At 71.6% G+C, this 109,358-nt stretch carries 114 protein-coding genes, 2 tRNA genes, 1 pseudogene and 1 riboswitch (2 of these 118 cut by a window edge); of the genes and pseudogenes, 58 read left to right on the top strand and 59 right to left on the bottom strand.

Annotation, left to right across the window (positions count from 1 at the left end; genetic code table 11):
- Window positions 1-226 carry the end of a TIGR03557 family F420-dependent LLM class oxidoreductase gene (locus KIS93_RS23295; RefSeq protein WP_080045660.1) on the top strand. The gene continues 728 nt to the left of window position 1, outside the view, so only the last 226 of its 954 coding nucleotides appear in the window; the start codon falls outside the window, past its left edge; it ends in the stop codon at window positions 224-226.
- A gap of 14 nt (window positions 227-240) precedes the next feature.
- On the opposite strand, the gene KIS93_RS23290 is transcribed toward KIS93_RS23295, so the two are convergent.
- A complete protein-coding gene (locus KIS93_RS23290; RefSeq protein WP_222107601.1) occupies window positions 241-801 on the bottom strand; it encodes a TetR/AcrR family transcriptional regulator in 561 nt (186 codons plus the stop codon).
- Between the two features lie 82 nt (window positions 802-883).
- Here KIS93_RS23290 and KIS93_RS23285 point away from each other — a divergent pair, with 82 nt between their 5' ends.
- Window positions 884-2,035: an FAD-dependent monooxygenase gene (locus KIS93_RS23285; protein ID WP_080045661.1), complete on the top strand. Its 1,152-nt coding sequence runs from the start codon at window positions 884-886 to the stop codon at window positions 2,033-2,035.
- On the opposite strand, the gene KIS93_RS23280 is transcribed toward KIS93_RS23285, so the two are convergent.
- The 3 genes from KIS93_RS23280 to KIS93_RS23270 form a co-directional block, all read right to left on the bottom strand.
- Window positions 1,962-2,960: a DMT family protein gene (locus tag KIS93_RS23280; RefSeq protein WP_230465840.1), complete on the bottom strand. Its 999-nt coding sequence runs from the start codon at window positions 2,958-2,960 to the stop codon at window positions 1,962-1,964. The genes KIS93_RS23285 and KIS93_RS23280 overlap by 74 nt on opposite strands.
- A 208-nt stretch (window positions 2,961-3,168) precedes the next feature.
- Window positions 3,169-3,540, bottom strand: coding sequence for a VOC family protein (locus KIS93_RS23275; RefSeq protein ID WP_080047555.1), 372 nt, complete (start codon window positions 3,538-3,540; stop codon window positions 3,169-3,171).
- A 115-nt stretch (window positions 3,541-3,655) separates the two neighbouring features.
- A complete protein-coding gene (locus KIS93_RS23270) occupies window positions 3,656-4,000 on the bottom strand; it encodes a PRC-barrel domain-containing protein (RefSeq protein ID WP_080045662.1) in 345 nt (114 codons plus the stop codon).
- Between the two features lie 149 nt (window positions 4,001-4,149).
- On the opposite strand from KIS93_RS23270, the gene KIS93_RS23265 reads away from it, so the two are divergent.
- The 4 genes from KIS93_RS23265 (at window position 4,150) to secA2 (ending at window position 9,531) form a co-directional block, all read left to right on the top strand.
- The gene (locus KIS93_RS23265; RefSeq protein ID WP_186404402.1) at window positions 4,150-5,229 is read left to right on the top strand and encodes an acyltransferase family protein; all 1,080 of its coding nucleotides are present in this window, start codon (window positions 4,150-4,152) and stop codon (window positions 5,227-5,229) included.
- Between the two features lie 77 nt (window positions 5,230-5,306).
- On the top strand, window positions 5,307-6,110 hold the full coding sequence (locus tag KIS93_RS23260) for an SAM-dependent methyltransferase (RefSeq protein ID WP_080045664.1): 804 nt from the start codon (window positions 5,307-5,309) through the stop codon (window positions 6,108-6,110).
- A 204-nt stretch (window positions 6,111-6,314) separates the two neighbouring features.
- Window positions 6,315-7,175, top strand: coding sequence for a DMT family transporter (locus KIS93_RS23255; RefSeq protein WP_080045665.1), 861 nt, complete (start codon window positions 6,315-6,317; stop codon window positions 7,173-7,175).
- A gap of 145 nt (window positions 7,176-7,320) precedes the next feature.
- Window positions 7,321-9,531, top strand: a complete 2,211-nt coding sequence (secA2, locus tag KIS93_RS23250) for an accessory Sec system translocase SecA2 (protein WP_080045666.1) — start codon at window positions 7,321-7,323, stop codon at window positions 9,529-9,531.
- Window positions 9,532-9,611: 80 nt separating this feature from the next.
- Here the strand turns inward: secA2 and KIS93_RS23245 are convergent, their stop codons facing one another.
- A complete protein-coding gene (locus KIS93_RS23245) occupies window positions 9,612-10,208 on the bottom strand; it encodes a nucleotidyltransferase (protein ID WP_080045667.1) in 597 nt (198 codons plus the stop codon).
- Window positions 10,209-10,278: 70 nt separating this feature from the next.
- On the opposite strand from KIS93_RS23245, the gene KIS93_RS23240 reads away from it, so the two are divergent.
- The gene (locus KIS93_RS23240) at window positions 10,279-10,767 is read left to right on the top strand and encodes a DUF1360 domain-containing protein (protein ID WP_080045668.1); all 489 of its coding nucleotides are present in this window, start codon (window positions 10,279-10,281) and stop codon (window positions 10,765-10,767) included.
- Window positions 10,768-10,777: 10 nt separating this feature from the next.
- Here KIS93_RS23240 and KIS93_RS23235 read toward each other — a convergent pair whose 3' ends face one another.
- Complete coding sequence (locus KIS93_RS23235) at window positions 10,778-13,189, bottom strand: nSTAND1 domain-containing NTPase (protein ID WP_080045669.1); 2,412 nt, start codon at window positions 13,187-13,189, stop codon at window positions 10,778-10,780.
- Window positions 13,190-13,245: 56 nt separating this feature from the next.
- On the bottom strand, window positions 13,246-13,836 hold the full coding sequence (locus tag KIS93_RS23230; protein ID WP_080045670.1) for a GNAT family N-acetyltransferase: 591 nt from the start codon (window positions 13,834-13,836) through the stop codon (window positions 13,246-13,248).
- A gap of 107 nt (window positions 13,837-13,943) precedes the next feature.
- Between KIS93_RS23230 and KIS93_RS23225 the strand changes: the two genes are divergently transcribed.
- The 3 genes from KIS93_RS23225 to KIS93_RS23215 are packed head-to-tail and all read left to right on the top strand — an operon-like array spanning window position 13,944 to window position 17,355.
- Window positions 13,944-15,146, top strand: coding sequence for an acyl-CoA dehydrogenase family protein (locus tag KIS93_RS23225; RefSeq protein ID WP_080045671.1), 1,203 nt, complete (start codon window positions 13,944-13,946; stop codon window positions 15,144-15,146).
- Window positions 15,143-16,306 (top strand): acyl-CoA dehydrogenase family protein, encoded by a 1,164-nt coding sequence (locus KIS93_RS23220; protein WP_155129218.1) that lies wholly within the window; start codon window positions 15,143-15,145, stop codon window positions 16,304-16,306. The genes KIS93_RS23225 and KIS93_RS23220 overlap by 4 nt, the downstream gene beginning before the upstream one ends.
- The gene (locus tag KIS93_RS23215; RefSeq protein WP_080045672.1) at window positions 16,303-17,355 is read left to right on the top strand and encodes an acyl-CoA dehydrogenase family protein; all 1,053 of its coding nucleotides are present in this window, start codon (window positions 16,303-16,305) and stop codon (window positions 17,353-17,355) included. The genes KIS93_RS23220 and KIS93_RS23215 overlap by 4 nt, the downstream gene beginning before the upstream one ends.
- Here the strand turns inward: KIS93_RS23215 and KIS93_RS23210 are convergent.
- Window positions 17,320-17,916, bottom strand: coding sequence for a TetR/AcrR family transcriptional regulator (locus tag KIS93_RS23210; RefSeq protein ID WP_230465841.1), 597 nt, complete (start codon window positions 17,914-17,916; stop codon window positions 17,320-17,322). The two genes, KIS93_RS23215 and KIS93_RS23210, sit on opposite strands and share 36 nt — an antisense overlap.
- Before the next feature lie 174 nt (window positions 17,917-18,090).
- On the opposite strand from KIS93_RS23210, the gene KIS93_RS23205 reads away from it, so the two are divergent.
- On the top strand, window positions 18,091-18,858 hold the full coding sequence (locus KIS93_RS23205; protein ID WP_080045674.1) for an NERD domain-containing protein: 768 nt from the start codon (window positions 18,091-18,093) through the stop codon (window positions 18,856-18,858).
- Between the two features lie 13 nt (window positions 18,859-18,871).
- Here KIS93_RS23205 and KIS93_RS23200 read toward each other — a convergent pair whose 3' ends face one another.
- Complete coding sequence (locus KIS93_RS23200) at window positions 18,872-20,254, bottom strand: vWA domain-containing protein (RefSeq protein WP_080045675.1); 1,383 nt, start codon at window positions 20,252-20,254, stop codon at window positions 18,872-18,874.
- On the bottom strand, window positions 20,247-21,086 hold the full coding sequence (locus tag KIS93_RS23195) for an AAA family ATPase (RefSeq protein ID WP_080045676.1): 840 nt from the start codon (window positions 21,084-21,086) through the stop codon (window positions 20,247-20,249). The genes KIS93_RS23200 and KIS93_RS23195 overlap by 8 nt, the downstream gene beginning before the upstream one ends.
- A gap of 184 nt (window positions 21,087-21,270) precedes the next feature.
- Here KIS93_RS23195 and KIS93_RS23190 point away from each other — a divergent pair.
- A tRNA-Lys gene (locus KIS93_RS23190) sits at window positions 21,271-21,344 on the top strand.
- Window positions 21,345-21,672: 328 nt separating this feature from the next.
- Here KIS93_RS23190 and KIS93_RS23185 read toward each other — a convergent pair.
- Window positions 21,673-22,458, bottom strand: coding sequence for a TetR/AcrR family transcriptional regulator C-terminal domain-containing protein (locus tag KIS93_RS23185; RefSeq protein WP_222107600.1), 786 nt, complete (start codon window positions 22,456-22,458; stop codon window positions 21,673-21,675).
- Window positions 22,459-22,543: 85 nt separating this feature from the next.
- Here KIS93_RS23185 and KIS93_RS23180 point away from each other — a divergent pair, with 85 nt between their 5' ends.
- Entirely contained in the window at window positions 22,544-23,491 is a 948-nt protein-coding gene (locus KIS93_RS23180; RefSeq protein ID WP_080045677.1) for a zinc-dependent alcohol dehydrogenase, read from the top strand.
- Between the two features lie 263 nt (window positions 23,492-23,754).
- On the opposite strand, the gene KIS93_RS23175 is transcribed toward KIS93_RS23180, so the two are convergent.
- Window positions 23,755-23,973: a hypothetical protein gene (locus tag KIS93_RS23175; protein ID WP_155129221.1), complete on the bottom strand. Its 219-nt coding sequence runs from the start codon at window positions 23,971-23,973 to the stop codon at window positions 23,755-23,757.
- A 152-nt stretch (window positions 23,974-24,125) separates the two neighbouring features.
- On the opposite strand from KIS93_RS23175, the gene KIS93_RS23170 reads away from it, so the two are divergent.
- Window positions 24,126-24,500, top strand: coding sequence for a hypothetical protein (locus KIS93_RS23170; protein ID WP_080045678.1), 375 nt, complete (start codon window positions 24,126-24,128; stop codon window positions 24,498-24,500).
- Between the two features lie 38 nt (window positions 24,501-24,538).
- Here the strand turns inward: KIS93_RS23170 and KIS93_RS23165 are convergent, their stop codons facing one another.
- Window positions 24,539-25,372 (bottom strand): hypothetical protein, encoded by an 834-nt coding sequence (locus KIS93_RS23165; protein WP_080045679.1) that lies wholly within the window; start codon window positions 25,370-25,372, stop codon window positions 24,539-24,541.
- Between the two features lie 123 nt (window positions 25,373-25,495).
- On the opposite strand from KIS93_RS23165, the gene KIS93_RS23160 reads away from it, so the two are divergent.
- The 3 genes from KIS93_RS23160 to KIS93_RS23150 all read left to right on the top strand — a co-directional run bounded on the left by KIS93_RS23160 (window position 25,496) and on the right by KIS93_RS23150 (window position 27,654).
- A complete protein-coding gene (locus KIS93_RS23160; RefSeq protein WP_080045680.1) occupies window positions 25,496-25,915 on the top strand; it encodes a RidA family protein in 420 nt (139 codons plus the stop codon).
- Between the two features lie 65 nt (window positions 25,916-25,980).
- Window positions 25,981-26,625 (top strand): hypothetical protein, encoded by a 645-nt coding sequence (locus tag KIS93_RS23155; protein WP_155129224.1) that lies wholly within the window; start codon window positions 25,981-25,983, stop codon window positions 26,623-26,625.
- 180 nt (window positions 26,626-26,805) lie between these two features.
- Window positions 26,806-27,654, top strand: coding sequence for an SDR family oxidoreductase (locus KIS93_RS23150; protein WP_080045682.1), 849 nt, complete (start codon window positions 26,806-26,808; stop codon window positions 27,652-27,654).
- Between the two features lie 191 nt (window positions 27,655-27,845).
- Here KIS93_RS23150 and KIS93_RS23145 read toward each other — a convergent pair whose 3' ends face one another.
- The gene (locus KIS93_RS23145) at window positions 27,846-28,262 is read right to left on the bottom strand and encodes a VOC family protein (protein WP_230465843.1); all 417 of its coding nucleotides are present in this window, start codon (window positions 28,260-28,262) and stop codon (window positions 27,846-27,848) included.
- A 628-nt stretch (window positions 28,263-28,890) separates the two neighbouring features.
- Between KIS93_RS23145 and KIS93_RS69085 the strand changes: the two genes are divergently transcribed.
- The 3 genes from KIS93_RS69085 to KIS93_RS63540 all read left to right on the top strand — a co-directional run bounded on the left by KIS93_RS69085 (window position 28,891) and on the right by KIS93_RS63540 (window position 31,386).
- Window positions 28,891-29,061 (top strand): SEC-C metal-binding domain-containing protein, encoded by a 171-nt coding sequence (locus KIS93_RS69085; RefSeq protein ID WP_222107753.1) that lies wholly within the window; start codon window positions 28,891-28,893, stop codon window positions 29,059-29,061.
- A 485-nt stretch (window positions 29,062-29,546) separates the two neighbouring features.
- Window positions 29,547-31,079 carry an MFS transporter gene (locus KIS93_RS63545; protein WP_222107599.1) on the top strand — a complete coding sequence of 511 codons (1,533 nt, stop codon included), beginning with the start codon at window positions 29,547-29,549 and terminating at the stop codon, window positions 31,077-31,079.
- Between the two features lie 4 nt (window positions 31,080-31,083).
- Entirely contained in the window at window positions 31,084-31,386 is a 303-nt protein-coding gene (locus tag KIS93_RS63540) for a YciI family protein (RefSeq protein ID WP_222107598.1), read from the top strand.
- Here KIS93_RS63540 and KIS93_RS23130 read toward each other — a convergent pair.
- Window positions 31,367-32,599, bottom strand: coding sequence for a sensor histidine kinase (locus KIS93_RS23130; RefSeq protein ID WP_230465845.1), 1,233 nt, complete (start codon window positions 32,597-32,599; stop codon window positions 31,367-31,369). The two genes, KIS93_RS63540 and KIS93_RS23130, sit on opposite strands and share 20 nt — an antisense overlap.
- A complete protein-coding gene (locus tag KIS93_RS23125; protein WP_080045685.1) occupies window positions 32,596-33,252 on the bottom strand; it encodes a response regulator transcription factor in 657 nt (218 codons plus the stop codon). The genes KIS93_RS23130 and KIS93_RS23125 overlap by 4 nt, the downstream gene beginning before the upstream one ends.
- A 331-nt stretch (window positions 33,253-33,583) precedes the next feature.
- Between KIS93_RS23125 and KIS93_RS23120 the strand changes: the two genes are divergently transcribed.
- Genes KIS93_RS23120 through KIS93_RS23105 form a run of 4 tightly spaced genes read left to right on the top strand, consistent with a single transcriptional unit; the run spans window position 33,584 to window position 37,162 of the window.
- On the top strand, window positions 33,584-34,111 hold the full coding sequence (locus tag KIS93_RS23120; protein ID WP_080045686.1) for a hypothetical protein: 528 nt from the start codon (window positions 33,584-33,586) through the stop codon (window positions 34,109-34,111).
- A gap of 5 nt (window positions 34,112-34,116) precedes the next feature.
- Window positions 34,117-35,241 (top strand): efflux RND transporter periplasmic adaptor subunit, encoded by a 1,125-nt coding sequence (locus tag KIS93_RS23115; RefSeq protein ID WP_230465846.1) that lies wholly within the window; start codon window positions 34,117-34,119, stop codon window positions 35,239-35,241.
- Window positions 35,238-35,948 (top strand): ABC transporter ATP-binding protein, encoded by a 711-nt coding sequence (locus KIS93_RS23110; protein WP_080045688.1) that lies wholly within the window; start codon window positions 35,238-35,240, stop codon window positions 35,946-35,948. The genes KIS93_RS23115 and KIS93_RS23110 overlap by 4 nt, the downstream gene beginning before the upstream one ends.
- Window positions 35,948-37,162 (top strand): ABC transporter permease, encoded by a 1,215-nt coding sequence (locus KIS93_RS23105; RefSeq protein ID WP_230465847.1) that lies wholly within the window; start codon window positions 35,948-35,950, stop codon window positions 37,160-37,162. The genes KIS93_RS23110 and KIS93_RS23105 overlap by 1 nt, the downstream gene beginning before the upstream one ends.
- A 720-nt stretch (window positions 37,163-37,882) precedes the next feature.
- Here KIS93_RS23105 and KIS93_RS23100 read toward each other — a convergent pair.
- The gene (locus KIS93_RS23100; protein WP_080045689.1) at window positions 37,883-38,341 is read right to left on the bottom strand and encodes a hypothetical protein; all 459 of its coding nucleotides are present in this window, start codon (window positions 38,339-38,341) and stop codon (window positions 37,883-37,885) included.
- Window positions 38,342-38,482: 141 nt separating this feature from the next.
- Here KIS93_RS23100 and KIS93_RS23095 point away from each other — a divergent pair, with 141 nt between their 5' ends.
- Window positions 38,483-38,809 carry an STAS domain-containing protein gene (locus KIS93_RS23095; RefSeq protein ID WP_186404400.1) on the top strand — a complete coding sequence of 109 codons (327 nt, stop codon included), beginning with the start codon at window positions 38,483-38,485 and terminating at the stop codon, window positions 38,807-38,809.
- Window positions 38,810-38,855: 46 nt separating this feature from the next.
- Here the strand turns inward: KIS93_RS23095 and KIS93_RS23090 are convergent, their stop codons facing one another.
- From KIS93_RS23090 to KIS93_RS23080, 3 genes are read right to left on the bottom strand one after another with little or no spacing between them, the layout of a single operon-like run.
- The gene (locus tag KIS93_RS23090; RefSeq protein WP_080045691.1) at window positions 38,856-39,368 is read right to left on the bottom strand and encodes a VOC family protein; all 513 of its coding nucleotides are present in this window, start codon (window positions 39,366-39,368) and stop codon (window positions 38,856-38,858) included.
- A complete protein-coding gene (locus tag KIS93_RS23085; protein WP_080045692.1) occupies window positions 39,365-39,943 on the bottom strand; it encodes a DUF421 domain-containing protein in 579 nt (192 codons plus the stop codon). Before KIS93_RS23085 ends, KIS93_RS23090 begins: the two co-directional genes overlap by 4 nt.
- A complete protein-coding gene (locus KIS93_RS23080) occupies window positions 39,940-40,914 on the bottom strand; it encodes a rod shape-determining protein (RefSeq protein WP_080045693.1) in 975 nt (324 codons plus the stop codon). The genes KIS93_RS23085 and KIS93_RS23080 overlap by 4 nt, the downstream gene beginning before the upstream one ends.
- A 78-nt stretch (window positions 40,915-40,992) precedes the next feature.
- Here KIS93_RS23080 and KIS93_RS23075 point away from each other — a divergent pair, with 78 nt between their 5' ends.
- From KIS93_RS23075 to KIS93_RS23060, 4 genes are all read left to right on the top strand, one after another.
- On the top strand, window positions 40,993-41,565 hold the full coding sequence (locus KIS93_RS23075) for a class I SAM-dependent methyltransferase (protein WP_080045694.1): 573 nt from the start codon (window positions 40,993-40,995) through the stop codon (window positions 41,563-41,565).
- A 67-nt stretch (window positions 41,566-41,632) separates the two neighbouring features.
- Complete coding sequence (locus KIS93_RS23070; protein WP_080047561.1) at window positions 41,633-41,833, top strand: DUF5302 domain-containing protein; 201 nt, start codon at window positions 41,633-41,635, stop codon at window positions 41,831-41,833.
- A 153-nt stretch (window positions 41,834-41,986) separates the two neighbouring features.
- A riboswitch (cyclic di-AMP (ydaO/yuaA leader) is annotated at window positions 41,987-42,121 on the top strand.
- A gap of 189 nt (window positions 42,122-42,310) precedes the next feature.
- Window positions 42,311-43,045, top strand: coding sequence for a hypothetical protein (locus KIS93_RS69080; protein ID WP_418113731.1), 735 nt, complete (start codon window positions 42,311-42,313; stop codon window positions 43,043-43,045).
- Between the two features lie 118 nt (window positions 43,046-43,163).
- A complete protein-coding gene (locus KIS93_RS23060) occupies window positions 43,164-44,009 on the top strand; it encodes an alpha/beta fold hydrolase (protein ID WP_222107597.1) in 846 nt (281 codons plus the stop codon).
- Between the two features lie 75 nt (window positions 44,010-44,084).
- Here the strand turns inward: KIS93_RS23060 and KIS93_RS23055 are convergent, their stop codons facing one another.
- The 5 genes from KIS93_RS23055 to KIS93_RS23035 all read right to left on the bottom strand — a co-directional run bounded on the left by KIS93_RS23055 (window position 44,085) and on the right by KIS93_RS23035 (window position 46,533).
- Window positions 44,085-44,456, bottom strand: coding sequence for a hypothetical protein (locus KIS93_RS23055; protein ID WP_080045695.1), 372 nt, complete (start codon window positions 44,454-44,456; stop codon window positions 44,085-44,087).
- A 21-nt stretch (window positions 44,457-44,477) separates the two neighbouring features.
- The gene (locus tag KIS93_RS23050) at window positions 44,478-44,852 is read right to left on the bottom strand and encodes a roadblock/LC7 domain-containing protein (protein ID WP_080045696.1); all 375 of its coding nucleotides are present in this window, start codon (window positions 44,850-44,852) and stop codon (window positions 44,478-44,480) included.
- Window positions 44,853-44,881: 29 nt separating this feature from the next.
- Entirely contained in the window at window positions 44,882-45,667 is a 786-nt protein-coding gene (locus KIS93_RS23045) for a hypothetical protein (protein WP_080045697.1), read from the bottom strand.
- A gap of 3 nt (window positions 45,668-45,670) precedes the next feature.
- Window positions 45,671-46,045 (bottom strand): hypothetical protein, encoded by a 375-nt coding sequence (locus tag KIS93_RS23040; RefSeq protein ID WP_080045698.1) that lies wholly within the window; start codon window positions 46,043-46,045, stop codon window positions 45,671-45,673.
- A gap of 137 nt (window positions 46,046-46,182) precedes the next feature.
- On the bottom strand, window positions 46,183-46,533 hold the full coding sequence (locus KIS93_RS23035) for a winged helix-turn-helix transcriptional regulator (RefSeq protein ID WP_080045699.1): 351 nt from the start codon (window positions 46,531-46,533) through the stop codon (window positions 46,183-46,185).
- A gap of 54 nt (window positions 46,534-46,587) precedes the next feature.
- On the opposite strand from KIS93_RS23035, the gene KIS93_RS23030 reads away from it, so the two are divergent.
- Complete coding sequence (locus tag KIS93_RS23030) at window positions 46,588-47,190, top strand: NAD(P)-dependent oxidoreductase (protein ID WP_080045700.1); 603 nt, start codon at window positions 46,588-46,590, stop codon at window positions 47,188-47,190.
- 17 nt (window positions 47,191-47,207) lie between these two features.
- Here KIS93_RS23030 and KIS93_RS23025 read toward each other — a convergent pair whose 3' ends face one another.
- Window positions 47,208-48,419, bottom strand: a complete 1,212-nt coding sequence (locus tag KIS93_RS23025) for a DUF4032 domain-containing protein (protein WP_186404399.1) — start codon at window positions 48,417-48,419, stop codon at window positions 47,208-47,210.
- A gap of 22 nt (window positions 48,420-48,441) precedes the next feature.
- Between KIS93_RS23025 and KIS93_RS23020 the strand changes: the two genes are divergently transcribed.
- Window positions 48,442-50,010, top strand: a complete 1,569-nt coding sequence (locus KIS93_RS23020; protein WP_080045701.1) for a DUF885 domain-containing protein — start codon at window positions 48,442-48,444, stop codon at window positions 50,008-50,010.
- 34 nt (window positions 50,011-50,044) lie between these two features.
- Here the strand turns inward: KIS93_RS23020 and KIS93_RS23015 are convergent, their stop codons facing one another.
- Together KIS93_RS23015 and KIS93_RS23010 are read right to left on the bottom strand one after the other, a co-directional pair.
- On the bottom strand, window positions 50,045-50,674 hold the full coding sequence (locus KIS93_RS23015) for a class II aldolase/adducin family protein (RefSeq protein WP_080045702.1): 630 nt from the start codon (window positions 50,672-50,674) through the stop codon (window positions 50,045-50,047).
- 49 nt (window positions 50,675-50,723) lie between these two features.
- Window positions 50,724-51,308 (bottom strand): TetR/AcrR family transcriptional regulator, encoded by a 585-nt coding sequence (locus KIS93_RS23010; RefSeq protein ID WP_080045703.1) that lies wholly within the window; start codon window positions 51,306-51,308, stop codon window positions 50,724-50,726.
- 45 nt (window positions 51,309-51,353) lie between these two features.
- On the opposite strand from KIS93_RS23010, the gene KIS93_RS23005 reads away from it, so the two are divergent.
- Together KIS93_RS23005 and KIS93_RS23000 are read left to right on the top strand one after the other, a co-directional pair.
- Complete coding sequence (locus tag KIS93_RS23005) at window positions 51,354-52,271, top strand: carbohydrate kinase family protein (protein ID WP_080045704.1); 918 nt, start codon at window positions 51,354-51,356, stop codon at window positions 52,269-52,271.
- A gap of 43 nt (window positions 52,272-52,314) precedes the next feature.
- Window positions 52,315-53,532, top strand: a complete 1,218-nt coding sequence (locus KIS93_RS23000) for an aminotransferase class III-fold pyridoxal phosphate-dependent enzyme (RefSeq protein WP_080045705.1) — start codon at window positions 52,315-52,317, stop codon at window positions 53,530-53,532.
- Window positions 53,533-53,562: 30 nt separating this feature from the next.
- Here the strand turns inward: KIS93_RS23000 and KIS93_RS22995 are convergent, their stop codons facing one another.
- Entirely contained in the window at window positions 53,563-53,988 is a 426-nt protein-coding gene (locus KIS93_RS22995; RefSeq protein WP_080045706.1) for a nucleotide triphosphate diphosphatase NUDT15, read from the bottom strand.
- Window positions 53,989-54,072: 84 nt separating this feature from the next.
- Between KIS93_RS22995 and KIS93_RS22990 the strand changes: the two genes are divergently transcribed.
- Window positions 54,073-54,615, top strand: a complete 543-nt coding sequence (locus KIS93_RS22990; protein WP_080045707.1) for an RNA polymerase sigma factor — start codon at window positions 54,073-54,075, stop codon at window positions 54,613-54,615.
- A gap of 50 nt (window positions 54,616-54,665) precedes the next feature.
- A complete protein-coding gene (locus KIS93_RS22985) occupies window positions 54,666-55,589 on the top strand; it encodes a hypothetical protein (protein WP_080045708.1) in 924 nt (307 codons plus the stop codon).
- Between the two features lie 163 nt (window positions 55,590-55,752).
- Here the strand turns inward: KIS93_RS22985 and KIS93_RS22980 are convergent, their stop codons facing one another.
- Window positions 55,753-56,988, bottom strand: coding sequence for an alkyl sulfatase dimerization domain-containing protein (locus KIS93_RS22980; RefSeq protein WP_080045709.1), 1,236 nt, complete (start codon window positions 56,986-56,988; stop codon window positions 55,753-55,755).
- A gap of 146 nt (window positions 56,989-57,134) precedes the next feature.
- Between KIS93_RS22980 and ngcE the strand changes: the two genes are divergently transcribed.
- The 7 genes from ngcE to KIS93_RS22945 all read left to right on the top strand — a co-directional run bounded on the left by ngcE (window position 57,135) and on the right by KIS93_RS22945 (window position 62,830).
- The gene (gene ngcE, locus KIS93_RS22975; RefSeq protein WP_080045710.1) at window positions 57,135-58,586 is read left to right on the top strand and encodes an N-acetylglucosamine/diacetylchitobiose ABC transporter substrate-binding protein; all 1,452 of its coding nucleotides are present in this window, start codon (window positions 57,135-57,137) and stop codon (window positions 58,584-58,586) included.
- A gap of 3 nt (window positions 58,587-58,589) precedes the next feature.
- Window positions 58,590-59,504, top strand: a complete 915-nt coding sequence (locus KIS93_RS22970) for a carbohydrate ABC transporter permease (RefSeq protein WP_186404397.1) — start codon at window positions 58,590-58,592, stop codon at window positions 59,502-59,504.
- Between the two features lie 2 nt (window positions 59,505-59,506).
- The gene (locus KIS93_RS22965; protein ID WP_080045711.1) at window positions 59,507-60,355 is read left to right on the top strand and encodes a carbohydrate ABC transporter permease; all 849 of its coding nucleotides are present in this window, start codon (window positions 59,507-59,509) and stop codon (window positions 60,353-60,355) included.
- A gap of 22 nt (window positions 60,356-60,377) precedes the next feature.
- Window positions 60,378-60,662: a 4a-hydroxytetrahydrobiopterin dehydratase gene (locus KIS93_RS22960; protein WP_080045712.1), complete on the top strand. Its 285-nt coding sequence runs from the start codon at window positions 60,378-60,380 to the stop codon at window positions 60,660-60,662.
- A gap of 86 nt (window positions 60,663-60,748) precedes the next feature.
- Complete coding sequence (locus KIS93_RS22955) at window positions 60,749-61,303, top strand: superoxide dismutase family protein (protein WP_080045713.1); 555 nt, start codon at window positions 60,749-60,751, stop codon at window positions 61,301-61,303.
- 34 nt (window positions 61,304-61,337) lie between these two features.
- Window positions 61,338-62,504, top strand: a complete 1,167-nt coding sequence (locus KIS93_RS22950) for a low temperature requirement protein A (protein ID WP_080045714.1) — start codon at window positions 61,338-61,340, stop codon at window positions 62,502-62,504.
- Complete coding sequence (locus tag KIS93_RS22945; protein WP_080045715.1) at window positions 62,501-62,830, top strand: nuclear transport factor 2 family protein; 330 nt, start codon at window positions 62,501-62,503, stop codon at window positions 62,828-62,830. Before KIS93_RS22950 ends, KIS93_RS22945 begins: the two co-directional genes overlap by 4 nt.
- A 142-nt stretch (window positions 62,831-62,972) precedes the next feature.
- Here the strand turns inward: KIS93_RS22945 and KIS93_RS22940 are convergent, their stop codons facing one another.
- The 3 genes from KIS93_RS22940 to KIS93_RS22930 all read right to left on the bottom strand — a co-directional run bounded on the left by KIS93_RS22940 (window position 62,973) and on the right by KIS93_RS22930 (window position 65,424).
- On the bottom strand, window positions 62,973-63,524 hold the full coding sequence (locus tag KIS93_RS22940; RefSeq protein ID WP_080045716.1) for a MarR family winged helix-turn-helix transcriptional regulator: 552 nt from the start codon (window positions 63,522-63,524) through the stop codon (window positions 62,973-62,975).
- A 44-nt stretch (window positions 63,525-63,568) separates the two neighbouring features.
- Window positions 63,569-64,537 carry a pirin family protein gene (locus KIS93_RS22935; protein ID WP_080045717.1) on the bottom strand — a complete coding sequence of 323 codons (969 nt, stop codon included), beginning with the start codon at window positions 64,535-64,537 and terminating at the stop codon, window positions 63,569-63,571.
- Between the two features lie 65 nt (window positions 64,538-64,602).
- Window positions 64,603-65,424, bottom strand: a complete 822-nt coding sequence (locus KIS93_RS22930) for a spermidine synthase (RefSeq protein WP_080045718.1) — start codon at window positions 65,422-65,424, stop codon at window positions 64,603-64,605.
- A 123-nt stretch (window positions 65,425-65,547) separates the two neighbouring features.
- Between KIS93_RS22930 and KIS93_RS22925 the strand changes: the two genes are divergently transcribed.
- Both KIS93_RS22925 and trhA read left to right on the top strand, forming a co-directional pair.
- A complete protein-coding gene (locus KIS93_RS22925) occupies window positions 65,548-67,008 on the top strand; it encodes a penicillin-binding transpeptidase domain-containing protein (RefSeq protein ID WP_186404396.1) in 1,461 nt (486 codons plus the stop codon).
- 61 nt (window positions 67,009-67,069) lie between these two features.
- Window positions 67,070-67,717, top strand: a complete 648-nt coding sequence (gene trhA / locus KIS93_RS22920) for a PAQR family membrane homeostasis protein TrhA (RefSeq protein ID WP_080045720.1) — start codon at window positions 67,070-67,072, stop codon at window positions 67,715-67,717.
- Window positions 67,718-67,719: 2 nt separating this feature from the next.
- Here trhA and KIS93_RS22915 read toward each other — a convergent pair whose 3' ends face one another.
- Complete coding sequence (locus KIS93_RS22915; protein WP_186404395.1) at window positions 67,720-68,415, bottom strand: DUF4097 family beta strand repeat-containing protein; 696 nt, start codon at window positions 68,413-68,415, stop codon at window positions 67,720-67,722.
- A 152-nt stretch (window positions 68,416-68,567) separates the two neighbouring features.
- Here KIS93_RS22915 and KIS93_RS22910 point away from each other — a divergent pair, with 152 nt between their 5' ends.
- The 4 genes from KIS93_RS22910 to KIS93_RS22895 are packed head-to-tail and all read left to right on the top strand — an operon-like array spanning window position 68,568 to window position 71,536.
- Window positions 68,568-69,503, top strand: coding sequence for an SPFH domain-containing protein (locus KIS93_RS22910; protein ID WP_155129230.1), 936 nt, complete (start codon window positions 68,568-68,570; stop codon window positions 69,501-69,503).
- Window positions 69,503-69,739: a type II toxin-antitoxin system antitoxin gene (locus KIS93_RS22905; RefSeq protein ID WP_080047564.1), complete on the top strand. Its 237-nt coding sequence runs from the start codon at window positions 69,503-69,505 to the stop codon at window positions 69,737-69,739. The genes KIS93_RS22910 and KIS93_RS22905 overlap by 1 nt, the downstream gene beginning before the upstream one ends.
- On the top strand, window positions 69,726-70,364 hold the full coding sequence (locus KIS93_RS22900; RefSeq protein ID WP_186404394.1) for a GPP34 family phosphoprotein: 639 nt from the start codon (window positions 69,726-69,728) through the stop codon (window positions 70,362-70,364). Before KIS93_RS22905 ends, KIS93_RS22900 begins: the two co-directional genes overlap by 14 nt.
- 23 nt (window positions 70,365-70,387) lie before the next feature.
- The gene (locus tag KIS93_RS22895; protein WP_080045724.1) at window positions 70,388-71,536 is read left to right on the top strand and encodes a DUF418 domain-containing protein; all 1,149 of its coding nucleotides are present in this window, start codon (window positions 70,388-70,390) and stop codon (window positions 71,534-71,536) included.
- Here KIS93_RS22895 and KIS93_RS22890 read toward each other — a convergent pair.
- Window positions 71,524-72,210 carry a response regulator transcription factor gene (locus KIS93_RS22890; protein WP_080045725.1) on the bottom strand — a complete coding sequence of 229 codons (687 nt, stop codon included), beginning with the start codon at window positions 72,208-72,210 and terminating at the stop codon, window positions 71,524-71,526. The two genes, KIS93_RS22895 and KIS93_RS22890, sit on opposite strands and share 13 nt — an antisense overlap.
- On the bottom strand, window positions 72,203-73,936 hold the full coding sequence (locus tag KIS93_RS22885; RefSeq protein ID WP_080045726.1) for a sensor histidine kinase: 1,734 nt from the start codon (window positions 73,934-73,936) through the stop codon (window positions 72,203-72,205). Before KIS93_RS22885 ends, KIS93_RS22890 begins: the two co-directional genes overlap by 8 nt.
- A gap of 166 nt (window positions 73,937-74,102) precedes the next feature.
- On the opposite strand from KIS93_RS22885, the gene KIS93_RS22880 reads away from it, so the two are divergent.
- From KIS93_RS22880 to lat, 3 genes are all read left to right on the top strand, one after another.
- Window positions 74,103-75,440 carry a serine hydrolase gene (locus tag KIS93_RS22880; protein WP_080045727.1) on the top strand — a complete coding sequence of 446 codons (1,338 nt, stop codon included), beginning with the start codon at window positions 74,103-74,105 and terminating at the stop codon, window positions 75,438-75,440.
- A 129-nt stretch (window positions 75,441-75,569) separates the two neighbouring features.
- Window positions 75,570-76,112, top strand: a complete 543-nt coding sequence (locus tag KIS93_RS22875; protein ID WP_080045728.1) for an HdeD family acid-resistance protein — start codon at window positions 75,570-75,572, stop codon at window positions 76,110-76,112.
- 64 nt (window positions 76,113-76,176) lie between these two features.
- Window positions 76,177-77,445 (top strand): L-lysine 6-transaminase, encoded by a 1,269-nt coding sequence (lat, locus tag KIS93_RS22870; RefSeq protein WP_080045729.1) that lies wholly within the window; start codon window positions 76,177-76,179, stop codon window positions 77,443-77,445.
- 9 nt (window positions 77,446-77,454) lie between these two features.
- On the opposite strand, the gene KIS93_RS22865 is transcribed toward lat, so the two are convergent.
- A complete protein-coding gene (locus tag KIS93_RS22865) occupies window positions 77,455-78,675 on the bottom strand; it encodes an NAD(P)/FAD-dependent oxidoreductase (RefSeq protein ID WP_080045730.1) in 1,221 nt (406 codons plus the stop codon).
- A 151-nt stretch (window positions 78,676-78,826) separates the two neighbouring features.
- Between KIS93_RS22865 and KIS93_RS22860 the strand changes: the two genes are divergently transcribed.
- The gene (locus KIS93_RS22860; protein ID WP_080045731.1) at window positions 78,827-79,492 is read left to right on the top strand and encodes a helix-turn-helix domain-containing protein; all 666 of its coding nucleotides are present in this window, start codon (window positions 78,827-78,829) and stop codon (window positions 79,490-79,492) included.
- 6 nt (window positions 79,493-79,498) lie between these two features.
- On the opposite strand, the gene KIS93_RS22855 is transcribed toward KIS93_RS22860, so the two are convergent.
- The 8 genes from KIS93_RS22855 to KIS93_RS65550 all read right to left on the bottom strand — a co-directional run bounded on the left by KIS93_RS22855 (window position 79,499) and on the right by KIS93_RS65550 (window position 86,003).
- The gene (locus tag KIS93_RS22855; protein WP_155129233.1) at window positions 79,499-79,738 is read right to left on the bottom strand and encodes a hypothetical protein; all 240 of its coding nucleotides are present in this window, start codon (window positions 79,736-79,738) and stop codon (window positions 79,499-79,501) included.
- Window positions 79,739-80,573: 835 nt separating this feature from the next.
- Window positions 80,574-80,756: a LuxR C-terminal-related transcriptional regulator gene (locus KIS93_RS22850; RefSeq protein WP_240972793.1), complete on the bottom strand. Its 183-nt coding sequence runs from the start codon at window positions 80,754-80,756 to the stop codon at window positions 80,574-80,576.
- A 199-nt stretch (window positions 80,757-80,955) separates the two neighbouring features.
- A tRNA-His gene (locus KIS93_RS22845) sits at window positions 80,956-81,031 on the bottom strand.
- A 69-nt stretch (window positions 81,032-81,100) separates the two neighbouring features.
- Window positions 81,101-81,694 carry an oligoribonuclease gene (gene orn / locus KIS93_RS22840; protein WP_080045734.1) on the bottom strand — a complete coding sequence of 198 codons (594 nt, stop codon included), beginning with the start codon at window positions 81,692-81,694 and terminating at the stop codon, window positions 81,101-81,103.
- A gap of 68 nt (window positions 81,695-81,762) precedes the next feature.
- Window positions 81,763-82,863: a DUF2510 domain-containing protein gene (locus tag KIS93_RS22835; RefSeq protein ID WP_222107596.1), complete on the bottom strand. Its 1,101-nt coding sequence runs from the start codon at window positions 82,861-82,863 to the stop codon at window positions 81,763-81,765.
- A 50-nt stretch (window positions 82,864-82,913) separates the two neighbouring features.
- Window positions 82,914-84,353: a protein kinase family protein gene (locus tag KIS93_RS22830; RefSeq protein ID WP_186404393.1), complete on the bottom strand. Its 1,440-nt coding sequence runs from the start codon at window positions 84,351-84,353 to the stop codon at window positions 82,914-82,916.
- Between the two features lie 22 nt (window positions 84,354-84,375).
- Complete coding sequence (locus KIS93_RS22825) at window positions 84,376-85,440, bottom strand: protein kinase family protein (protein WP_246005349.1); 1,065 nt, start codon at window positions 85,438-85,440, stop codon at window positions 84,376-84,378.
- A complete protein-coding gene (locus KIS93_RS65550) occupies window positions 85,404-86,003 on the bottom strand; it encodes a serine/threonine-protein kinase (RefSeq protein ID WP_246005348.1) in 600 nt (199 codons plus the stop codon). The genes KIS93_RS22825 and KIS93_RS65550 overlap by 37 nt, the downstream gene beginning before the upstream one ends.
- Before the next feature lie 21 nt (window positions 86,004-86,024).
- On the opposite strand from KIS93_RS65550, the gene KIS93_RS69075 reads away from it, so the two are divergent.
- Window positions 86,025-86,408, top strand: a complete 384-nt coding sequence (locus KIS93_RS69075) for a glycine zipper domain-containing protein (protein WP_420895879.1) — start codon at window positions 86,025-86,027, stop codon at window positions 86,406-86,408.
- Between the two features lie 1,544 nt (window positions 86,409-87,952).
- Here the strand turns inward: KIS93_RS69075 and KIS93_RS69070 are convergent.
- Window positions 87,953-88,675: pseudogene (locus KIS93_RS69070) on the bottom strand (serine/threonine-protein kinase); the annotation flags it as partial.
- 86 nt (window positions 88,676-88,761) lie between these two features.
- Window positions 88,762-89,412 (bottom strand): pyridoxamine 5'-phosphate oxidase family protein, encoded by a 651-nt coding sequence (locus tag KIS93_RS22810; RefSeq protein WP_080045737.1) that lies wholly within the window; start codon window positions 89,410-89,412, stop codon window positions 88,762-88,764.
- Window positions 89,413-89,483: 71 nt separating this feature from the next.
- Here KIS93_RS22810 and pdxR point away from each other — a divergent pair, with 71 nt between their 5' ends.
- Entirely contained in the window at window positions 89,484-90,884 is a 1,401-nt protein-coding gene (gene pdxR, locus KIS93_RS22805) for a MocR-like pyridoxine biosynthesis transcription factor PdxR (protein ID WP_080045738.1), read from the top strand.
- Here pdxR and KIS93_RS22800 read toward each other — a convergent pair.
- Both KIS93_RS22800 and KIS93_RS22795 read right to left on the bottom strand, forming a co-directional pair.
- Window positions 90,853-92,001 carry a DegT/DnrJ/EryC1/StrS family aminotransferase gene (locus KIS93_RS22800; RefSeq protein ID WP_080045739.1) on the bottom strand — a complete coding sequence of 383 codons (1,149 nt, stop codon included), beginning with the start codon at window positions 91,999-92,001 and terminating at the stop codon, window positions 90,853-90,855. The two genes, pdxR and KIS93_RS22800, sit on opposite strands and share 32 nt — an antisense overlap.
- Window positions 91,998-92,819: a GNAT family N-acetyltransferase gene (locus tag KIS93_RS22795; protein ID WP_246005347.1), complete on the bottom strand. Its 822-nt coding sequence runs from the start codon at window positions 92,817-92,819 to the stop codon at window positions 91,998-92,000. Before KIS93_RS22795 ends, KIS93_RS22800 begins: the two co-directional genes overlap by 4 nt.
- Here KIS93_RS22795 and KIS93_RS65545 point away from each other — a divergent pair.
- From KIS93_RS65545 to KIS93_RS22780, 4 genes are all read left to right on the top strand, one after another.
- Window positions 92,814-93,119: a hypothetical protein gene (locus KIS93_RS65545; protein ID WP_246005346.1), complete on the top strand. Its 306-nt coding sequence runs from the start codon at window positions 92,814-92,816 to the stop codon at window positions 93,117-93,119. The two genes, KIS93_RS22795 and KIS93_RS65545, sit on opposite strands and share 6 nt — an antisense overlap.
- A gap of 116 nt (window positions 93,120-93,235) precedes the next feature.
- Window positions 93,236-94,261 (top strand): phosphotransferase family protein, encoded by a 1,026-nt coding sequence (locus tag KIS93_RS22790; protein ID WP_080045740.1) that lies wholly within the window; start codon window positions 93,236-93,238, stop codon window positions 94,259-94,261.
- Between the two features lie 96 nt (window positions 94,262-94,357).
- On the top strand, window positions 94,358-95,110 hold the full coding sequence (locus KIS93_RS22785) for an SDR family oxidoreductase (protein ID WP_080045741.1): 753 nt from the start codon (window positions 94,358-94,360) through the stop codon (window positions 95,108-95,110).
- A gap of 211 nt (window positions 95,111-95,321) precedes the next feature.
- Entirely contained in the window at window positions 95,322-96,632 is a 1,311-nt protein-coding gene (locus KIS93_RS22780) for a GH39 family glycosyl hydrolase (protein ID WP_230465851.1), read from the top strand.
- On the opposite strand, the gene KIS93_RS22775 is transcribed toward KIS93_RS22780, so the two are convergent.
- From KIS93_RS22775 to KIS93_RS22730, 10 genes are all read right to left on the bottom strand, one after another.
- A complete protein-coding gene (locus KIS93_RS22775) occupies window positions 96,596-97,819 on the bottom strand; it encodes an acyltransferase family protein (RefSeq protein ID WP_080045743.1) in 1,224 nt (407 codons plus the stop codon). The genes KIS93_RS22780 and KIS93_RS22775 overlap by 37 nt on opposite strands.
- Complete coding sequence (locus KIS93_RS22770) at window positions 97,812-98,729, bottom strand: alpha/beta hydrolase (RefSeq protein WP_222107594.1); 918 nt, start codon at window positions 98,727-98,729, stop codon at window positions 97,812-97,814. The genes KIS93_RS22775 and KIS93_RS22770 overlap by 8 nt, the downstream gene beginning before the upstream one ends.
- A 91-nt stretch (window positions 98,730-98,820) precedes the next feature.
- Complete coding sequence (locus tag KIS93_RS22765; RefSeq protein ID WP_080045744.1) at window positions 98,821-99,453, bottom strand: GNAT family N-acetyltransferase; 633 nt, start codon at window positions 99,451-99,453, stop codon at window positions 98,821-98,823.
- A 42-nt stretch (window positions 99,454-99,495) separates the two neighbouring features.
- Entirely contained in the window at window positions 99,496-100,698 is a 1,203-nt protein-coding gene (locus KIS93_RS22760) for a DUF418 domain-containing protein (RefSeq protein WP_080045745.1), read from the bottom strand.
- 42 nt (window positions 100,699-100,740) lie between these two features.
- Window positions 100,741-104,334, bottom strand: a complete 3,594-nt coding sequence (locus tag KIS93_RS22755) for a hypothetical protein (RefSeq protein ID WP_186404391.1) — start codon at window positions 104,332-104,334, stop codon at window positions 100,741-100,743.
- Window positions 104,335-104,423: 89 nt separating this feature from the next.
- A complete protein-coding gene (locus tag KIS93_RS22750; protein ID WP_080045748.1) occupies window positions 104,424-105,740 on the bottom strand; it encodes a lipopolysaccharide biosynthesis protein in 1,317 nt (438 codons plus the stop codon).
- Window positions 105,733-106,536, bottom strand: a complete 804-nt coding sequence (locus tag KIS93_RS22745; protein WP_080045749.1) for a polysaccharide deacetylase family protein — start codon at window positions 106,534-106,536, stop codon at window positions 105,733-105,735. Before KIS93_RS22745 ends, KIS93_RS22750 begins: the two co-directional genes overlap by 8 nt.
- Entirely contained in the window at window positions 106,533-107,474 is a 942-nt protein-coding gene (locus KIS93_RS22740) for a glycosyltransferase family 2 protein (protein WP_080045750.1), read from the bottom strand. Before KIS93_RS22740 ends, KIS93_RS22745 begins: the two co-directional genes overlap by 4 nt.
- Window positions 107,475-107,486: 12 nt before the next feature.
- The gene (locus tag KIS93_RS22735; RefSeq protein WP_246005345.1) at window positions 107,487-108,236 is read right to left on the bottom strand and encodes a glycosyltransferase family 2 protein; all 750 of its coding nucleotides are present in this window, start codon (window positions 108,234-108,236) and stop codon (window positions 107,487-107,489) included.
- 241 nt (window positions 108,237-108,477) lie between these two features.
- A protein-coding gene (locus KIS93_RS22730; RefSeq protein WP_080045752.1) for a GNAT family N-acetyltransferase crosses the window boundary here: on the bottom strand, window positions 108,478-109,358 show its 3' portion. 250 nt of this gene lie beyond the right edge of the window; the window shows 881 of its 1,131 coding nt (coding positions 251-1,131); its start codon lies beyond the right edge, outside the window — the gene reads right to left on this strand; the stop codon is at window positions 108,478-108,480.

Raw genomic sequence — 109,358 nt, 5'->3', positions numbered from 1 at the left:
CCAGCTCCTGCCGCTGCCCCGGCACTTCGAGCAGCTCGCCGAGATGGTCAGTGAGGACGACGCCGTCGCCGGCAGCCCGGTCGGGCCCGACCCCGAGGTGCACGCCCAGGCGATCCGGCAGTACGTGGAGGCCGGGTTCGACGAGGTGTACGTCAACCAGATCGGGCCGGAGCAGGACGCGTTCTTCGACTTCTACCAGCGCGAGGTCCTGCCGCGCGTCCGCTGAGCGGCGGCGCGCGGTCAGCCACTCCGCAGCATGCCCGCCAGCAGGTCGCGGAGGGCGTCCCGCAGCTCCTCCGGCGTGGGGACGCTGCCCGCCCCCGCGATCGCGTCGAACATCAGCCCCTCCCCGAACGCCACCAGGTTGCGGGCGTGCGCCACCGGGTCGGGCGAGCCGATGGCGGCGAGCATGGCGACGGCCGGGTCGCGGAAGCGGCGGCCCGCCTCGTCGTAGATGCGGCGCAGCTCCGGGCGCCGGGTGGCCTCCAGGGCCAGCTCGTAGCGGGCCAGGGTGCGGCGCCGGTCCGTGAGCTGGATGTGCAGCGCCTGCGCCATCAGCTCCGGCAGGCGGGCCAGGTCGGCGGCCTCGGCGGTGTACGCGCCGGCCAGGGCCTGCTGCTCCAGCTCGGTGAGCCGGGACAGCGTCAGCTCCAGCAGGGCCGCCCGGGTGCGGGCGAGGTTGGAGGTGGAGCCGGGCGGCAGGCCGGCGGCCTCGTCCACGGCCCGGTGGGTGAGGCCGCGCATGCCGCGCTCGGCGAGCAGGGTGATGGCCGTGTCGGCGACGAGGTCGGAGCGTTTCACGGCACCCGATACTACAGCGGTAGTGAGACCGGACTACAGACGTAGTAGGGTGGCACTACAGACGTAGTTAAGGGAGGCTGTCATGGCCAGAGCTGTGGTGATCGGCGGCGGCATCGGCGGGCTGGCCGCCGGGGCGGCGCTGCGGCGCAAGGGGTGGGAGGTGATCGTGCTGGAGCGCGCCCCCGCGATCGAGCCGGTCGGGTCGGGGCTGGCGATCGCCGCGAACGCGCTCAAGGCGCTCGACGTCCTCGGCGTGGGCGACCGCGTCAGGAGCCTGGCCACCGCCGAGGGCCGGCTCGGGCTGCGCCGGGCCGACGGCCGCTGGCTGACGCACACCACGGAGGCCGCCGCCGACGCCAAGTACGGCGACTCGGTGGTGATCATGCTGCGGGCCACGCTGATGGACGTCCTCGCCGACGCGCTCGGCCGCGAGCACGTCCGCCTGGGAACGACCGTCTCGGACGTGGACGCGGACAAGGGCCTCGTCCGGACCTCGGAGGGGGACCTGGAGGCCGATCTCGTCGTGGGCGCCGACGGCATCCACTCGGCCACCCGCGCCGCGCTCTTCCCCGCCCATCCCGGGCCGGTCTACTCAGGGGTGACGGCCTGGCGCGGCCTCGTCCCGCGCGGCGGGCTCGACGTGCCGCGCTCCGAGAGCTGGGGCAGGGGCCTGGTGTTCGGCATCCACCTGCTGGCCGGCGACATCGTCTACGTCTACGCCACCGACGTGCTGCCCGCCGGCACCGTGCACGCGGACGAGCGCGAGGAGCTGCTGCGCAGGTTCGGCGGCTGGCACGACCCGATCCCGGCCCTGCTGCGGGCGGCCGATCCCGCCCGGATCATCCGCAACGACGTCTATCACCACGCCGAGCCGCTGCCCGCCTTCCACCGGGGCCGGGTCGCGCTGGTCGGCGACGCGGCGCACGCGATGACGCCGAACCTCGGGCAGGGCGCCTGCCAGGCGATCGAGGACGGGGTGGTGCTCGCCCACCACGCGAGCGCGGCCGCGTCCGACGGCGGGCTGGCCGCCTACAGCGCGGCGCGCGGGGAGCGGACCGCGAAGATCGTCCAGCGGTCGTGGACGTTGTGCCGCATGAGCAAGCTGCGCCACCCGCTGGCCGTGGGGCTGCGCGACTTCGGGGTGTCGGCGGCGGCCCGGCTCAGCCCAGATCTGATGTTGCGGTCGATGGACGAGGTGCTGGGCTGGCGTCCACCGGCTGAGGCCGCACGGTGACCGACGTCTGCACGTTGACCGATGTCTGAACGGCGGCCGGCGGCTGCACGGCGGCCCGGGGCATCGGGCTCTCCACGGGCACCGGCGGCGCGGGCACGGGCTTGGCCTGGTGATCGGGGGCCAGCCGGCCGAGCGTGATCGTCCCGCCGATGGTCAGGGCGGCGGCCAGCAGGGCGGGCACGGCCGTCGAAGGGGAGGTCGGCAGCGGCTCGCCGAGCAGGATCGCCCCGGCCAGCACGGAGGTGATGGGGTCGATGACCTGCACGCCGGCGTAGGCGATGCCGAAGTAGCCCACGGCGTACGAGCGCTGGAGCAGCACCACGGCGCAGATCAGCAGCACGGGCACGGCGAGGCTGAACCAGTGGATCAGCCGCCCCCAGTCGCCCTGCATCCCGCCGCCGATCACCCGTACGAACGTGGACACGCTCGCCGTCACGGCCCCGGCGCCCACCGAGAGCAGCATGGCCTTGGCCGGGCCGTGCACGCGGCTCGCGACGAGCTGCGTGACCAGCGCGATCGCCGCGATCACGGCGATGAACATGAGCGCCGCGCCGTCGCTCAGCACCGGCGTCACGTTGTGCGCGGGCACCAGCAGCATGAGCCACAGCAGGCCCACGGCCACGGCGACCGAGCCCAGGATCTCGGCGCGGTACGGCCGGCGCCCGTACATGAACGCGGCCAGCGGCACCGCGAACACCAGCGTGGCCACGCTGATGGGCTGCACGGCGACCAGCGGGGCGAAGCTCAGCGCGACGGCGTGCAGGCAGGCACCGCTGAAGGAGATGATGCCGCCGACCCACCATCGAGGGCGTTTGACCAGGCTGAGCGAGGCGCCCTCGGCCACGACCTCGTACTGCTGCATCGCCGCGCCGAGCGCGTATCCCAGCGCTCCGGCGAGGGCGATCAGCATGCCGACCCAGGTCATCGCGGCCCGCGCAGCAACAGGGATCCTTTCAGGAGCATTGCTCCAGCTTAAGAGGCAGCAGAAGCTGCACAATCATCCTTTAGGCCGAAAAATCGGGATAAGTTGCCTCCGACCTGCACGAACATGTGGCGCATCCTTGGGGCGACGGTGGCGGGCAGGCGCCGGCTGCTCCAAGGCCGGCCCGCCACCGGAGGCGACCCCAGGCGCGTCACGACTTGCGGCAGACGCAGAACAGGTGCCCCTGCGGATCCCGCAGCACGATCCACCGCGTGCCCTCCTCCGTGACGCCGGGCTGGAACTCGGGCCGGGTGGCGCCCAGCGCGACGTACTCGGCCGCCGCCGCCTCCACGTCCGGCACCTGGAGGTCGAGGTGGAACTGCTTGTCCGGGCTCGGCCACTCGACCGGCTTACGGTCGGGGACGCGGCCGAAGTAGATGTTGACGGTGCCGTCGGTGATGGCGGCGTACTCGTCCTCGGCGTAGGTGACCTCCATGCCGGTCACCTCGTGGTAGAAGGCGGCCAGCGCCTTGGGGTCGTCGCAGTCGATGGTGAAGGCCAGGAGGCTTGCTTTCGTCGTCATGCCCATCAGCCTGTCAGCCGTACCTGCCACCTCCTGTCAGGTACACGAAAGGACATGACGAACCATGACAGAGGGCCGCGCCGGGACGGCGCGGCCCTCCGCTCACAACATCAAGTCACCCGGGGAAGCGGCCGTAGTAGTCCCCCAGCCGCGACCGGTACTCGGGCTCCTTGAACTTGCCCTCGTCGAACTCGGGCGCGTCCTTGATCTCGGCCTTGGTACGCGACACGAACACGTTGCGTTCCTGGGGATCGATGTTCGTGATCACCCGGGCCGGGAGCAGGACCTTCTTGCCGAAGATCCAGGGGCCGGTGTCGACGATGATGTAGCTCTCGCCGACCTCGTACGTCGCCTCGTCGACGGACCCGATCTTCCCGTCGGTCGCCTGGACGTGGTATCCCACCAGGTCCAGAGCCTGCCCACGGTCGTAGACGTCAGGTCGATAGTCCCAGAGCTCCATTGGGCTCTCTTCCTCTCTTCTTCCGTCTTGTCGGGCAAGCCATCAACTACCCGTCGCTTTTCGTGTAAACCCGTAAGAATGCCTTTGGCGATCGTTTACCAACTCTCAAGCTGATGCCGCCACCATCTGCACACCGGAAGGAGACGGCCATGCGAACCAGGCCAGAACGCCTCTACGAGATCGACGGGCTGCGGTTACTGGCGGCTCTGTGCGTCGTGCTGTTCCACTACGTGTTCTCCGGCTGGGCCGGGGGCAAGACGACGGTGACGTTCGTGACCGAGTCCGCGTGGGCCAAGTACGGCTATCTCGGCGTCGACCTGTTCTTCCTGATCAGCGGTTTCGTCGTGCTGATGAGCGCCTGGGGGAGGACGCCCCGGCAGTTCGTGGTCTCCCGGGTGGTGCGGCTCTATCCGGCCTACTGGGTGGGCATCGCGGTCACCGCGCTGGTCACGGTGACGCTGGGGCAGGGCCTGTTCCACGTGTCGCTGCCGCAGGTGCTGGCCAACCTGACGATGTTCCAGGCCGTCCCGAACATCGAGAACGTGGACGTCGTCTACTGGACTCTCTGGGCCGAGATGCGGTTCTACCTGCTCATGCTGGTCGCCACCTGGATCGGGATAACCAGGGGCCGGATCATGGCCGGCCTGTGGGGCTGGCTGGCGCTGACGTTCCTGGTCGAGCTGGGCGTGCTGCCGGGCATCGCGGACCTGGTCGTGCAGTCGGAGTTCTCCCACTACTTCATCGCCGGGATGGCGCTGTTCATGCTGTACCGGTTCGGGATGGACTGGCAGATCGCGCTGCTCGTGCCGATCTGCCTGGGGAACGCGGTCTACCGGGCGATCGGCTACGCCGAGGCGGTCGGGACGCGCTACCACGTGACCTACTCGCCCACCGTCATCACCGCCGTCGTCGTGGCGATCTTCCTGATCATGACGTTCGTGGCGCTGCGGGTGACGAGCCGGCTGGCCCGGGCGTGGCTGGTCACGGCGGGCGCGCTCACGTACCCGCTGTACCTCCTGCACGCGCATGTCGGCTTCATCCTGTTCGCCCGGCTGGAGGGCCTGGTCAACAAGTACGTGCTGCTCGTCGCGATGATCGTGGTCATGCTGGCGGCGGCGTACCTCGTGCACCGGTTCGTGGAGCGGCCCCTGGCGCCCCGGCTCAAGCGGCTGCTGTCGAAGCGGCAGCCCGCGCACGCGGCGGCGCCGGCGGGCAGCCCGACAGGATGATCTGACTCTCCTGACAACCGGCCGCCAGCCAGGGCGCCGGGGCCCAGGTGCGGATACGATCCGCGCGAGGAGGTCGGATGAGCGTGGAGTGGGTGCCTCCCGGCGTTGACCCGGAGCGGCCGAGCGTGGCACGGGTGCACGACGCGCTGCTGGGCGGCATGGAGAACTTCGCCGCCGACCGCTCGGTGGCACGCAAGCTGAAGGCCGCGGTGCCCGAGGTGGTGGACCTCGTCTGGTGCAACCGCGCCTTCATCGGGCGGGTCGTCGACTTCCTGGTCCGCGAGGCCGGCATCAGGCAGATCATCGACCTCGGCGCCGGCCTGCCCACCGTGGAGAACACGCACGAGGTCGCCCAGTTCGCCGACCCCAGGGCCAAGGTCGTGTACGTGGACATCGACCCCATGGTCGAGCCGCACGCCCGCGCGCTACTCCACGGCAACCCGTACGCCGACGCGATCACCGCCGACGCCCGCGACGTGGCGGGCGTGCTCGGGCACCCCGCCGTGCTGCGCCTCCTGGACCTGTCGCAGCCGACGGCGGTCATCGCCGTCGGGCTGCTGCACCTGTTCTCCGACAGGGAGAACCCGCACGCGCTGGTCAGGGCCTACGCGGACGCGCTGCCGCGCGGCAGCTACCTGGCCGTCTCCAGCTTCCTGGCCTCCGACAACCCGAAGGCCAAGGCGCTGGAGGTGATGCTGCAGGCCACGATGGGCACCGGCTACTTCCGCGACCGGGCGGCCATCGAGCGCTTCTTCGACGGCCTGGAGCTGGTGGAGCCGGGCGTGGTGCACCTCCCCGAGTGGCATCCCGACGAGCGCCTGCCCGGCCCGCTCGCGTCCTGGGAGGAGCTGCTGCTGGGCGGGGTCGCCCGCAAGCCCTGACCCGCTCGAAGCGTCATATAACCCGCTTGGGGGCGCCTGCGCGAGCCCGTAAGCTGTGTGCCGTGCCGAGACGTCTGATTTGCTCCCCGCCCGCCGCCCACTAGCGGGCGGCATTTCCTGAAATTTCCGGGTCTGACCGATCCGGGGGTGGCCGCTGCCCGCACACCGGGCCCATTCCGACCACTCCACCCGGAGAACCCTGTCATGACCCACGTCTCCGCCCGGCGGGGCGCCCTTTACGTGTCCGTCGCCGCGACCGCCTGGGGCACCGGCGGCGCCGCCGGCTCCCTCCTCTTCGACACCGGCGGCCTCGGCCCCGTCGGCGTCTCCCTGTGGCGCTACCTGCTCGGCGCCGCCTTCCTGCTCCTGCTCACCCGGGGCACCCCCTTCACGTGGAACGGCCGCACGCTGCTCGTCGGCGCCGGCATGGCCGTCTACCAGACCGCGTACTTCGCCGCGATCGCCCACGCGGGCGTCGCCCTGGCCACCGTCGTCACGATGGGCGCCACCCCGGTCTTCACCGCGCTGGGCAGCCGCTTCCTGCTGCGCGAGCGCCTGGGCCGGATCGCGCTCGGCGCCCTGGCCGCCGCGCTGGCCGGGCTGCTCCTGCTCACGGGCGAGGCCGCGCTGCGGGCGGGCTCGTTCCCCGGCATCGCCTTCGCCCTGGTCTCGGCCGCCGGCTACGCGGGGGTCACGCTGCTGTCGCGGCACGGCAGGGACGACGACCCGCGCGCGGCGGCGGTCGGCGGGTTCGTGGTCGGCGCGGTGTGCCTGGCGCCGTTCGCGCTGGCGGAAGGGGTGGTGCCCGAGGTGAGCTGGGCCTCGGTGGCGCTGCTCGGCTACCTGGGCGCGGTGCCGACGGCGCTCGCGTACGGGCTGTTCTTCCGCGCGCTGACCGCCCTGCGGGCCACCACCGTGTCGATCATCTCGCTCGGCGAGGCGGTGGGCGCGGCGCTGCTCGGCGTGTTGCTGTTCGGGGAGCGGCTCACGCCGGTGGCCTGGTCGGGCTGCGTGCTGCTGCTGGCCGCCGTCACGGTGCTCGCCGCACGGGCGGAAACGGCGTGATGTGACGGTCCTGGGCGCCGGATGAGTTAAGGTCCGGTACGGCGACGCTTGCCGGATCGTCGCTCCGCTCCCCGGCCCCAAGGCCAAGCGACGGGCCCCGACGAATGAAGGGAACGGTGTCGGCGAAGCGTGCGTTGGAGGAACTGTGGCCTCGTTTAAGGGAATACTGAGGAACCTCCTGGATCGTCCTGGAGGCGTCCCTCTGACGCCCTATCAGAAGATCGTCAAGGCGGCCGAGGGCCGGGCGGAACGCCTGCGCGAGCTCCGTGAGCTCGACGAGCTGCCCAGGCCCGACATGAGCGATCTGGCCGAGTTCTGCGCCGTCGCGCGCGAGGCCGCCGACCGCACCTTGGGGCTGCGGCCGTACGACGTGCAGCTCCTGGGCACGCTCGCCCTGCTCGACGGCAAGGTCGCCGAGATGGCCACCGGCGAGGGCAAGACCCTGTCGGGCGCCATGGCGGCGGCCGGCTACGCGTTGCAGGGCAAGCGCGTGCACGTCATCTCGGTCAACGACTACCTGGCCAAGCGCGACGCCGAGTGGATGGGCCCGTTCTACGAGGCGCTGGGCGTCGGCGTCGGCTGGATCGACCAGAACTCCACGCCGGAGGAGCGGCGCGAGGCGTACGCGAAGGACGTCACGTACGGGCCGGTCAGCGAGATCGGCTTCGACGTGCTGCGCGACCGGCTGCGCACCGACGCGAGCGAGATCATCGTGCCCGCGCCCGAGGTGGCGCTGATCGACGAGGCCGACTCCGTGCTCGTCGACGAGGCCCGGGTGCCGTTGGTCATGGCCGGGGCGGCCGATCCGGGCAACGCGGTGCCGGAGATGGCGGCGCTGGTGCGCCAGCTCGTCCGCGGCTACCACTACGAGATCGACGAGCAGGCCCGCAACGTCTACCTCACGCCCAAGGGCGCCGACACCGTCGAGAACCTGCTCGGCGTCGACCTCTACGACGAGCACGAGCCGGGCACGCTCATCGAGCTGAACCTGGCCCTGCACGCCCACGCCCTGCTGACCCGCGACGTCGACTACATCGTGCGCGACGGCAAGGTGCAGCTCATCAACCCCTCGCGCGGCCGGGTGGCGCTGCTGCAGCGCTGGCCCAACGGCCTCCAGGCGGCCGTGGAGGCCAAGGAGGCGCTGGCGCCGAGCGAGAAGGGCGAGATCCTCGACTCGATCACCGTGCAGGGCCTGATCCGCCGCTACCCGCAGATCTGCGGCATGACGGGCACGGCGGTGGCCGTCAGCGAGCAGCTGGGCGAGTTCTACGGCCTCAAGGTCGCGGTCATCCCGTCGAACCGGCCGTGCGTGCGCGTGGACGAGCCCGACCGCATCTACCCGACCGTGCCCGACAAGGACGCGGCGCTGGTGGAGGAGATCCAGACCGTCCACGAGACGGGCCGGCCGATCCTCATCGGCACCCTCGACGTGGCCGAGTCGGAGAACCTCGCCAAACTGCTGCAGCGGCGCGGCCTGGAGCCGGTCGTCCTCAACGCCAAGAACGACGCGGAAGAGGCCGCGATCATCGCCAGGGCGGGCGAGCGCGGCGCCATCACCGTCTCCACGCAGATGGCCGGCCGCGGCACCGACATCCGGCTCGGGGAGGGCGTGGCCGAGCTCGGCGGCCTCTACGTGATCGGCTCGGGCCGGCACGCCAGCAGCCGCCTCGACGACCAGCTCCGCGGCCGCGCGGGCCGCCAGGGCGACCCCGGCGGCTCGGTCTTCTTCGTCAGCATGAAGGACGAGCTGATCACCCAGTTCGTCCCCGACGAGCGACCGCCCGCCGCCGACGCCGACGGGGTCGTCCGCCACCGGCGCGGCGCGTACCTCGTGGGTCACGCCCAGCGCGTCGCGGAAGGCGTGAACCTGGAGATCCACCGCAACACGTGGCGTTACACCCGGCTGCTGGAGCACCAGCGCGAGCTCATTCTGGAGTGGCGCGACAAGGTGCTGCACGGCGACGCCGCCGCGAAGGCGCTGGCCGAGGCCGACCCCGAGCGCTGGGCGGCCATGCCCGAGGACACCAGGGAGGAGACGGCCCGCCAGATCGTGCTGTACGCCATCGACCGCTGCTGGACCGAGCACCTGGCGTTCCTGACGGACCTGCGCGAGGGCATCCACCTGCGGGCGCTGGGCCGGATGAGCCCGATCGACGAGTTCCACCGCGAGGCGGTGGCGGAGTACAAAGCGTTGCTGGCCGAGGTGGAGAAGCGCTCGCTGGAGGCGTTCGAGGCGCCGGAGCCCGACCTGAAGCGGCCCACGGCGACGTGGACCTACCTGGTGCAGGACAACCCGTTCGGCACCGAGTGGGACCGCATCCTCAAGCGGGTCACGGCCGCCAGCCGGCGCGGCTGATCCCGTCTCGGGAGGCTCAGGGCCGCTTGGGGGTCACCCGACGGCGGTTCAGGGCCGCTCAGAGGTCGCCCGACAGCGGCTCAGGGCCACTTGGGGTCGCCCGACGGCACGACCGGCCCGTCCAGCACGCCCAGCCGCTCCAGCAGGGTGATGAACGTGGTCGCGTACGGCGACTCCGCCGTCACCGCGGCCACCCGCGGCCAGTCCACCTGCTCGCGCAGCGCGCGCACCTGCGCCAGCAGCGCGCCGTAGTCGCAGGCGTGCTCCGACAGCGGCAGCAGCCACGAGATGACCAGGTCGGTGGCCTCCAGCACGGGCACGATCACCGCCGACGCCTTCAACGGCTCGGCCCGGTCGAGCAACGCGTCGGTGATCGCCAGGTCGGACACCCGGAAGATCAGGTCCACCAGCCGGCCGTCGTCGTACGCCTTGACCAGCCAGTCCTCGGGCGGTTTGGCCGTCTGGAAGCCGAGCCCGCGCAGCGCTTCCAAGGCGGCGGGCACATCGTGCTCGGTCAGGACGAAGTCCACGTCGTGCAGCGAAGGGGCGGCGCCACGCGCGTACGCGGCGCACCCTCCGGCCAGCGCGAACTTCACTCCGGCGTCCTTCAGCCCCGAGCTGGCCCGCTTCAGCGTGTCGAGGATGGCGTCGGTGACCGCGTGACCGTGGCTACTCATGTGGTCGGGCTACCCAAACGATCGTCAAGTAGACGTTGGGAGCCAGGGGTTGCGGGTAGCGCGGGAAGCTATGACCGACATCCTGCAGAAGACGGAACAAGCCTACGAGAACGGGCACGACCGGCCGCTGGGCGGCTACGTCGGGCTGCTCGTCACGTACGGCGGAACGGTCGGCGTGGCCGCGGCCGTGGCGATGCTGGCGGGCCGCAAGGCGCCCGAGCAGATCGGCCTGATGGACCTGGCGCTGATGGCGGCCTGCACGCACAAGGTGTCGCGCCGCCTGGCCAAGGACCCGGTGACCAGCCCGCTGCGGGCCCCGTTCACCCGGTACGAGGGGCAGGGCGGCCCGTCCGAGGTGCAGGAGAAGCCGCGCGGCGCCATCGGCGAGCTGCTGGCCTGCCCGTTCTGCCTGGCCCAGTGGGTGGCCACCGCGTACGCGGCCGGGCTCGTGCTGGCTCCCCGGGTGACCCGGCTGGTGGGCGCGACGATGACGGCGGTGGCGGTCTCGGACTGGCTGCAGTTCGCCTACGCGAAGCTGATGAAGTCGGCGGAGGAGTGAGCAACCCTTCTCAGCAGGTTTCCCGGTAGGGCACCTCCGGAAGGTGCCGCCGCCACTCCGCGGGCGAGAGCGGCCCGTACCGCTCGCACACCCACGCGTCCGGCCGCGCGGGAGCGGCGGGCGCGGCCAGGTCGATGGTCAGGACGGTGCCGCGCCCGGCCAGCACGCGCAGCCACCGCCCGTCCGCCGAGATGGCGGCCTCGGCGGGCCGGTCCGCGGAGGCGAGCACCCGCCGGTCGGCGATTTGAGTGCCGTGGTCGAGCCGCCAGACCCGGACGCGGTCGCTGTCGGTGCTGATCAGCAGCCGCCCGTCCCAGCTGAAGCGCAGCCGCCCGGGGGAGGGGCGGTAGCGGCTGTTGTGGGTGGGCACCCCGTCCAGGCCGTAGATCTGGATGCCGGTCTCCTCGGCGATGGCCACGCGCACGCCGTCGGGGGCGAACGTGGTGTACTCCCACGGCATCCGCTCCAGCCACGGCGCGGGTGTCGCGCGGCCGCCGCGCCGCAGCTGCGAGCGTTTCCCGTCGAACACCAGCGCCAGCCGGTCGCCGGGGCCGATCACCGCGTACTCGCCGACGTAGGCGGCCCGCCGTGCCCGCAGGTCCCACGCCCACCGCTCGCCCGACTGCCTGGCCGCCGCGAACAGCAGCCGGCCTCCGGGGCTGAACCAGGCGGACTGCTCGCCGGGCGCGCCCAGCCCCCTGCCGAAGGGGCGGCCCATGACGCCGGTGCGCAGGTCGTACAGGTAGGAGCGGTCCACCCCGACCAGGGCCAGCGTGCGGTTGTCGGGGGCCCACGCCATCGCCCGGACGCTCTGCGCGGGGCCGGGCGCGGTGGCCAGCGTGCGGCCGGTGGCCAGGTCGTACAGCCGCAGCGTGCCCTCGTCGAGTGCGGCGAGCGTGGCGCCGTCGGCGGTGATGGCGTGCAGCGCGCGCGGCCCCGCGTGCGGGTCGGCGAACACCGCCACCGCCGGGTCGTACGCGGTCAGCGCCCGCCGGGCCTCGGGCGTGGGCGCCAGCCGCCACGCGGCCAGGGCCAGCCTCCATGCGGTCACCGGGTCGGCCACCCGCAGCGACTCGGCCCGCGAGGCGGCCACCCTGGACATCGTCTCGGCCAGCCGCCCGTCGGCCGCGCCGCGCTGCCAGAGCGCGAGCAGCACCGCCACCAGGGCCACCGACAGCAGCCCCGCCACGGCCGTGCGCCGCTTCCGCGCCCGTTCCCGTGCCCGCCGCCGCGCGTGCGCCAGGGCCTCGTCCAGGAAGGTCTGCTCGCCCGCGCTCAACGTCAGCCGCCGCCGCCCGCCGGCCGCCCACGCCAGCGCCCGGTCCAGCGGCTCCCCCTGGAGGAGCTGCGCCTCCCGCCGCCCGCCCGCCTCCCACTGCCGGGCCGCCCGCGCCAGCTCCCGGTGCACGGCCAGCCCGGCGCGCTCGCCGTCCAGCCACTCCCGCAGCCGGGGCCAGGCCCGCAGCAGCGCGGCGTGGGCGATCCGCGGCGGCTCCTCGATCAGCCCGGCCTCCCGGTACGCGGCCAGCACCCGCTCGATCGCGGCCGTCTCGTCGCCGGCCCGCCCGGCGACCAGCTCGTCCAGGCCGGCGCTCACCACGGTGTCGGCGCCCTCGGCGTCCACGCCGACCAGGCGCAGGAACACGTCCGGCACCAGAGCCTGCTCGGCGGGGCTGAGCCGCGCGTGGACGGCCTCGGCGCGGGCGCCGAGCGGCGGGTCGTCCACGGGCTCGGGCGGTAACAGGCGGCCTTGCTGCGACTGGGGCGCGTCGAGCAGGGACATGAGGAGCTGGCGGGCGCTCGGGCGCCGGTCGGGGTCGCGGTGCAGCGCGGCGGCGACGAGGCCGCGTAACGGCCGGTCGAAGCGCTCGCCGCCGTCGTCGCGCACGCCGGGTAATCGTTCGTCGGGCCCGTAGGCGGCGAAGACCAGCAGGCGGCCCCAGGCGTGCACGTCCGCGGCCGGGCCGCCGCCGTCGCCCGACAGGCCGAGCCCGACCAGGCGGGGCCCCTCGGCGCCGAGGACGACCTTGTCCGGCGTGAGCGCCCCGTGCGTGGCGCCCGCCTCGTGCACGGCCGCCAGCGCGGTGGCCGTGGCGGCGGCCAGCCGGTAGAGGTCGTCGCCCGCGTAGGGGCCGTGCCGGCACACCACCTGCCGCAGGGTGGGGCCCTCGATGTACTCGCTGACCAGGTAGGGCGGGTCGGTGTCGAGGCAGGCGGCGGTCAGCCTGGCCACCGACAGCGAGCGCACCTGCCCGGCCGCCTCGGCCGCCGCCGCGAGCCTGGCCCGCGCCTCGGCGTCGGGCACGCACGGCACGCCCAGGGCGTGGCGGGTGCCCGACTCGTCGTACGCCTCGCGCACGACGACCTGCCCGCCGCCGTCGAGCCGGGCGCCGAGCCAGTAGCCCCCCAGCCTGTCGGTCATGCGGGATGAGACGCCGCCCTTCTGGGAAAGGTTCAGGCGGGCTGTGCTTGTACGGGTCAGAACTGGTTCAGGCGGGCCGCCAACCGGTCGCGGTGCGGCGGCCACTCCTCTTCGAGGATGCCGAAACAGACGGTGTCGCGCCAGGTGCCGTCCGAGCGCTTGCGGTGCCGGCGCAGGGTGCCCTCGTGCACGCCGCCGATGCGCTTGATCGCGTTCTGCGAGCGGAGGTTGAGGTTGTCGGTCTTGAGCAGGACGCGGTTGTAGCCGAGGGTGAAGGCGTGGTCGATGAGCAGGAGCTTGCAGCTCGTGTTCACGGCGGTGCGCCAGACGGCCCGGCCGTACCAGGTCCAGCCGATCTCGATGCTCTGGTCGAAGCCGGGCACGTCGGCGTAGGTGGTCCAGCCGACGGCGCGCCCGCCGTCCTTGAGCACCACGGCGTGCGGCACGTGCACGTCGTCGTCGATCAGCTTCCTGGCGACCTTGCCCAGGTCCTCCTCGGTGCGCGGGGTGTCGATGGGCAGCCAGCGCCACAGCTCGTCGTCGCCGCCGCCGGCGGCGAACAGGTCGGGTACGTGGTCCATGGTGAGGGGTTCGAGGCGGACGACGTCGTTCTCGAGCACCACCGGCGCAGGCAGCTTCGCGGTCATGGCGGCAACCCTACGAGACCCCTTGTGCCACTTTTATGGCCACCTGCACCTTTTTACGGGGAACCACCTGTCGACACTCATACCGGCCGGTCGGTAGGCTCACGCCCATGGACTTCGCCTATGACCACGTCACCGAGGACCTGCGCGAGCGCCTGCTCCACTTCATGGACGAATGCGTCTACCCGGCCGAACCCGCCTTCGAGGAGCAGGCCGCCACCAGCGGCTGGAGCCCGCCGCCCCTGCTGGAGGACCTCAAGGACGAGGCCAGGAAGCGCGGCCTGTGGAACCTGTTCCTGCCCGGCGAGCACGGCGCCGGCCTGACGAACCTCCAGTACGCGCCCCTCGCCGAGATCATGGGCCGGAGCCCGTCCATCGCGCCCGTCGCCACCAACTGCGCGGCCCCCGACACGGGCAACATGGAAGTGCTGGCCATGTTCGGCAACGAGTGGCAGCGCAAGGAGTGGCTGCGGCCGCTGCTCGACGGCGAGATCCGTTCGGCGTTCGCGATGACCGAGCCCGACGTGGCCTCCTCCGACGCCACCAACATCGCCACCTCCATCACCCGCGACGGCGACGAGTACGTCATCAACGGCCGCAAGTGGTTCATCAGCGGCGCCATGAACCCCAACTGCAAGATCTTCATCGTCATGGGCAAGACGAACCCCGACGCGCCCAAGCACCGCCAGCAGAGCATGATCCTCGTGCCCCGCGACACCCCCGGCGTGCACGTCAAGCGCGGCATGCGGGTCTTCGGCTACACCGACGCCGACCACGGGGGCCACGCCGAGGTCGTGTTCGAGGACGTCCGCGTCCCGGCGGGCAACCTCATCGGCGAGGAGGGCGGCGGCTTCGCCATCGCCCAGGCCCGGCTCGGCCCCGGCCGCATCCACCACTGCATGCGCCTGATCGGCATGGCCGAGCGCGCGGTCGAGATGATGTGCAAGCGGGCCCTGGCCAGGACCGCGTTCGGCAAGCCCGTGGCGCAGCAGGGCGTCGTCCAGGACTGGATCGCCGAGTCCCGCATCAAGATCGAGCAGGCCCGCCTGCTCGTGCTCAAGACGGCCTGGCTCATGGACACGGTGGGCAACCAGGGCGCCCACACCGAGATCCAGGCAATCAAGATCTCCACTCCCGTCACCGTGGAGTGGATCCTCGACAAGGCCGTGCAGGTCCACGGCGCGGGCGGCGTCTCCCAGGACTTCCCCCTGGCCGGCCTCTGGGCCGGCGCCCGCTCCCTGCGCCTGGCCGACGGCCCCGACGAGGTGCACAAGCGGTCATTGGCCTATCGCGAGCTCAAGAGGTGGATGTGAACGAAGCTGAGATCAAGGAGCGCGTGGCGGCGTTCCTCGGCGAGCACGACCCCCATGGGGACCGGCTGGAGTTCCTGCGGGCCAGGTTCGACGCCGGGCTCGCCTGGGTGTGGTTCCCCGAAGGGCTCGGCGGCCTGGGCGTCGGCCGCGAGCTGCAGCAGGTCGTCGAGCGGGAGCTGGCCGACACGCCGCAGCTCAACAGCGGCAAGCAGGGCATCGGCCTGGGCATGGCGGCGCCGACGATCCTGGCGTTCGGGACCGAGGAGCAGAAACGCCGGTTCCTGCGGCCGCTGTGGACGGGCGAGGAGATCTGGTGCCAGCTCTTCAGCGAGCCCGGCGCCGGGTCCGACCTGGCCACGCTGGCGACGCGGGCCGTCAGGGACGGCGACGAGTGGGTGGTGGACGGCCAGAAGGTGTGGACGTCCGGCGCGCACCACTCCCGCTGGGCCATCCTCGTCGCCCGCACCGACCCGGACGTGCCCAAGCACCGCGGCCTGACGTACTTCGTGTGCGACATGCACGCGCCGGGCGTCGAGGTGCGGCCGCTGCGGCAGATCACCGGTGAGGCCGAGTTCAACGAGGTGTTCCTCACCGGCGTGCGGCTCTCCGACGACCTGCGGCTCGGCGAGGTCGGCGACGGCTGGCGGGTCGCGCAGACCACGCTGATGAACGAGCGCGTCGCCATCGGCGGCGCCCCCACGCGGCGCGGCGGCGGCGTCATGGCCACCGTCCTGTCGGCCTGGCGCGAGCACCCCGAGCTGCGCAGCCACGACCTGCACCAGCGGCTGCTGTCGCTGTGGGTGGAGGCCGAGGTCACCCGCCTGTCGGGGGCGCGCCTGCGCGAGCAGCTGGCCGCCGGGCAGCCCGGCCCCGAGGGGTCGGGCATGAAGCTGTCGTTCGCCAAGCTCAACCAGGCACTGACCGGCCTCGACGTCGAGCTGCGCCGCGACCTCGGCTACGACGACTGGACCTTCCGCCGCTCCGAGGACGTCGACTTCTACGGCCGCGGCCCCGGCTACCGCTACCTGCGGGCCAAGGGCAACTCCATCGAGGGCGGCACCTCCGAGATCCTGCGCAACATCATCTCCGAGCGGGTGCTCGGCCTGCCCTCCGAACCCCGTGTCGACAAGGACGTGCCCTGGAAGGACCTGCCGCGATGACGTTGCTGTACTCCGAGGTCGAGGAGGAGCTCAGGGCCTCCGTACGGGGCCTGCTGGCCGACCGCTGCCCGCCCGCCGCGGTGCTCAAGCGCATCGAGTCGGAGCCCACCGACCTGGACCTGTGGAAGACCCTGGCCGGCGAGATCGGCGTGGCCGGGCTGCTGATCCCCGAGGAGCTGGGCGGCGCCGGGGCGGGCCCGGCCGAGGCGGCCGTGGTGCTGGAGGAGCTGGGCCGGGCGGTCGCGCCGGTGCCGTTCCTCACCAGCGCGGTGCTGGCCACGCAGGCGCTGCTGCCGACCAGGGACGCGCTGCTGGGCGAGCTGGCCGAGGGGCGGAGGACGGCGGCGCTGGCCGTGTCGTTCGCCGCCTCCCCGTACGTGCCGGGGCGCGGCTCGTCCGTGACCGTGGACGGCGAGGGCCGGCTGTCCGGGACCGTCACCGGCGTGGCCGGGGCGGACGTGGCCGACGTGCTGCTGGTGCCGGTGGACGGCGACCTCTACGCGGCCGAGGGCGCGGCGGTCGAGGTCGTGCCGTCCCTGGACCTGACCAGGCCGGTCGCCACGGTGACGTTCGCGCGCACGCCGGCGCGGCGCGTGGGGGCGTGCGACGTGGCCGCCGTGCTGCGGTTCGGGGCGGGGCTGCTGGCCTCCGAGCAGCTCGGCGTCGCCGAGTGGTGCCTGGAGACGACGCTGGCCTACGTCAAGGAGCGCCACCAGTTCGCCCGTCCGGTCGGCTCCTTCCAGGCGATCAAGCACCGGCTGGCCGATCTCTGGCTGGACGTGGTGCGCGCCAGGGCGGCGGCCAGGAACGCGGTGGCGGACGCCTCGTCGGTCTCGGTGGCCGTGGCCCAGGCGTGGAACGCGGGTGTGGCCGTGCACGCGGCCGAGGAGGCCCTGCAACTGCACGGCGGGATCGGGATGACGTGGGAGCACCCCGTCCATCTCTATCTCAAGCGCGCGAAGGCGACGGAGATCGCGCTGGGCACGCCCGGCGACCACCGCGCCGCGCTGGCCTCACTCGTGGACGTGCCCGGCCCCGGGGTCGAGTGAGGTCAGCAGCAGGTCGGCGAAGTGCTTGCCCACCTGGGCGCCGGTCAGCGGCCCGTCCGCGTGGAACCAGCTGCCCAGGTGGTGCACCGAGCCGAAGAAGAAGTCGACGACCAGCTCCGCCGGTACGCGGTCGCTGAAGACGCCGGTGCGCTGCCCCTCGGCCACGAGCCCGCGGAAGCGCTCGTGGTAGCGGCGGCGCTCGGCCCGCACGGTCTTCTGCGTCTCGGGCGCGAGCAGGTGGATCGACCTGAAGAAGATCTTCGAGTCGTCGAGGTTGGCGGCCGTCGTCTCCACGACGTCGGCCGCGGCCCGGTGCAGGCGCTGCTCGATCGTGCCGGGGCCGTCGGCGATCTGCGTCAGCCGGTCCATCTGCATGCGCAGGACCCGCGCGTAGATCTCGTGCAGCAGGTCGTCCTTGGAGTCGAAATAGTGGTACATGGCGCCCTTGGTGACGCCCGCCGCCACGACGATCTCCTGAACGGAGGTGCTCTCGAAGCCCCGCTCGGCGAACAGCCGGGTCGCCTCGGCGAGCAACCGCTGCCTGACCGGTTCGTCTTTCACATGGTCCCCCTTGGTCACCGCCTTAGCATACCGACTGGTCGGTTGATGGTCTTGCGGGTACTAATTCCGTCACCTTAGGCTCGCCTTGGTTGGGGAGCGGGTATCCCTTGACCGGCGAGGGATCTTCGGCGTGGCAGATCCTGTACAACATCTACTTCATTCGGGGAGTTTGCCGTGCCCGGTGGCTCGATCTACGTGCAGCCCAACGAGAAGTACACAGGGTCGTCCCCGCAGTGGTGGTACGAGAAGTTCTGGCGCGAGGACGCGCCGAACCGGCGCAAGTACCGGTACGTCAAGGCGGGTGTGGGGTTCATCATCGGCGTGGCGCTCGGCCTGAGGTTCGGCCTCGCCGGCGTCTCCGCCCTGACCGGCGTGCTGGCCGCCGCGGCCGTGTACGGCGGAGACTGGTTTCTCGACTGGTACTCCTTCTACCGCACAGCGGTGTGGCGGGGCGCCCGGCGCGGTGAGCTGATCACCGGCCGCCTCCTGCGCCGCACGCTGCGGCGACGGGGCTACCAGGTGCTCGACGGCCGGGCCATCCGCGACCAGGCCAGCATCGACCACCTCGTGATCGGCCCGGGCGGCGTCTGGATCATCGACAACGAGTCGTGGGCGCCCGACGTCGAGATCGCCTGCTACGTGGGGCGGCTGTTCTTCGGCGAGAAGTACGGCAGCAAGACCGCCAAGGCGCTGGTCGACAAGGCCGAGGCGTTCGCCGAGCTGCTCACCCGCGAGACCGGCGTGCCCGTCACGATCACCCCCATGATCGCCGTCCACTGCGGCGTCCTGCCCAGGAACGGCGTCGTGTCCGCCGAGGGCCTCACGCTGCTGCGGCCGCGCACGGCGGCCCGGCTGATCAGGTCGGCCGACGCCGGCGTGCTCAACGACTCCCAGATCGAGCTGCTGGCCCGCACCGCCGCCCGCGAGCTGCAGCGCCTCTGATCTTGTACGGCGCTCACGCCAGCGTTTCGATGAACGCGGTGAGCTGGGCGACGTTGCGGCACTCGTACATAGGGACGACCGTGCCGTACTCGCTCGCGACCGAGTCGCCCGTGTCCCACTGCTGCCTCGGCTCGGGGTTGAGCCAGTAGGCGGAGCGGGTCCTCGACACCAGTGACTTGAGCACGTCGAGGGCGGGCGGCTGGTAGTTGGAGCGCGCGTCGCCCAGGATCAGCAGGGACGTCTTGGGGCCGAGCGCGTCGGCGTACCTCTCGGCGAAGCGCTCCAGGCTGTGCCCGTAGTTGGTACGGCCGAAGCGCACCATGTCCGCCTCGTTCGCCAGCCGCGTCATGGCCTCGACCACGTCGGAGCCCGGCAGGAAGAACCTGGTGATCTCGTCCACCGTGTCCACGAACCCGAACGCCCGCACCTTCGTGAACTGCTCGCGCAACGCGTACGTCAGCAGCAGCGTGAAGTGCGCGAACGACGAGACCGAGTCGCTGGTGTCGCAGAGGACGACCAGCTCCGGCTTGTGCGGCCGGGGCGGCTTGAAATGGGTGGTCAGCGGCACGCCGCCGCTCTGCAACGAGGCCCGCATGGTCCGGCGGAAGTCGAGCCGCCCCCGCCGGCCCTTCCTGTGCTTGATCGTCAGGCGCGCCGCCAGCCGCCTGGCCAGCGGATACACCTCCCTGCGCAGCCGCGCCAGGTCCGCCTTCGTGATGCGCAGGAAGTCGATCTGGTCGAGCGGCGGGCGCACGGCCGAGCGGGCGATGCGCTCGATGCCCGACTCCTCCGCGATCCGCCGCCGCACGTCGGTGGCCACCGCCTCCTCGAACCGCCGGATCCCGGTGTTGACCTGCTGGCGCACGGTCTTCTCCGCCAGCCCGCCGCGCTCGCGCCCCTGCAGCACCTCGCGCAGGATGCCCGCCATCAACGTCTCGGGGGACAGCGCCCGCAGCACGCTGTAGGAGAACCAGCTCTGCCGCCCCGGCCCCGCCGCCTCCTGCCGCCCGAACCGCTCCACCATGGCCTGCGCGAACTCGCGCATCTCCTGGTCGGTCGAGTCCGTCAACAATCCGGCGAGGTAGGCGCGCAGCTCCTTGAGGTCCGCCGTCTCCGGATTCATCCCGCCCTGGGGGCGTACGGCGCCGGCCAGCCCCGTCGTACTCGCCGGAAACCACAGATCGAACAGCACGTCGAACCCCGGCCGGTACGCCGGCTTCTTCACCAGCGTCGCCGCGTACGCCGCCCGCAACGACTCCCGATCCGCCAGCTCGATCACCCGCATCGCGTTGGCCGCGTCCAGCCCCTCGGCCACCGACACCGGCAGCCCGGCCGCCCGCAACGCGTGCACGAACCCGACATGCCGGTCCACCAGCGACCCGCGCGGCTCAGGCATCGGGCAGCCCCAGCTCCTTGACCGCCCGCTCGTGGTCGGAGGCGTGCTTGAGCACCACGCCCAGCGTCCCCGCCACCGTCGCCTCGTCCAGCTCCGCCCGCCCCAGTGCCAGCAGCGTGTTCGCCCAGTCCACGGTCTCGGCCACCGACGGCGCCTTCTTCAGCTCCAGCGCCCGCAACGTCGCCACCGTCCTGGCCAGCTGCTCCGCCAGCTCGGCCCGGATACCCGGCACCTGCGCCAGCACGATGTCCCGCTCCCGCTCCGGCGTCGGATACTCGATGTGCAGGTAGAGGCAGCGCCGCTTGAGCGCCTCCGACAGCTCCCGGGTCGCGTTCGAGGTCAGCACCACGTACGGCCGGCGCGTGGCGGCGACCGTGCCCAGCTCCGGAATCGTCACCTGGAAGTCCGACAGCAGCTCCAGCAGCAGCCCCTCCACCTCGACGTCGGCCTTGTCCGTCTCGTCGATCAGCAGCACCGCCGGTCCCTCGGACCTGATGGCCTTCAGCAACGGCCGCTCCAGCAGGAACTCCTCGCTGAAGATGTCGTCATCCGCACTCGTGGCCTGGATCCTGAGCAGCTGCTTCTTGTAGTTCCACTCGTACAGGGCCCTGGCCTCGTCCAGCCCCTCATAACACTGCAACCTGATCAGCTCCGCCCCGGTGGCCTGCGCCACCGCCTTGGCGAGCTGCGTCTTCCCCACCCCCGCCGGCCCCTCGACCAGCAGCGGCTTGCCCAGCGCGGCGGCCAGGAACACCGAGGTGGAGATGGCGTCGTCGGAGAGGTAGTCCACGGCGGCGAGCCGCTCCGTCACGTCGGCGGGCGAGTCGAACATGCATGATCCTGTCTGCCGGAGCCTGTGAGCTTGTAGCGCTTCAGCCTGGAGAGGCCGTCAGCCTGTGAGCCTGCGAGCCTGCGAGCCTGCGAGCCTGCGAGCCGAACTTTATTCTAGCCGGTGATGTGCCCCGGATACCGATTCGACCAGGATGCGGATCACCGGTATATTCCTGTCTGCCAGCGCGCCGCTAGCTCAGTTGGTCAGAGCAGCTGACTCTTAATCAGCGGGTCCGGGGTTCGAGTCCCTGGCGGCGCACCGCACGAAAACCCCAGCTCAGGGTCCTGAGCTGGGGTTTCTCGCTTTCTCGGCGACTCCGGCCGCGCCGATGTGCCCCCGTGGTTGCTCGCTGAATGCTCTTCGGCACGGTTCCGGCGTGTGGCCGGGCGTTCCGCGAACCCGGTTTCAGGCCGCTGTCCGGTCGTCCTGCGGGCCGCATCATTGCGGCCCGCAGGACGGCTCTGCCCGCCCACTGCGTACGCGAGCGCGGCCGCGCCGCCGACGCTCTCCGCGCGGCCGATCCAGGGGCCGCTTCCGGGCGACCGTCATTGAAGCCGGTCAGCAGCTTGAAGGCCGGCCAGGTGCGCTAATCGTGTGTGATGTCCGGGTTCTGGATCAGGGCGCGGAACCCGGTCAACAAGGCCTTGAGGCCTACTTCGAACTCGTCGTCGCTGCTGACCTCCGCGAGGGCGTCGGCGTGTTGCACGATCAGGGGCAAGGTCGCGGCGTCTCGGGAGCGGTAGAGCAGGCGCCGGTGACGGCTCTCTTCGGGATCTGACGAGTCCAGGCCGAGGTTGAAGTTCACCGAGCCGATGATGAAGGTGGCCAGCGACGCTGCGGCGGCGTACGCGAGCCGGGGGCTGAAGCCGGCGCCGATGAACAGGTCGAGGGAGTATTGCACCCCGGCCAGCGAGTTGGGGCCGAGCCGCTCGGTCCCGCGAAGGAGCGAGGCCACGCCGGGGTGCCGGAGCAGGTGCTCGCGGAACAGGCGTGCGGACCACGCCGCCTTCTCGGCCCAGTCCGTGTCGCCGGGCGGAACCGAGCTCGCCACGCTGAGTGCCCGGTCGACCAGCAGGGTCACCAGTTCCTCGCGGTTGCGCACGTGGCGGTAGAGGGACGCCTGCGTGCAGCCGAGTCCCTCGGCGATGTTGCGCATCGTCAGCGCGTCCACCCCGCGCGTGTCGAGCAGGGCCATGGCCGTGTCGAGGACGGCATCGAGGGTCAGTGATCTGCGCCGCCGCCGCCGCGCCGGTTCGTTCTCCTGGGCAAGCCACCAGGCCGCCGTGCCCGGCCTCGGTTCCGCCCGCTGGTTCTTCCGGGGGTCATGCGGCGGCAGCTCGCCGGTCATGCCTGTCGTCGTGGGTTCGCGCACGGGGACCACGATAAGGCCTAAGCGAACGTCGATCACTTACCATAAGCTAACAGCGTTCACATAGTGGCGGGTCGAAGGGATCATCATGCGCGCAGTGCGTAACACCGACCAGGGCATCCTCGTGACCGAGATCGACGAACCGGTAGCGCCCGGCGTACGCCTCACCATCGCCTCGACGGGCATCTGCGGGACCGACGTGACCTTCGCGGCCGGCGGCGTTCAGGGCTACACCGTTCAGGGCTACACCTACGGCCACGAGTTCGCCGGCACCGCCGCCGACGGCCGGAGCTATGCCGTCGAACCCCTGGTCCACTGCGGACAGTGCGACCAATGCCGCACCGGCCATGTCCAGCGGTGCACTGCCCCGGAGCACGGGACGCTCGGCATATTCCGAGACGGCGGCATGTGCGATGCCGTGACGGTCTCGGAGAACATGCTCGTCCCGCTTCCGGCCGGCCTGGACGTACGCGACGCCTGCCTCGTGGAGCCGGCGTCAGTGGCCTGGCACGGCGTCCGCAGGGCGGCGCTCACGCCGGGCGAGCGGGTGGCGGTCGTCGGCGGCGGCAGCATCGGGCTGCTGGCCGTGGCCGCGGCCCGGCAGCGCGGCCACGACGTCGATATCGAGGTGCGCCACAAGCACCAGAGGATGGCTGCGGAGCGGCTCGAAGCCGGCCCAGCCGAAGGCCTCTACGACGTCGTGATCGACGCCGCCGGCAGCGAGTCCGGTCTCGCCCGGTGCGCCGAGCTGGCCCGCCCCGGCGGTCGCGTCGTGCTGCTGGGCGTCTACGTGCACACCGTTCCCATCCCGGGCGTCGCCCGCCTGGTCAAGGAACTCACCTACGTCAACTCCATCTCCTACAGCCGGCACGACGGCATCCGCGACACCGAACAGGCCGCAGCGTTGCTCGCCGGCAACCCTGCGATCGCGCAGACGGTGATCACCCACCGCTTCCCCCTCGACGATGCCGCAGAGGCCTTCCGCGTGGCCGGTGACCGGGCCTCCGGAGCCATCAAGGTCGTCCTCCACCCCTGACGGCCCTCTCCCGTCACCATTACCCGCTGTGGCCTGCGGCAACGCTCTACTCGGGACTCATGGCAACCGACCCCGGGGCGAAGGCGGCACTGCCACCTCAAGAGGCACACGCAAATGCAGACGAGTATCCGGCAGGGCCGGCACCTGGCAGGGACGGCACTGTGATCGACTTCGAGGGGCAGGGGTGGTTTCGCGCCCTCCGAGCGGGAGGAGATCGCTGTGCTGACCGAGCGGTTGGGGCCGAGGAGGAGCAGCCGACCAGGTCATGGCCTTGCGAAGCCCTCCGCCTCTTCCTGGCGGCGCTCTTGACCTCCCTGCCCCGTGCCGTCCTGCGTCGATTCCGGCTTGTCGTCCGCCCAGACACCGTCCTGCGCCGGCACCGCGAGTTGGTGAAGCACCAGCATGCCCGCATCTGCCGGCCGAAACGCCGTGGGCGGCCGCCGACCGTCCGCTCCATCCGCACACTCATCCTGCGACTTCATCGAGTTGAGGGTGCCCGCGCGGGGATGCCCTGCGCACCGTGACGCCGCCGGTCGCGGAGTTCAATGGTTTGAACGGAAGGCGAAGTTGTCGGTGCGGGCTGCTACTCATGGGTGGATCCGTCAGACCTCGACACCCCCAGCGGAGCCGCCCCATGGCCACGGTCACCTTCCGGGACGAGAGCGCGACCGGCAGGCCGCTCGACGAGTTCACGCTGCCCGGGCTGCCCGCGCGCATCTCGGCGCGCGAGCTCGTCCGGCTGCGCGTCCGCGAGGAGGTCGCCCGGCACAACGCCGAGCCCGGCTCCCGCTTCCGGGGGCTGGTGCGGCCCGGGGCGGCCGAGACTGAGCTGAACGGACGGCGCATCGACTGGGAGCGGCAGGCGGACCTGGCGGAGCGGGCGTTCCAGCGCAACGGGTTCCTGTTACTGGTGGGGGAGCGGCAGATCGAGGATCTGGCCGAGACGGTCGATCTCGCCGCCGATCCCGTGGTGTCGTTCGTCAAGCTCGTGCCGCTGGTGGGAGGCTGACGCCACCTCCAGGCGCCTCTAGGTGTCTTTAGGGGCCTTCAGGGGCCGGTGTCCGGGCCCTGGTGCGTTCGGGGGCGGGGTCTGCGGAGGCGGAGGCCCGTGGCCGCCGCCAGCGTGATCACCAGACCCGTCAGCACCAGCGCCCGCCCGTCCGGGCCGGCCAGCCCGCCGGCACCCGTGTCGACCCCGCCTGCCGGGATGTCGGCGGAGTCGGTCGTGGCGGGGCTCTCCTGCTCCTCACTGCCGGTGTCGTCCTCACTGGCCTCAGGAGTGGGGGTGCCCGTGGTGCTGGTGCCCGTGGTGCTGGTGTCCGTGGTGGTGGGGGTCGAGCCGTCGGCGCCGAGGACGGTGAATGGGTACTGCGTCAGAGAGTCCTTGTTCTTCACCTCGCACTCGACCAGGCGGTCCTGGGGCGTCAGGCCGAAGTTGATGGCGCCCGCGTGCACGGTGCCGCTGCCGCTCTTGCGCGGGGTGGTGGTCATCGTGGCAGTCGACGGGATGGCGACGGGCTCGCCGGGGATGACGGTGCCGAGCTCGGCGACGCCGGTGGCCGAGGTCAGGTCGTCGATGCCGCTGATCCCGGCGTACACGTACATGTTGAGCTCGCCCTCCATGCCCGTCGCCGGAGCCGTCAGCTCCTTGCCCGTCACGAACACCCCGCTCCACCCGATCGTCATCTGCTGGCCCACGGTGGCCTGCGCGGGCACGGTCAGCTCGACGTCGAGCCCGACCTCCTGCTTCTCGCCGGTGGCCTTGGTGGTGCACTCGTACGACACGGTGGCGGCGGCCGAGGCGGGCAGGACGGTCAGTGCGGGCAGGGCGGCGCACGGGAGGATCGTGACGGCGGCTAAGACGGCCAGGTGGACGCGCACGGCGACTCTCCCTTGAGCTGACAGTGCATGAGGGGACGCTCCAGGAGGATGGTATCGGCGCTGGTCGAAGTGCGGAAAAATCCGGAGGCGGCACGGGAGCGCCGGATGGTAGGAAGAACGGTCATGACATCAGGAGTTCGACTCATTCGCAACGACCGGCTCACCCAGCAGGTCGACTACGCCTATGCCGCCACCGTCGACGCGCCCGTACGCTCCATCTGGGTCGCCGGCGCCTGCCCCCTCGACCTCGACGGCAAGACCGTCGCCGTCGGCGACTACGCCGGCCAGGCCCACCAGGTGATGCGCAACCTCGTCACGGCGCTCGAAGGCGCCGGCGCGTCCCTGACCGACGTCGTCAAGACCACCGTGTACGTGGCCTCCACCCGGCAGGCCGACCTGGTGACGGCGTGGGAGGTGTACCGGGAGTACATGGGGGAGCACGACGTGCCGAGCACGCTGCTCGGCGTCACCGTGCTCGGCTACCACGACCAGCTCGTGGAGGTGGAGGCCGTGGCGGTGATCGCGGGCGAGGGGCAGGCGTAGCTCGACCGCCCTAAAGTCACCTGCTTCGTCTATACGAAGAGTAATCCGACTGACACAATTTGCTCATGAGTATGTTTCGGTCGGCTGAAGGCCTGCCCGATCACGGGTGCGGCGCGCTGGGCCGGGTGGCGCACGGAGCGCTGACGGCGCCGATCGGCTCCCGCGGGGCGCCGCCCGGCGGGCCGAGACTCTTCCTCGGCTACAATACGCTGCCCGACCCGCCGTTCCCCCTGGCCGGGTTCATCGAGTACGAGATGGACCCCAGGGTGGCCGAATGCGAGCTCGGCTCCGTGCTCCGTACGCTCGTCGAGTCGTTCCGTACACAACCGGTGCCGCCGGAGGGGACGTTCGACGACACCCACCGGCGCAGCGCGGCCGCCATGCGGGTGGACGCCATGGTGGTCGTCTTCTCCGGGCGGGCCTTCAGCCCCGACCAGAGCCCGCCCGCCCGCGCCCTGTGGGACAACCTCGTGGAGGGCTACTACCACGAGGGCGACGCGGAGGCGTGCGCGGGCGCCCGGGCCGCACTGGTCGGGCTCGGCCTGGACCGCGCCGACGGCCGGGTGATCCTCCTCGCCGAACGGGACTCCGCGGGCGAACACGGGCAACCGGAGCGGGTCGGGGTGTACCCGGAGGGAACGTTGTACGACCTGCTGGGCGACCTGCTGGACGCGCAGTACCGCTGGACCCGCGCCGCCTTCGGCCTCTGAGCACCGCCACCACGGTGAGCGACGCCTGGGGCGGGCGTGGCGCGGTGGTCCGGTTTTGAGCGGTGTTCGGGTTGGCTATGGGGTGGCGGCAGGCTCGTTGACGGCGTCGCCGCCAGGGCGGCGCGGCGGTTGCGGGATGGCGGGCGGGGGCGGGGATGGTGTCCCGGTTAGGGTGCCGGTATGTCGTTCATCGTCACGACCGGTGCCACCGGGCGTCTGGGGGGCCGGGTCGCCGCGCGGCTCGCCGCTGCCGGCGTCGAGCAGCGGCTCGTATCCCGGCACGCCACCGCCCGCGCCCCGCGTCTCGACCGCGCCACGGCCGTCGACGCCGCGTACGGTGATCGGGCGGCGCTGCGGCAGGCGCTCGACGGGGCCTCGACCGTGCTGTTCGTGTCGGCGTCCGAGAGTGCCGACCGCCTCGACCAGCACCGTGCGTTCGTGGACGCCGCCCGCGACGCCCGCGTCTCCCACCTCGTGTACGTCTCGTTCTACGGCGCGGCCCCCGAGGCGACGTTCACGCTGGCCCGCGACCACTGGGCGACCGAGCAGCACATCCGCGACAGCGGCCTGACCTTCACCTTCCTGCGCGACAACCTGTACGCCGACTTCCTGCCCGGCATGACGGGCGACGACGGCGTGATCAGGGGCCCGGCCGGGCAGGGGCGCGTGGCCGCCGTGGCGCAGGACGACATCGCGGAGGCGGCGGCGAACGTCCTGCTGGCGCCGAAGGAGCATGAGGGCGCCACGTACGACCTGACCGGCCCACAGGCCCTCACCCTGGACGAGGTCGCCGCCACGATCAGCGCGGCGACGGGGCGTACCGTCACCTACCACGCCGAGACGGTCCCGGAGGCGTACGCGTCACGCGAGAGCTACGGCGCGCCCGCATGGCAGGTGGAGGCGTGGGTGTCGACGTACCTGGCGATCGCGGCGGGGGAGCTCGAAGGGGTCACCGACGGCATCCCGGCCCTCACCGGTCACCCGGCCACCAGCCTGGCGGAACTACTCGGCCGTTCCCCGACCTCCTGATCGGGACGGCGAGCTCCTGGCCGAGTGTCGGCCACCTGATCAGACAGCGGCCTCCTGATCAAACGGCGAGCCCCTGATCAAACGGCGAGCCCCTGATCAAACGGCGAGCTCTTGGTCAGGCGGCGAGCTCTTGGTCAGGCGGCGAGCTCTTGGTCATACGGCGAGCTCTTGGTCATACGGCGAGCTCTTGGTCATACGGCGAAGACCTGCGAGTCGTCGGCGAACGCCTTGAACTCCAAGGCGTTCCCCGCCGGGTCCAGCAGGAACATCGTCCACTGCTCGCCCGGCTGCCCCTCGAAGCGCAGGTACGGCTCGATGACGAACGCGGTGCCCGCCTCGCGGAACCGGTCGGCCAATTCATGAAATTCTGGAATCGTCAGGATCAACCCGAAGTGCGGGACCGGCACGTCATGGCCGTCCACCGGGTTGTGCACCCGCTCGGCGCGGACCGGCGCCAGGTGGGTGACGAACTGGTGGCCGTGCAGGTTCCAGTCGATCCAGCGGTCGGAGCTGCGGCCCTGGGCACAGCCGATGAGGTCGCCGTAGAAGTGGCGGGCCGCGTCCAAGTCGTCCACGGGGACGGCGAGGTGGAAACGGGGGAGTTCCATGAGCATCCTTCCGATTTCGGGCGTCGGGATGATCACATAGGTACCCGAGACCCCGCCTCCGTACGCGATCACCAGCCGCAGCCCTGCACCCGCTGCTCGCGTGGCCGCTCGCCGCAGAGGGTGGCGTGCGTGGCAGGAATGCGTACGTGCGGGCCGACCGGTCGCTCGCCGCAGAAGGTGGCGTGCCCGGCAGGAATGCGTACGTGCGGGCCGACCGGTCGTTCACCGACGAGGGTGGCGTGCTGGAGATACGGCGACGTGCACCGGCGGGTGGCGGCGGTGCTGGCCTGCCTGAGGCCGGAGCCGCCTCAGGAACGGTAGGCGAGGCACCGCAGCAGGATTTCGGCCGGGGCCGGTGGCCGACGCCGGGGGAACGCGTTCGTGCTGGCCGACCGGTCGTTCACCGACGAAGGCGGCGTGCGGGGCACGAACGCGTACGTGCCGAAAATCGGTCGCTCACCTGGGCGCCGACCGCCTATCGTGACGCCCGTTCATCACCGGACCGAGGAGGCCCGCCATGTACCGCGACGAGATGTCCTTTTGAGCCGACCAGCAAGCGCCGCCGGGGGTTCCCCTTAGCGAGACGCACGTCAAGCGCGGCGACCGGCGCGTCGGCCGCGACAAGGAGCTGATCGAGAAGCTCGGCGGCAACGACCCGTGCCCCTGCGGCTCCGGCCGCCGCTTTCCGCCGCTGCTGCCGTCCCACCGGCCGGTACGACGACACTCTCGGCGACTACTACGTCCGCGACCGGCCGTGAACCGATTCTGTCGGTGGCGCCTGGCAAGGTGGCCATCCTGAGCTCGTCGGCCCGCGTCCCGCCACACCGGCGGGGCGAGGGCCGGAGAGCCGGTCCAGCCCGTGCCCAGCCATGTGGGAGGCAAGAGCTGGCCAGCCGCCGGTCGGCGTCCCACAGTCATGGGGGCGGAGGCCGGGTAGCCACCGGCCGACGTCCTGCCATGTCGGGGGCGGAGCCGGGTTGTCACCGGCCGATGTCCCGCCATCTCGGGGCAGGGGCCGGGCAGTCGCCGGTCGTCGTCCCACAACATCGGGGTGAGGGCCGGGCAGCTACCGGCCGACGTCCTGCCATCTGGGGGCGGAGCCGGGCAGCCGCCGGTCAGCGCCCCGAGCATCGGGGCGAGGGCCGGCCGGTCGCCGGTCTGCGTTCCCCGTGCATCGGGGGCGAGGGCCGGGCGGGCCGCTGGTCTGCGTTCCCGAACGTCGGGGGTGAGGGGCCGGGCGGCCGCCGGTCCGTGTTCCCGAACGTCGGGGACGAGGGCCGGCTGATGAGCAGTCTGTGCCGGCCCGGCCGCGGTCGCCTGCACGGGCTCGACGACCCGTACGAGGATCTGGGCAGGAAAGGGGCACGCGTCATCTTCAGACCACTGGCGATCCGCGACTTCCGCCGCTACTTCGCAGGCCAGACGGCCTCGACGTTCGGCGACTCGCTGACGCCGCTCGCGCTCGCGTTCGCCGTCCTGCACCTGACCGGGTCCCCGGTGGACCTCGGCATCGTCGTGCTCAGCACCCGGCTGCCCGTCATCGTGCTGACGCTGGTCGGCGGGGCGGCAGGTGACCGGTACTCGCGGCGCACGATCATGCTCCTCGCCGACCTGGTCCGTTTCGCCGCGCACGGTGTCACGGCGGTGCTGCTGATCACGGGCACCGCGCAGATCTGGATGCTCGTGGTCCTGCAGCTCGCCGCCGGGGCGGGGTCGGCGTTCTTCAACCCGGCGGCCGTGGGGCTCATCGGCTCGCTAGCGAGGGGGGAGCACCTCCAGGCGGCCAACTCGCTCATCTCGATCTCCCGCAGCGCCACCTCCATCGTGGCGCTCGGGACAGCGGGAGCGCTGGTGGCGCTGGTCGGGCCGGGCTGGGCGGTGCTGATCGACGCGCTGACGTTCCTGGTGAGCGCGGGCTTCCTGGCCTTACTGCCCCGCACGATCACGAACGGCCGGCCGCCGCCGACCCGGGGCCTGCTGGCGAGCATCGGCGGCGGCCTCGCCGAGGTGCGCAGGCACACCTGGCTGTGGGTGTGGATCGTGCACATCGCCCTCGGCAACGCGGTCGTGGTCTCGCCGATCCTCGTGCTCGGCCCTTATGTCGCGGATCGGCAGCTCGGCGGCGCTCCGGCGTGGTCGGCGATCGGCATCGCGTACGCGGTGGGCGGGCTGGCCGGCGGCCTGCTCGGCACCCGGTGGCGCCCCGGACGTCCCATGGTCGCGGCGCTGCTGGCCTTCCTGCTGATGGCGCCGCTCCCGGCGCTGCTCGCCGTGCCCGCCGGCCTGTGGCTGCTGGTGCCGGCGGGGGCCGCCGCCGGTCTGCAGCTCGTCGTCTACAACGTGCTCCAGACCACCGTCGTGCAGCAGCACGTGCCGGAGGAGTTCGTGGCGCGGGCGACCTCGGTGACGATGCTGGGGTCGCTGGTGGCCGCACCGCTCGGCATGGGCCTGGCCGGCCCGGCGGCGTCCGCGTTCGGCAGTGGGCCGGTGCTGGTGGTCTGCGCCGCGTTCACCGTGCTGCTGACGCTGGCCACGCTGTCGGTGCCAGCGGTGTGGCGCGTTCGTGCGACTTTTCATGCGGGACGGCAGGAGAACGGCCGGTCGCACCGGCGCACGCTCCCCGGCCGGTCTGCGCGCGAAGATTCCCGCACGGCCACGCGACAAGATCTGCGGTCGGGCGAGGATCCCGACACGGTCACGCATCAAGTTCCGCCTTCACGGGACGGATCCCGCACGATCGCGCGACAAGATCCGCGGTCGGGCGGGCAGGAGGTGCCGGCCTCGGAAACCGCCTCCCCCTTATACAAGGAAGAATGACGTCGTGCTCCACGTACTACTCGTCCGCTACACCGTCCCTGCCGACCAAGTGACCCCGCACGTGCCGGGCCACGTGGCCTACCTGGAGCGGCACCATGCCGACGGTACGTTCCTGCTGTCGGGTCAGACCGTCCCCGACGATCTCGGCGGGGTCATCCTGGCCACCGGGCCGAGGGAGCGGGTGGAGCGGGTGGCGGCTGAGGATCCGTTCGCGGTGGCGGGCGTGGCGGCGTACGAGATCGTGAGCGTGGATCCCGGGCGGCTGCACGAGGAGTTGCGCGGGTTGCTCACCAGGAGCGGTCGGTAGCGCGGGGCAGCGACACCGCCACGATGAGGCCGCCGCCGTCGCGGGGGCGGGCTCGCACGTCGCCGCCGTGGGCGATCGCCACCGACCGTACGATCGACAGGCCCAGCCCGGCGCTGGTGCCGGTGACGGCGCGTTCGCCCGCCTGCCGGTGGAACGGCTTGAACAGCAGCGGCACGTCGTACGGCGGTACGGCGGGGCCGGTGTTGCTGACCTCTACCTCGACCTTGTCGCCTGACACGGTGCGGCTGACGACCCGCACCCAGCCGGTGCCGTCGTCGAGGTTGTAGCGGATGCCGTTCTCCACGAGGTTGTGGACGAGGCGTTCGAGCAGGAGCGCGTCGCCGGTGGTCGGGGCGGGCGCGACGACCTCGTACACGGTGATCTTGGCGTCGGCGGCCTGGTCGGCGGTCTGGGCGGTGACGTGGGTGACGATGTCGGCCAGGTCGACGGGCGAGCGGTCGGCGACCTCCTGCTCGGACCTGGCGAGCAGGAGCAGCCCGCTGATCAGGCGTTCGTGGCGGGCGTTGATCTCCAGCAGGCTCTCGCCCAGCTCCTTGACGTCGGAGGAGGCGGTACGCCGGTGCATGGCCAGCTCGACCAGCGCCCGGTTGAGCGTCAGGGGCGTGCGCAGCTCGTGGGAGGCGTTGGCGACGAACCGGCGCTGCCCGTCGAAGGAGTGGTCGAGCCGCTCCACCATGGTGTCGAAGGTGTCGGCGAGGTCCTTGACCTCGTCGGCGGGCCCGCGCAGCGCGATGCGTTCGTGCAGGCCGCGCTCGGCCATGGGGGCGGCGGCGATCTTGCGGGCGGTGGCGGTGACGAGGTGCAGCGGGGCCAGCACGCGTCCGGCCACCCACCAGCCGAGCCCGACGGCCGCGCCGCCGACCGCGACGAGCGCGATCGCCCCCTGCGTGAGCAGCGAGGTGACGGCGGCGTCGCGCAGCTCCTGCTGCTGCCGCCACAGCCACTCCATGGCGGCGTCGCCGTAGAGGGTGACGCCGTCCTGCTTGATGAGCAGCTGCTTGAACCGGCCAGGCTCGGCGGGGGAGGCGTACCGGTCGTCGAAGGTCTGCACGAGCTGCTGCTGGAACAGCAGGTACGTGACGCCGAGCAGGACCAGCCCGGCCAGGAGGAACACGGCGCCGTACACGAGCGTGAGCCGCAGCCGCAGCGTGGGCCGGACCCGGCTGCGCAGTGAGGACAGCAGGAGGTTCACGCGATCCGGTACCCCACTCCCGCCACGGTCTCCACGACGGGCGGGTCGGCGAGCTTGCGGCGCAGCTTGAGTATGGTGAGCCGGACCGCCCCGGTGAACGGGTCGGCGTTCTCGTCCCACGCCTTCTCCAGGAGCTGCTCGGCGGAGACGACGTTCCCGTCGGCGCGCAGCAGCTCGGCCAGGACGGCGAACTCCTTCTTCGACAGCGGGACGAACCGCCCGTTCCTGAACACCTCCCGCCGCGCGGGGTCGAGCGTGATCCCGGCGCGGCGCAGCACGGGCGGCGCGGCGGGCCGCGAGCGCCGCCCCAGCGCCAGCACCCGGGCGGCCAGCTCCGGGAACGCGAACGGCTTGGTCAGGTAGTCGTCGGCGCCCATGGACAGGCCCGTCACCCGGTCGTCGAGCTGGGCGGCGGCGGTGAGCATCAGCACCCGCGCGTCGCACTCCGAGGCCACCATCTCCCGGCACACCTCGTCGCCGTGCACGCGCGGCAGGTCCCGGTCCAGCACGACCACGTCGTAGTCGTTGACCGCGATCCGCTCCAGCGCGGCCTCGCCGTCGTGAGCCAGATCGACCGCGTGCGTCTCCTCGCGCAGCCACTCGGCAATCGCGTCGGCGAGCATGGGCTCGTCCTCAACCACCAGCACCCGCATGGCGTATCTCAGGCCCTTCCATCCGCTTACAAGGCCGAGTGTGACGGACGGGGCATTTGCTCCGGATAAGCCGCGGATGGCGGCCGGGGAGCGTGCCGTTCAACAGAACGGGGCCGCCCGGTTCTGCCTGCCCGGCGACGCCCGCCCGGTGCTGCCCGGTGCTGCCCGGTGCTGCTCGGTGCTGCTCGGTGCTGCTCGGTGCTGCCCGGTGCCGCCTACCCGACGACAACTTGCCGATGCGGAGGCGGCGCCGAGACGGAAACGCTGAGGAAACACCGTCCCCTATTGCATCTCCCCTCGAACGACGTTCACCCCGACGAGGAGAGTTTCCATGCGACGACACGTCCTCAGCGCGCTGGTCACGGCACCGTTCGCGCTCACCCTGCTCCTGACCGGCTGCGGCTCGGGCGACACCGGCGGGTCCGACGTGGCCTCGGTGAGCGGCACCGGCAACCAGGCCGCCGCCAGCGCCAAACCGTCCGAGGACCCGCAGGCCAAGGGCCTGAAGTACGCCCAGTGCATGCGCGAGAACGGCATCGACATGCCCGACCCCGAGCCTGACGGCCGGGTGATGATGAAGTTCGACAAGAACACCCCGCAGGAGAAGGTCCAGGCGGCGCAGGAGGCGTGCAAGCAGTACGCCCCGAGCGGCACCCGGCAGGGCGGCGGCGACCCCAAGCAGGCCGAGAACATGCGCAAGCTCGCCCAGTGCATGCGCGACAACGGCGTCGAGGCCTACCCCGACCCCGAGGGCGGCATGATGCGCATCACGCCCGAGGTCGGCGAGGACCCCGACTTCAAGTCCGCGCAGGAGAAGTGCCAGAAGGAGTCCGCTGACGCCGGCCTGGGAGGTTCTTGATGGGTATGGCCACCATCGACGGAAAAGCGGAGCCGGAGGCCACGCCTCCCCGGCAGCGCCGCCGCCGTGGCAAGGGCCGGCTGGTGGCCGCGCTCCTGGTCGTGGCGGCGGCCGCGGGCGGCGGGTTCGTCGCGGTCAACAGCGCGGACCTGCTGAAAGGCGGCGCCGGCCCGACCGCCTCGGCGGGCGCGCTGCCCCCGGCCACCACGACGGTGACCAGGCAGACGTTGAACGACACGCGGGACGCGGACGGCGAGCTGGGTTACGGCCCGGTGACCTCGGCCGTGGCCCGCCAGCCCGGCACGATCACGTGGCTGCCCGACAGCGGTGCCACCATCACCCGGGGCAAGTCGCTGTACCGGCTGGACAACGACCCCGTGACGCTCATGTACGGCGGCACGCCCGCGTACCGTGACCTGAAGATCGGCGTGGAGGGCAAGGACGTCGAGAGCCTGGAGCGCAACCTGAGCAAGCTCGGCTACGACGGTTTCACGGTGGACGACGAGTTCACCTACGACACGTACGAGGCCGTGCTGGAGTGGCAGGAGGATCGCGGCCTGCCCGAGACCGGCGTGGTCAAGCTGGGCCAGGTCGTCTTCGCGCCCGGCAGGGTGCGGGTGGAGAGCCTGGAGACCGAGGAGGGCTCGCCGGCCCAGCCGGGGCAGAAGGTGCTCACGTACACGGGCACCGACAAGGTGATCACGGTGGAGCTGGAGGCCGAGGACCAGCGGATGGCCAGGAAGGGGGCCAAGGTCGAGGTCACGCTGCCGGACGGCAAGAGCGTGAAGGGCAAGGTCACCGAGGTGGCCACGGTGATCGTCCCGGGTGAGGGGCAGGAGGATCCGGACACGCGGGTGGAGGCGCTGGTCTCCATCGGGAACGCCAAGTCGGCCCGGGGGCTGGACAAGGCGTCGGTGGACGTGACGTTCACCGCCTCGCAACGCAAGAACGTGCTGACCGTTCCGGTGGCGGCGCTGGTCGCGCTGCAGGAGGGCGGGTTCGGCCTCGAAGTCATCGAAGGCGGCCGGTCCCGCTACATCGCGGTCGAGACGGGCCTGTTCGCCGGGGGCCGGGTCGAGGTCAAGGGGGACGGGCTGAGCGAGGGCATGACCGTGGGGATGCCGAAATGACGTATCCCATGATCTCCCTGCACGAGGTGTCCAGGACGTATCCCGGCGGGGTGGCCGCGCTGAAGGAGGTGTCGCTGCGCATCGACCACGGCGAACTGGTCGCCATCGTCGGCCCGTCCGGGTCCGGCAAGTCGACCATGCTCAACGTGGTCGGCACGCTCGACCGGCCGTCGTCCGGGACGATCGAGATCGACGGGTACGACGTGTCGAAGCTGTCGGACAACCAGCTCTCCGCGCTGCGGGCGACCACGATCGGGTTCGTCTTCCAGTCCTTCCACCTGGCTGCCAAGGTCCCGGCGCTGGACAACGTCGCCGACGGCCTCGTCTACACCGGCCTGAGCAGGGCCGAACGCCGCCGCCGCGCGGCGGCGGCGCTGAAACGCGTGGGGCTGGAGCACCGCATGGACCACGAGCCGCACGAGCTGTCAGGCGGTGAACGGCAACGCGTCGCCATCGCCAGGGCGGTGGCGGGGGAGCCGCCGCTGCTGCTGGCCGACGAGCCCACCGGCGCGCTCGACTCCGTCTCCGGCACCGGAGTGATGGAGCTGCTGCACGAGCTGAACGCCGGAGGAACCACCATCGTGATCATCACGCACGACCGGGAGATCGCCGCCAGCCTGCCCCGGCAGGTCCGCATGCGCGACGGCCAGATCATCTCCGACTCGGCCTTCACGCCGTCGGAACCCGTGGAATCAGGGGTGGCGTGATGGTGGCCATCCAGCGGCCCCGGCTGTCCCCCGCCAGGATGCGGGCGGCCGACGTGATGCGGGTGGGCGCCGTCGGCCTGCGCACCAGGCCGCTGCGGGCGTTCCTGTCCGCGCTGGGCATCGCCATCGGCATCGCCGCCATGGTCGGCGTCGTCGGGCTGTCGTCCTCCTCGGGCGCCGAGCTCGACCGCCAGCTCTCCGCCCTCGGCACCAACCTGCTCACCCTCTCCGCCGGCTCCACGATCACCGGCGAGGCCGCCCAGCTCCCCAAGGACGCCGAAGCCATGATCGAGCGGATCGGGCCCGTCCAGGCGGTCTCGTCCATCGGCAAGGCCGCCGACGCCAAGGTCTACCGCTCCGAACAGATCCCGGAAGCCCAGACGGGCGGCATCAGCACGTACGCGGCCCGCCTCGACCTGCCCGCCACCGTCGGCGCGACCCTGCGCAGCGGCACCTGGCTGAACGCGGCCACCGAACGCTACCCGGCCGCCGTCATCGGCTCCCTCACCGCCCAACGGCTCGGCATCGGCGCCGCCGGCCCCGACACCCAGATCATCGTCGGCGGCATCCGCTTCACCGTCGTCGGCGTCCTGGAGCCCGTGGCACTGGCCACCGAGCTGGACAGCGGCGTCCTCGTCGGCTGGCCCGTCGCCGAGTCCCGGCTCGGCTTCGACGGCCACCCGACCACCCTCTACACCCGCTCAGAAGAAGCCAAGCTGGAGTCCGTACGCCAGGTGCTGGCCGGCACCGCCAACCCCGAGGCGCCCAACGAGGTCGACATCTCCCGCCCGTCCGACGCCCTGGCCGCCAAGCAGGCCACCAGCCAAGCCTTCGCCAACCTCCTCCTGGGCGTGGGCGCGGTGGCCCTGCTCGTCGGCGGGGTCGGCGTGGCCAACACCATGGTCATCTCCGTCCTGGAACGCCGCGCCGAAATCGGCCTCCGCCGCTCACTCGGGGCGACGCGGGGACAGATCAGAACCCAGTTCCTGGCCGAATCCCTCCTGCTGTCGGCACTTGGAGGCACCGGCGGCGTCCTGCTGGGGACGGGCGTCACGATGGGGTACGCCCTCTACAGCGGCTGGCCCTCGGTCGTCCCGGCCTGGGCCACGGCCGGCGGCCTCGCCGCCACCCTCCTCATCGGCGCCATCGCCGGCCTCTACCCCGCCATCCGCGCCTCCCGCCTCTCCCCAACCGAGGCCCTGTCCACGCCGTGAACAGCAAGGGGCGGTGCGTCCCTGCTCGGCCGGGCACGGTTCTCCGGGGTGTGGTGTCGGAGCCGGCGCCGGTTCTTGAGGGCGAGTGGGCGGGCGCCGGCTTTTGGGCGCGGGGTCTGGGGTGGGCATCGGCCTCGCGCTTGGGGGCCGGTTCGGGGCCGGCCGTCGAGCCTGGACGCTGGCTTCCGCTCACGGCGCCGGGTCGGCGAGCGGCCGTGCGGAGGGGCTCGGCGCAACGCGAACGGCGCCCAGCGGGGGTGCACGGTGCATCGGCGGGTGCTGGGTCTCGGATGTGAGTCTGGGGTGGTGCCCGGTTCCTGGATGCGGGTGTCGGAGCGGGCCGTTGGTCTCGCGCATGGCGCCGACCTTCGCGTCCGGCGCCGGGTCGGCGAGGGGTCGTGCGGAGGGGCTCGGCGCAACGCGAACGGCGCTCAGCGGGAGTGCACGGTGCAGTGGCGGGTCTTGGGCGCGGGGCTGGGGCAGGTGTCGGTCTCGCGCTGGGGGCGGGTCTGGGGCTGGCCGTCGCGCCTGGACGCTGGCTTCCGCTCCCGGCGCCGGGTCGGCGAGCGGCCGTGCGGAGGGGCTCGGCGCAACGCGAACGGCGCCCAGCGGGGGTGCACGGTGCAACGGCGGGTGCTGGGTCTCGGATGCCGGCCCTGGGATGCGGCGTCGGAGTCGGTGCTAGGTCATGGGGGCTGGTGCCGTTCGATCGGCGGGTGGTTACTCGGTGGCGTAGCAGGTTGTCTTGCCTACCACCCGCACCCGCGCGTCCTCCCCGGACAGCACAGTCAGCTCGAACTCCAGCCGGTTCCGCGGGTTGCGCAGCACCGCCACGTCCTGCTCCTCATCCCGCAGGTCGTGATCGTCCACGACCTTGTCGTACCCCAGGGCCCGCAGTCGTGCCAGCAGCCCGTCGGAGGCTTCGGCGAGGTCGCTCTCGGCTTGGAAGAAGTGGCGTAGCTGGCCTGGTACGCAGGTGTCGTCGTCGGTGCGGGCCACGGCGGACAGGTGGAGTTCGGTGGCTTTGAGGAGTTCGCCGGCGTCGGCGTCCAGCTGTCTGGTGGCCTCTTCGAGGGTGGGCGGTTCGGTCGTGGACGTGCAGGCCGTCGTCACCGTGACACCCGTCATCGCCGCGACACTGAGGAGCACCGCGGGCAGGGCGTGACGGCGGGCGCGCACGAGGGGACCCTATCGAAGATCACCGTCGGCTAACGAGTGAATCACACAAAAAGCACGGGGCTGCGGCGGACCGTCACCGCATGATCCGGTCTTTTCAGGGCAGATGCCCCCATGTACGACAGGCGCCCCCCACGGAGCCGGATGACCTTCGAAACCGATGACCGAGCACGCGTCACCCTCGTTTCGCACCCCTTCGGCCTGCGTATCACCGGCGAGATCGACCGCGGTAACCGTCATCTGCTCGCCGGGGCCCTCACGTGGGCCCTCCTCGCGGGCAGCCACGACATCCGGCTCGATCTGTCGGGGCTGACCTTCATCGACGTGGCGGGTATGCGCCTCATCGTCACCGCCGCCGCCCGATTATCCTCGGACCGCGAGGTGATCCTTGATCCGATCTCCCCCGCGGTCCGCCGCGTTCTGTCCCTGACCGGCTGGGACCAGGCCCCCGGCCTGCGCGTGTGCTCCTGAGCTGACAAACCTGAGCTCCTGAGCCGACCGAAAGCCGAGGTCGTCGCTACGGTCGCCAGCGGCGCTGGTCTGTTTCCTTCTCGTACGGCTGCGCATCCGGATAAGTCAGCAATTCCACCGTCCCGCCCCAAGGCGTCCGGCAGTAGGCGAACCGGTTGTGCTCGCCGGATTCGGGCCCCGGCAACGGCACCGGGTCGGACAGGCGCAGCCCACCCGCTTCGGTGAACCGCCGCAGCGCCTCGTCCAGGTCGTCCACGTACAGGGCGACGTGCTGCCATCCCAGGTCGCACGGCAGTGCCGCGCCGCCCTGCCGCGGCCCGCTGAACTCGAACAGCTCGATCCCCGGCCCGTTCGGCAGGCGGAGCATGCGTACGGCCACCTCCGCCGTCCCTTGGGGGACCCCGAGCCGCCGCTCGGTCGCCCAGCCGCCCTTGGGGCCCTGCGCGCGGGGGAGCGTGTCGTAGAGGACCTCGGCCCCGAACGCGCGGGCGAAGAACTCCGTGGCCGCGTCGAGATCGGGCACCGTCACCCCGACGTGGTCGATGCCGCGGACGGTCATGTGCTGCCTCCTGTTCCGGCCAGGGCGTCGAGCTTGCGCTCGATCCGGTCGAGCCGGGTGCGCAGCTCCGCCACGTCGCCCCGCTCGGCGTTCTCCTCGTCGGGCCGCAGCCGGACGAGCACGGCGCCCCCGGGCTCCAGCCGCACCAGGCTGGTGTCGGCGACGCTCGTACCGCCTCTGAGCTGGATGGCCACGTCGAGGTCGGCCTGGCGCACGCCCAGCCGCCGCAGCGCGGAGCGGACGTAGCCCCCGTCGCGGGCGAGCACGGTGGGGCTGCCTTCGACGAGCCGGCCGATCGCGGGCACGGTCGCGGCGAGCCGCACCACGACCGCGTTCACGGCCATGAGGATCACGAGGCCGGCCAGGCCGCCGGCCAGGGAGTTGTCCGGGCCGATGATCGCGTTCTGCACGACGTTGCTCATCAGCAGCATGACCACGAAGTCGAAGTTGTTGAGCTGGGCGATGCCGCGCTTGCCGCCGAGGCGCAGCAGGGCCGCGACGGTGACGTACACGGCGACGGTCCTGATGGCCTTGTCGGCGAGCGAGACGCCCGTGTGGAACAGGTCGTCGATCATGTACGGCCGCCACGGAGCCTCCCGATCACGCCGAGCTCGTCCACGCACCGGCCGAGCCCAAGCGCCACGCACTCCAGCGGCCGCTCGGCGCGGCGCACGGGCATGCAGAGCGCGTCGCGCAGCCGCCGCCCGAGGCCGCGCAGCAGTGCCCCGCCGCCGACCAGCACGGCGCCGCGTTCGCCGAGGTCGGCGGCCAGCTCGGCCGGGCAGCGCTCCACGGTCTCCATGGCCGCCCGCGCGATGGTCTCGACGGGCTGCCTGGTGGCTTCGAAGATGTGCTCGACGGGCAGCGACAGCTCCCGTTCGCGGCCGGTGTCGGGGTCGCGGGCCCGCACGACCACGAGCCCGTCGTGGGCGTGCCGCTTGGCCGTCTCGGCCGCCTCGTCGTCGAGTTGCAGCCCGTGCTCGCGCTCGACGAAGCGGGCGATGGCCCGGTTCACGGCCTGCCCGCCGTACGGGACGGAGCCGGTCGCCACCACGGACTCGCCGGACAGGACGGCGATGCGCGCGGCGTCCCGGCCGATGTCGATCACCATGTGGCCGGTGCGGTCGCCGAGCGACATGCCGGCGCCGAGCGCGGCGGCCAGCGCGTGCGGGACGAGCCGCACGGTCCTGGCGTCGGCCTCGTACGCGATGTCCTGCAGCGCCTCGCGGTCGATCGGCGTGGAGTCGCCGGGCAGCGCCATGACCAGGCGCGGCCGGGCGTACGGGTGCCAGTGCACCTTGCGCAGGAAGTGCCGCACCATGCGCCGGGCGAGCTCGGCGTCGGCCGGCAGCCCGCCGCTGACCGGCCAGTGGGTGCTGCCGCCGCTGTCGGCGACGGCTTCGGCGCCGTACCGGACGATCTTGCCCGTCCGGACGTCGCACATGACGACGGAGGGCTCGTCGAGCACGATGCCCTTGCGTCTGACGTAGATCCGCGTGCTCGCCGCTCCCAGATCCATCGCCAGGTCACGACCGAGGAGTCTCATCGCGGGGACTGTTTCCTGATCCGTCCCAACACAACACCACGAACGGAACGGATCCCCTTTACCTGCTGTACTGGGACGGTGCTCGACTACAGCCTCGAAGCGGCGCGTTACGACGAGACCCGGGGCGGGCTGCCGCGCGCGCGGGCGGCGGCGGAGGCGGTCCGTGGTCTGATTCCCGCGCCCGGCACGCTGCTCGACCTGGCCTGCGGCACCGGGCTGGTCACCAGGGAGCTGGCCGCGCGCGGCCTGCGGGTGCTCGGCGTGGACGCCGCCGCCGGCATGGCCCGCCTCGCCTCGGAGCGGGTGCCGGTCGTGCTGGGTGACGGGCGCCGGCTTCCGGTACGCGACCGCTGCGTGGACGCGGTCACCACGATCTGGCTGCTGCACCTGCTCGACGACGCCCGCCCGGTCATCGCGGAGGCGGCCCGTGTGCTGCGGCCCGGGGGAGTGTTCGTCACGACGGTGGACAAGGACGCCGCGCACCGGCCCGGCGGCCGGTCACCTGCGGCGGACGGGACGGAGATCGTCATCGCCCAGGCGGGACGGCACGGGTTGCGGCTCAGCGGCGAGTCCCGGTTCACCGGGCACGGGCAGGGCCGTTCGGGGGGTCCCGACCCGGTTTTCCGGTTGCTGGCCTTCACCTCGCGGTGAGCCCGGTTTCGCGTCATAAGCGGTGCCGTGCGAAGCTGTGACTGTCCCCAACACCATGGAGGTCCTCATGGCGGATGCACCGGAGCCGGATGTCAGCGACACTCCGGAGGACGAGATGAAGCGCAAGTTCCGCGAGGCGCTGGAGCGCAAGCGCAACCAGCACGCGGGTTCGGGCGCGGGTGGCAGGGGCGGCGACCCATCCAAGATCCACGGGGCGCACGGTCCGGCTGCGAGTAAGAGATCATTCAGGCGCAAGAGCGGCGGCTGAGGCTGGAATCTGGCGGGGGTACGGCATGCCGTGCCCCCTTTTTCTTTACCTGAACAGGTAGATCTTTTGCCCGATACGTTGGCATGTGTCCGTTTCCGTGGCTAACGTATTCGCCATTACCAGCCGGTTACCCGGTCCTTACCCCAGAAGGACCACCGGTTGGCGCCGAATCCCGAACGTCGGGAACCGGGGAACCACCTCCGTTGGGGTGAATCCGGCCACGCGCCGGTAGGGCATCTCCACGCCCGAACCCGTCAGCTAACCCGGTAGGCGTGATGGAGAGGACAAGTTACTTCATGCACCAGCGCGTCGTTCCCCCAGACCGCGTCTTCCCGGCCGCCGCCCGCTGAGCGGCCCCCTTCCCCAAAGGCTCGTATCTTGCGCTCCGCGTAGCGATCTCGCGGCGCCTTGCCCCGCTGCGCCCTTTTTTCCGTGAGTGCAACCTCCCTGTCCCCCAGTGAAGGGTTTTGCTGCTTCATGTTCGCCTGTTTTGGCCTGCGTTCCCTCGCCGTGCTGACCTGCTCCGCCGTCGGAGCACTGACCGTCGCCGGCACGGCCGCCCACGCCGACTCCGACACCGGAGAGAAGATCCTGCTCAAGGGCTCGACCACGGCCTCGTACTTCTGGGACGACGCCTCCGGCCGCGCCGGTGACACGGGCCTGCCGGCCAGCGGCAAGCCGATGCAGAAGGGGCTGGCCGCCAGCCCGAGCTGGCCGCTGATGACCGAGGGGTACGTCGTCTACAAGGGCAAGAGGATGCCCTTCTTCGTGGGCGACCGCGGGCCGGGCGAGCCGTCCAGCCGCGGCGTCATGCTGGACCTCGACGCCAAGACGTTCGCCGAGCTGACCGGCGGCGAGTTCAACCCCAGCACGCTGGGCGTGGACGGCATCGGCGGCGAGGGGCACATCGACGTCGACTACGTCATCACCAAGTGGGGTGACGGCGTGGGCAAGAAGAACTACCCGGTGCCGTTCTCCACCGGCGCCTGGGCCGAGCGCGACCGCAACCCGGCGACGCCGCCGAAGGCCGACGAGGACAATGCGGGCGAGGACAACGCGGGCGGCCGGCTCGTGGACGCCCCCGTGGTGCCGGTGAGCGAGCCCAAGGAGGCGGGCGTGTCCGGCGGCACGCTGCTGGCCGGCGTCCTGACGGTGACGGGCGGCGGCGTGGTGCTCGGCGGCGAGCGCCTGCGCGCCCTCATGCGGCGCTGACCCCCTCCCATAAGCAGACACCCCTCCCCATAAACAGACGCCCCCACAAACAGGCCCCCTCCCCATAAACACCCGGCGGCCTTTACGCGGCGGCGACCAGAATGTCATTCTGGTCGTCGTGACCACCCGCGCAGCCGTGAACGGCATCGACATCGCCTACGAGAGCTTCGGCTCACCCACGGGCCGTCCCCTGCTCCTCGTCATGGGGCTCGGCGCCCAGCTCATCCAGTGGGACGAGGAGTTCTGCGAGCTCCTGGCGGAGCAGGGACACCACGTCGTCCGGTTCGACAACCGCGACGCCGGCCTGTCCACGCACTTCCACGACCACGGGGTGCCCGCGATGGGCGCCGCGCCGCCGTACCTGCTGGACGACCTGGCCGACGACACCGCGGCCCTCATGGACGCCCTCGGCTGGCCGGCGGCCCACGTGGTGGGCGCGTCGATGGGCGGGATGATCGCCCAGACGCTGGCCATCCGGCATCCCGGGCGGGTGCTGACCCTGACCTCCATCATGTCCACGCCTGGGCCCAGCGTGGCGCCGCCCACCGAGGCCGCCGCCGCGGTGCTGATGGGCCGGCCGGCCGAGGGCCGCGAGGCGGTGCTGGAGCAGGCGGTACGGACCTGGTCGGTCATCGGCTCGCCCGGCTACGAGCTGGACCATGAGCGGATCAGGGCGATGGCCGGGCTGGCCTACGACCGCTGCTTCGACCCGGCGGGCACGGCCAGGCAGCTCGCCGCGATCATGGGCTCGGGGGACCGGACTGCACTGCTGGCCCAGGTCAAGGTGCCCGCGCTCGTGCTGCACGGCGAGGCGGACCCGCTCATCCCGGTCGCGGGTGGGCGCGCCACGGCCGCGGCGATCCCCGGGGCGCGGCTGGTGACGTACCCGGGCATGGGGCACGACCTGCCGCGCGAGCTCTGGCCGAGCTTCGTCGCGGAGATCACCAAGCTGACCTCCGCCTGAGGCGGAGGTCACGAGACCTGACGCCGCCGGTGGCCCGTCCCCCCACACATTCAGCCGGGCCACCGGAAGCGGGCGTCAGACCTCCAGCTTCTCCTCGATGCCCCGGAGCTGGTGGCGGGCCAGCGCCAGGTTGGCGCGATTGCGATCGAGCGCCAGGTACAGGAACAGGCCCTTGCCGCCGCGCCCGGTGATCGGGCGGATGATGTGGTATTGGCCGCTCAGCGTGATCAGGATGTCCTCGATGCTGTCCTTGAGGCCCAGCGAGTCCATCGTGCGCAGCTTGGCCTTGACCACCTCGGTGTTGCCGGCCGCGGCGATCTGCAGGTCCAGGTCCTTGGAGCCGCCCAGCGCGCCCAGCGCCATGCCGCTGCCGTGATCGACGATGACGGCCCCGATGGCGCCGTCGATGGCCATCATCTCCTTGAGTGACACGTCCATGCCGGCCATGCTTGCCTCCTTGTCGATGGATCAGTGCTTCCGTGCTGCGACGGCGGCCACGGCGGCAGCCGTCTTCCTGCCCTCCAGCCGCAGCAGCCCGACGTTCGCGCCGGGTCCGGCCAGGACCGTGAGGACGATGGTGGGGCCGGCGGCGTAGAAGGCCGTGAAGCCGGCGGTGCCGGAGATGAGCGTCTCCTCGAAGACTCCCTGACCGGTGATGACCAGCATCCGCCTGCTCATCGCGAGCAGCGCCGCCGACAGGGCCGCCGCCTGCTCGCCCTCCTGCCCGGGCAGGTCGCAGGCGAGCTGGAGGCCGTCCACGGTGCCCGCGACGCTCCCCTGGACGTCAGGGGTGCGCTCGCGCAGGAGCGCCATCTCCTCCAGAACCTCTTGTCGTAGCTCCACCGGTGGCCTCCTCCTGAGTGAGGGGAACCTCACGACAGCTCCTCGAGCGCCTTCTTCAGCCGCATCAGCAGCGCCAGATCGGTCGGGTCACCCGTCACGGGCGGGCCCAGCGGCTGGGCCCGCGCCTTCGGGTCGTGCGGCGGGTGCTCCGCGGGAGCCCCCCGCTGGGGCAGGTCGGGCGCGGCCAGCAGCCCGGAGGCGGCCAGCCGCCGCACGGCCACGAGCACCGGGTACGCCGGCCGCCCCAGCTGCTTGGCCAGCTCCAGCGGGGTCGCCTTGTGGTCGGCCCTGACGATGACCTCCCACTGGACCCGGCTCAGCGTCACCCCGTGCCCGGGCAGCCGGGGCAGTGGCCGTACCGGCAGGGAGTCGACGTCGGCGGAGGGCCAGATCTCGGCGAGCTGCGCCCGCCGCCGCGCGCATTCGCGCACCAGGCCCGGCACGTCGAAGAACCACTGCCCGCCGAGCCAGTGCTGCTCGCCGGGGCGGAACTTGGGCCGCGCCCCACTGACCGGCAGCAGGAAGAAGGCCGCGTCGAGGACCCCGCCGAGCACCGCGTACTGCAGCTCGCCCGGCGTGAGCGCCCCCTCCGTGAGCAGCTTCTCGCAGCCGCCGTCGCCCTGCACCCGCCGCAGCGCCGCCTCGCTCATCAGCCCCCTGGCCGCGAGCAGCCGCTCGACGCTGGGGGTCTGGGCGCACTCCATGTACGTCACGCGCCCCTCGGACAGGAAGATCGTGCCGCTCCTGCCGACCTGGAGCGCGCCGGTGGAGCGCTCGCGGGCGAGGCCGGCCAGGAGTGTGTCGAGCTTGGTCATGGGTCACGTCGCGAGCCGGCTGGAGATGGTGCTCAGGCGGTGCCTGGCCAGCGCGAGGTTGGATCGTTCCAGGTCAAGGCGTACGTAGATGACCAGCGGTCCTTCGAACACGGTCTCCAGCAGCCGCAGCAGATGGTGGCCCTTGTCCGTGGTGACGAGCATGTCGTCGATGCGGACGACGTCGCCCGGGCAGGTGCGGGCCAGGCCGTCGGTGGTGGCGCGCAGCGCCTCGGTCAGCGCGGCGGCCGACCGGTCGGCGTCCACGCCCACCGCCGTGCTGAAGGCCACGGCCATGCCGCTCGTGTGGTCCACCAGCATGGCGTCCAGCGCGCCCGGTATGGACATGACTTCCGCCAGGCAGCCGTCGATTCCCAGCACGTGACCTCCCTCGCCGTGGTGGAACGCGAACAGCGTAGGGCGAAGGAGGCGCGCCCATCGGGCGGCGAGTCACAGGTGTGGGGGTTTTATACGGCTGCGGAGTAGAAAAACCCTACTGCTACGGAAAAACGTATGATTTATGAGAATTTCTCGCGGCAACGCATGATCTCGGCGACATTTCGCTCGGCCCAGTCGGCCACCACCGAGATCGGCCCGTGCAGCGAGCGCCCGAGCTCCGTGAGCGCGTACTCAACCCGCGGCGGCACCTCGGCGAACACCTCCCGCGTCACCAGCCCGTCCTGCTCCATGGCCCGCAGCGTCTGCGTGAGCACCTTGGGCGTGACGCCGCCGATCCGGGTGCGGAGCTGGGTGAAGCGCATGGGCCCGCCGTCGAGGCAGAGCAGCACCAGCGCCGACCACTTGTCGCCGATGCGGTCCAGGACCACCCGGGTAGGACAATTGGGGTCGAAGACATCACCGGTATCCATAAGGTACTTATAGCACGATGAAGTAACCAGTATCCGATGGATACTCTTGCCGACATGAAGATTCTTCTCTTCGGCGCGACCGGCATGGTCGGTCAGCGCATCGCCGCCGAGCTGCGCGATCGCGGCCACGAGGTCACCGGCCTCAGCCGCACCGGCCCCGTCAAGGGCGACATCCACGACACCGCCACGCTGGCCGAGGGCCACGACGCCATCGTCTCCGCCATCGCGCCGCCGCGCGACGGCAGCGAGCCCGAGCCGCCCTTCCTGGCGGCCTACCGGGCGCTCATCGAGGGCGCGCGGGCGTCCGGGGTGCGGCGGGTGATCGTCGTGGGCGGCGCGGGCAGCCTCCAGGTGGCACCCGGCCAGGACCTGGTGGACACGCCCGACTTCCCCGACATCTACAAGAAGGAGGCGCTGGCCGGCCGCTCGCTGCTGCGCCTGTTCCGTGAGGTCGAGGACCTCGACTGGACGTTCGTCTCCCCGGCGGCCGAGATCGCGCCGGGGGAGCGCACCGGGACGTACCGGCTCGGCGGCGACCAGCTCATGACCGACGCCGAGGGCCGCAGCTTCATCACCGCCGAGGACTTCGCGGTCGCGATCGCCGACGAGGTGGACAAGAACGCCCACCCCCGGCAGCGCGTCAGCGTGGCCTACTGAGCGGCGCGTCGAAGGGCCTACTGGGCGGGCTCCTCGTCCGGCAGGAGCGCGCGCTCGTCGGGCTTGTGCACGAGGACGTTGTCCACGTACGACTTCACCGCCGCGCCCAGCCCGACGTCCGCGCCCTCCTGCTCCGACAGGAACCAGCGGTGGTCCAGGATCTCGTGGAAGAGCTGCGCGGGCTCCAGCTTGCCGCGCAGCTCGGCGGGGATGGCGTCCACGGTCGGCTGGAACACCTCGGCCAGCCACCGGTGCGCCACGATGGCCTCGTCCTCGTGCCGCAGCCCCTTGGCCACCCTGAACCCGTCGAGGTCATTGAGCAGCCGCCGCGCCTGGTTCTCCTCGACGTCGAGGCCGGTCAGGCGGAGCAGGCGGCGCTGGTGGTGGCCGGCGTCCACGACCTTGGGACGCACGATCAGCCGGCCGGTGCCGACCTTGCGCCGCACCATCATCTCGGCCACGTCGAAGCCCAGCAGGTTGAGGCGCCTGATGCGCTGCTCGACGCGGTGCCAGTCGACCTCCTCGATGATCTCGCTCTCGTTGATCTCGTTCCAGAGGCGGTGGTAGCGGGCCACGATGTCGTCGGCGGTGTCCATGGGGTCGATCGACGGGTGCAGCAGCCCGCCGGCCTCCAGGTCGAGCATCTCGCCGAAGATGTTGGTGTGCGCGTTGTCGATGTCGGTCAGGCGCTGGCCCTCGCTGATCATCGGATGCATCTCGCCGGTCTCGGCGTCCACCAGGTAGGCCGCGAACGCCCCCGCGTCGCGCCGGAACAGCGTGTTGGACAGCGAGCAGTCGCCCCAGTAGAACCCGTTCAGGTGCAGCCGCACCAGCAGCACGGCCAGCGCGTCCAGCAGGCGGGTGAGCGTGTCGGGGCGCAGGGTGCCCGACATGACCGCCCGGTAGGGCAGCGAGAACTGCAGGTGGCGGGTGATCAGGGCCGCGTCGAGGCCGTTCTCGCGGCCGGTGACGTACGCGACCGGCTCCACGGCGGGGGCGTCGAGCCTGGCCAGGTCCCACAGGAGCTGGTACTCCCGCTTGGCGTAGCGCTCGCTGATCTCCTTGATCGCGTACACCTTGCCCGACAGGCGGGCGAAGCGCACCACGTGCCGCGAGATGCCGCGCGGCAGATCGACCAGATGGTGTTGCGGCCAGTCTTCGAGAGGGGTCTCCCAGGGGAGGCGGATCAGGTCAGGGTCGCCTAGCGCGCCAGTGATCTGCAGGGGCATTTGCTCAGGATATGGTGCACCGGTGGACGAGTTTCTCAAGTGGTACTTTTCTGACCGTCCGGTCGTCGCCGCCTCGCTCGGGGCCGACGGTTACGATCACACCCTCGGCGATTTCATCGCCTCCGCCTGGCAGGCCCGCGAGCGCGAGCAGGTGCTCTGGCTCGACCGCCTGGCCGCCGCCGAGGCACCCACCCTCGACGACGCGATCGACAGAGATCTCGTCCTGTCGCAGCTCAGAGGCTCCATCGCGCTCGCGTCGTGGCCGGAGTGGCGGCGCGACCCGAGCGTCTACCTCGGAGCCGTCTTCGCCTCCATGTACACGCCGTTCCAGCGCCGGCTCAAGCCCGAGCCCGAGCTGGTCGCCTCCGCGCTGTCGCGCCTGGCCGAGGTGCCCGGCGTGCTCGCCGCCTGCCGCGCCAACCTCGACCCCGACCTCGCCGCCCCGCTGCTGGTGCAGCGCGGGCTCGGCCAGGCGCGCACCGGCCGCAACTTCCTGACCCGCACGATCCCCTCCATGGTCGAGGACGAGCAGCTGCGCGCCAAGCTCGCCGCCGCCGCCGAGCCCGCCGCCGCCGCGTTCGACGAGCTCGTGACCTTCCTCGACGGCTTCGAGTGCGGCGGCACCTGGCGCATGGGCGAGCGGCTCTACTCCACCCTCCTGCGCGAGCGCGAGCTGCTCGGGTACGGCGCCGCCGAGCTGCACGAGAAGGGCAAGGCGGCCTGGGCCGAGCTCGACGCCCGCATGCGCGAGGTGGCGCTCCAGGTCAACGGCACCCAGGACTGGCGGGCCGCCATGGAGCACCTCATGGACGACCACCCGCCGACCCTGGCCGACATGCGCGCCGAGTACGAGGCGGAGACCCTGCGGGCCCGCGACTTCGTCCGCGAGCGGGACCTGGTGACGTTCGCCGACGGCGAGGAGTGCTACGTGCTGCCCTCCGCCGAGTACACCCGCCCGGTCCTGTCCGTGGCCCACTACCTGTCGCCGCCGCCGCTCAGCTCCTCCCGCACGGGCGTCTTCTTCGTGCCCTACACGCCCGACGACTTCACCCCCGAGCAGGTACGCCAGCGCCTGCGGACGAACTCGCGGGCCCAGATGCCCTCGATCGCCGTGCACGAGGCCTACCCCGGGCACCACTGGCACCTGTCGTACATGGCGGGCAACCCCCGTACGGTCAGGAAGGTCTTCAGGACGCCGTACTTCACCGAGGGCTGGGCCCTGTACGTCGAGAAGATGCTGCACGAGCAGGGCTACTTCGACACCCCCGCCACCGAGCTGGCCCACCTCGACTGCCGCATCTTCCGCGCCGCCCGCATCGTCGTCGACACCGCGCTGCACTGCGAGGACATGTCGATCGAGGAGGCCGAGACGTTCATGGCCACCAAGGCGTCGCTGTCGCCGGGCACCGCGCAGGGCGAGGTGAACCGCTACTGCGCCTGGCCCACGCAGGCCCCGTCGTACCTCACGGGCGCCATCGAGATCGAGCGCATCAGGGCGTCGTTCCAGGGCACGCTCAAGGAGTTCCACGACCGGATCGCCGGCTCCGGCGGGCTGCCGCTCGGCCTGGCCGAGCAGGCCGCGCTCGCGTAGCCCGGAGCCCTGCAGCGGCGGGTCGAGCGTGCGCCTACAGGGGCGGGGGGTTGAGCGCGCGCTCGACCACCGCGGCGAGCTGCTCCTCCGTCAGGATGGTCGGCTTGCCGACGCTCAGCCCCCGCACGTACACCTCGCAGAGCCACTCCAGCAGGCGCGTCGCCTCGAACGCCTCCTCCAGCGTCGCCCCGATGGTCACCCCGCCGTGGTTGGCCATCAGGGCGGCGCGCTTGCCCCCCTCCAGGGCCGCGCGCACGTTCGCGGCCAGCTCGGGGGTGCCGTACGTGGCGTACTCGGCGACCTTCACCACCCCGCCGAGCATCAGCGCGTTGTAGTGGACGGGCGGCAGCTCCGTCATCGTGGTGGCCACCACCGTCCCGAACACGGAGTGCGTGTGCACGATCGCCCGCGCGTCGGTGGTCTGGTAGATGGCCAGGTGCATGGGCGTCTCGCTGGAGGGACGCGTCTCGCCCGCCACCCGCCGGCCCGTCGTCAGGTCCACCACCGGGCACATCTCGGGCGTCAGCCGGTCGAGCGCCGCGCCCGACGGCGTCACCGTCACCAGGTCGCCCTCGCGCACGCTGAGATTGCCCGAAGTGCCGATGACCAGGCCGAGCTCGACGGCCCGCCGGCCGTACTCGCACAACTGCTCGCGAAGGCTCATGCGCCAGGACAGTAGCGGGCGGCCCGCCGGAGCGGCAATCGGCCCCCCGCTACAGCCGCTCCACGGCCTGGGTCATCAGCCGCTCGGCCACGTCCCTGCCCATCCGGTCGGGGTAGAGCAGCAGGTGCAGGCTGAGCCCGTCGACCAGGGCGAGCAGGCGCTCCGCGACGTCGTCCAGGTCGTCGTCGGTGCTCAGCTCCCCGGCCGTGCGGGCCTGCTCCAGCAGCTCCCGTACGGCGGCGCGCAGCTCGCCCGCCTCGGCCCGCTGCACCTCGGCCAGCCGCTCGGAGGCCAGGCTGCGGCTCCAGAAGCTCACCTCCAGCCGCGTCTCCTCCCAACGCTCGGCGTCCAGCGGCAGGTTGTCCAGCAGCACCTCGCGCAGCGCCGCCAGCCCCGTCATCCCCGCCACCTTGCCGGTCAGCCGCCCCCGGATGCGCCGATGCGAGTGCCGCAACGCCGACAGCAGGATCTCGTCCTTGTCGGCGAAGTAGTGCGCGAGCACGCCGTTGGAGTAGCCGGCCTCCTTGGCGATGGCGCGGGTGGTGGCGGCGTCGATGCCGTCCCTGACGATCACCCGGCTGGCCGCCGACAGGACCTCACGCCTGCGCTCATCATGATCAACGATCTTCGGCATAGGGCACCTCTTGACGTTTTATTCGGACGTCTGTCTATTTAGACTATGACCGTCGTCACAGTCGGCGTCCACATCGTCGACATCCTCGCCAGACCCGTCGACCACATCCCCCAGGGCCAGGACACCGTCCTGGTCGACCAGATCCGGCTCACCGCCGCAGGCGCCGCCGCCGGCACCGCCGTCGACCTGGTCAAGCTGGGCAACGACGTGGTCACCATGGGCGCCATCGGCGACGACGAGCTCGGCGACTTCCTGCTCATGATCCTGGCCAAGCGCGGCGTCGACACCTCCCGACTCGTGCGCAGGACGGGCGAGCAGACGGCGGCCTCCATCCTGCCCATCCGCCCCGACGGCGGCCGCCCCAGCTTCCACGTCCCCGGCGCCAACCTCAGCGTCACCCACGCCGACCTCGACCCCGACCTCCTCCGCACCGCCCGGGGCATCCACCTCGGCGGCATGGACGTCACCTTCGGCCTCGGCGACCCCGCCTTCTTCGCCCTCCTCGACGAGGCCCGCTCGTCCGGCGCCATCGTCACCATGGACCTCCTGTCCGAGATGCCCGACCTGCTGGGCATGGCCAGGGCATTCCTCCCGCACGTGGACTACGTGCTCCCGAACGAGTCCCAGGCCCTGCTCATGACCGGCGCCGACGACGTCGAGACCGCCGCCCGCACCCTGCTCGCCGACGGCCCGCGCGGCGTCGTCGTCACGCTCGGCGCCGCCGGCAGCATGCTCGTCACCGCCGCCGGAACCGAGCACGTACCGGCGCTGAAGACGGACGTCTCCGACACCACCGGCTGCGGCGACGCCTACTGCGCCGGCTTCCTCACCGCCCTCCTCCACAACCAGGACGTATCCGCCGCCGCCCGCTGGGGCACCGCCGCCGCCGCCCGCGTCGCCACCGGCCTCGGCTCCGACGCCGGCCTCACCGACCTCCCCTCGACCCTCAGCCTCCTCGCCTAGTACCTTCCGCCCACCCTCAGCCTCCTCGCCTAGGAACACGTTCATGAGCCTTGACGCCGACCTCCGCCAGCGCGCCGCCAAAGTCGTCCCCGGCGGCATGTACGGCCACCTCAACGCCGCCATCTTCGCCCCCGGCTACCCCCAGTTCTTCGCACGCGGCGAAGGCTGCTGGCAATGGGACGTCGACGGCCGCTCGTACATCGACCTCATGTGCAGCTGGGGGCCCGTCGTGCTCGGCCACCGCCACCCGCGCGTCGAGGAGGCCGCCGCCCGCCAGGCCGCGCTCGGCGACTGCCTCAACGGGCCCGGCGCCATCATGGTCGAGCTGGCCGAGCTCCTGGTCGACACCGTGCCCAGCGCCGACTGGGCGATGTTCTCCAAGAACGGCACCGACGCCACCACCCAGGCCCTCATGGTCGCCAGAGCCGCGACCGGCCGCACCAAGGTGCTCATGGCGCACGGCGCCTACCACGGGGCCGACCCGTGGTGCACGCCCTCCCCGGCCGGCACGACCCCGAACGAGCGGGCCGACCTCGTCGAGTTCACCTACAACTCCCTCGAATCCCTCGAAGCCGCGGCGGCGACCGTCGAAGGCGACGTGGCCGCCATCATCGTCACCCCCTTCAAACACGACTCCTTCGAGGACCAGGAGCTCGTCGAGCCCGCCTTCGCGCGCGGCGCCCGCTCCCTCGCCGACCGCCTCGGCGCCGCGCTCGTCATCGACGACGTCCGCGCCGGCTTCCGCATCGACCTGCGCGGCTCCTGGGAGCCCTACGGCGTGCGCCCCGACCTGACCGCCTGGTCCAAGGCCATGGCCAACGGCTACCCCATCGCCGCCGTCACCGGCACCGACGCTCTGCGCGGCCCCGCCCAGACCCTCTACTCCACCGGCTCCTTCTGGTTCTCCGCCGTCGCCATGGCCGCCGCCAAGGCCACCATCGAGACGCTGCGCGACGAGAACGGCATCGCCGCCATGGAACGAGCCGGCACCCAGCTCCGCGAAGGACTGTACGCCCAGGCCAAGGCGCACGGCTTCGTGGTCAACCAGACGGGGCCCGTGACGATCCCGTGGCTCAGCTTCGACGGCGACGCCGACCTGTCGGTCGCCATGCACTGGAGCTCGGCGTGCCTGCGGCACGGCGTGTATCTGCACCCGTGGCACAACTGGTTCATGTCGGCCGCCCTCACGGAGGCGGAGGTGGCCGCGGCCCTGGAAGGCACCGACGCCGCCTTCGCCGAAACCCGCGCCCACTTCGGCTGAACCCTTCCCGCCACCGCCCGAGCCGGCGGGTCAGGCGGGGGCGACGCGGTAGTGGCCGTTGCCTTCCGCTGCGCCCAGGAGGCGGGCGGTGGCGTCGAAGAGGGGTGAGGGGAGGGCGTCCAGAGCGAACCACTGCCATGAGCGGAAGACATGGGGCTCCGTGACCGCCGGTGGGGTGGGGCCCGCCGTCATTCGGACCCCGGCCGTCACCCGGACCGCGCCCCCAGGGTGGTCCACCACTACGGCCGTCACCGATGGTGGGCTTGCGTCGGAGATGCCGGTTTCTTCGGCGAGTTCCCGTACGGCCGCTGTTTCGAACGTTTCGCCGGGCTCCACGGCGCCGCCGGGCAAGCACCAGGATGGTGGTTCGCCGGGTTTGATGCGTTCGCCCAGCAGGATGCGGCCGTCGGCGGCGGTGAGGAGGACGCCTACTCCGATGATGCGGTCGGTGGTCATGTCGGGAAATCTCCTCCGTTCGGTAATGCTCCGGAAATGCCGGACATGGGGTTGAGTGTCGAACGCCCCAAGTGAGGAGCCTAAGTGGGAGCAGATCCCGAGAGGCGCTTCGAGGAGCTCTACGCCTCCTCGTACCGCCCCCTGCTCGGGTACGCGTTGCGCCGCTGTCCGGACCCGGACGACGCGGCGGACGTCGTGGCCGAGACGTTCATGGTCGCCTGGCGCCGGATCGAGGAGGTCCCGCAGGAGGACGAGGCCAGGTTGTGGCTCTTCGGCGTGGCCAGGAAGGTGCTGGCGAACCAGCGGCGCGGCGAGCGCCGGCACGAGCAGCGCACCGCCGCGCTGCGGGCGCAGCTCGCCGCCTCGCCGCTCGTCGCCGAGCTGCCGGGTGAGGATTTCTCGCAGCTCGGCCAGGTGTTCAGGTCGTTGCCCGAGGACGACAGGGAGCTGCTGGCGCTGGTCGCGTGGGAGCGGCTGAGCCCTTCCGAGATCGCCAAGGTGCTCGGCACATCGGCGAACGTCGTACGAGTGAGGCTTTATCGCGCGCGCAGTAGGTTCGCCCGGCGGCTGGCCGAGGCGGGCGTGCGGCACTCGCGCGCCGTCGCGTTCGAAGGGAGCCGGCTGTGAGCATCCGGCGAAGGGAGTCGGCCGGGGACATTCCCCGAAGGGAGCAGGCTGTGAAGATCGCCGATCTTGCCCGCGTGCGGGACGAGGACCTGGACGGCGACGTCGCGGGGCAGGCGTCCGGCGCGGGGGCGCGGGCGCTGATGGAGTCGATCATGGAGACGGCGCGCGAGCCCGTCCCGAACAGGAGCGGACGCCGGCGCGTCATGCTGCGGCGCGGGCTCGCGTTCGGGCCGGTGGCGGCCGCGCTGGCCGCCGCGCTCGTCGTCTGGACGCCGTTCGGCGGCCCCGCCACCCAGTACGCCAACGCCGCCGTCTCGCTCAAGACCGCCGACGACGGCGGCACCGGCGGCGACGTCATCGAGGTGGAGATCAACGACCCCGGGGCCGACGCGGGCAAGTTCACCGAAGCGTTCCGGGCGATCGGCCTGGACGTCGAGGTGCGCCAGGCCCCCGTCGCGCCCGAGGACGTCGGCAAGCTGATCGGCCCGGAGCTCATCGAGGGCAGCTACCCCAAGGGCGCCGGCATCACGATCTCCACGCGGGAGGAGGGCTGCCGCTCGGCCTGGTGCGGCAAGGTGTCGATCCCGGTCGGCGTGACGGGGCGGATCCTCGTCGGGATCGGCCGCCCGGCGGCCCCGGGCGAGCTGTACGCCACGCCGGTGCAGATCGACGTGGACCCGGGCGGGGGCGTGATCAAGAAATACGATCCCAGGAACAAGCCGGTCGCGCGGGTCCGCGCCGATCTGGAGGCGGCCGGGATGAAGGTCGGGTACGTGGTGATGTGGGACAACCCGGACGGCACCGCCGGCGGGTACGCCGTCGATCCCGCGAACGTGAAAGACGAGTGGCTCGTGCAGCACGTCGAGCGGATCGCCTCCGATGCCGTCACCGTGTTCGTCGCGGCCCCCGCCGGCCTGCCCAAGGACTCGCTGCCCATGATCCAGCACCCCAGCCCCGACTGGTGGCAGAACTGACGCCGCCCCCACAGGCCCGACGCCGCCCCCACAGGCCCGACGCCGCCCCTGCAGGCCCGACGCCGCTCCCGCAGGCCCGCCCCTGAAGGCCCGACGCCGCGCCCGCGCCTGAAGGCGCGACGCCGCCTCCGAAGGGCCGACCCCGAAGGGCCGCCGCCGCAAGCTAGGAGCGTCGTTTCGACTCCTCCGCGGCCCAGGTGAAGACGCCCTTCGCCATGAGCGACAGCTCGCCGGCCGCCCTGGCCGCGAACACCTCCGCGCGTACGCGGTGCACGCCCGCGTCGTCCGGAGCCGCCAGGGCGGCCATTTCCGCGAGGTGCCCGGCGAGCCGCTCGTCGCCGTCGGAAAGGGCGCGCAGCGCGGCGTCGGCGAGCGCGGCGGGGCCGCCGGCGAGTTCCGCCACGGATTTCGCGAGAACGGCGTCGGGCGCGGGTTTGAGATGGGCCGGATTTCCGTCGTACCAGCCGCCGTAGAGGCGCCACAGATTGCGGACGACGAATTCCGGCTCGTCGTACCTCGCCCGGAGGTAGGGCCGGTCGGCGAGGTGGCCCGGGGGCCGTACGGAATGCACGATCTCGTCGAGCCGGGCTCCTGCGTTGAGCAGTTCCAGCGTTTGTGTGACGAGCGAGTCGAGCCATTCCGCGGTTTCCAGCAAGGCCTGCCTGATGCGGTCGCGGCCGAATATCGGGGCGCCGTGGCTGGGCAGCATGATCTCGGCGTCCATGGCGGCCATCAATCGCAGGGCGTGCACCCATTCGCGGGGATAGCGCTGCACTTTCTGCGGGTTCCCGCAATTGGGGGTGACCCAGATGAACAGGTCGCCGGGCAGCAGCAGCCGGTGCTCGCGGACGTAGCCGATGGTGGCGTCGTCGGTCTCGCCCTTGGCGTGCAGCAGGTCGAAGGTGAGGCCGCCGCGCCGCACGGTGAGGGCGTCGGTGTAGGTCACGTCGGGGTGGCGGTAGGTGGCGGGCCAGCGCAGGTTGGGCGCCTGGAACTGGCGCTGGTTGATGACCGCGTTGTAGCCGTTCGTCAGCACATAGCGCTCGAAGCGGTCGACCACCGCTTCATGGGCATAGACGGTGGCTCGTGGGCCGGGCTCCTCCTCGAACGGCGCCGTCCCGAAGACGTGGTCGATGTGGCCGTGCGAGTAGAACGCGGTGGTCAGCGGGGCGCGCGTCCACTTCCGTACGTCCTCGTGCAGCCGCGCGGCCGAGAACGGGCTGCTGGTGTCGAACAACACCAGCTCGCCACCGGTCTCGAACGTGATGACGTTGCCGAATCCCGGCCACCAGCCCACCCCTTCGGTGACGGTCAGGACGCCTTTGCCCTCCATGCCGGCATCGACGATGCTGTCGTCGGATTCGCCCTGCCACACCTGCTCGGCGTACTCCACAATCATGCGATCCACTCTGCTTCTAGAACGCCGTTCTAAGCAAGGCAATCACGGCAAGGTCACGTCTCGATCGCACCCCCTTGACGGCTGTCGGAAGCCGTTCGTACGTTGCGGGCAATCGTTTAGGAAACTTTCCTAATTCAGGAGCCCCCATGACCCACCCGGGTGAGATCACGAGGCGCCAGCTCTTACGCCGCATCGGCATCACCGCGTTCGCCGCCGGCCCCGGCGCGGGCCTCCTCGCCGCCTGCGCCACCGCCGGCACGGGCGGCGGGAACGAGCCCGCGCCCGCCCCCTCGGCCACGCTCCCCACCTCCGCCGACCCGAAGAACCCGTTCGGCGTGGACCCCAAGAAGCCGCTCGAAGTGGTCATCTTCAGCGGCGGGTACGGCGACGCCTACGCCAAGGACCTGCACGAGGAGCTCTACAAGAAGGAGTTCCCCGGCGTCACCGTCAAGCACACGGCCACCCAGGAGATCGGCACCCAGCTCCGCCCCCGCCTGATCGGCGGCGACGCCCCCGACGTGATCAACAACTCCGGCCCCAAGTCGATGGACCTGGCCGCGCTGGCCGCCGAGGGCCACCTGGCCGACCTGGCCCCGCTGTTCGACGCCCCCTCGATCGACGACCCGGCCAAGAAGGTGCGCGACACCGTCACCCCGGCCGTGCTGGACAACGCCCTGGTCACCGGCAAGGACCTGGTGCTCAACTACACGGTGTCGCACCGCGCCCTCTGGTACAACGCCAGGCTCTTCGCGGACAAGGGCTGGAAGGTGCCCACGACGTGGGAGGAGTTCACCGCGCTGGGGGAGACGGCCAAGGGGGAGGGCGTCCTGCTGTTCGCGTACCCGGGGCAGAAGGGCCCGTACTACCAGCTCTGGAACGTCCTCTACACCGCCGCCAAGATCGGCGGGAACCAGGTCATCCTCGACATCGACAACCTCGTCGACAACGCCTGGAACGCCGAGCCGATGAAGCGGGCGGTCACTGTCTGGGTGGATATTCAGACGAAATATGGCGACAAAGCGTACTTCGGCCTCGACCACACGCAGACCCAGATCAAGCAGCTCCAGAACAAGGTGCTGTTCTACCCGGTCGGCTCCTGGATCGAGAACGAGATGGCCAAGGACAAGCCGGACGACTTCGAGTACGCCATCGCCCCCATCCCCGAGGTCACCGGCTCCGACAAGATGCCGTACGGCGCCATCCAGGTCGGCGTCGGCGAGAACTTCGTGGTCGCCGCCAAGGGCAAGAACCCGCAGGGCGGCCTCGAGTACCTGCGCATCATGCTCTCCAAGGAGGGCGCCCGCCGCTTCACCGAGCTGACCAAGAACGTCACCGTCGTCAACGGCGCCGCCGAGGGCGTCGACCTGCCCGCCGGCCTCAGGAGCGCCGCCCGCGCCCAGGACGCGGCCGGCCAGAACATCATCACCGAGGCCCGCTTCGAGGGCTGGTACAAGGAGCTGTTCGACTACGGCACCGAGCAGATCAACGTCGTCATGGCCGGCCGGATCACCCCCGACGAGTTCTGCGCGAGGATGCAGAAGAAGGCCGACGCGGTCAAGAAGGACGAGTCGGTCACCAAGCAGACGCGGAGCCGGTGACCGATGGGGCGGTTGCGCACGTACGGATTCGTCGCCGGGTTCCTCGCCGTCCCCCTCGTGCTCTACACGGTCTTCGTCATCAGCCCCTACGTGCAGGCGTTCCAGCTCTCCCTGACGAGCTGGAACGGCTACAGCTCGGTCGTCCGCTACGTGGGGCTGGACAACTTCGGCCGGCTGCTGGAGGACGAGGTCTTCTGGCGGGCCCTGCGCAACCACGGGATCCTGCTGCTGGTGCTGCCGCTCGCCACCATCGTCATCGCGTTGCTGTTCGCGTTCCTGCTCAACCTCGGGGGCGGCCCGCGCGGCGCCGGCATGCGCGGGGTGTGGGGCTCCGGGTTCTACCGCGTGGTGTTCTTCTTCCCGCAGGTCCTGGCGGTCGCCGTGGTCGGCGTGCTGTTCCAGGCCGTCTACCGGCCCGACGCCGACGGTGTGATCAACGGCGTGCTGGCCCGCTTCGGCGTCGAGCCCGTCGGCTGGCTCATCGAGCCGGACCTGGCCCTGTGGTCCATCATCGCGGTGATGGTCTGGCAGGCGGTCGGCTTCTACGTCGTGCTGTTCTCCGCCGGCATGGCGGCCATCCCGAAGGACTACTTCGAGGCCGCCGCGCTGGACGGGGCCGGCCGCATCAGGCTGTTCTTCTCGATCACGCTGCCGCTGCTGCGCGACACCGTGCAGGTCGGCTGGATCTACCTGGGCATCGCGGCCTTCGACGGGTTCGCGCTCGTGCAGGTGCTGGCGGGCGACAAGGGCGAGCCCGACGGGGCCACGACCATCCTGCCGATCACCATCTACAACACCGCCTTCTCCTACCAGAAGGTCGGCTACGCCTCCGCGATGGGGGTGGCGCTGTTCTTCCTCACCGTGACGTTCGCGGTGCTGACCCTGCGGACGACCAGACGTGAGAGGGTTGAGCTGTAGAGATGGCTCCGCGCAAGGACAACGGGCCCGGCGCGCTCGGCGTGCTCTCCCACGTGGCGCTCGCCGTCTGGGCGCTGCTGATCATCGCGCCGCTGCTGTGGACGTTCCTCGCCTCGTTCAAGAGCAACACCGAGATCTTCGGCGACCCGCTGCAACTGCCCGGCGCGCTGCGGCTGGACGCGTGGGGCCGGGCCTGGGACAAGGCGCACATCGGGCAGTACATGCTCAACACGGTCGTCGTGGTGCTGTTCGGCACCGCGGGCACGATGGTGTTCGGGTCGATGGCGGCGTACGTGCTGGCGCGCTACCGGTTCGCCGGCAGCCGGCTGATCTACTACTACTTCGTGGCCGGGCTGGCGTTCCCGGTCTTCCTGGCGCTGGGGCCGCTGTTCTTCGTGGTCAAACAGGTGGGGCTGCTCAACAGCCACGTCGGCCTGGTGCTGGTCTACATCGCGTACTCGCTGCCGTTCACGGTGTTCTTCCTGGCGGCGTTCTTCCGTACGCTGCCGGACGCGGTCGCCGAGGCCGCGCTGATCGACGGCGCCTCGCACACCCGCACGTTCTTCCAGATCATGGTGCCGATGGCCAGGCCGGGCCTGATCAGCATCACCATCTTCAACGTGCTCGGCCAGTGGAACCAGTACCTGCTGCCGCTCGTGCTGCTCGCCGGCGCGCCGGACAAGTGGGTGCTCACGCAGGGCATCGCCCGGATCTCCACGCTGGCCGGCTACGAGGCCGACTGGCCGGGCCTGTTCGCCGCCCTGTCGATCACCATCCTGCCGGTCGCGATCGTGTACATCCTTTTCCAACGGCAGATCCAGTCGGGTCTCAGCTCGGGAGCCCTGAAGTGAGCGCTGAAGTAACGTGGCTTCCATGGACGTCGAGAGCAAGCTGAAGGACCTGCCCCGGTGGCGGCGCGCGGGCGAGGCGATCAAGCGCACGGTCAGCGCGCCCGACTTCCCCACGGCCATCCGCATCGTCGACGAGATCGCGGTCAAGGCGGAGGAGCTCGGCCACCATCCCGACATCGACATCCGGTGGCGCGACCTCCATCTGACTCTCACCACCCACGACCAGGGCGGCCTCACCGACCTCGACTTCACGCTGGCCGCCGTGATCGATGAGATCGCGGCAAAACATGGCGCCCAGGGCGAATGACCGTACGTAGCGGGCCGATCACTCGTTAGAGTGGTGGCCTCTCGGAGCCCCCGTTGCCGGAGGGGCTCCCCCTGTGGGAGGTCCCCATGCGCGTGCCCGCGTCCCTGCTCGCCCTCCTGACTGCGACGACCGCGCTGGCGGCCTGCGCGGGCCCGCCCGCTCCCGTCCAGAGCGTCAAGACCACACCGGACGAGACGGTCACCCTCAACGCCGCCGGCGAGTTCGGCACCGACGACCCCGGCGCCATCGCCTACGACCGCAAGCTCGCCCCCGAGGGCGCCCAGGCCAGCGTCACCGTCGAGTCGGGCGGCGGCCAGACCCGCACCTCGCTCGTCGTCGAGGGCCTGCTGCCCAAGCGCCGCTACGGCGCCCACCTGCACGCCAAGCCGTGCGGCGAGAAGCCCGACGACGCCGGCCCCCACTACCAGCACGACCCCGGTCACGCCGACTCGGCCAGCGAGGTGTGGCTCGACTTCACCACCGACGACGAGGGCGCGGGCCGCGCCAGCGCCCGTAACGCGTGGGTGCTGGAACGTGCCAAGCTGCCGGCCTCCCTCGTCATCCACGCCCAGCCCACCACGATCTCCGGCCCGCAGGCCGGTCAGGCGGGGCCGAGGATCGCCTGCCTCACCCTGAAGTAGGGCATAATTACACAATTACATATGGAGGTAGCCCATGACCGGCCGCCAGTGGCAGCCACCCCGCTTACGCCTGTTCGAGGCCGCGCACCGCCGCGCCACCTGGCTGGAGCTCCTCTACGACCTCGTCTTCGTGGTCGCCGTCGCCGAGCTCGCCGCAGTCTACGCCGCGGGCTCCCTGCTCGTCTTCGCCGGCCTGTTCGTCCCGGTCTGGTGGGCGTGGGCGGGATACGTCTTCTACGCCAACCGGTTCGACACCGACGACGTCAGCCACCGGCTCCTCGCCCTGCCGCAGATCCTGGCGGTCGCCACCATGGCCGCCAGCGCCGGCGACATCGAGCACCGCTCCGGCCTGTTCGCCGCCTCGTACGCGGTGGCCCGCCTGCTGCTCGTCGTCGCCTACGTCCGGGCCGGCCGGCACGTGCCCGAGGCCAGGCCGCTGACCACCCGCTACGCGATCGGCTTCAGCGTCGCCATCGCCGTCTGGCTCGCCTCACTGGCGGTCGACCCGCCCCAGCGCTACGCCCTGTGGGCCGTCGCCGTCGTCATCGACCTGGCCACCCCGCTGTTCACCCGCGGCCACCAGGGCAGGCTGCCCCCGCAGACCGAGCACCTGCCGGAGCGGTTCGGGCTCTTCGTCGTGATCGTGCTCGGCGAGGTCGTCGCCGCGGTCGTGCTCGGGCTGAAGGGGCACGACGTCACGCCGGGCGTGCTGCTCGTCGCGCTGGCCGGGGTGGCGATCGCGATGGGCTTCTGGTGGTTGTACTTCGGCCACCTCGACGAGTCCGTGGTGCTGCGCACGCGGCTCGCCGGGCAGGTGTGGGTGTACTCGCACCTGCCGCTGTCGCTCGGCCTGGTCGCGTTCGGGGTCGGGATCGAGCACGCGATCACGCACCCGTCGGGGACGAGCGCGTCGGTCGGGGTGCCGGCCGCGCTCGTGCTCGCCATGCTCGGCGTTCAGCACCTGTGCTCCCGCGACCGCCGCGCCGGCGCCGTCCGCCTGCTCGCCGCCGCCCTCGCCCTGGCCGCCTCGCTCCTCCCGGTGGCGGCGGCCCTGCCGGTCCTCCTGCTGCTCGCCGCCGCCCAGGTGACGTACGACGTGCTCCGCCCCCTGCCCGAACGAGACCCCTCGCCCGAACGAGACCCCTCGCCCGGACAAGACCCCGCACCCGAACGAGACCCCGCACCCGAAGAGGCCGCATGACCGCCCAGGACGTCTTCGACCGCCAGCTCGCCGCCCTCGCCGACGGCGACCTGGAAGCCCTGCTCGCCCAGTACGACGACGAGGCCGTCGTCGTCCGCTTCGACCGCGTCGCCGGCGGCCCCGCCGAGATCAGGGAGCTGTTCACCGCCTACTTCGCCGCGAAGCCCCAGGTGGACGAGGTGGTCTCGATGCGGGCCACCGACGACGTGATCTTTTACCACGCCCTGATGACGGTGGGCGGCAACCGCGTCGCCACGTACGGCACGCTCGTCCTCAGGGACGGTCGCATCTGGCGCCAGACCGCCGCCGCGAGCCCGCTCACCTGATCGCGGCGGCCATCGGCTGCCACGGGGCGGAGTCGAAGATCAGCATGATGGTGCCGATCTTCCCGTCGCGCAGCCGGAAGTGCTCGGCCGTGCGCTGGACGCCGGCGGGCGTCGTGATAGCCCCTGACGATCTCCCGCGTGTTCATCGGCCGCTCGCCTGCCCGCCGAGGTGCTCGGCCAGCCGCTCCTGGTTGGCCGCCAGGCGCAGGCACAGGTGCCGCAATGTGGTCAGTTCGTCGTCCGTGAACCCGTGGAAGATGGCCTTCATCGCCATCCGTGACGGCTGCCTGAACGCCTCGATCCAGGCCCGGCCCGCGTCGGTGATCACGGCCCGCACCGCCCGCCGGTCGTCCGGATCGGGCTGCCGCCGGGCGAGGCCGTCGCGTTCGAGCGTGTCGACCAGCCCGGTGGCGTTCCTGGGGCTGACGCCGGCGGCCTGCGCCAGCTCGCCGATGCTCGCCCCGGCCTCGCCGGCCGAGCTGAGCCGCAGCAGCAGGTCCATCGCGCCCGAGCTGAGGCCGCGCCCTTCGCTGCCGTGCGCCCGCATGCGCTCCACGCTCTGCTGCGCGCTGCGCACGGCCGCCGCCGCCTCGAACGTCAGGGTGTCGTCGTCGCCGGTGAACTCCCGCATGGCGGCTCTGACCCGGGGATCGTAGAGCCGCCCGCCATCGTCCTCATCATGTACATACTTCATAATGAAGCAGCACTTTATTACCTACTTCCATAATCCGGCAAGGTTCAGGCGTGCTGAGCGGGGATGCTCCCCAGCCGTCCGGCCTTGAAGTCCTCGAACGCCTGCACCAGCTCGGCCTTGGTGTTCATGACGAACGGCCCGTAGTGCGCCACCGGCTCCCCGATGGGCTCCCCGCCGAGCACGATCACCTCGAGCGGCTCCTTGGCCGCCGCGATCGTGATGCTGCCGGCCTGCGTCGCCAGCCCCGGCCGGTTCCCGAACCCCTCGAACACGGCGAGCTGCCCGCCGCTCAGCGGCCGCCGCTCCGTGCCCACGGTGCCGCGCCCGGACAGCGCGTACGCCAGCGCGTTGAAGTCCTTGCGCCACGGCATGACCAGCCGCGCCCCCGGCGAGACGGTGGCGTGCAGCAGCGTGATCGGCGTCTGCGTGCTGCCGGGGCCCGCGTGCCCGGCCAGGTCGCCGGCGATGAGGCGCACCAGCGCGCCGCCGTCGTGGCTGCTCAGCAGCACGACGCTGGAGCCGCCGATGTCCTGGTACTGCGGCGCGATCATCTTCTTGGCGCCCGGCAGGTTCACCCAGAGCTGGATCCCGTGGAACAGCCCGCCCTGCTGCACCAGCCACTCCGGCGGCGCCTCCTTGTGCAGGATGCCCGCTCCGGCGGTCATCCACTGGGTGTCGCCGTTGGTGATCGTCCCGCCGCCGCCGTTGGAGTCGAGGTGCTCCATCACGCCGTCGATCATGTACGTCACGGTCTCGAAGCCCCGGTGCGGATGCCACGGCGTGCCCTTGGGCTCGCCGGCCGCGTAGTCGACCTCGCCCATCTGGTCCATCATCACGAACGGGTCGAGGTACTCGGGCTTGATCGCCGCCAGCGCCCTGCGGACGGGGAAGCCCTCTCCTTCGAACCCGCTGGGCGCGGTCTCGACGGCGAGCACCTTCCGCCCCGGGTCTCCGGCCTGCGGCTCGGGCAGGCGGGGGAGGGTCAGCGGGTTCTCTACGGTCACGGCGGGCATGTCGCGCTCCTTCCAGCGGGTCTGCCCGGCTCAACCAAGTTGAGAATTCAACTATTCCACGCGGGTCATCCGAAGACGGCGGGCGGCGGGACGGGCGCCATGACCGCGTCGCCGTCCTTGATGGGCGCGGCGCCCGCGACGAAGTTCGTCAGCGCCTCCCCGAACATGCACCGCGCCTGCGTCAGGCCGCCCGCCGCGCGCCTGGTCAGCAGCTCCAGCGGCAGCTCGGTGCGCGACGCGGCCACGATGAGGTTGCCGAAGCGGCGGCCCCGCAGGATGCCGGGCTCGGCCAGCAGGGCCACGTGCCCGAACGTGCCCGACACCGTGGCCAGCAGGCGCTTGGCGAAGGCCAGCCCCTTGCCGTCGGCCAGGTTGATCAGCAGGGTGCCGCCGGGGCGCAGGATCCTGGCCAGGTCGCCCATGTACTCGGCCGTGGCCAGCTCCACCGGCATCGTCGCGCCCGTGAACGCGTCGAGGACCACCAGGTCGGCCGTCTCGTCCCAGATCTTGGCGGCGCCCTCCCTGCCGCCGGTGACGATGACCTTCAGCTTGGGCACCGAGCGCAGGTCGAGCTGCTCGCGCACCAGGTTGACCAGCAGGCCGTCGGGCTCGATGACGATGTGCCGGGAGCCGGCGCGGGTGGCGGAGACGTAGCGGGGGATCGTGCAGGCGCCGCCGCCGACGTGGACGCAGCTCAGCGGCCCTTCCGGCAAAAGGTCGATCACATCCGCCATGAGTCGTACATACTCGAATTCCAGAAATGTCGGGTCTTGAAGATCTACGTACGACTGAGGTACGCCATCCTTGGACAGCACCCAGCCGTCCTGCCTGTCCAGATCCCGGAGCAACTCGACCTCGCCGAACGTCACCGGGTACAGGCCAGGCATCGGTTCACGCTGTCCACGAGCCACGTCTGATCCCCTCCCTGGGAGTACCGTATGGCACGGCGAAGGCTGATTGTGCTCGTTATCGCGCTTGTCGCGGTAGTCGGGGCCGGGGCTTTCGCCGTCGTGGCGTCCAACCGGGTCAAGGGCAGCCCCGACCGGACGGCCGCCGCGTACTTCGACGCCTGGCGCCGGGGGAACGTCACGGCGATGGAGCGGCTGGTGTACCAGCCGCCGGCCGACTTCTCCGTACGGCATCGCAAGCTGAGCGACGACCTGCACGTGGAGTCGCTGACGCTGACCCCCGGGCAGCTGCGGAGCACCGGCGACGCGACGGCCGAGGTGCCGTTCACCGGGGTGCGCAAGCTGACCGAGCTGGGGGAGTGGCCGTTCGGCAGCACGCTGCGGCTGGCGGTGCGCGACCGTACGTGGAAGGTCTTATGGGCGCCCGAGACGCTGCACCCGCTCCTCAAGGACGGCGGCACGCTGGAGCTGGAGGAGGAGGAGACGTCCGGCGCCGAGCTGGTCACCAGCGAGGGCGACAGGATCCCGAACGACAGCTACGCGGAGGCGTACCTGAACCCGCTCAAGCCGGAGTTCGAGCAGGTCAACTACGGCTGGGCGCTGGTGTCGAAGGTGCCGGGGCAGCCCGACACGACGCTGCTGCGCCGCGCGCCCAAGGCGAACGTCGAGCGCACCACCATCTCGCGGGCCGTCCAGGCGGCGGCCGCGCGGGCGCTGGACGCCGTGGAGGACTCCACGATGATCGTCATCCGGCCGAGCACGGGGGAGATCCTCGCGCTGGCCGACCGCCTGGGGGAGAACTACAGCGCCGTGCGGGACGTGTTCCCGCCGGGCTCGGTGTTCAAGACGATCACGGCGGCGGCGCTGCTCAAGGGCGGGCTCGACCCGGCGGAGCAGGTGGGCTGCCCCGGCACGTACCAGATCCCGTTCCACCGGCCTTTCAGCAACGACGGCGAGGTGGATCGCGGCACGGTCACCTTCACCGACGCGTTCGCCTATTCCTGCAACACGACGTTCGTGGAGCAGGCGACGACCCGGCTGACGGGGGAGGAGCTGCGCAGGACGGCGGACGAGTGGGGCTTCGGCCGGCCGATCGCGACCGGGATCAGCGGTACCTGCGGCACCGTGCCCGAGACCGACGACCTCGACATGCTGGGCGCCGACGCCATCGGTCAGGGCGAGGTCGTCTCCACCCCGCTGTGCATGGCCGCGCTCGCCGCCGCCGTCCAGAGCGGCACCTGGCGCTCGCCCCGGCTGCTGTCGCCCGAGCAGGTGCGCCGGATCGACGGCGCCCCGCACGCGGACGTCCAGATGGACGAGGGCGTCGTGGCGGCGCTCAGGGACATGATGGCGGCCGTCGTCGACTACGGCACGGCCAGCGGCGCGGGGCTCCCCGAGGGCGTGGCGGGCAAGACCGGGACGGCCGAGGTGGAGGGCGAGACGCCGCACGCCTGGTTCATCGGCTACCGCGATGACCTGGCCTTCTGCGTCTTCGTCCGGCACGGCGGATCGGGCCGGTCGGCCGCGGTTCCGATCGCCGCCCGGTTCTTCAAGGGCCTCTGACCTCTGTTCGGCGGGGCGGCACAGGTTCGCGGCTTTTGCAACCTACGGTACCGTAGGTTGCATGACGACCATCACCGTCAAGCCCAGGCTGCGAGGCTGGTTGCACGCCGGAGCGCTGCCCGTGACCCTGATCGCCGGCTTCGTGCTCGTGGCGCTGGGCCCGACCTTGCAGGCGCGGCTGGCCTCGTCGATCTACGCCATCACCTCGGCGCTGCTGTTCGGCATCTCCGCCACCTACCACCGCAGCACGCTGGGCCCCCGGCTGGCGGAGTTCCTGCGCAGGATCGACCACGCGAACATCTACCTGATCATCGCCGGCACCTACACCCCGTTCGCGCTGCTGGCGCTCGACGGCGCGGCCCGCGTGGCGGTGCTCTCCGTCATCTGGGGCGGGGCGCTCGCGGGCGTGCTGTTCCGGGTGTTGTGGATGAACGCGCCGCGCTGGCTCTACACGGTCCTGTACCTGGCGCTGGGCTGGGCCGCGATCTTCGTCATGCCGCAGCTCCTGGAGGGCGCCGGAGTGGTGGCCGTCGTGCTGGTGGCGGTGGGCGGCGTCTTCTACTCGGCCGGAGCCGTCGTGTACGGCCTGCGCCGCCCCGACCCGTCACCCCGCTGGTTCGGCTTCCACGAGGTCTTCCACGCGTTCACGATCGCCGCCTACCTCGTGCAGTACATCGCGGTGTCGATCGTGGTCTACTCCCACGGCTGAGGTCAGAACGTCGTGACCAGCAGGTCGCCCGAGTCGCTGCTCACCTCGATCGAGCGCGGCGCCGAGGGGTCGGAGGTCGCCTTGACCTCCTTGCCGCCCGAGTCGGTCCTGGCCTTGATCGCGTAGGGCCCCTCCGGCGCGCGGACCTCGGTCCTTCCTGAGTCGGTGGTGGCCGTGACCCGGTCCGGCCGCCCCGTGAAGGCCAGCCGCACGTCTCCCGAATCCGTCTTCGTCACGACGCGGCCGGCCGTCAGCCCGTCGGCCTCGATGGTGCCCGAGTCGCTCGTGGCCTCCACTGTGCCCGACAGGCCCTTCAGCGTGATGTCGCCCGAGTCGGTGCCCAGCTTGACGCGCAGCCCCTTGGGCACCTCGACCTGGTAGCCGACGTCGCAGGACACCACGGCGGCGCCGAACCCCCAGCTGGTAGGGCAGGTGAAGGCCAGCTCCAGCGTGTCGCCGCGGACCTCGTGGGTGGTCGTGGGCTTGTCCTTGCTCCAGGTCAGCCGCTCGCTCACGTGGATGCCGGTGCGCTCCGACTCGACCACCTCGATCCGGCCGGAGTCGGTCTCGACGTGCAGGGCCGCCACCTTGTCCGTGACGTCGTACGCCACGGTGTCCTCGTTGTGCTCCGCGATGCCGCAGCCGGTCACCATCGCGGCGAGCCCGAGCAGGCCCGCGATCAACGCCGTTCTCCGCATGCGAGAAACCCTAGGGGGATCGCGGGGCCGGGGCATTGCCGCCCTCACCCTGAAGCACGGTAGTGCCAGCCCTACCGGCCCTTCCCCGGCCGTCAAAAAAGTGATATCACTTTGCTAGCAAGATGAAGTCACCTACAGGGAAGGGGGAAGCGATGGTCAACACACTGGAGGGCAGCGTGGTCGACATGCCCGCGCCGCACACCTACGAGCGGCCGGTCAAGGCCGCCAACGGGTTCGTGATGCTGAGCGTGGCGACCGTGCTGGGGCTAGGCGGGCTCGCGGTGCTCGTCCTGGGCATCGCCATGCTCGCCTCGGACTCAGGGACGGCCGGGCTCGCGCTGCTCGTCCTGGGCGTCCTCGCGACGCTGATCGGGTTCTTCATGCTGTTCGGGCTCACCGCGGTGGCGCCCGGCGAGGCCAGGGTGGTGCAGCTCCTCGGCCGGTACGTCGGCACCCTGCGCACCCCCGGCTTCCAGTGGGTCAACCCGATCACCGTGCGCCGCCGGGTCTCCACCAGGATCCGCAACCACGAGACCGACGTCACCAAGGTCAACGACGCCGACGGCAACCCCATCCAGATCGCCACCGTCGTCGTCTGGCAGGTCCAGGACACCGCGCAGGCCGTGTTCGAGGTGGACGACTTCGTGGAGTTCGTCGCCATCCAGGCCGAGACGGCGGTGCGGCACATCGCCGGCACCTACCCGTACGACGCCCACGGGGAGCCGCGCCTGTCGCTGCGCGACAACGCCGACGAGATCAACGACCAGCTCTCCACGGAGATCGCCGCCCGCGTCGCCTCCGCCGGGGTGAAGGTCATCGAGTCGCGCATCATCCACCTGGCGTACGCGCCCGAGATCGCCCACGCGATGCTGCGCCGCCAGCAGGCCGGCGCGGTCGTGGCGGCCCGGCAGCGGATCGTCGAGGGCGCCGTCGGCATGGTCGAGATGGCCCTGGCCAAGCTCGCCGAGCACGACGTGGTCGAGCTGGACGAGGAGCGCAAGGCGGCCATGGTCAGCAACCTGCTCGTGGTGCTGGTGGGTGATCGCGACACCCAGCCCGTGGTGAACACGGGCACCCTCTACCAGTGATGAGCGAACGCAAGAAGATCCTGCTGCGGCTCGACCCGGTGGTCCACGACGCGCTGTCCAGGTGGGCGTCCGACGAGCTGCGCAGCACCAACTCCCAGATCGAGTTCCTGCTGCGCAGGGCGCTGTCAGAGGCGGGGCGGCTGCCGGAGGGCGTGGGCCGGATCCGCCCGCGCGGCCGGCCCCGCAAGGAGTCAGAGGGGGAAGAAGCGGATGGAGACGCCGGTGAAACAGGATGAGAGCCTGCCGCGCGCGGCCTTCCTGCTGGCCTTCGACCTGCGCAAGGAGCGGCTGGCCAACCGCGGCGAGCTGGGCTACCTGCTGCGCGCCGCGGCCCTGGCCGAGCTGCTGCTGGAGGGGAGCCTGGCCGACGAGTCGGGCAAGGCGCGGGCGGTGCGGCCGCCCGCCGGCGCGCCGAAGGGCTCGCTGCGGACGCTCGTGTGGGAGCAGGTCTCCGCCTCGCGGCCGCGCTCCTGGCGGCACTGGGTCGGCAAGGACCACGCGAAGACGGTGCGCCTCGTGCGCGACGAGCTGGCCGCCGACCGGCTGGTCAAGGTGGAGCGGCACCGGGTGCTGTTCGTCCCCGTGGAGCGGGTGGTGCCGCGCAAGGCGTACCTGACGCGCAGGCTCGCCGAGCGGGTCGGCCGGGCCATCCGCGGGGGCGGCTCGGTCGAGCGGCTGGAGCGGGACGTCCGCGTCCTGGCGGCGCTGGCCGCCGCGGCCCGCATGAAGGACGTGCTGGGCCGGCGCGAGGCGCACCTGCGGCGGCAGCGGATCGAGCAGCTCGCGGCGCCCGTCGAGCCCGTCACCACGGCGCTGCGCAAGAGCATCGAGGCGGCCAGGAGCTCGGCCGCCGGCGGTTGACGCCCCTGTCCCGAGGAGGACGCATGACCACCACGACGGTGGCGCCGGCCCCGCCGCGCGCCACCGAGGAGCGGGCCCTCGCCCCCGACCTGGCCCGCGGCGCGATGCTGCTGGCCATCGCGCTCGCGCACGCGCCCCTGTACGTGACCGACGTCCGGCGCGGCCCCGAGACGCTCAACACGATCACCGACCTCTTCTGCTTCCTCTTCGTCGACAATCACGCGCGGCCGATGTTCGCCTTCCTGTTCGGCTACGCGCTCGTGCAGCTGCTCGGCCGCTCCGGCGCCGATGAGGTGGGCGGCCGCAGGCTGCTGCGCCGGCGCGGCCGGTGGCTCGTCGCCCTCGGCCTCGCGCACGTGGTGCTGCTCGTCCCGCTCGACATCCTCGCCGTCTACGGCCTGGCCTCCATCGTGCTGGCCGGCCTGCCGCGGCGAGGAGACCGGGCCCTGCTGTGGACGGCCGGGCTCACGCTCGTGCCCGCCACCGCCGTTGTCGGGGCCGGCCTGTGGTTCCCGATGTCGCAGGGCCTCCCCACCTACACGGCGGGCAGCGTCGCGGTCGCCGGCGAGGGCTTCTGGGCCCTGCTCGCCGACCGGCTCACGGCCTGGCCCTTCGGCCTGGTGGCCGGCGTCCTCGCGGTCGTGCCCGCCATCGTGCTGGGCATGTGGGCGGCCCGCCGCCGCTACCTGGAGGAGCCCGCCCGGCACCGCCGCCTCCTGCTGCGCACCGCCGTCGCCACCACCGCCGTGTCCGTCGCCGGCTCCCTGCCCGCCGCCCTCGTCCAGATTGGGATGTGGGCCGAGCCGTCACCCGCGGCCCTGTGGGCGGCCGCGCTGGTTCAGCCCCTCACCGGGTACGCGGGCGGCATCGGCCTGGCGGCGCTCGTCGCCCTCGTCGCGATCCGGGCGCAGCGGCGGCGCAGCCGGCTCACCACCATGGTCGAGGCGCTCGGGCGGCGCTCGATGACCATGTACCTCTTCCAGTCCGTGGTGTTCGTCGCCGTCTTCTCCCCGTACGGGCTGGGCCTCCAGGGCCACCTCGGCCTGGCCGGCGCCGCTCTGGTGGCGGCGCTGACGTGGCTGCTCTCGCTGCGCCTGGCCGACCTCATGCGCCGCGTCGGCCACCGGGGCCCGGCCGAGCTCCTGCTGCGGCGCCTCGCCTACCGCTCCTGAGTCGGCTCGGGCCCCAGGTAGGCCAGCACCGCCGCCACCCGCCGGTGCACGTCGCCGCTGTTCTCCAGGCCGAGCTTGGTGAAGATGGCGTTCACGTTCTTCTCCACCGAGGAGATCGACAGGTGCAGGGCCCGCGCGATGGCGGAGTTCGTCCGGCCGTGGGCCATCTCGCGCAGCACGTCCCGCTCCCGCGGGGTCAGGGCCTCCTGCTGGCCCCGCACGTCGCGTCGGGCCAGCAGGCCCTCCACCACCTTCGGGTCGATGACCGAGCCGCCCGAGGCCACCGCCCTGATCGCCCCCAGCAGCTCGTCGAGGTCGCCGACCCGGTCCTTGAGCAGGTACGCGAACCCCTCGGTGCCGTGCTTGAACAGCTCGAACGCGAACAACGCGTCCGAGAACTGCGACAGCACCACCACCCCCACCCGAGGGTGCGCGGAGCGGATGCGGTGGGCGGCGTCGATGCCCTCGAAGCCCTGCCGCCAGTCGCCCCCCGGCATCCGGATGTCGGTGATCACGACGTCGGGGCCGAGCCTGCGGACGGCGTCGAGCAGCTCGTCGGCGTCGCCCACCGCGCCCACGACCGTCACCTCGCCCGACAGCTCCAGCAGCTGCCGGGTGCCCTCGCGCACCAGGTAGTGGTCGTCCGCGACCACCGTACGGATCCGCTCACCCATCGACCGGCACCCACGCCTCCACTCGTGTCCCCTTCCCCGGCTCACTCTGCACGGTCAGGCGCCCGCCCAGCGCGTCCAGCCGGTCCTCCAGCGTGGCCAGGCCCCGGCGGGCCGGCGTGCGCGGGTCGAAGCCCTTGCCGTCGTCGGCCACGGTGGCGCGCAGCCGGCCGCCGTCCAGCGCCAGGCGGACCTCGACGGCGGACGCGGCCGCGTGCTTGAGCGCGTTCGCCACGGCCTCGCTCACCGTGAAGTACATCGCGCCCTCGATCTCGTCGGCGAAGCGCCTGGCCCGCAACGACGGGGGAGAGGCCACCGTCGTCCGTACGGGCAGGCGCGAGCAGCGTTCCTCCACGGCCTCCACCAGGCCGCCCTGGCTGAGCGCCGACGGGTGGATGCCGGCGGCCAGCTCGCGCAGGTCGGCGAGGGTCTGGCGGGCCTGCTCGCGCAGGTTCGCCAGCATCTCGGGGCCCGCGCCGGTCGCCCTGGCCAGCTCCAGGCCGGCGATGAGGGCGACGAGCTGCTGCTGCACGCCGTCGTGGATGTTGCGCTCGATGCGCCGCCGCTCGGCCTCCTGGGCGTTGACCAGGCGGGTGACCAGCCCGGCGCTCTGGATGGCCAGCCCGGCGGGCACGGCCAGCGCCTCCAGGAGCCGCCGGTCCACGCGGGTCAGCGGGCCGGAGTCGCGGGGCCCGCACTCGATGCGGCCGCCGCGTACCGGCAGCTCCAGCACCGGCCGGCCCTCCTGGTCGCCGGAGACGACGCGCGTGCCGTCCGCCAGCGTCACCGCCGCCCACCGCAGGTCCAGCCCGGTCCGTACGGCCGCCGCCAGCCGGGCCAGCTGCTCGACCGGCTCGGGCGTCTGCTCCAGCGCCGTGCCGAGGTCGGACAGCACCTCGTCCACCGTGGGCCGCAGGTCGAACACCAGGTGCAGGCGCGAGCCGCGCAGCCCCACCCGGACGTCGAGCAGCCGGTGCCGCACCACCGCCACCGCGATGGCGGCCGGCAGCGAGCCCACCACGGCCAGCACCCCGACCAGCCCGACGGCCCCGTACCGCAGGCCGCCGAAGTGGAACAGCGACAGCAGCACCGCTCCCACCGCGGTCGCGGCCATGCCGCCGACCATCCAGGCGTACTGGCCGCGCTCCGCCTGTTCGCTGCGCCGCCACCGCACGACCAGGCCGCAGAGCACGACCACCGCCATGACCCACGTGGTGAGCTGCCCGGCCGCCGAGACGAGCGCGCCGGCGAGCTGCACGGGCGACAGCGGCCAGGCGGGCAGGTGGTACGGGTCGTAGCCGTAGGCCACGTTCCCGGCCGCGTGCAGGGCGATCGCGCCGCCCGAGAGCCACGCCACGGCCCGCCACCGGCGGGACGGCAGCCGCCCGTCGGGGAACAGCAGGGGCACGAAGATCCAGGTCAGCCCGTAGAACACGGTGCTGAGCGCGATGAGCGCGGTGAGCAGCACGTGCCCGTCGCCCCGGGCCGACAGGCCGATGCCGAGCACGCTCAGCCCCAGCGACAGGGCGGCGGCCAGCAGCAGCCAGCCGTAGCGCAGCTCGGGCCGCCTGACGGCCAGCAGCCAGCCCAGCGCGGGCAGCGGCAGGCAGAGCACGGCGAACACCCACTGCTGCGGCGGGGCGGGCAGCCCGCTCTCCAGCAGCGGCCCGGCCACCACCCCGCCGGCGGCGATCAACGCCAGCGGCCCGGCCACCAGCCTGGAACTCATAGGGCCCCATCGTGACGAGCTGTTCGGGGGAGCGTCTATGAGGTTATCCGCATATTTCCGGCGGCCTTCCGCACCGTCCCGAACGGCGGCTCACACGGTGGTGCCGGGCGCGCCCGCGCGGGTTGGCTGGAGCCACGAAGCCGACCTCTGAAAGGGAGCCCTCGTCATGCACACTCCGTCGAAGCCCGTGCGGGTCCTCGCGGCGGCCGCGGCGGCGATCGCCCTGACGGCCTGCGCCGGCGGGCCCGTCCACGCCGGCACCACAAACGCGCCGATCGCCGCCACGCCCGAGATCCCCGGCACTCCGGCGGGACGCCAGCTCGGCTGGCTGCTCGACGCGGCCACCCGCGCGCCCGTCGCGGAGAGCGAGCTGTCCGGGCACTTCACCGCCGCCTTCCTCAAGAGCGTGCCGCCCGCGCAGATCAACCAGACCCTGGCCGGCCTCAAGGGCATCCGGCTGGAGCGCGTGGTGTCCTCCAAGAACGGGTACCTGGTCGCGCAGGCCGCCGTGGGCGCCGAGTCGGTCAACATCGTGATCACCGTGGACGCCGCCGGCCTCCTGGTCGGCCTGATGTTCACCCAGCCCGACCCGCGCACCTGGGCCGAGCTGGACGAGCGGCTGCGCGCCATCTCCCCGCAGGCCGGCTTCCTGGCGGCCGAGCTCGCCCCCGACGGCACCTGCCGCCCCGCGCACGCCGTCGCCGCCCGCGAGCGGCGCCCGCTCGGCTCCATGGTCAAGCTGTACGTGCTGGGCGCCGTGGCCGAACGCGTCAGGAGCGGCGCCCTCGGCTGGGACACCAAGCTCACGATCAAGTCCGAGCTGAAGAGCCTGCCGTCGGGCGAGCTGCAGAACCGCCCCGACGGCAGCCAGGTCACCGTGCTGGAGGCCGCCAAGCTGATGATCTCCATCAGCGACAACACCGCCACCGACCTGCTGATCCACAAGGTGGGCCGCAAGGCGGTCGAGCGCACCATGCGCGCGTGGGGCGTCCGCGACGAGCGCAACGTGCCGCTGCTGACCACGCGCGACATGTTCGTGCTCAAGGGCGCCGGTTACCCCGGCCACGCCAGGCGGTACCTCTCGCTCGGCGACGCCAAGCAGCGGGCCTACCTGGAGAAGGTCGTGGCCGCGGTGCCGCTGTCGAAGGTCGGCATGTGGACCGAGCCGCGCGAGCTGGGCTCCCTGGAGTGGTACGCCTCCCCGGAGGAGGTCTGCCGGGCGTACGCGGGCCTGGTGAAACAGGGCGACCGGCGGATCGGCGAGATCATGTCGATCAACGACGCCGGGGTCGGGCTGGACCCGGCGCGGTGGCCGGTCCGGTGGTTCAAGGGCGGGTCGGAGCCGGGGGTGTCGGACCTGAGCTTCCTCGCGCGTACGCCGGAGGGGAAGGCGTACGTCGTCACCACCATGGCCACCGACCCCGGCAAGCCGCTCAAGCCGCAGACGACCGACGAGCAGCTCGGCGTGGTCCGCGCCGCCTTCGGTTTGGTGAAGGGCTCATGATCACCTGGGCCTGATCATCTGGGCCTGGTCGCCCGGGCCTGCTCACCTGGCCTGGTCGCCTGGGGCTGATCGCCGACATTTGACCCACTGCTGGTCTGTTTCCGGGCAAAAGCCGGAAAGCAGACCAGCATGGGGGAACTCTCGCGGACATGGTGGCTGCTGCTCATCAGGGGCCTGGCGGCCGTCATCTTCGGCATCCTGGCCCTCATCTGGCCGGGCATCACGCTGCTCGTCCTGGTGACCTTCTTCGGCGCGTACGCCCTCGTCAGCGGCATCTTCGCGCTGTTCGCCGGATTCCGGCACGGCACCCGCTCGCGCGCCTGGCTCCTCACCTCCGGCGTCATCGGCATCCTGGCCGGCATCGTCGCGTTCGTCTGGCCCGGCATCACCTCTCTCGCCCTGCTCTACGTCGTGGCATTCTGGGCGATACTGACCGGCGTCTCCGAGATCGTGGCGGGCATCCACCTGCGCAAGCTCATCGACAACGAGTGGATGTTCATCGTCGGCGGCGCGCTGTCAGTGATCTTCGGCGTACTCCTGCTCATCTGGCCGGGCGCCGGCCTGCTCAGCCTCGTCTGGCTGATCGGCGCCTTCGCCGTCCTGTACGGCATCGCGATGATCGCGCTGTCGCTACGGGTGAAGAACTTCACGCCGAAGGCAGGTGTGCCGTAAATTTTCAATATATAGCCGTGTTCCGCAAGAGGAATGCCAGGCTTCCACCCACTGTGGAGGTGCCATGGACGTACACACCCGCCTTGCCCGCCACCTGCTCGTCGACGGCTACCGCCTCGTGCTCGACCTGGAGCTCAGCCACGGCTCCTGGCTGGTCGACGCCCGCGACGGCCGCCGCTACCTCGACTTCTACACCTTCTTCGCCTCGGCCCCCCTCGGGGTGAACCCGCCCTTCGACCCCGACCACGCCCGCCTGCTCGGCCAGGTGGCCCGCAACAAACCGGCCAACCCCGACATCTACACCGAGCACCTGGCGGACTTCGTCGACACCTTCGTCCGCGTCCTGGGCGACCCCGACCTGCCCCACCTGTTCTTCGTCGAGGGCGGCGCCCTGGCCGTCGAGAACGCGCTCAAGACCGCGTTCGACTGGAAGAGCCGCCGCAACGAGGCCGCCGGACGCTCCCGCGACCTCGGCACCAAGGTCATGCACCTGACGAAGGCGTTCCACGGCCGCAGCGGCTACACGCTGAGCCTCACCAACACCGAGCCGGGCAAGACCGACCGGTTCCCCAAGTTCGACTGGCCGCGCATCGACGTGCCCGCCATCCACTTCGGCGACGTCGAGGCCGCCGAGGAGCGGGCGCTGGCGCAGGCGCGCGCGGCGTTCGAACGGCACCCGCACGACATCGCCTGCTTCATCGCCGAGCCCATCCAGGGCGAGGGCGGCGACAACCACATGCGGTCCGAGTTCCTCCAGGCCATGCAGCGCCTGTGCCACGAGCACGACGCGTTGTTCGTCCTCGACGAGGTGCAGACCGGCGGCGGCACCACCGGCACGCCGTGGGCCTACCAGCAGCTCGGGCTGGCGCCGGACATCGTCGCGTTCGCCAAGAAGGTGCAGGTCGGCGGCATCATGGCCGGCCGCAGGGTGGACGAGGTGCCCGGGAACGTCTTCCAGCAGAGCGGCCGGATCAACTCCACCTGGGGCGGCGGCCTGGTCGACATGGTGCGCAGCCGCGGCCTCCTGGAGATCATCGAGCGTGACGGGCTGATCGCGCGCGCCGCCACCGTCGGCGGCGTCCTGCTCGAACGGCTGTCCAAGCTGGAGGCCGAGCGCCCGCAATCCCTGTCGAACGTGCGCGGCCGCGGCATGATGTGCGCCTTCGACCTGCCCGACCAGGCCACCCGCGACGCGCTGGTGACCCGGTTGCGGGAGGAGCACGGCGTGCTGGTGCTGCCCTGCGGCCCCACGTCCGTACGGCTGCGCCCCGCGCTCAACATCCCCGAGGCCGACCTCGACCTCGGCCTGGCCGCGCTGTCGGCCGCCCTGTAACGGTGGTGCTCACTGGGTGACGCTGGCCCGGCTGCGATGCGGGCCGGCGTACCTCCAGAAGAAGTTGAGCAGCACGCTCAGCCGGTTGCGCCCGCCCAGCAGGTACGCCACGTGAATGAAGATCCACGCCAGCCAGGCGGGCAGCCCGCGCACCGTCAGCCCGTTCTCCAGCTGCAGCACCGCCTCGGCCTTCCCGACCGTCGCCATGATCCCCGGATCCCGGTACGAGAACGGCCGCGGCTGCCCGCCCTTGGCCATCGCGGCGATCTGCTTGCCGATGTGCTTGCCCATCTGGATCGCCGGCTGCGCGAGCTGCGGCAGCGGATGCGGCGGCCCCGCCAGGTCGCCGGCCACGAAGATCTCCGGCCGCCCCGGCACGTTCAGCGCCTCGGTGACCGTGATCCGGCCGCCCTTGCCCTGCTCCAGCCCCCACGAACCCACCTCGGGCGGCGCGGTGACGCCCAGCGCCCACACCGTCACGTCGCTGGCCAGCCGCGTGCCGTCCTCCAGCAGCACCGCGTCCGGCTCCACGCCCGCCACCGTGGAGCCCAGCCGCAGCCGCACCCCCCGCTTGCGCAGCGCCTGCGCCGCCGCGTCACGCAACCGCGGCTTGTACGGCGCCAGCACGTAGTCGAAGCGCTCCACCAGCGTCACGCTCGTCTGGTCCGGCCGCACCTCAGGATGCGTCAGCGGCAGCGTCTTGCGGCGCAGCTCCGCCAGTGTGCCCGCCGTCTCGACCCCGGTCGCGCCCGCCCCGACCACCACCACGTGCGTGCTCTCCCGCCGGCCCGCCGCGGTGTCCTCCAGGTAGTGCTGCAACCGCCGCCGCAGGGCCGCCGCGTCGCCGAGCGAGTAGATCGGCAACGAGTTCTCCCGCGCGCCCGGCACGTTCAGCCAGTTCGTGGTCACGCCCGTGGCGAGCACCAGATAGTCGTAGTCGAGCGACCCGCCGTCGTCCAGCTCCACCCGCCGCTCGTCCGGCAGCAGCTTGCTCAACGCGGCCCGGCGGGCCCGCACATTCGGCCACTTCGCGGCGAACGTCCTGATCGGGTACGACACGTCGCCCGTGCCCATCCCGGCCGTCGCCACCTGATAGAGGAGGGGTTGAAAGGTCGCGTACGGGTTCCGGTCGACCAGCGTCACCAGCGCTCCCGCCCTGGCCAGCTCCCGCGTCGCGGCCAGCCCGGCGAAGCCGGCCCCCACGACGACGACCCGCGCTCTCTGCACCATGATCTCTCCTTCCCCCGCAACGGGCTCATGGATGTCAATGGCACCACCAGCTTCTCTTAAACCCGCCCAGTGCCGGAAGCGCCCGAAACGTCTGGTCCCGCACACCTCGGGGAAAGGCGGTTACCGTGACCACGAAGGAGGAGATCGCCGCATGTCTCAGCAGGTAACCACCATCGAACGCCTCGGCCGCCGCATCGCGCGGCGACGCGACGAACTCGGCCTCACCCGCGAAGAACTCGCCGAACGCACCGGCATCGAGGCCGGCTACATCACCTACCTGGAGGACGGCCCCTCCATCCGCGAGACACTCACCAAACTCGCCTCCGCCCTCGACACCACCGTGGAGGGCCTGCTCGGCGAGGTCACCGAAACCCCGTCCGGCACCGGCCCCGCCTCCCCCCACCCCGAACTCGTCACCCTGTCCGAATCCGAATGCCTCCACCTGCTGCGGCCCGGCGGCGTCGGCCGCATCGCCTTCGACGGCCGCTACGGCCCCACCGTCCTGCCCGTCAACTTCCGGCTGAGCGACGGCGCCATCGTCTTCCGCACCGAACCCGGCGGCACCACCGACCAGGACCTGCGCACCGGGATGCAGGACGTGGAATACAAGGTGGCCTTCGAAGTCGACCGCATCGAGGAACTGACCCGCGGCGGCTGGAGCGTCCTCGCCCAAGGCTCCCTGCACCACGTCACGGAAGCCGACGAACGCGCCGCCGCCGTCGCCACCGGCGTGGAACCCTGGGTGGGCGGGGAACGCGGGCAGTACCTCAAAATCATCCCCACCCGCCTCACGGGCCGCCGCATCAAACCCGGCTGACCCTGATCACGACACCATCAGAAACACCGGAACCCCGACCACCACCATCGCCCACCCGGAGGTGAGCGCAATCCCGAACCCCCGCCTGCACGGCTCCCTGGACCCCGCCAGCAGCGCCGAGCCCAGGATCCCCGCTACCAGCCCGACGGCCGCCAGCACGACCAGCAGCCTGGGGTCGTCCACGAGGTAGAGCACGACGTAGAGCGCCATCACACCGACGTTGGTGGCGGTAAGGGCGAGCATCACGGCGACAACCATCGCCACCCCACCGGCGGCCCCAACCCAAAAACGCGTCCTGTCCACCCTCCTATGATCACCCCCCGGCCCCCTACCGCCACGCCCGACCCCACCCCGGCACCGCACCGGCGGGACAGCGTACGACGGGGCCCAGCGCAAGACGCACGGCGGCCAGGCTGGTGCCGTGACGAGGTCCGGGGTGCGGGGTGGCGTTGCGATGCGGGCCGGTTGGCGTCGCGATGCGGCCGGTTGGCGTCGCGACGCAAGCTCGGTGGTGCTGTGGTCGCGGCTCGGGCCTTTCCGGCGCCGCGTCGGCGGGACGGTGTGCGGCGGGGCCCGGCGCAACGCGGACGGCGGCCAGCCTGGTGCTGGGCTGTGCGGCACGCGTGGGTGCGGGTCGCTGCGGGGCCGTCGTGACGCGGGCGCCCGTCTCCGCGCCGCGACGTGGGTTGGTCCTGGCGCCGCGTCGGCGGGACGGTGTGCGGCGGGGTCCGGCGCAATGTGCGCGGCGGCTGGCCTGGTGCCGTGACGCGGTCCCGGGTGCGTGGTGGCGGGGCGCTGGGGGCCGGTCCTGGCGTCGCGACGCAAGCCCCGGTGGCCTGTGGTCGCGGCTCGGGCGTTTCTGGCGCCGCGTCGGCGGGACGGTGTGCGGCGGGGTCCGGCGCAAGGCGCACGGTGGCCAGCCTGGTGGTGCACATGGCGCGCCGTGGATGGTGGCCATACAGGGACGGACCGTCCGCGGTGGCCGTAACAAGCGTGGCCGTGCCGGGTCGCGGGCGCGTGTTGGGGTGGCCTCCGGGCTGGGCGTGGGGGCCCGGAGGTGGGTGAGAGCTGTGGCCGATCGCTACTGCCGGCGTGACCGCCAGAGCCCGATGGCGGTGACCCTCGAGTCGACCCCGAGTTTGGCGTAGATCCGGTTGACGTGGTTCTTGACTGTCTTCTCGCTGAGGAACAGTCGTTGTGCGATCTGGCCGTTGGACTGGCCTGTGGCGATCAGGTCCATGACCTCGGCCTCGCGCTTGCTCAAGGACGTGAACACGCTATCGAAAGCTGCGTCGTCGACTCTCATCCGGCCTCCGGGGGCGCGCAGACTGTCAAGATCGCCGATGGCCCCCGTGCTGCCGGCGTTAGCGTTAGACAGCGAGCATAACCCGCATTGTCATGATTTGGGGGGTTGCTCGGAAGAAAACGCGAACGGCCGGTCCTCATGGACCGGCCGTTCGGCTTGGGGTGAGTGAAGGGACTTGAACCCTCGACATCCAGGACCACAACCTGGCGCTCTGCCAACTGAGCTACACCCACCACGGCCACCCGTTGTCGTGGCGGCACAGGAAAAGTGTAGCGGGATTCGGGAGTCTTTACGCCACTGGTTTAGCCCGTGACACGCTCGGCGAGTGCTCTCGCGGTGGCCGAGTCGGGGCCGGGCTGGCCCACGAAGATGGCCGAGCGGTAGTAGCGCAGCTCCCTGATGCTCTCGGTGATATCGGCCAGAGCACGGTGTCCGCCCTGCTTTTCGGGCGCGGCGAAGTAGACCCGCGGGTACCACCGCCGGACGAGCTCCTTGATCGACGACACGTCGACCATCCGATAGTGCAAATAGGCATCCACCCCGGGCATGTCGCGCGCGATGAACGTGCGGTCGGTGCCGATGGAGTTGCCGCACAGCGGTGCCTTCTTCGGCTCGGGCACGTGGCGGCGGATGTAGTCGAGCACCAGCGACTCCGCCTCGGACAGCGTCACGCCGCCCGCCAGCTCGGGCAGCAGCCCCGAGGCGGTGTGCATCTCGCGTACGACCTGCGACATCTGCTCCAGTGACTCCGGCGGCGGCTTGATGACCACGTCGACGCCCTCGTCCAGCTGATTGAGCTCGCTGTCGGTGATGACGCACGCCACTTCGACGAGCGCGTCGCGGCTCAGGTCGAGCCCGGTCATCTCGCAGTCGATCCAGACCAGCAAGTCACTCATTCGATCTCCTCGCCCAGCGGCTCGGAGCAATCCGCCCGCTTGTTACCCCACCAGCCTAGTGCCACCGGTCAGGCGGGCTTGAGTGAGCTGAGCACCTTGCCGACGACGTCGGTGCCGAGATTGTCGGGTACGGACACGTAGATGATCGCCGGGCTCTGGCCCTGGCCGCGATCCATCAGCACGATGGCCCCGTTCTCCTTCTTCCACTTGTAGCCCTTCTCCTCGGAGATCTTGGAGAAGTCCAGCTGGAACTGCAGCACCCACCCGTCCCGGTCGCCGATCTTCATGGCCTTGTCGGAGACGATCTGGCTCTCGTGCGCGAGCTGGTAGTACTGGGTGGAGAAGTGCACGAACACGGCCTTGGCGGTGTCGCCCATGCCGGCGACGCCGGTGTACGGGTAGAGCTCGTTCAGCACGCCGGTGTAGACGTTGCCGATCCAGTCGCCGTCGCCCTCGTAGTTCTCCTGGGAGACGGCCTTCACTCCGGCGGTGAACTGCTGGTCGGTGGGGCTGCCGCTGTTGACGTCGGCGGGGGCGGCGACCTTCCAGCCGTCGGGCACCTGGAAGGAGACGCCGGCCCGGGGGTCGGTGACGACGCCGTCGACCGGCTCGGGGAACTGGCCGCCCTGGCTGGGCAGGGGCTGCTGCTGCGACGGCGGCTCGTTGCTGGGCGGCTGCCGCGGCTCGTACGTGTCGGACTGCTCCGGCTGGGCGATGCTGCCGGAGTCGCCGCGGTTGATGAAGAAGATGCCGCCGACCACGATCAGCGCGAGCACGAGCAGCGCCGCGAGCCCGCCGAACACCCACGGCAGCGGGTTGCCCTGCTTGGGCGGCGGAGGCGGGCCGTAGCCGGGGCCGGGCAGCGGGCCGCCGGGCCACTGCGGCTGCTGCTGGGTGGGCGCCGTGGGCGCGCCGTAGGCGCCCTGCCCGTAGGTGGGCTGGCCGAACTGGGCCGTGGGGTTCGCCGGCGTCGCCGCCCAGCCGGGGCCCGTCTGGGGCTGCGGCTGGAACTGCGGCTGGGGCTGCTGGGGCCCGGAGGACGGCTGGGTCTGGGCCGGACCCGGCTCCTGCGCGTGAGTGGCGTCCGTCCACTGGTTGCCGTCCCACCAGCGGAGCCGGGGCTCTCCGTAGGGGTCCGGGTACCAGCCCGCGGGGGTCTGCGTGGTCATGCTGGCCAGATTAGTAAGAACCGCTTTGAGATGCATTGGTGGACGAGCGATCAACACTTGTACGTGAAGCTCGCCTTGTCCGTGATGACCGGCCCCGGGGTGAGGACGCGCAGCGTCGCGGTGGCCTTGACGTTGCTCTTGCCCTGCAACGTCCACCTCAGCGGCACGGTGTACGACGTCTGGCCGTCCTTGGTGCGCAGCGTTCCCTTGACGACTTCCTTGTCCAGGTTCTTGCGCCATTCATAGGTGATCTCCCCGGGCGCACCGTTGGTCACGACGGTGCCCTTGATCACCACGGCGCTGCCGCAGCCCTGCGTCTTCTTCGGCGCCACCACATCGATCGACTTCACCGCCAGGTCGGGTGCGTTGCCCAGCTTGAACCAGGCCAGGATCGCCCCCGCCATGATCACGGCGAAGACGGCCGTGGCGAGGACCGTCCGCCGGCGCCGCGCCCGCGACGCCCTCGGCGGGCGGCGGCCGGGGCGGTGCACGGTGTCCGCCTCGCCGCGGCCCTCCCGCCAGATGCGCTGGGCGGGCGTCTCGGGCTCGTGCGGCTGCGTGCCGACACCGGGCCCGAACTGGAGCGGCCCCGTCGAAGGTCCTGTCCTGTAATCGGGTGCAGGATCCGTGCCGAACCCGGGTGCAGGGTCCGTGCCGTACGGGAGTGGGCCCGCCGACTGGCCCGGCACGTGCAGGAGTGTGACGATGTCGCCCTCGTCCCGAGGTGTCACGATCGGCGCCGCCCCGTACGAGCGCGGCTGCGCGAACGCCGACCGCCCGCGTGCCGCCCTGGCCAGCCCGTCCCTGCTGATCCGGCCGCCGGGCAGCCGCCCCCGCTCGTTGACCAGCAGGTCGCGGGCCGTGCCGAGGCCCAGGGTCTGGGCGGTCGCGGCGACGCGTTCGAACAGCTCGGCCGCCTCGGGCGCGTCGCGGCCGAAGGAGGCGGCCAGGCCGCGGGCCAGGGAGGCCCAGCCGGCGGCGTCCCGTTCGCGCGGCGAGACCTGGGCGCGGATGGCGTCGGACAGGCCGCGCTCCGACAGCAGCGAGACGCCCTCCGAGGTGATCACCACCGTGCCCGGGTGCACCGAGCCGTGCGTGACCCCGGCCGCGTGCAGCGCGAGCAGCGTCTGGGCGGTCTCCACCAGCGAGGACGCCGCCCCGTTCGGGTCGATCGGCCCGGCGGCGAGCAGGTCGGCCAGCGTGGGACGGACCGCCTGCGCGGTGAGCAGCCACACCTGGTCGCCGGCCGCCACGACGTCGGCGACGGGGATCAGCCCGGTCAGCCCGGCCAGCACGAGCCGCTGGTCGGCCATGACCGCCTGGACGACGCGCTCGCGCACGCCGGGCAGGCCGATGAGCTTGGGATCGAACAGCAGGGCGCCGGCCCTGCGGCCGTCGGGTGAGATGGCGTCGATCCAGTTGCCGAGCTCGGTCATCCAGGTGTGCTCGGTGAGCCGGAACCCGGCGATTCCGTTTCCAGGGTTGTCCATCGCCGTTGCCCCCCGGCCGTGTTCAACGCTTCCTTCGGTGGCGTCCCGCCATCCGGCGCCTCACCGCAAGTGTGACCGGTAGGCCGCCCGTCGTCACCAGGCCGAGCGCGAGCAGTGCGCCGGCGGCTTCCCTCCGTGGCGTCTCATCGGGCGTGACGGTGGGGCTTTCGTCGTCGCCGCCAGGCTCCTCCGACGGGGTGGTGGCGGTGGTGCGCGGCGGGGTCGGTGTCACGGGGACCGGGGTCGGCGTCGGAGCCGGCGTGGTGGGCCTGGTGGTGGGTGTGCGGTCGTTCACCTCGCCGCTCATCTCGGGCTCGGGGGTCGGTGTCGGCGTCGAGGTGGGGGTGCGGCTGGGGGTGGGCTTCCTGGTCTTGCGCGGCGTCTTGACGGGGGTGGGGGTGGCCGTCTTGGTGGGCTTGGCGGTGGCGGTCGGCTGGACGACCGGCGGCGCGGCGGTGGCCGTGTCCGTCGGGGTGGGGTCGGGGGTGGTCGGGTCGAGGGTGGGCTCGGTGCTCTCCTCGGGCGTCTCCTCGGGGACGGTCTCCTCGGGCTCGGGCGTGAGCGCCTCCGTGGTGGTGGGCGTGACGGAGCTGGTGCCCGCCTGGAGCACCGGCTCGGCGGACCCGGAGGTGAGGATGACCACGACGGCGGCGACCAGCACGCCCACGCCGACGGCGCCCAGGGCGATCTTGGCGGGCAGCTTGCTCAGGAGGCGGGTGGGCTCGGGGAAGTGCGTCTCGGCGAGCGAGGTCTGCGTCTCGGCGGGCTCCTCGAGCGCGCTGGGGAACAGCAGCACCAGCAGGCCCGCCAGGGCGGCCAGGCGGCGGCGTCCGCGCTCCTCCCAGTCGGGTCCGTACGCCTCCGTCGCGACGGCCTCCAGCTCCGTCAGGAACGCCTCCGCGGACGGCGGCCGCTCGGCCGGGTCCTTGGCCAGGCCGCGCTCGACCAGCCCCTGCAGCGGCGCGGGAACCTCCTCGACCGGCGGCGGCGCGCTCTGGTGCTGCCGGGCCAGCGCCGCCATGTTGGGCGCGCGGAAGGGCCGCATGCCCGTCAGGCATTCGAAGAAGACGACGGTGGCCGCGTACACGTCGGTGGCGGGGCCGGCCGGCGAGCCTGCCCACTGCTCGGGGCCATGTAGGGCGGCGTGCCCGCGGCGCCGGCCTCGTCGCCGACGCGGACCGCGATGCCGAAGTCGACGAGCTTGCTGGTGCCGTCGCCGCGCACCATGACGTTCTCGGGCTTGAAGTCGCGGTGCACGACCCCGATCGCGTGCGCGGAGGCCAGGCCCAGCAGCGAGCCCTTGAGCACGGTCAGCGCCGCCTCCGGGCCGGTCGGCCCCTCGGACCTGAGGAGCTCGCGCAGCGACACGCCGTTGATCAGCTCCATGACGATGGCCGCGCCCTGCCCGGCCTCGACGTAGTCGATCAGCCGGGCGTGGTACTGGCTCTGCAGCGTGGCCAGTAACCGGGCCTCGTGCCGGAACCGGGCGACGAACCCGACGTCGGATCTCAGCTCGTCGCTGAGGTACTTGATGGCGACTTCCGCGCCGTCGTAGTCACGCCTGGCCAGGACCACCCGACCGGCCGCGCCCGAGCCGAGCTCGCGCACCTCGGTGTAGCCGGGGACCCCCCATGGCCCATCACCGTACATAACGGACTCCTCTGGAGTTCAGTGGGCCCCCACCCTCATCAAACGGACCGTAGCTTAACCAGAGGGAACCGTTTTCCCGCTACCGATATACGACAACTGGTGAAATATCACTCAAGGGTGCCGGGCGCGTCGGGGCTCGGCTCCTCCTGGGTCGGCTTCCCGGTGGGTTCCTTGGTCGGTTCCTTCGTGGGCTCTCTCGTGGGTTCTTTCGTGGGCTCCTTGGTGGGTTCCTTCGTCGGTTCCTTGGTGGGCGGCTTGGTCGGTTCCTTGGTCGGCTCCTTGGTGGGCTCCGGCTCGGGGCACTTCGGCGTGGTGCCGCTGCGGGTGGCGCTGCCGCCGGCCGCCGCCGGGGCGGTCGAGGCCGTCACGGACCAGCTCGTGCCACAGGGCAGCCGCGCCTCGTAGCCGAACGTCCGGCTGTAGGAGGTGTCGCCCGACAGGGTGACCGTCTGGGTGTTCGTGGCCTTGCCGGCCCTGAACCTGACCGTGAGCCGCACCGGACCGGTGCCGCCCGTGGTGACGCTGACCGGCGCGCTCAGCCCGCCCTTGGTGCCGACCTCGCCGATCGAGACCCGCTTCACCTGGGTCGGGCAGGGCGCCGAGACGCGCGCGGTGTCGGTCATGCCGCCCGCGCTGACCAGCACCGACAACGTCGAGCCGCAGGGGCGGGCCCGGAACACGTGACGGAACGTCTCGTCGTAGGAGGTACGGCCGGACAACGTGGCGGAGCGGGTGGAGACCGGGTCACCGTCCACCGCGAACCGGGCGGTGAGCGGGATCTCGCCCGTGCCGCTCGCCGTGACCCGCACCCGCGCGGTCGCGGCACGTGCCGGGGCGGCGGGCAGGCCGAGCGTGACGTTCAGCCCGGTCACCTTGGTCGCGCAGGCCGGCAGCGTCGCGGACGCCGAGCGGGGGCCGCCGGCGGGCGCGGGGGAGGTGGTGACGGTCAGCGTGACCGTCTTGCCGCACGCCCCCTCGCCCAGCGACCAGGTCAGCCGCCGGTCGTAGCTGCCGGCGCCGCTGAGGCTCAGGCGCTCGACGCGGGTCTCCTCGCCGGGCGCCGTCCAGGTCGCGGTCGCGGTGACGGCGCCGGTGCCGCTGGTCCGCACGCCGATCGTGCCCGCCGCCACGCCGTTCTCGCCGATCGTGAGCTCACCCACGCTCACCCCGAGCACCGAGGTGACCGGGGGCGGCTGCTCGGTGGTGGGAGTGGTGGGTGGCGTGGTCGGCGGGGTGGTCGGCGGCGTCGTAGGCGGGGTCGTGGTCGGCGTGGTGGGCGGGGTGGTGGTCGGTGTCGTGGGAGGCGTGGTGGTGGGGGTTGTGGGAGGCGTGGTGGTGGGGGTTGTGGGCGCGGTGGTGGTGGGCCGGTTCGTCGTGGGCCGGTTCGTCGAGGGACGGGCGCTGGTCGTCGGTGGCTGGGCGCGGAAGGTCGGCGGGCGGGGCGGGTCCGCCTCGGGGGAGGTCTGCGGGACGACCTGCGGCGTGATCTCCGGCCCCGTGACGTTCTCGGGTTCGGGCTGCGAGCGCGGCGGCGTGGACTCCTCGATCGTCGGCGGCCCGGCGGCCGGCGCCGTCGTGACCTGACTGGGCGGCACGACCACCGCCGCGCCGACCGGCCGCTCCGGCGGCTGCCGGTTGACCAGCACGACCACCACGGCCACGGCCGCCGCCGCGCTCACGGCGCCGCCCATCGCCAGCCGCCGCCCGTTCGTCCGGACGGCACTGCGCGCGCTGCGGCCCAGCCGGCCGCGCACGTTGTCGAACACGGTGCGGGCCAGCGACGTGGCCGTCTCGGGCGGCGCGGGCTGGGGCATGGGCAGCAGCAGCGCCAGCAGGGCGACGAGCGCGGCCAGTCGCCGCCTGCCCCGCTCCTCCCAGTCCTCCCCGTACGCGGCCCTGGCCACGGCCTCCAGCTCCGCCACGAACGTCAGCGCCCCGTCGGGCCGCCGCGCCGGGTCCTTGGCCAGCCCGCGCCGGATCAGCTCGCGTACGGGCTCGGGCGCGTCGTGGAAGGGCACCGGGGCGTGCACGTGCTGGTAGCCCAGGACGCTGGGCTCGGTGGAGCGGTAGGGCCGGTGCCCGGTCAGGCATTCGAAGAAGACGGCGGTGGCGGCGTACACGTCGGTCGCGGGCGAGGCGGGGCGGCCCTCCCACAGCTCGGGCGCCATGTACGGGGGCGTGCCCTCGGGGTGGGCGGCGGTGCCCTGGTGCACGGCGATGCCGAAGTCGACGAGCTTGCTGGCCCCGTCGTCGCGGACGAGCACGTTCTCGGGCTTGTAGTCGCGGTGCACGAGCCCCATGGAGTGCGCCCTGGCCAGGCCCAGGAGGGAGCCCTTCAGGACGACGAGCGCGGCCTCGGGCTCGGTGGTGCCGTTCTCGCGTAACAGGGCGCGCAGCGAGACGCCGTTGACCAGCTCCATCACGATGGCGGCGCCGCCGTCGTCCTGGATGTACTCCCACAGGGTGGCGATGTGCGGGTCGCGCAGGGTGGTGAGCAGCCGGGCCTCCGACTGGAACCTGAGCAGGGCGGAGGGATTGCCCACCAGCTCCTGGGACAGGTATTTGATCGCCACTCTGACGCCGGTCTCGTCGTGCACGGCGAGGACGACGCGCCCGCTGGCACCCGCCCCGAGCTGCTTGATCTCCGTGTAACCGGGAGCGCTCCACTCCATTTTGCCTCTCCCATCAGGAGCCGGCCCACCTGATGAGACGTCGGATCAAGGAGTCAGGTTTTCCAGGTGGCTCCGGAAATATGGAACTACTCCCGATGGAGGATGTGAACCGGTGCCTCGATACCTTCTGGGAGCACCGAATCGGGTTCGGGCGTGCCCCACGACGTGACCAGGGGCAGCACGCCGGCCCACACCGGCAGGTCGTAGTCCTCGTCCTCGTCCTTGGGGCCGCCGCGCCTGATCTTGACGGACGCCTCCTCCAGCGACAGCGCGAGCACGGCCGTGGCGGCCAGCTCCTTGCGCGACGGGCGGCGCACGTAGTCCCACTGGCCTGGGGCGAGCTGCTCGGCCAGGGCGCGCAGCCCCAGCAGGCGCTCGTCGGGGTCGGTCACGAGGCGGGCCCGGCCGTAGATCATGGCCGAGCGGTAGTTGACGGAGTGGTGGAAGATCGAGCGGGCCAGCACGATGCCGTCGAGGTGGGTGACGGTGACGCAGACATCGGTGCCGGTGCTGGGGTCGGTGCCGGCGCGCAGCGAGGCGGCGCCGGTGGAGCCGTGCAGGTAGAGGGTGTCGCCGACGCGGCCGTAGCCGGTGGGCACGACCATGGGGTGACCGTTCGCCACCACGCCCAGGTGGCAGATCAGGCCGGTGTCGAGCACCTCGTACAGGTCGTCCCTGTCGGTGCTGCCGCGCTCCTTGGAGCGGCCCAGTGTGGTGCGGGGAGTGGTGGAGAGCATGATTCGACCGTAACGACGAAGTGGACTTATCCTGTAGGGCCACTACCAGCACCTTTCAAGAGACCACTTTCATGCGCACCCATGTCGACCTGCCGGTCTCCCTCTCCCGTGAGTCGGCCGAGCCGCTCACCGCGCAGCTCGTCGCGTGGCTGCGCGGCGCCATGCTGGACGGCACGCTCGCGTCGGGCGAGCGGCTGCCGTCCACGCGGGCGCTGGCCGCCCAGCTCGGGGTGAGCAGGACGGTGGTGACCGAGGCGTACCAGCAGCTCTACGCCGAGGGCTGGCTCGACGGGCGGCACGGCTCGGGCACGTTCGTGGCCGGCATCGAGACCGCCACGGGATCCGTCAGGCCGGGGCCGCGGCCGCCCGCGGAGTTCGTGCCCGCGCCGCCGCCCCCGTCCGGCCTGATCAACCTCACCTCCGGCTCTCCTTGGGTGCGCGACTACGACGAGGCGGCGTGGAAGCGGGCCTGGCGCCGGGCCGCCGACCTGCCGCCGGGCGACTCGCCCGACGCGCACGGCCTGCCGCGCCTGCGCGAGCTGCTCGCCGACCACCTCAGGCGCGCCAGAGGCATGGCCGTCGGCCCGGAGAACATCCTGGTCACCCGGGGCACCGGCAACGGTCTCGACCTCTGCGCGCTGGCCCTGCTCGGCCCGGGGGCCAGAGCCGGGGTGGAGGACCCGGGCTACCGGGTGGCGCGCACGGTGTTCGCGGCCAGGGGCGCCGAGGTGGTGCCGTGCCCGGTGGACGAGGACGGCGTGATCGTGGACGGCCTGCCGGGCGACCTGCGCGTGCTCTACACCACGCCGGCCCACCAGTTCCCGCTGGGCGGCCGGCTGCCGATCCCGCGCAGGGAGCGGCTGCTGGCCTGGGCGGCCGGCACGGGAGCGACGATCGTGGAGGACGACTACGACGCCGAGTTCCGCTACGACGTCGCCCCGCTGCCCGCGCTCTACGGCCTCGACCCGTCCCGGGTGGTGCTGCTCGGCACGCTGTCCAAGACGCTGGCCCCCGACGTGGGGGTGGGCTGGCTGGTCGGCTCGCCCGAGCTGGTCGCCAGGATCGCGCACCTGCGCGGCGAGGTGGGCGACCGCACGAGCGGGCCCGTCCAGCAGGCCGTGGCCACCCTCCTGGAACGCGGCGACGTCGACCGGCACCTGCGCAGGATGCGCCTGGAGTACGCGCGCCGCCGCGCCGCCGTCGTCGAGCTTCTCGGCCCCGCCTGCCGGCTGCGCGGCGACACGGCCGGGCTGCACGTCCTGGCCGAGCTGCCCGCCGCCCTCGTGCCCGGCGTGGTGGAGGGGGCCAGGCGGCGCGGTGTCCTGCTCGACTCCACCGAGCGGCACCACCACGGCCGCACCCGGCTGCACGGGCTGGTGATCGGTTACGGCTCGGCGTCGCTGCCGGACGTGCGGCGGGGGTGCGAGATCGTGGCGGCGCTCATCCGCGAGGCCCAGGAAGGGGATCGGTGATCGGGCCGGAGGTCGGCGGCTCCAGGCGGCGCAGGACCGGGAGCGAGCGGGCGGTGCACATCGGGTCCACCGGCAGCACGTGCCGGGCCCACCAGCGGGCCGGGGCGGGGTCGGGGGAGTGCTCGGTGAACGCCGGGGCGTAGTCGTCGTAGGCGGGGTCGTACAGATAGCCGGTGGAGACCCCGTGCCGCTCCAGCTCCTCGATGGCCGCGTCCCTGTCGCGCACCAGCAGCGGCACCCGGAACAGCGGCCGGGACAGGTCGTCGAGCACGGCGGGCGCGACCGTGGGCAGCTCGGCCAGGCGCCGCACGCCGGCCACCCGGCGGGCCCGGTCGCGGGGCACCCTGGCCACGCGCCGCCGCTGGTACCAGCGGACCAGGGCGCCACGGTGGGCGCGGTAGTCGTGCAGGTCGGCGCGTACCCACGGGTCGAAGGGCGGCAGCGAGGGCACCTGCTTGAGCGCCAGTTCCAGCTCGCCGGCGCGCAGCGCGATGCGGTAGCCCTCGCGCTCCTCCTGCATGCCGAGGCTGCGCATGAGCCTGAGCGCGGGGCGGACGAGGTCGAGCCTGAGCGCGGCCTGGCGGGCCATGGAGGTGGCCACGCTCCACAGGTCGGCCCGCAGGGAGCCGCGGGTGAGCAGGTCGTCGCGGGCGCGGGTCAGGGCGCGCAGGTCGGACTCGTGCTCGACGGCGAGCACGCCGCCGGAGCCCGCGCCGGGGTGCTTGGACAGGCTGAAGACCGACGCGTGCCCGAACGTGCCGAGCGGCCGCCCGTCGAGGTCGCTCTCCATGGCGTGCGCGACGTCCTCGATGAGGATCTTCCCGGCGAAGGCGGGGGCGTCGTCGGGCAGGCCGTACAGGTTGGTGGTCAGGACCGCGTCGACCGTGTCGAGGTCCACCCGGGAGACGTCGATGTTGCCGTTCCTGGGCGACAGCGGCGCGATCACCGGGCGCAGCCCGGCGGCCAGCACGAGGAAGAGGATCTCGTCGGCGGAGATCGGTGACATCAGCAGCCGCTGCCCGGGCAGGCACCAGTGGCGTAAGGCCAGATACAGCCCCAGCCGGTTGGACGGTAGCGACAGGCAGTGACGGCCCGTTCGCTCCTCGATGTGTTTCACCGTTGTAGGACGGTACGCAGTCTTCCGTACGTTTTCAAGGTTTTGTCCGCCGTTTTAAGGAGCAGCGGGTTGGCCATGACGGTGGCGCGGGTCTTGCGCACCGGCACGCGCATCACCCAGTGCACGCCCGCCGCCGGGCCGATCCTGGCCACGCGGCCCTCGGCCACCTCCAGCTCGCCGGTCTTGAGCTTGTCCTTGTACTCCTTCTGGCCCCGCCCCATGTCGATGATCTCGATGCCGGCCTCGGAGGCCCGCTCGGCCATCGCCAGGTGGTGGATGAGGCCGGGGGAGTACTTGGCGAAGTGGGTGTCGTAGGCGGGGAACCAGCCGGCCAGCGTCGTGCGGGTGCGCAGCCCGAAGTGGCCGGCCACCGGCCGGTCGTCCACGTAGATCATGTCGAGCACCCCGGCGAACGACTCGGACTGCGTGGCCAGCAGCCGCTCGACCAGCTCGACGATCCACGGGTGCGCGAACCGGTCGGCGCGGCCCGTGCGGCGGTACTGGTCGGTCTTCCAGCCGAGCAGCGTGCGCAGGGGCTCGAGGTCGGTGGTGGCGTAGTCGTGGCGCAGCGGGCCCGCGTCGCGCTGGAGCTTGCGCGACTTGGCCAGAGTGGTCTTGTACGTCTTGCCGGAGTTGCGGCGAAGTGACTCGGTGTAGTGGTGCCAGCCGTTGCGAAGATCGATGATGGGCGACGGGTGCCGCTCGTGGCGGGCGTGCAGGAGCGGCTGCCCGGACACGAGGTGGTCGAACTCGTACACCGCCAGGCCGCACTCCTTGAGCAGCCACAGCGGGTCGATCCGCGCGTCCTTCAGGTGCACGAGCCCCTGAGCGTCGGTCAGCCCGGCGGCGACCGGCTTGCCGATGCCGAGGGGATGTCGCTCAAAGGGGAAAAAGCCCACGATGTCGGGACCGTCGTGGATGACGGCGACACGTACGAGATCGCGCAGTTCGCCTACCGTAAGGGTGAACTCGGGGGACAAGAAGGGGTTGTCGAAGGCAGTGTCCGCTTCCTGAAGGGCACGCCAGCGGCTCACTTCGGCTTCGCCCAGCTCACGGGGGAGGGCAAGGGTGACGTGCATGGGCTCCTACTGTCAGCGCACACTCTCTGGACATGCTGAGGGCCAGGGTGTACTGCCACATTAAAGGATCTCGCCCGGTGCCATAGCCCCAGGTGCGGAACGTTACATAACTCCCAGTATGTCTTCAGAACCGAGCAACGTTCTAATGTGGGGGCATGACCGTACCTGGCATCGACCACCCCCAGCTGGTCGCGTGGATGGGCCGCCACGTGCCCGACGCCGGCGAGCCCCAGTCCGTCTCGCTGATCTCCGGCGGCCGGTCGAACCTCACCTACCTGGTCGAGGGCGGGGAACGCCGGCTGGTGCTGCGCCGCCCGCCCCTGGGCCACGTGCTGCCCACCGCCCACGACATGCGGCGCGAGTGGCGGGTCATCTCGGCGCTCGCGCCGACGCCCGTGCCGGTGCCGGAGCCGGTCGCCTTCTGCGCCGACGAGGACGTGATCGGGGCGCCGTTCTACCTCATGGGGTACGTCGAGGGCGCGGCCGTGCGGAGCAGGGAGCAGCTCGGCGACCGCACGCCCGAGCAGACGCGGCGGCTGTCGGAGCGGCTGGCCGAGGTGCTGGCCGCCATCCACGCCGTGGACTACCGCGAGGTGGGGCTCGGCGACTTCGGCCGGCCGGAAGGGTACATGACCAGGCAGCTCGACCGGTGGTGCCAGCAGTGGGAGCGGTCGAAGACGGCCGACCTGCCCGAGTACGACCGGCTCGTGACCCGCCTTCGGGAGCGGCTGCCCGCCGAGGCGGCCGGCACGCTGGTGCACGGCGACTACCGGCTGGACAACACGCTGCTGCGGCTCGGCGACCTGGAGATCACGGCCGTGGTCGACTGGGAGATGTCCACGCTCGGCGACCCGCTGGCCGACCTGGGGCTGACGCTGACGTACTGGCACGATCACGGCGACGAGGAGCGGGCCCGGATCCCCGTGGCGGGGGACGTGACGGTGGCGCCCGGGTTCATGAACGCGGCCGAGTTCGCCGCCCACTACACCAAGGTCTCCGGCCGGGACATCTCGGACCTCGGGTTCTACGTGGCCTTCGGGAACTTCAAGCTCGCCGTCATCGTGGAGGGTATCCACGCCAGGTTCCGCCAGGGTAAGACCGTGGGGGAGGGCTTCGACCGCATCGGCGCGGCCGTGCCCATCCTGATCGCCCGCGCGCACCGCATGCTCGACCAGCACTGAGCCATCCGGCCAGCACTGAGCACCCAGACCGGCACCGAGCACCCGGACCAGCACTGAGCACCCCGACCTTCGACCGATCCCCCCGCAAGGAGCGTCATGAGCACTGTTGCACTGATCACCGGAGCCGCGAGCGGCATCGGAGCCGCCGTGGCCCGGCGACTGTCGACGGGCGGAGTCAAGTGCGTCCTCGTCGACATGGACGGCGAGGGGGTCGAGCGGCTGGCCAAGGAGCTGGACGGCGCGTGGCTGGCCGCCGACGTCAGCACCGAGGAGGCCTCGCTGGAGGCCGTCGCGCTGGCCGAGCAGCGTTACGGGCGCCTCGACCTGGTCCATCTCAACGCCGGCATCTCCGGCCGGGTGGACCTGGCCGACTTCGACCTCGCCCGCTACCGCAAGGTCGTCGGGGTCAACATGGACGGCGTCGTCTTCGGCGTGCGCGCCAGTATGCCGCTGCTCCTGCGCTCCGGCGGCGGCGCGATCGTCGTCACCTCGTCGCTGGCCGGGCTCACCGCCTTCTCCGGCGACCCCATCTACACGATGACCAAGCACGCCGTCGTCGGCCTGGTCAGAGCGCTGGCCGAGCCGCTGGCCGCCCAGAACGTACGCATCGGCGCGGTCTGCCCCGGCTTCACCGACACGCCGCTGGTGGCCGACGCCCGGGAGATGTTCGTCAACGCCGGCTTCCCGCTGCTCACCGCCGAGGACGTGGCCGCCGCCGTCGAGTCCGCCTTCTACTCCGAGACCCCCGGCACGCTCCTCATCGTGCAGCCCGGCCGGCAGCCCGTCCCGTACCGCTACGCCGGCGTGCCCGGCCCGGCGGGCGGGCAGCGCCCGCCGAGCAGCGACTGAAGGCAAGCGGCTTGCAAGCGGGACGATTAGCGTAATAAGGGCTGGACTGCTGTCCAGTCCTTGTACGTTTGCGAATCTTGTAGGTTCGTGAATCCCCCAGACGTCTCGCGAGGATGAGGAGCGTTCAGTGATTCCGACCGACGGCCGACACGCGCGCCGACGATCGCCATGGCCGATCGCACTTGGAGCCGGCATACTCGCGGTCGTCCTGGTGGCCGGCATCATGGTCTACGCCTCGATGCGCACGAAGGAACGCGGGGTGTTCAAAGGCAGCGAGGTGGCCACGAAGGCGCCCACCCAGCCCGCGCCCCAGCTCTCCGAGCCGCCGGCACTGGACAACTGGCCCCGCTGGGGCGTCACCCACACCCAGTACAGCGCCGACAACGAGCCGCAGGACGTCGCCGAGCAGGCCAGGGGCGTGCTCGGCCGGGTCCCGATGCTGCAGAACCAGCACATCATGGGCTGGGGCGTCGGCAACCCCGAGCCCAGCCCCGGGCAGTACAACTTCGTCGACCTCGACCGGCGGCTGACGTTCATGGCGTCCTCGCGGGCGGTGCCGGTCATCACGCTGTGCTGCGCGCCCGACTGGATGAAGGGCGGGCAGGCCGGGCGTACGGACTGGAGCAAGAACCACACGGTCGCCCCCGAGAGGGAGCACTTCGACGACTTCGCCGCGCTCGCCGCGCGCGTCGCCAAGCAGTACCCGACGGTCAAGCACTACATGGTGTGGAACGAGTTCAAGGGCTTCTGGGACCCGGCCACCAACCGGTGGGACGCCGAGGCGTACACCGAGATGTACAACAAGGTCTACACGGCGCTGAAGAAGGTCAACAAGGACATCCAGGTCGGCGGGCCGTACGTGTCGATCGGGAGCAGCGTGCGCACCCAGGGCCCGCCGTCCGAGCTGAGCGGCCCCTGGGGGACGGTCGACCAACGGGCGCTCGACGCCGTCAAGTACTGGATCCAGCACAAGAAGGGCGCCGACTTCATCGTCGTGGACGGCGCCTCGATGACGAACGACCGGGGCAACGTCCCCGACGACTTCGCCGCGCAGGGCAAGTTCAGCGCGATCACCACGTGGCTGCGGCAGGAGAGCGACGACCTGCCGGTGTGGTGGGCCGAGTGGTACGTCGAGCCGGAGAACTCGCAGTGGAGCGAGGACAAGCGCACCGCCGTGCAGGCCACCGCGCTCATGGAGTTCGCCAAGAGCGGCGTCACCACCGCCCTGTACTGGAACCCGCAGATGAAGGGCGAAGGCGAGTGCGCCGGGTGCCTGTGGGCGCCCAAGGTGGGCGGCGAGATGCCCATGGCCGGGCTGCTCAGCGGGTTCACCAAGTGGTTCCCCGCCGGGGTCGAGGTGCAGGACGTGCGCAGCTCCGACCCCAAGGTGAAGGCGATGGGGCAGGCGAGCCAGGTCGTCATGGTCAACACCTCCGACCAGGACGTCACCGCCACCGTCGACGGGCGGCAGGTCACGCTGAAGCCCTACGAGATCAAGTGGTCGGGGCGCGGCGGCGCCTGAGCCCGTGAGCGCTCGTACCCGTGGAAGGCCGCCCAGCACGCCGCCAGCGCCACGGCGAACACCGGCAGCCACGCCAGCCGGGCCGCCACCCACCCGGCCGAGTCCGGGACGGTGTGCAGGCCGGGCAGGGCGCGGCCGGAGAGCAGGCCGAGCGCGGTGACGGCGATCATGGCGGTCTGGTGCCACAGGAAGATCGTGATCGCGGAGAGGTTCGCCAGCGCGACGGCGGCCCAGGCCGCCGGCCGGCGCAGCGCCTTGCGCAGCGGTCCGAGCAGGAGCACGGCCGCCCCGCACTGGGCCAGGCCGAAGGTGACGGCGGCGAGCGTGGGCGGGTCGAGGTTCGAGATCCTCGCGCCCGGCACGCCCACCATGGCCGCCGGGTAACCCGCCCACAGCACGAGCCCGGCCGTGGCCGCCGCCCCACCGGCCAGCAACGCCCACCCGGCCCGCCGCCCCGGCACGCCGCCCCGTCCCCAGGACGCGCCCAGGCAGTACGGCACCGCCCAGCCCGCGACCACGTTCACCCAGCCGAGCACCCCGTCGAGCCACGCCGGGCCGCTCAAGCCGTACCGGACGAGGTCGGCCAGGGCGACGGCGGCGAGCGGCCACGCCGGGTGCAGCCGGGCGGCCAGCGGGGTCGCCGCCGTCAGCACCGCGAAGACCAGCAGGAACCACAGCGGCGACCACACCAGCTTGGCCAGCGAGGCCACGGTCGCGGTGCCGACCCCGGCGGCCAGCATCGCGACCGCGATCACCACCCACACCAGCACCACGACGGCGACGGGCCGGAACAACCGCACCATCCGCCGTCCCACCCAGCCGCGATAGGCCCGCACGGAGGCGAGCCCCCGCACCGCCTCCGAGCCGCGCACCGCCCCCGAGCCGCGTGCCGAGTCCAGGCCGCGTGCCACCCCCGAGCCGCGTGCCGAGTCCAGGCCGCGTGCCGCCACGAAGCCCCCCACCAGGAAGAACAACGCCATCGTCTGGAACAGCCACGACGCGGGCGCGAGCTGTGGCAGCTCCCGCAGCGGACTGGCGGCACGCACGCTGCCGCTGTCGATCACCAGCGCCGTCACCAGCCAGTGCCCGAGCACCACGCCGAGGATGGCCAGCGCGCGCAGCCCGTCCAGCCCGCGGTCACGGCCGGCGGGGGTGCCGGTTTCGAGGCGTTCGAGCAGGTCACGCATCCGGAGCCGCCCCCGTCACGATCGCGGCGACGTTGCGCAGGAAGGGCGAGCCCGGCCGCAGGTAGTCGCTGTGCCCGCCGTCGCCGGCCGGGACGACGCGGGCGCCGGACGACGGCGCGACGGGGTCCGGGCCCAGCCCCAGGGTGAGGAAGGGCAGCCGGAGCCGGACGTGCGGCACGTTCGCGACCCAGTCGCGGGTGCCGCGCGCCGCCCAGACGGGCGCGGGCGTGCGCAACGGGCCGTCCGTGCCGGTGCCGGGGGCGCCGTACAGGACGATGTTGGCCAGGCGCCCGAGCCCGGCGGCCGCCCGGCCGCACACGACGGCGCCGTAGGAGTGGCACAGCAGCGAGACTCTGGCCGGTCCCAGCTCGCGCACGAACGACCGGAGCGCCGGCACGGCGTCGTCGGCGCGGCCGGTGGTGAGGACGGCGGCGCCGAGCGTGCCCGGGGTCCGGTAGCCGAGCCAGGCGACGACGGCGGCCCGGCCGCCCAGCTCCTCCTGGAGTGCGCGCGCGCCGGTTCGCAGCCGCTCGTACGTGTCGAGGCCGGTGTCGGAGCCGGGCACCAGCACGGCCACCCGGGAGGCCCCGGCCAGGTCGCCGAAGACCTCCGCCGCCCGCCCGCCGTCGCGGCCGTCGAAGAACAGGAAGCGCCGCCCCGGCTCCGCCATCGCGCGCAGCGCCGCCGCCCGGCGGGCCTGGCCGTGCGCGGCGGCCGTCCGCCCGGCCACGAGGATGTCCTGGCGGACCGCTTCGTACCGGGCCTGGGTCAGACCTTCGGGCGGCCGTCGCGGCGCGGGAGCGGGCACCTCGGAGCCCGACAGGGGCACCACCACGGAGGCGGCCAGGGCGGCGGCGAGTGCCTGCCCGCGCAGCCGGGCGAGCATGGAGGGACGCGAACCGGTGAACATGCGGCGAACCTACGGATCACGGCACGTCACCGGCGTCGTCCCCGGGAGTGGATCTGCGGCGTAGCTCTGGGGTACTACGGGGTCGCCCCGATCACGCCAGCCCGAAGTGCGGCAGGCAGGGCTCCAGCCCGTGGATCTCCACCGGCACCGGGCAGTCGAAGCCGTCGCGGTCGAGCCGGAGCCGCTGCTGCGTGGCCCGCCGCCCCCGGATCGACTGCACGATGAGCCCGTCGGGCCGGTAGCCGAGCTTGCGCGAGACCCCGAGCGAGGCGGGGTTGTCGAGGAAGGCGCTGGAGACGGCCGTCAGCGCGCCGAGCCCGGCGAAGGCCAGGTGCAGGACGGCGGCGCGCATCTCGGTGCCGAATCCCTTGCCCTGGTGGGCGCGGCCCAGCCAGGAGCCCGTGTGCACCTCGCGGGTGACCGCGAAGTCGGTGCCCTTGACGTCCTGGCTGCCGATCACCCGTCCCTCGTGGACGACGACGAAGTTGCAGCACCAGGCGTCGGGCCGCCACCGGGACATGACGCCGAGGTGGTAGAGCGCGACGTTCGTGGGCAGCTCCGCGGCGGGCGCGTCGGTCCACGGCACGCCGAACGGCATGCTGCCGGGGGCGTGCACGCCTTCGACGGCGCGGTCGGCCAGCTCGTCGAGGTCGTGGAGGGTGGGCATCCTGAGCGTGAGGCGGGGCGTGGTCAGCCGCAGGTCGTGTACGGGCCAGTGGCGCATACCGGCCCATTGTTCCCAGCCGCGCCCGCCCGTCTCACCTGATTATTGGGGCTGGGACGGCCGTCGCCAGTACGTCAGGTACCGCAGCAGCCACTCCACCGGCCCGTACCGGTGGTTCCTGAGCCACCAGCGGCTGTAGACGACCTGGAGGGCGAAGATGCCGAGCGCGATCAGCACCTCAACCGGCGGGCTGACGCGGTCCACGAGCGCGAGGCCGTACCCGGTGAAGATCAGCGAGCAGATGAGCGACTGCGCGAGGTAGTTGGACAGCGCCATCCGGCCGGGCGCCGTCAGCAGCCGCCCCAGCCGCGGCAGGTACGGCAGCACCCGCAGGAACGTGGCCGCGTACGCCGCCGCCAGCAGCGGCGCCGTCACCAGGTCGACCGCCTCGCCCCAGAACTTGTGCACGGTGCCGTTCCAGGCGCACATCGTGTAGAACAGGGCGCCGCCCAGCCCGAACGTGAACCCGATCCACTGCAGGTTGCGCAGCGCCCTCGTGTGCGCGCCCACGTCGCGCAGCACGCCCAGCCGGCCGACCGCGAGCCCGATCAGGCACGCGGACAGCACGGCGGGGCCCTGGAAGAACACCCGCGCCACGATGATGAACGACAGCTTCCTGAGGTGCTCGGAGATGATCTGCCAGAACATGCCGCCGAGCGCCGAGTTCGAGGCGGCGGCCTGCGCCGACCCGTCGGCGACCCGGCCCGACATGTCCAGGCCCATCGTCGCCAGCATCGCCAGCAGCATGAACGCGGCCGCCAGCAGCAGCGTGAGCGTGATGGCCAGCGCGACCGCCGTCTTCGGCCGGACCCCGCGGAAGATCAGCAGGGCCAGCCCGACGGCGGCGTACGTGGTCAGGATGTCGCCGGGGAACAGCAGCACGGCGTGCGCCAGCCCGAGCAGGAACAACCCCGCCAGCCGCCGCAGGAACATCGGCACGAACGGCCGCCCCTGCCGCCGGGCCGAGTCGACCTGCAGCGTGAAGCTGTACCCGAACAGGAACGAGAACAGCAGGTAGAACTTGTTCTCCAGGAACAGCGTCACGAACCAGCGCACGCCCCAGTCGAGCGACGAGTTGAACGCGGGCTCCGCCAGCCCGGCCATCCGGTAGCCGGAGGCCAGGAAGGCGATGTTCACGACGAGGATGCCGAGCAGCGAGAAACCCCGTAGGGCATCGACGGAAGTGATCCTCGCTGCGGCGAGGCGTACGTCCGGCCTGGCGGGATGTGTCTCCTGTGTCCTCATCGGAGAACATCATCCCGCACAACCTGAGTGTTTCCTGTGAATTCAGTTATTTTGCGCGATATAGATGAATCTCTCGATGATCACTGCTAGCGCCACCGCGAAGGCCGGAACCGCCAGGAACAACAGGCGTTTGCGGGCCTTCGGCGCCCGGTTCGGGCCGTTGAGACGGATGATCTCGTACCCGAAGAGTGCGACCCATGTCACAGCCAGCGCCCCGATGCCCACCGGCGTCCACGGCGACGTGGGGTCGCCGCGGCCCTTGTAGGGGTTCGGTTCGGGGATCTCCGTGCCGCGCACGAACGTCTTCCACGTGTAGAGCGCCGCGTCGTCGTTGGAGAAGACCCGCTTCAGATCCGGCGACTTGTCCAGCGCCGCACGGAACTTCTCCCCCCAGTCCGCCGGATACCCCTCATTGAGCTGCAGGTAGCTGACCTGGCCGCGGCTCACGATCAGGTACGAGTTCCGCGACGCCTCCTTCAACGCCTGCACCGCGTCGGAGATCTTCGTCGGATCCTTGTGCACCAGCGCCTGAAGGTTGAAGCTCACCTTCTCGACGTCCCGCTCACCCCACGGCAGCGTCGGCGTGACCTCCTGCCCCAGCTTCGGCGTCAGGTAGAGCACGCGGGCGCTCGGCTTGTCGTGCGCGTAGACGTACTGCAGCGCCGCCACCTCGCCCGTGGTGACCCGCTCGAACTTCTCGTTGCCGTACCGGGCCAGCAGGAACGCGAACGCGAACATGACCGCGAAGCACGCCGCCAGCACGATCGAGATGCGCTTGGTCAGCTCCGGGTTGAAGCGCACGTTCCGCCTGCGCAGCGGCACGGTCTCCTCGCGGACGTCCGCGCTGTCGGCCGGCAGGTTCGGGAAGAACGCGTACGCCGCGAGCAGGCAGGCGCCCGGCAGCGCGAACATGTAGATCCGCAGCCCGATCTCGCCGCCGTAGCTCTGCAGCCCCAGCGCCAGCACCGGCACGCACAGCAGGATCAGCGCCGACCGGTCGAACACCCCCCGGCGGAAGCGCCGGAACAGCCCCACGGCCGCGCACCCCAGGATCACCGCGAGGATGCCCAGGCGGGCCTGCAGCACCATCGCGTGCGCGGGGTCGCTGCCCTCGATGCGGTCGCCGGTGTTGCTGCGCAGGTTCTGCAGGATGTTGCCCAGACCGCCGAAGATCGTGTCGATCTGGCTGGCCCAGAACCCCACCGTCATGTAGCTGATCCAGGCCAGCACGATCAACCCGAGGAAGAACGGCAGCGCCCACGTCAGCGTCGTCCGCTTGAAGATCAGGAACGCCGTCACCACGCCGAGCATCATGAACGGCGTGATCTGGTGCGAGGCCACCGACGCCAGGAACAACGCCACCAGCATCATCAGCATCAGCAGCTTGTCGGCCCGGAACGTGCCGGTGTTGGCCAGCTCGCCCGCCGTCATCGCATCCAGCTTGCCGATCAGCTTGCGCAGCCCCTTCGGTGGGATCGGCTTCGTGCGCGGCTCCACCCGTCCGAACCAGCGCAACAGGATCGCCACGAACGCCAGATACAGCGCGAACGTGAACCCCTGCGGCGAGAAGTAGTCCTGGCCGATCCACTGCACCAGGATGAACAGCAGCGCCGCGAACCACCGCGCCCGCGTCGTCGCCACCACCTGGCGCAGGATCAGCACGAACGGGAGCAGGTAGAGGAGGTTCGACAGCAGCGGCGTCCACTGCAGGATCGGCGTCAGATCCGAGATGCCCGCGGCCTTCGTCACGAACGCGAACAACGCGAAGAAACCCGGCCAGCCCATGCGGGCGTCGATGTTGATCGCCGTCTCGCCGGTCCTGCCGATGAACTCCACGAAACCCGCGTGAATGTACGCCGTCGGGAACCGCGGCTCCTCCGCCACCAGCGCACCCGCCCCGTGCAGGGCGAACGTGATCGCGGCGATCTGGAACAGCAGCAGGAACTTGCGGTCGGTGCTCTGGGTGACCGTGATGAAGAACGACACGATCATGATCAGGATCGCGATGAACGCCGTGGTCGGCAGCGCCGAGATCAGGCCCAGGCCGTCGATGTCCGCCGGATCCACGCCCCGCAGCGGGCCCGGGGGCACCTTGAGGGCCAGGATGTACATGACCAGGCCCTCGACGACCAGCAGCACGGGCAGCCACTTGGGCGCACTCGCCACCAACGCCGAAGCCCTGGCCCTGAGCGACCGCGGCTTCCCCGCCGCCTTCTGCTGGGCCTTCTGCGCCTGCTGCCCCGCCGGTCCGCCCGCCTGCTGCGGCGCCGCCTGCTGCGCGCCCTGCGGCGGGCTCTGCGGCGGGGGGCTCTGCTGCGGTGGGCTCTGCTGGAACGCGACCTGCTGCGCACCCGCCTGCGGACCCTGGTGAGGGCTCTGCTGCGGGGCATGCTGCGGCCCCTGCTGTGGCCCTTGCTCCGGTACGGCCTGCGGCCCGGACGGCCCCTGCGGCCGCACACCGGCTCCGGCCGGAGACGCCTGCACGAGATCCGCCAGCCCCTTGGACCCGCCTACGGGCCTCCCTCCAGCGGAACCCGCGGCAGGAGCACCAGCGGCCCCCGAGGTGGGGGTGCCGGTCCCGGACGCCGAGGCGCCGGCGCCGGGCGCGGCGGAGGTGCCGGTGCCGGGCGCCGAGGCGGGCTGCGTGCTCATGGGCTGCGTCCCGGCGCCGGCCGTGCTCGCCGCCGAGGCCGCACCCTTGCCACCCGCACCAGGCTTCGCACCGGCGCCCGGCTTCGCGCCCGCAGCGCCAGGCGCGGCAGCGGTCGCGCCGGGCTTGCCGCCGGCGGTGCTGGGCGTGGCAGCGGGAGCGCCGGGCTTCGCGTCGGTGGCACCGGACTGCGTGCCGGGGGCGCCGGATTTGGTGCCCGCAGCGCCAGGTGTGGCGGCGGTCGCGCCGGGCTTGCCGCCGGCGGCCTCCTGCCCCGGGGCCGGCTGTGGACCGCTGGCGGGCTGGGCGCCGGTGCTCGGCTTGGCGCCACTCGCGGGCTGCGGCCCGCTGGGCGGCTGCGCACCCGTGGTCGGCTTCGCGCCGGTGGCGGACTTGGCGCCACCGGTGGGCTTCGTGCCGCCGGTGGGCTTCGTGCCGCCGGTGGGCTTCGTGCCGCCGGTGGGCGGCTTGGCGCCGCTCGAAGGCTGGGGGCCGCTCGAAGGCTGGGGGCCGCTCGGTGGTTGCGGGCGGAGGCTCGGGGCGGTGGTGGAGTCGGAGGGCGGCGCGTCGGGGCCGGGGGCCGGTTGCACCGGCATCGCGACCGTGCCGGCCGCCGAGAGGTCGGCGGCCTCCTCGGGCGTGGGCGGGCGCCCGACGTGGACGGGCCCCGGCAGCCGGATGGCCGTCGTCCTGTCCGCGTCCGGCGCGCCCTGCTCCGAGCCCGTCTTGGGGCCCGTCTTGGGGCCCGTCTTGGGGCCCGCCTTCGGGCCCGACTTCGGGTCGGCCTGCGCGTCGCGCGCCGCGCCCTTCGCGTCGGGCTGCCGGGCACCGCCCGAGCCGCCCTTGCCGTCCTTGCCGTCCTTGGGCGTGGCCGTTCCCTCGCCGCCGGAGCTCTCAGGGGAGTCCTCGGCCGAGCCGGCCTCCTCGCCCGCGGGCGGGAACGTCAGCTTGGGGATGACTCCCGTAGCTTCCGGATCGAAGGGCACGTCTGACTCCTCCTTGTCCCCACGCACGTCCGGGGAGCCGGTGCGCCCCGTTTGCATGCCATCGCCGTCCCGTTGCCTCACGTTGACCATCATGAAGCCCCGGACGACCCCTGGGTGACAGCCGACCTACCGCTTTCGTCGAATTTGAGAATTTTACGTAGATTTCCAAAGATCAAAAGTGCGACAAGTGCCTCGCTGAGGAGCAATCCGTACCCCACCGCGTTCACCCCGAAGTGAGGGAACAGTGTCACGGTGGACACGAGCACGAGCGCCGCCAGCCCGATCTGGACGACGGCGAGCGTGCGCGCCTGGCTCTGGGCCCGCAGCGCGCTCAGGTACACCTCGATCAGCACCCGGGGCAGCACCGCCAGCGACATGAGCCGCAGCAGCGTGGTGCCCTCCTCGGCGAAGGCCGAGCCGAAGATGCGCAGGATCAGCGGCGCCCCGAGGATGGCCACCACGATGATCGGGGTGACGATCATGAAGGCGCGCCGCAGCGCCCGCCGGCAGTTCGCGGCGAGCTGGGCGCGGTCGAAGGAGTTCTCGACGGTCAGCGACACCGCCATGTTCATGGCGAGCAGCTCGATCATGCTGGCCAGCGTGTGCGCCATCGAGAACCGCCCGAACGTGGCCTCGCCCACCTGCGTGGCGATCACCACGGGCACGAGGTAGACGATCGCCAGGATCGACAGCGTGCCGGGGAAGTCGCCGGCCAGGAACCGGCCGACCTCGCGCATCCGGGGCGGCTGCTGGACGGGGTCGGCCCGCTTGATGTGCCGGGGCACGACGACGCCGAAGATCAGCCAGTTGACCGGGATGAGGGCCAGCGCGGTCGGGATCACCCAGGAGACGAAGATCCCGCCGGCGGGCAGCGCCCCGGCCAGCGCGACCAGGAGCCCCATCTTGACGACGCCGAAGATCAGGTTGTTCAGCGGCACGAACGTGGCCCTGCGTAGGCCCGTCAGCACGACGTCCTGGAGCGTGAAGACCGCCCACACGACCACGGACGCCAGGAAGAACAGTCCGGGCCCGAACCCGGCCAGCACCGAGTACGTCTTGCCCCACAGGGGCAGCGTCAGCAGGAAGCCGAGGGCCGCGACCCCGCCGGTGGCGGCGGCCAGGCCGTACCCGCGCAGGATGAGCTCGGGCGTGCGGCGGCCGGCCACCGGCAGGAACCGGGCCAGCGCGCCCACGAAGCCGAGCGCGGTCAGCGACGCGAACAGCCGCATCGCGGTGATCACGGCCTGACCGCGGCCGAACTCCTCGGGCGAGTAGAAGTGCGCGGCCAGCAGCCAGTAGCCCATGCCGAGCACGCCGGTGACGACGGTGTTCGCCATGAGCGCGTAACCCTGGAGGAACAGCGGGTTACGCAGGTCACGCAGGACCTTTCCCCACAGGTTAGACATTGCCGCGCACCCGCTGCAGCCCGTACCTCGTCCTGCGGACGACCGCGTACCCCTTGGTGAGGATGCGCTCGCGCATGTAGATGAGAGGGACGGAGTTGCCTTCGACGGCGCGCTTGAACATGCTGATGGTCGTGTTCTTGCCGACCGTCAGCCGGGGGATGGCGAGCATGTCGTGACGATCGGCGGCGATCGTGTTGCTCACGGCGCAAGCAGCGAAATAGCCGGCCTTGCGCACTTCGCGGCGCACGCGGGCGCTGGAGTACCCGTAGGGGTAGGCCATGGTGGCGACCGGCATGCCGATCTTCTCCTCCAGCAGGCCCTTGTTCCTGCGCAGCTCCTGCCGCAGGTCCTCGGTGCGGAGCTGGTCGAGCTGGGGGTGGCTGTGGCTGTGGCCGCCGATCTCGACGCCCGTCTGGGCGGCCTCGCGGGCCTGGCCCCACGACAGCATGTCGTCGAGGGGCCGGCCCGCGGCGTCCTTGCCCGCGTCGGACACCCAGCCGCTGGTCAGGAAGACCGTGGCCGGGAAGTTGTGGCGTTCCAGGAGCGGCAGCGCGCGGCTGTGGAAGTCGGCGTAGCCGTCGTCGAAGGTGATCACGATCGGCTTGTCCGGCAGCGACAGCCCGTTGTTCTTGTTGAAGCGCGCGACGAGATCACCCAGCGTGAGCGGGGTGAAGCCGCTCTCCGCCAGGTAGGCGAGCTGGTCGGCCAGGTCGGACGGCCGCACCGCGTGCGGCTTGGTCTCGTCGTTGGGCGCGTCGGTGACCGAGTGGTACATCAGGATCGGTACGCGGATCATGACCGGGCCGCCTTCAGCCGTACGGAACCCACGACGTAACCCCAGGTCGTCCAGGCCAGCCCGACCACGATCGCGGCGGCCCTGCCGAGCCCGCCCAGGTCGCCGCGCAGGGCCTCACCGACCCCGCGCAGCGCGCCGAGCGGCAGCGTCTTCAGCGCGTGCGCGCGCTCGCTGGACAGCCCGTCCTGGGTGCCGACCTCCCGTGTCACCAGCGCCTTCGACAGCCCCTCGGCGTAGCACCTGGACCTGAAGTAGGCGAACCGCTCGCGCTGCTTCGACACCTTGTGCCCGATGACCGCGCGCGGCTCGAACAGCATGACCGAGCCCGGCTTGCGCTGGCTGAGCCTGATGCAGAACTCGGTCTCCTCGCACCCGAGCGGGCGCGACTTGCGTCCTTGCACGCTGCGGCCGATGCCGCTGTGGAAGCCGCCCACCTCGGAGACGGCGTCACGCAGGAAGGCGGCGTTGCCGCCCATGACGTTGCGGATCGGCGCCCTGACCGCGGGCATGCCGCGGTAGGTGCAGCCGACCGTCCAGTCGAACTCGTACGGGAACCAGCGCGGCCGCTCGCCCGACGCCCAGATGGGGTCGGTACGGCCGCCCACGCCGACGACACCGGCCTCCTGGAAGCCCTCCTCCAAAGCCTCCAGCCAGCCGGGATCGGCGACCGCGTCGTCGTCGAGAAAGGCGACGATCTCACCGTTGGCCGTGGCCACGCCGGTGTTCTTGCCACCGGACAACCCCTGCTCGTGCGTGTTCTCCACGACGATGGCCTGCGGGTACTCGTGCTTGAGCTTGAGGTGCAGGTCGGGGTTGTGGTCGACCACCAGGATCAGCTCGTGTGCCGGGCGTGTCTGGTTCTCGACCGACTCGACTGCCTGCCTGATGTCCTCCCACCGTTCCTCGGTGTAGACGCAGATGACAACAGACGTGTTCACAACGATCCTTTTTTAAGCGACGCCTCGGTCAGCGGCGGGAGTGGCGGCAGGCTCAGGCTGAGGCGGAGTGGGCTGGCGACGCCACTCCTTCAGGATGGTCTTGAGCACGCGGAAGCCATCTCGTACGACGTGCAGGTTGCTTTCGCCGTGGATGCGGTTGCGCTCGTGGCTGGGGACCTCGTGCACCTTCAGCCCGGCCTTGGCCGCGCGCACGTTCATCAGCGTCTCGACCTCGAAGCCGTCGCAGTCAAGGTTGAGGACATCAAGATGACGCGCCCAGAAGGCGTTGTAGCCGTAGCAGAGGTCGGTGTACTGGGTCTTGTACATCACGTTGACGATGCCGGTGAGCACCTTGTTGCCAAGTCGCCGGTTGAGCGTCAGGTCGTCGCTGCCGCCCCCGGCGGCGTAGCGCGAGCCCTTCACGAAGTCGGCACCGGTCACCAGCGCGCCCACAAAGTTGATGATCTCGCGGCCGTCGGTGGACCCGTCGGCGTCGATCATCACGATGATGTCGCTGGTGCAAGCGGCGAAACCGGCGGCGAGGGCGTCACCCTTGCCCTTGCCCTTCTGCGTCACCACTTTGACGTTGGGACGCAGTCGCTTGGCCACGGCCACCGTGTCGTCGACGGAGTTGCCGTCGACGAGCACGATCTCGTCAACCCACTGCGGGATGGTGGCGAAGACGTGCGGCAGGTTCTCCGCCTCGTTCATCGCCGGCACGACCACGCTGACCGTCGGGGAGATGGCCAGGTGCGGGGTCACCGGCGTGAAACTCGAGGGCGGCGGCATCGACCGCAGGGGCGAGGAGTGAACCTTGCCGTTGTGCTTGGTTATCTCGGGACTCATGGCGAGGGAAATCCTTCCGGGACCCCGCGCTGCGGGCCGGACGGAACCACCCCCGGGTGCTGCGGGAACGGCGAAGCCGGCAAACGATGCATCGAAGGGTCCTGTGTGGAGTGTGAGGGTGTTGTGGTGCTGGTGCCGGGGGGTGTTCCGGGATCGCTCAGCGCGCTCCCGTGGGTTCCTGAGTTACTGCGTTGGATGGCTCCTGACGTTGCATCGAGGTGCGCACCCGACCGAAGCCCTTCAGGACACGGTCGGCCGCCTTATAAAGAGACGGTCGGTCCATGACAATTGTTCGGGCTTTGTTGAAAGGAGTTCGGCCCATCCAGTGAACGGCCGCCGAGGCGGACGGACGCGAGACGCGGCCTTCGGCGACGTACAGGACCCCGCTCTTCAGCCAGTCCTTGTACTCCTTGCCGCCCTTGCCCATGTCCACCATGTGCAGCCCCGCGTTCGCCGCGGCCTCGGCCATCTGCAGGTGGTGGACGATGCCCGGCGAGTAGCGGGCGTACTCGGTGTCGTAGGCGGGGAACCACCCTACAAGGGTGGTCGCCGTACGGAGGCCGAAATGCCCCGCGACCGGTACGTCTCCGGCATAGAGCATGGTCAGGACGCCCGCGAAGTCCGATGAGTTCTCGGCATGCATCATGTCGGTCAGCTCGACGATCCATGGCTGCGCGAACCTGTCGACCCGGCCGGTCCGCTGGTACTGGTCGGACTTCCAGGCGAGCAGGGTGCGCAGCACCTCGGGGTCGGGCGAGGCCCATTCGAGCCGCAGCTCGCCCTGCTCCCGCCCCATCTTGCGTTCCTTGTAGCGGACGGTCTTGAGGTTCTTCGGCGAGTTGGCCTTGACCTGCTCGATCCAGGCCTCGAAGCCGGAGGTGAAGTCCATCACAGGCGCGGGGCGCACGTCCGACTCGTACTCGGCGAACGTCGGCTGCCCGGCCACCAGGTGGTCGAAGTCGAAGACGCTCAATCTGCAGGCGCGCAGCAGCGCCTTGGCGTCGAGCTTGAGGTCGGGGGCGGCGATCAGGCCGTGGC

The sequence above is a fragment of the [Actinomadura] parvosata subsp. kistnae genome (assembly GCF_900323885.1).
In the GTDB taxonomy this organism is placed as follows: domain Bacteria; phylum Actinomycetota; class Actinomycetes; order Streptosporangiales; family Streptosporangiaceae; genus Nonomuraea; species Nonomuraea composti.
This window is presented reverse-complemented; position numbering and strand designations above follow the sequence as displayed.

Bases quoted from the DNA above. Each gene is read 5' to 3' on its own strand.
- KIS93_RS23285 (WP_080045661.1), top strand. From the start codon at position 884: ATGGCCAGAGCTGTGGTGATCGGCGGCGGCATCGGCGGGCTGGCCGCC.
- KIS93_RS23280 (WP_230465840.1), bottom strand. From the start codon at position 2,960: ATGACCTGGGTCGGCATGCTGATCGCCCTCGCCGGAGCGCTGGGATAC.
- KIS93_RS23275 (WP_080047555.1), bottom strand. From the start codon at position 3,540: ATGACGACGAAAGCAAGCCTCCTGGCCTTCACCATCGACTGCGACGAC.
- KIS93_RS23270 (WP_080045662.1), bottom strand. From the start codon at position 4,000: ATGGAGCTCTGGGACTATCGACCTGACGTCTACGACCGTGGGCAGGCT.
- KIS93_RS23265 (WP_186404402.1), top strand. From the start codon at position 4,150: ATGCGAACCAGGCCAGAACGCCTCTACGAGATCGACGGGCTGCGGTTA.
- KIS93_RS23260 (WP_080045664.1), top strand. From the start codon at position 5,307: ATGAGCGTGGAGTGGGTGCCTCCCGGCGTTGACCCGGAGCGGCCGAGC.
- KIS93_RS23255 (WP_080045665.1), top strand. From the start codon at position 6,315: ATGACCCACGTCTCCGCCCGGCGGGGCGCCCTTTACGTGTCCGTCGCC.
- KIS93_RS23245 (WP_080045667.1), bottom strand. From the start codon at position 10,208: ATGAGTAGCCACGGTCACGCGGTCACCGACGCCATCCTCGACACGCTG.
- KIS93_RS23240 (WP_080045668.1), top strand. From the start codon at position 10,279: ATGACCGACATCCTGCAGAAGACGGAACAAGCCTACGAGAACGGGCAC.
- KIS93_RS23235 (WP_080045669.1), bottom strand. From the start codon at position 13,189: ATGACCGACAGGCTGGGGGGCTACTGGCTCGGCGCCCGGCTCGACGGC.
- KIS93_RS23230 (WP_080045670.1), bottom strand. From the start codon at position 13,836: ATGACCGCGAAGCTGCCTGCGCCGGTGGTGCTCGAGAACGACGTCGTC.
- KIS93_RS23225 (WP_080045671.1), top strand. From the start codon at position 13,944: ATGGACTTCGCCTATGACCACGTCACCGAGGACCTGCGCGAGCGCCTG.
- KIS93_RS23215 (WP_080045672.1), top strand. From the start codon at position 16,303: ATGACGTTGCTGTACTCCGAGGTCGAGGAGGAGCTCAGGGCCTCCGTA.
- KIS93_RS23200 (WP_080045675.1), bottom strand. From the start codon at position 20,254: ATGCCTGAGCCGCGCGGGTCGCTGGTGGACCGGCATGTCGGGTTCGTG.
- KIS93_RS23195 (WP_080045676.1), bottom strand. From the start codon at position 21,086: ATGTTCGACTCGCCCGCCGACGTGACGGAGCGGCTCGCCGCCGTGGAC.
- KIS93_RS23180 (WP_080045677.1), top strand. From the start codon at position 22,544: ATGCGCGCAGTGCGTAACACCGACCAGGGCATCCTCGTGACCGAGATC.
- KIS93_RS23175 (WP_155129221.1), bottom strand. From the start codon at position 23,973: ATGAAGTCGCAGGATGAGTGTGCGGATGGAGCGGACGGTCGGCGGCCG.
- KIS93_RS23170 (WP_080045678.1), top strand. From the start codon at position 24,126: ATGGCCACGGTCACCTTCCGGGACGAGAGCGCGACCGGCAGGCCGCTC.
- KIS93_RS23160 (WP_080045680.1), top strand. From the start codon at position 25,496: ATGACATCAGGAGTTCGACTCATTCGCAACGACCGGCTCACCCAGCAG.
- KIS93_RS23155 (WP_155129224.1), top strand. From the start codon at position 25,981: ATGAGTATGTTTCGGTCGGCTGAAGGCCTGCCCGATCACGGGTGCGGC.
- KIS93_RS23150 (WP_080045682.1), top strand. From the start codon at position 26,806: ATGTCGTTCATCGTCACGACCGGTGCCACCGGGCGTCTGGGGGGCCGG.
- KIS93_RS23145 (WP_230465843.1), bottom strand. From the start codon at position 28,262: ATGGAACTCCCCCGTTTCCACCTCGCCGTCCCCGTGGACGACTTGGAC.
- KIS93_RS63545 (WP_222107599.1), top strand. From the start codon at position 29,547: ATGAGCAGTCTGTGCCGGCCCGGCCGCGGTCGCCTGCACGGGCTCGAC.
- KIS93_RS23125 (WP_080045685.1), bottom strand. From the start codon at position 33,252: ATGCGGGTGCTGGTGGTTGAGGACGAGCCCATGCTCGCCGACGCGATT.
- KIS93_RS23120 (WP_080045686.1), top strand. From the start codon at position 33,584: ATGCGACGACACGTCCTCAGCGCGCTGGTCACGGCACCGTTCGCGCTC.
- KIS93_RS23115 (WP_230465846.1), top strand. From the start codon at position 34,117: ATGGCCACCATCGACGGAAAAGCGGAGCCGGAGGCCACGCCTCCCCGG.
- KIS93_RS23110 (WP_080045688.1), top strand. From the start codon at position 35,238: ATGACGTATCCCATGATCTCCCTGCACGAGGTGTCCAGGACGTATCCC.
- KIS93_RS23105 (WP_230465847.1), top strand. From the start codon at position 35,948: ATGGTGGCCATCCAGCGGCCCCGGCTGTCCCCCGCCAGGATGCGGGCG.
- KIS93_RS23095 (WP_186404400.1), top strand. From the start codon at position 38,483: ATGACCTTCGAAACCGATGACCGAGCACGCGTCACCCTCGTTTCGCAC.
- KIS93_RS23090 (WP_080045691.1), bottom strand. From the start codon at position 39,368: ATGACCGTCCGCGGCATCGACCACGTCGGGGTGACGGTGCCCGATCTC.
- KIS93_RS23085 (WP_080045692.1), bottom strand. From the start codon at position 39,943: ATGATCGACGACCTGTTCCACACGGGCGTCTCGCTCGCCGACAAGGCC.
- KIS93_RS23080 (WP_080045693.1), bottom strand. From the start codon at position 40,914: ATGAGACTCCTCGGTCGTGACCTGGCGATGGATCTGGGAGCGGCGAGC.
- KIS93_RS23070 (WP_080047561.1), top strand. From the start codon at position 41,633: ATGGCGGATGCACCGGAGCCGGATGTCAGCGACACTCCGGAGGACGAG.
- KIS93_RS69080 (WP_418113731.1), top strand. From the start codon at position 42,311: ATGTTCGCCTGTTTTGGCCTGCGTTCCCTCGCCGTGCTGACCTGCTCC.
- KIS93_RS23055 (WP_080045695.1), bottom strand. From the start codon at position 44,456: ATGGCCGGCATGGACGTGTCACTCAAGGAGATGATGGCCATCGACGGC.
- KIS93_RS23045 (WP_080045697.1), bottom strand. From the start codon at position 45,667: ATGACCAAGCTCGACACACTCCTGGCCGGCCTCGCCCGCGAGCGCTCC.
- KIS93_RS23035 (WP_080045699.1), bottom strand. From the start codon at position 46,533: ATGGATACCGGTGATGTCTTCGACCCCAATTGTCCTACCCGGGTGGTC.
- KIS93_RS23030 (WP_080045700.1), top strand. From the start codon at position 46,588: ATGAAGATTCTTCTCTTCGGCGCGACCGGCATGGTCGGTCAGCGCATC.
- KIS93_RS23025 (WP_186404399.1), bottom strand. From the start codon at position 48,419: ATGCCCCTGCAGATCACTGGCGCGCTAGGCGACCCTGACCTGATCCGC.
- KIS93_RS23015 (WP_080045702.1), bottom strand. From the start codon at position 50,674: ATGAGCCTTCGCGAGCAGTTGTGCGAGTACGGCCGGCGGGCCGTCGAG.
- KIS93_RS23010 (WP_080045703.1), bottom strand. From the start codon at position 51,308: ATGCCGAAGATCGTTGATCATGATGAGCGCAGGCGTGAGGTCCTGTCG.
- KIS93_RS23005 (WP_080045704.1), top strand. From the start codon at position 51,354: ATGACCGTCGTCACAGTCGGCGTCCACATCGTCGACATCCTCGCCAGA.
- KIS93_RS23000 (WP_080045705.1), top strand. From the start codon at position 52,315: ATGAGCCTTGACGCCGACCTCCGCCAGCGCGCCGCCAAAGTCGTCCCC.
- KIS93_RS22995 (WP_080045706.1), bottom strand. From the start codon at position 53,988: ATGACCACCGACCGCATCATCGGAGTAGGCGTCCTCCTCACCGCCGCC.
- KIS93_RS22980 (WP_080045709.1), bottom strand. From the start codon at position 56,988: ATGATTGTGGAGTACGCCGAGCAGGTGTGGCAGGGCGAATCCGACGAC.
- ngcE (WP_080045710.1), top strand. From the start codon at position 57,135: ATGACCCACCCGGGTGAGATCACGAGGCGCCAGCTCTTACGCCGCATC.
- KIS93_RS22970 (WP_186404397.1), top strand. From the start codon at position 58,590: ATGGGGCGGTTGCGCACGTACGGATTCGTCGCCGGGTTCCTCGCCGTC.
- KIS93_RS22965 (WP_080045711.1), top strand. From the start codon at position 59,507: ATGGCTCCGCGCAAGGACAACGGGCCCGGCGCGCTCGGCGTGCTCTCC.
- KIS93_RS22960 (WP_080045712.1), top strand. From the start codon at position 60,378: ATGGACGTCGAGAGCAAGCTGAAGGACCTGCCCCGGTGGCGGCGCGCG.
- KIS93_RS22955 (WP_080045713.1), top strand. From the start codon at position 60,749: ATGCGCGTGCCCGCGTCCCTGCTCGCCCTCCTGACTGCGACGACCGCG.
- KIS93_RS22950 (WP_080045714.1), top strand. From the start codon at position 61,338: ATGACCGGCCGCCAGTGGCAGCCACCCCGCTTACGCCTGTTCGAGGCC.
- KIS93_RS22945 (WP_080045715.1), top strand. From the start codon at position 62,501: ATGACCGCCCAGGACGTCTTCGACCGCCAGCTCGCCGCCCTCGCCGAC.
- KIS93_RS22940 (WP_080045716.1), bottom strand. From the start codon at position 63,524: ATGAAGTATGTACATGATGAGGACGATGGCGGGCGGCTCTACGATCCC.
- KIS93_RS22935 (WP_080045717.1), bottom strand. From the start codon at position 64,537: ATGCCCGCCGTGACCGTAGAGAACCCGCTGACCCTCCCCCGCCTGCCC.
- KIS93_RS22930 (WP_080045718.1), bottom strand. From the start codon at position 65,424: ATGCCTGGCCTGTACCCGGTGACGTTCGGCGAGGTCGAGTTGCTCCGG.
- trhA (WP_080045720.1), top strand. From the start codon at position 67,070: ATGACGACCATCACCGTCAAGCCCAGGCTGCGAGGCTGGTTGCACGCC.
- KIS93_RS22915 (WP_186404395.1), bottom strand. From the start codon at position 68,415: ATGCGGAGAACGGCGTTGATCGCGGGCCTGCTCGGGCTCGCCGCGATG.
- KIS93_RS22910 (WP_155129230.1), top strand. From the start codon at position 68,568: ATGGTCAACACACTGGAGGGCAGCGTGGTCGACATGCCCGCGCCGCAC.
- KIS93_RS22905 (WP_080047564.1), top strand. From the start codon at position 69,503: ATGAGCGAACGCAAGAAGATCCTGCTGCGGCTCGACCCGGTGGTCCAC.
- KIS93_RS22895 (WP_080045724.1), top strand. From the start codon at position 70,388: ATGACCACCACGACGGTGGCGCCGGCCCCGCCGCGCGCCACCGAGGAG.
- KIS93_RS22890 (WP_080045725.1), bottom strand. From the start codon at position 72,210: ATGGGTGAGCGGATCCGTACGGTGGTCGCGGACGACCACTACCTGGTG.
- KIS93_RS22885 (WP_080045726.1), bottom strand. From the start codon at position 73,936: ATGAGTTCCAGGCTGGTGGCCGGGCCGCTGGCGTTGATCGCCGCCGGC.
- KIS93_RS22880 (WP_080045727.1), top strand. From the start codon at position 74,103: ATGCACACTCCGTCGAAGCCCGTGCGGGTCCTCGCGGCGGCCGCGGCG.
- KIS93_RS22875 (WP_080045728.1), top strand. From the start codon at position 75,570: ATGGGGGAACTCTCGCGGACATGGTGGCTGCTGCTCATCAGGGGCCTG.
- lat (WP_080045729.1), top strand. From the start codon at position 76,177: ATGGACGTACACACCCGCCTTGCCCGCCACCTGCTCGTCGACGGCTAC.
- KIS93_RS22865 (WP_080045730.1), bottom strand. From the start codon at position 78,675: ATGGTGCAGAGAGCGCGGGTCGTCGTCGTGGGGGCCGGCTTCGCCGGG.
- KIS93_RS22860 (WP_080045731.1), top strand. From the start codon at position 78,827: ATGTCTCAGCAGGTAACCACCATCGAACGCCTCGGCCGCCGCATCGCG.
- orn (WP_080045734.1), bottom strand. From the start codon at position 81,694: ATGAGTGACTTGCTGGTCTGGATCGACTGCGAGATGACCGGGCTCGAC.
- KIS93_RS22835 (WP_222107596.1), bottom strand. From the start codon at position 82,863: ATGACCACGCAGACCCCCGCGGGCTGGTACCCGGACCCCTACGGAGAG.
- KIS93_RS22830 (WP_186404393.1), bottom strand. From the start codon at position 84,353: ATGGACAACCCTGGAAACGGAATCGCCGGGTTCCGGCTCACCGAGCAC.
- KIS93_RS65550 (WP_246005348.1), bottom strand. From the start codon at position 86,003: ATGTACGGTGATGGGCCATGGGGGGTCCCCGGCTACACCGAGGTGCGC.
- KIS93_RS22810 (WP_080045737.1), bottom strand. From the start codon at position 89,412: ATGCTCTCCACCACTCCCCGCACCACACTGGGCCGCTCCAAGGAGCGC.
- pdxR (WP_080045738.1), top strand. From the start codon at position 89,484: ATGCGCACCCATGTCGACCTGCCGGTCTCCCTCTCCCGTGAGTCGGCC.
- KIS93_RS22790 (WP_080045740.1), top strand. From the start codon at position 93,236: ATGACCGTACCTGGCATCGACCACCCCCAGCTGGTCGCGTGGATGGGC.
- KIS93_RS22785 (WP_080045741.1), top strand. From the start codon at position 94,358: ATGAGCACTGTTGCACTGATCACCGGAGCCGCGAGCGGCATCGGAGCC.
- KIS93_RS22775 (WP_080045743.1), bottom strand. From the start codon at position 97,819: ATGCGTGACCTGCTCGAACGCCTCGAAACCGGCACCCCCGCCGGCCGT.
- KIS93_RS22770 (WP_222107594.1), bottom strand. From the start codon at position 98,729: ATGTTCACCGGTTCGCGTCCCTCCATGCTCGCCCGGCTGCGCGGGCAG.
- KIS93_RS22765 (WP_080045744.1), bottom strand. From the start codon at position 99,453: ATGCGCCACTGGCCCGTACACGACCTGCGGCTGACCACGCCCCGCCTC.
- KIS93_RS22760 (WP_080045745.1), bottom strand. From the start codon at position 100,698: ATGAGGACACAGGAGACACATCCCGCCAGGCCGGACGTACGCCTCGCC.
- KIS93_RS22750 (WP_080045748.1), bottom strand. From the start codon at position 105,740: ATGTCTAACCTGTGGGGAAAGGTCCTGCGTGACCTGCGTAACCCGCTG.
- KIS93_RS22745 (WP_080045749.1), bottom strand. From the start codon at position 106,536: ATGATCCGCGTACCGATCCTGATGTACCACTCGGTCACCGACGCGCCC.